Source organism: Nocardiopsis sp. CNS-639 (genome assembly GCF_000381685.1).
GTDB lineage: Bacteria > Actinomycetota > Actinomycetes > Streptosporangiales > Streptosporangiaceae > Nocardiopsis > Nocardiopsis dassonvillei.
Map to the genome: position 1 here is coordinate 28,183 of NZ_KB906869.1, position 115,343 is coordinate 143,525.

Annotated in this window: 99 protein-coding genes, 4 tRNA genes and 2 pseudogenes (1 of these 105 running past the window's edge); 54 read left to right on the forward strand and 51 right to left on the reverse strand. The window is 73.1% G+C overall.

What is annotated here, in order from left to right; all coding sequences use genetic code 11:
- From G011_RS30110 to G011_RS0121565, 5 genes and pseudogenes are all read left to right on the forward strand, one after another.
- Positions 1-953, forward strand: a pseudogene (locus G011_RS30110) (hypothetical protein); the annotation flags it as partial.
- The gene (locus tag G011_RS0121550; RefSeq protein ID WP_071621734.1) at positions 853-1,191 is read left to right on the forward strand and encodes a YbaB/EbfC family nucleoid-associated protein; all 339 of its coding nucleotides are present in this window, start codon (positions 853-855) and stop codon (positions 1,189-1,191) included. The pseudogene G011_RS30110 and the gene G011_RS0121550, both read left to right, overlap by 101 nt.
- Positions 1,192-1,238: 47 nt before the next feature.
- Positions 1,239-1,589: a hypothetical protein gene (locus G011_RS0121555; protein ID WP_019610290.1), complete on the forward strand. Its 351-nt coding sequence runs from the start codon at positions 1,239-1,241 to the stop codon at positions 1,587-1,589.
- A gap of 72 nt (positions 1,590-1,661) precedes the next feature.
- Positions 1,662-3,341, forward strand: coding sequence for a hypothetical protein (locus G011_RS0121560; RefSeq protein WP_026338519.1), 1,680 nt, complete (start codon positions 1,662-1,664; stop codon positions 3,339-3,341).
- A 67-nt stretch (positions 3,342-3,408) separates the two neighbouring features.
- Positions 3,409-6,717, forward strand: coding sequence for a right-handed parallel beta-helix repeat-containing protein (locus G011_RS0121565; RefSeq protein ID WP_019610291.1), 3,309 nt, complete (start codon positions 3,409-3,411; stop codon positions 6,715-6,717).
- 134 nt (positions 6,718-6,851) lie between these two features.
- Here G011_RS0121565 and G011_RS0121570 read toward each other — a convergent pair whose 3' ends face one another.
- Positions 6,852-7,700 (reverse strand): SigB/SigF/SigG family RNA polymerase sigma factor, encoded by an 849-nt coding sequence (locus G011_RS0121570; RefSeq protein ID WP_369757419.1) that lies wholly within the window; start codon positions 7,698-7,700, stop codon positions 6,852-6,854.
- 681 nt (positions 7,701-8,381) lie between these two features.
- Between G011_RS0121570 and G011_RS0121575 the strand changes: the two genes are divergently transcribed.
- From G011_RS0121575 to asnB, 14 genes are all read left to right on the forward strand, one after another.
- Positions 8,382-9,359, forward strand: a complete 978-nt coding sequence (locus G011_RS0121575) for a Gfo/Idh/MocA family protein (RefSeq protein ID WP_019610293.1) — start codon at positions 8,382-8,384, stop codon at positions 9,357-9,359.
- Between the two features lie 101 nt (positions 9,360-9,460).
- Entirely contained in the window at positions 9,461-9,748 is a 288-nt protein-coding gene (locus G011_RS0121580) for an antibiotic biosynthesis monooxygenase (RefSeq protein WP_019610294.1), read from the forward strand.
- A gap of 13 nt (positions 9,749-9,761) precedes the next feature.
- Positions 9,762-10,655, forward strand: coding sequence for an LLM class flavin-dependent oxidoreductase (locus G011_RS0121585; RefSeq protein ID WP_019610295.1), 894 nt, complete (start codon positions 9,762-9,764; stop codon positions 10,653-10,655).
- A gap of 381 nt (positions 10,656-11,036) precedes the next feature.
- On the forward strand, positions 11,037-12,095 hold the full coding sequence (locus tag G011_RS0121590; protein ID WP_026338522.1) for a glucose-1-phosphate thymidylyltransferase: 1,059 nt from the start codon (positions 11,037-11,039) through the stop codon (positions 12,093-12,095).
- Positions 12,092-13,042, forward strand: coding sequence for a dTDP-glucose 4,6-dehydratase (rfbB, locus tag G011_RS0121595; RefSeq protein WP_019610297.1), 951 nt, complete (start codon positions 12,092-12,094; stop codon positions 13,040-13,042). The genes G011_RS0121590 and rfbB overlap by 4 nt, the downstream gene beginning before the upstream one ends.
- Positions 13,043-13,064: 22 nt before the next feature.
- Positions 13,065-14,303: a 3-deoxy-7-phosphoheptulonate synthase gene (locus G011_RS0121600; protein ID WP_019610298.1), complete on the forward strand. Its 1,239-nt coding sequence runs from the start codon at positions 13,065-13,067 to the stop codon at positions 14,301-14,303.
- Positions 14,300-15,100 carry a 2,3-dihydro-2,3-dihydroxybenzoate dehydrogenase gene (locus G011_RS0121605; RefSeq protein ID WP_019610299.1) on the forward strand — a complete coding sequence of 267 codons (801 nt, stop codon included), beginning with the start codon at positions 14,300-14,302 and terminating at the stop codon, positions 15,098-15,100. Before G011_RS0121600 ends, G011_RS0121605 begins: the two co-directional genes overlap by 4 nt.
- A gap of 160 nt (positions 15,101-15,260) precedes the next feature.
- Positions 15,261-15,914, forward strand: a complete 654-nt coding sequence (locus G011_RS0121610; protein ID WP_019610300.1) for an isochorismatase family protein — start codon at positions 15,261-15,263, stop codon at positions 15,912-15,914.
- Positions 15,911-17,809, forward strand: coding sequence for a phenazine-specific anthranilate synthase component I (locus G011_RS0121615; protein ID WP_019610301.1), 1,899 nt, complete (start codon positions 15,911-15,913; stop codon positions 17,807-17,809). The genes G011_RS0121610 and G011_RS0121615 overlap by 4 nt, the downstream gene beginning before the upstream one ends.
- Before the next feature lie 8 nt (positions 17,810-17,817).
- Positions 17,818-19,020: an FAD-dependent monooxygenase gene (locus G011_RS0121620; protein WP_026338523.1), complete on the forward strand. Its 1,203-nt coding sequence runs from the start codon at positions 17,818-17,820 to the stop codon at positions 19,018-19,020.
- Positions 19,017-20,321, forward strand: coding sequence for an NDP-hexose 2,3-dehydratase family protein (locus G011_RS0121625; protein ID WP_019610303.1), 1,305 nt, complete (start codon positions 19,017-19,019; stop codon positions 20,319-20,321). The genes G011_RS0121620 and G011_RS0121625 overlap by 4 nt, the downstream gene beginning before the upstream one ends.
- Positions 20,318-21,763: an MFS transporter gene (locus tag G011_RS30115; protein ID WP_157756081.1), complete on the forward strand. Its 1,446-nt coding sequence runs from the start codon at positions 20,318-20,320 to the stop codon at positions 21,761-21,763. Before G011_RS0121625 ends, G011_RS30115 begins: the two co-directional genes overlap by 4 nt.
- Positions 21,764-21,797: 34 nt before the next feature.
- The gene (locus tag G011_RS0121635) at positions 21,798-22,934 is read left to right on the forward strand and encodes a nucleotide disphospho-sugar-binding domain-containing protein (RefSeq protein ID WP_036552906.1); all 1,137 of its coding nucleotides are present in this window, start codon (positions 21,798-21,800) and stop codon (positions 22,932-22,934) included.
- 62 nt (positions 22,935-22,996) lie between these two features.
- Positions 22,997-24,844, forward strand: a complete 1,848-nt coding sequence (gene asnB, locus G011_RS0121640; protein ID WP_019610306.1) for an asparagine synthase (glutamine-hydrolyzing) — start codon at positions 22,997-22,999, stop codon at positions 24,842-24,844.
- Between the two features lie 1,098 nt (positions 24,845-25,942).
- On the opposite strand, the gene G011_RS0121645 is transcribed toward asnB, so the two are convergent.
- Positions 25,943-26,716, reverse strand: coding sequence for an AfsR/SARP family transcriptional regulator (locus G011_RS0121645; protein ID WP_036552910.1), 774 nt, complete (start codon positions 26,714-26,716; stop codon positions 25,943-25,945).
- A 753-nt stretch (positions 26,717-27,469) separates the two neighbouring features.
- On the opposite strand from G011_RS0121645, the gene G011_RS30120 reads away from it, so the two are divergent.
- Positions 27,470-28,996, forward strand: coding sequence for an MFS transporter (locus G011_RS30120; protein WP_231391554.1), 1,527 nt, complete (start codon positions 27,470-27,472; stop codon positions 28,994-28,996).
- A 965-nt stretch (positions 28,997-29,961) separates the two neighbouring features.
- On the opposite strand, the gene G011_RS0121655 is transcribed toward G011_RS30120, so the two are convergent.
- Complete coding sequence (locus tag G011_RS0121655) at positions 29,962-30,528, reverse strand: type I-E CRISPR-associated protein Cas6/Cse3/CasE (RefSeq protein ID WP_026338527.1); 567 nt, start codon at positions 30,526-30,528, stop codon at positions 29,962-29,964.
- A gap of 170 nt (positions 30,529-30,698) precedes the next feature.
- Between G011_RS0121655 and G011_RS0121665 the strand changes: the two genes are divergently transcribed.
- Positions 30,699-31,466 (forward strand): hypothetical protein, encoded by a 768-nt coding sequence (locus G011_RS0121665; protein ID WP_231391555.1) that lies wholly within the window; start codon positions 30,699-30,701, stop codon positions 31,464-31,466.
- Between the two features lie 137 nt (positions 31,467-31,603).
- Here G011_RS0121665 and G011_RS0121670 read toward each other — a convergent pair whose 3' ends face one another.
- From G011_RS0121670 to G011_RS0121720, 11 genes are all read right to left on the reverse strand, one after another.
- Positions 31,604-32,623: a LysR substrate-binding domain-containing protein gene (locus G011_RS0121670; protein ID WP_019610312.1), complete on the reverse strand. Its 1,020-nt coding sequence runs from the start codon at positions 32,621-32,623 to the stop codon at positions 31,604-31,606.
- A gap of 16 nt (positions 32,624-32,639) precedes the next feature.
- Positions 32,640-33,509 carry a CoA ester lyase gene (locus G011_RS0121675; protein ID WP_019610313.1) on the reverse strand — a complete coding sequence of 290 codons (870 nt, stop codon included), beginning with the start codon at positions 33,507-33,509 and terminating at the stop codon, positions 32,640-32,642.
- A complete protein-coding gene (locus G011_RS0121680; RefSeq protein WP_026338528.1) occupies positions 33,509-34,684 on the reverse strand; it encodes a CaiB/BaiF CoA-transferase family protein in 1,176 nt (391 codons plus the stop codon). The genes G011_RS0121675 and G011_RS0121680 overlap by 1 nt, the downstream gene beginning before the upstream one ends.
- 134 nt (positions 34,685-34,818) lie before the next feature.
- On the reverse strand, positions 34,819-36,252 hold the full coding sequence (locus tag G011_RS0121685; protein WP_036552912.1) for a GntP family permease: 1,434 nt from the start codon (positions 36,250-36,252) through the stop codon (positions 34,819-34,821).
- A 576-nt stretch (positions 36,253-36,828) separates the two neighbouring features.
- A tRNA-Pro gene (locus tag G011_RS0121690) sits at positions 36,829-36,902 on the reverse strand.
- A gap of 232 nt (positions 36,903-37,134) precedes the next feature.
- Positions 37,135-38,433, reverse strand: a complete 1,299-nt coding sequence (locus G011_RS0121695; protein WP_019610316.1) for an erythromycin esterase family protein — start codon at positions 38,431-38,433, stop codon at positions 37,135-37,137.
- Entirely contained in the window at positions 38,430-39,089 is a 660-nt protein-coding gene (locus G011_RS0121700; protein WP_019610317.1) for a dienelactone hydrolase family protein, read from the reverse strand. Before G011_RS0121700 ends, G011_RS0121695 begins: the two co-directional genes overlap by 4 nt.
- An 84-nt stretch (positions 39,090-39,173) precedes the next feature.
- The gene (locus G011_RS0121705) at positions 39,174-39,878 is read right to left on the reverse strand and encodes a phosphoribosyltransferase (RefSeq protein ID WP_019610318.1); all 705 of its coding nucleotides are present in this window, start codon (positions 39,876-39,878) and stop codon (positions 39,174-39,176) included.
- A 139-nt stretch (positions 39,879-40,017) separates the two neighbouring features.
- Positions 40,018-40,383: a VOC family protein gene (locus tag G011_RS0121710; RefSeq protein ID WP_026338530.1), complete on the reverse strand. Its 366-nt coding sequence runs from the start codon at positions 40,381-40,383 to the stop codon at positions 40,018-40,020.
- A gap of 182 nt (positions 40,384-40,565) precedes the next feature.
- The gene (locus G011_RS31290; RefSeq protein ID WP_019610320.1) at positions 40,566-42,683 is read right to left on the reverse strand and encodes a DUF4041 domain-containing protein; all 2,118 of its coding nucleotides are present in this window, start codon (positions 42,681-42,683) and stop codon (positions 40,566-40,568) included.
- A 352-nt stretch (positions 42,684-43,035) separates the two neighbouring features.
- Positions 43,036-44,037 carry an aldo/keto reductase gene (locus G011_RS0121720; RefSeq protein WP_019610321.1) on the reverse strand — a complete coding sequence of 334 codons (1,002 nt, stop codon included), beginning with the start codon at positions 44,035-44,037 and terminating at the stop codon, positions 43,036-43,038.
- A 200-nt stretch (positions 44,038-44,237) separates the two neighbouring features.
- On the opposite strand from G011_RS0121720, the gene G011_RS0121725 reads away from it, so the two are divergent.
- The 3 genes from G011_RS0121725 (at position 44,238) to G011_RS32595 (ending at position 46,553) form a co-directional block, all read left to right on the forward strand.
- Positions 44,238-44,834, forward strand: a complete 597-nt coding sequence (locus G011_RS0121725) for a TetR/AcrR family transcriptional regulator (RefSeq protein ID WP_026338532.1) — start codon at positions 44,238-44,240, stop codon at positions 44,832-44,834.
- A 191-nt stretch (positions 44,835-45,025) separates the two neighbouring features.
- On the forward strand, positions 45,026-46,213 hold the full coding sequence (locus G011_RS0121730) for an MFS transporter (RefSeq protein ID WP_019610323.1): 1,188 nt from the start codon (positions 45,026-45,028) through the stop codon (positions 46,211-46,213).
- Positions 46,214-46,376: 163 nt separating this feature from the next.
- Positions 46,377-46,553: a hypothetical protein gene (locus G011_RS32595; RefSeq protein WP_019610324.1), complete on the forward strand. Its 177-nt coding sequence runs from the start codon at positions 46,377-46,379 to the stop codon at positions 46,551-46,553.
- A 128-nt stretch (positions 46,554-46,681) separates the two neighbouring features.
- Here the strand turns inward: G011_RS32595 and G011_RS0121740 are convergent, their stop codons facing one another.
- The gene (locus G011_RS0121740) at positions 46,682-47,506 is read right to left on the reverse strand and encodes a universal stress protein (RefSeq protein ID WP_019610325.1); all 825 of its coding nucleotides are present in this window, start codon (positions 47,504-47,506) and stop codon (positions 46,682-46,684) included.
- Positions 47,507-47,552: 46 nt separating this feature from the next.
- Here G011_RS0121740 and G011_RS0121745 point away from each other — a divergent pair, with 46 nt between their 5' ends.
- On the forward strand, positions 47,553-49,025 hold the full coding sequence (locus G011_RS0121745; protein ID WP_026338533.1) for a potassium/proton antiporter: 1,473 nt from the start codon (positions 47,553-47,555) through the stop codon (positions 49,023-49,025).
- Positions 49,026-49,366: 341 nt separating this feature from the next.
- On the opposite strand, the gene G011_RS32810 is transcribed toward G011_RS0121745, so the two are convergent.
- The 4 genes from G011_RS32810 to aztA form a co-directional block, all read right to left on the reverse strand.
- Positions 49,367-49,495, reverse strand: coding sequence for a hypothetical protein (locus G011_RS32810; RefSeq protein ID WP_019610327.1), 129 nt, complete (start codon positions 49,493-49,495; stop codon positions 49,367-49,369).
- Positions 49,496-49,580: 85 nt separating this feature from the next.
- Positions 49,581-50,948, reverse strand: coding sequence for an OFA family MFS transporter (locus tag G011_RS0121755; RefSeq protein WP_019610328.1), 1,368 nt, complete (start codon positions 50,946-50,948; stop codon positions 49,581-49,583).
- 230 nt (positions 50,949-51,178) lie between these two features.
- Positions 51,179-52,468 carry an MFS transporter gene (locus G011_RS0121760; RefSeq protein WP_026338535.1) on the reverse strand — a complete coding sequence of 430 codons (1,290 nt, stop codon included), beginning with the start codon at positions 52,466-52,468 and terminating at the stop codon, positions 51,179-51,181.
- Between the two features lie 216 nt (positions 52,469-52,684).
- Positions 52,685-53,374: a zinc ABC transporter ATP-binding protein AztA gene (gene aztA / locus G011_RS0121765; RefSeq protein WP_019610330.1), complete on the reverse strand. Its 690-nt coding sequence runs from the start codon at positions 53,372-53,374 to the stop codon at positions 52,685-52,687.
- Between the two features lie 63 nt (positions 53,375-53,437).
- Here aztA and aztB point away from each other — a divergent pair, with 63 nt between their 5' ends.
- The 4 genes from aztB to aztD all read left to right on the forward strand — a co-directional run bounded on the left by aztB (position 53,438) and on the right by aztD (position 57,764).
- Positions 53,438-54,334 carry a zinc ABC transporter permease AztB gene (aztB, locus tag G011_RS0121770; RefSeq protein ID WP_019610331.1) on the forward strand — a complete coding sequence of 299 codons (897 nt, stop codon included), beginning with the start codon at positions 53,438-53,440 and terminating at the stop codon, positions 54,332-54,334.
- Positions 54,324-55,523 carry a hypothetical protein gene (locus G011_RS0121775; protein WP_019610332.1) on the forward strand — a complete coding sequence of 400 codons (1,200 nt, stop codon included), beginning with the start codon at positions 54,324-54,326 and terminating at the stop codon, positions 55,521-55,523. Before aztB ends, G011_RS0121775 begins: the two co-directional genes overlap by 11 nt.
- A complete protein-coding gene (gene aztC, locus G011_RS0121780) occupies positions 55,517-56,482 on the forward strand; it encodes a zinc ABC transporter substrate-binding protein AztC (RefSeq protein ID WP_019610333.1) in 966 nt (321 codons plus the stop codon). The genes G011_RS0121775 and aztC overlap by 7 nt, the downstream gene beginning before the upstream one ends.
- 79 nt (positions 56,483-56,561) lie before the next feature.
- Complete coding sequence (gene aztD / locus G011_RS0121785; protein ID WP_019610334.1) at positions 56,562-57,764, forward strand: zinc metallochaperone AztD; 1,203 nt, start codon at positions 56,562-56,564, stop codon at positions 57,762-57,764.
- Positions 57,765-57,979: 215 nt separating this feature from the next.
- On the opposite strand, the gene manD is transcribed toward aztD, so the two are convergent.
- Entirely contained in the window at positions 57,980-59,194 is a 1,215-nt protein-coding gene (gene manD / locus G011_RS0121790; RefSeq protein WP_019610335.1) for a D-mannonate dehydratase ManD, read from the reverse strand.
- Between the two features lie 438 nt (positions 59,195-59,632).
- On the opposite strand from manD, the gene G011_RS0121795 reads away from it, so the two are divergent.
- The 3 genes from G011_RS0121795 (at position 59,633) to G011_RS0121805 (ending at position 63,795) form a co-directional block, all read left to right on the forward strand.
- Complete coding sequence (locus tag G011_RS0121795; protein ID WP_019610336.1) at positions 59,633-60,676, forward strand: LacI family DNA-binding transcriptional regulator; 1,044 nt, start codon at positions 59,633-59,635, stop codon at positions 60,674-60,676.
- Positions 60,677-60,811: 135 nt separating this feature from the next.
- Entirely contained in the window at positions 60,812-61,906 is a 1,095-nt protein-coding gene (locus tag G011_RS0121800; RefSeq protein ID WP_026338536.1) for a hypothetical protein, read from the forward strand.
- A 284-nt stretch (positions 61,907-62,190) separates the two neighbouring features.
- Positions 62,191-63,795, forward strand: a complete 1,605-nt coding sequence (locus G011_RS0121805; RefSeq protein ID WP_019610338.1) for a glycoside hydrolase family 10 protein — start codon at positions 62,191-62,193, stop codon at positions 63,793-63,795.
- 21 nt (positions 63,796-63,816) lie between these two features.
- On the opposite strand, the gene G011_RS0121810 is transcribed toward G011_RS0121805, so the two are convergent.
- A complete protein-coding gene (locus tag G011_RS0121810) occupies positions 63,817-64,389 on the reverse strand; it encodes a suppressor of fused domain protein (protein ID WP_019610339.1) in 573 nt (190 codons plus the stop codon).
- 353 nt (positions 64,390-64,742) lie between these two features.
- Here G011_RS0121810 and G011_RS0121815 point away from each other — a divergent pair, with 353 nt between their 5' ends.
- The 6 genes from G011_RS0121815 (at position 64,743) to G011_RS0121840 (ending at position 72,556) form a co-directional block, all read left to right on the forward strand.
- Entirely contained in the window at positions 64,743-64,964 is a 222-nt protein-coding gene (locus G011_RS0121815) for a DUF2945 domain-containing protein (protein ID WP_019610340.1), read from the forward strand.
- A 5-nt stretch (positions 64,965-64,969) separates the two neighbouring features.
- The gene (locus tag G011_RS0121820) at positions 64,970-65,539 is read left to right on the forward strand and encodes a DUF488 family protein (RefSeq protein WP_019610341.1); all 570 of its coding nucleotides are present in this window, start codon (positions 64,970-64,972) and stop codon (positions 65,537-65,539) included.
- 423 nt (positions 65,540-65,962) lie between these two features.
- Positions 65,963-69,343 (forward strand): pyruvate carboxylase, encoded by a 3,381-nt coding sequence (locus tag G011_RS0121825; protein ID WP_019610342.1) that lies wholly within the window; start codon positions 65,963-65,965, stop codon positions 69,341-69,343.
- A gap of 246 nt (positions 69,344-69,589) precedes the next feature.
- Complete coding sequence (locus tag G011_RS0121830) at positions 69,590-70,378, forward strand: hypothetical protein (RefSeq protein WP_019610343.1); 789 nt, start codon at positions 69,590-69,592, stop codon at positions 70,376-70,378.
- Positions 70,379-70,481: 103 nt separating this feature from the next.
- A complete protein-coding gene (locus G011_RS0121835; protein WP_026338537.1) occupies positions 70,482-71,339 on the forward strand; it encodes an NAD-dependent protein deacetylase in 858 nt (285 codons plus the stop codon).
- 197 nt (positions 71,340-71,536) lie between these two features.
- Complete coding sequence (locus tag G011_RS0121840; RefSeq protein WP_019610345.1) at positions 71,537-72,556, forward strand: methyltransferase; 1,020 nt, start codon at positions 71,537-71,539, stop codon at positions 72,554-72,556.
- Between the two features lie 85 nt (positions 72,557-72,641).
- On the opposite strand, the gene G011_RS0121845 is transcribed toward G011_RS0121840, so the two are convergent.
- The 3 genes from G011_RS0121845 to G011_RS0121855 are packed head-to-tail and all read right to left on the reverse strand — an operon-like array spanning position 72,642 to position 74,182.
- Entirely contained in the window at positions 72,642-73,376 is a 735-nt protein-coding gene (locus G011_RS0121845; protein ID WP_026338538.1) for a tRNA-dependent cyclodipeptide synthase, read from the reverse strand.
- Positions 73,360-73,677 (reverse strand): DUF6092 family protein, encoded by a 318-nt coding sequence (locus G011_RS0121850; RefSeq protein ID WP_019610347.1) that lies wholly within the window; start codon positions 73,675-73,677, stop codon positions 73,360-73,362. The genes G011_RS0121845 and G011_RS0121850 overlap by 17 nt, the downstream gene beginning before the upstream one ends.
- Entirely contained in the window at positions 73,658-74,182 is a 525-nt protein-coding gene (locus tag G011_RS0121855) for a nitroreductase family protein (RefSeq protein ID WP_081643016.1), read from the reverse strand. The genes G011_RS0121850 and G011_RS0121855 overlap by 20 nt, the downstream gene beginning before the upstream one ends.
- A gap of 195 nt (positions 74,183-74,377) precedes the next feature.
- Between G011_RS0121855 and G011_RS0121860 the strand changes: the two genes are divergently transcribed.
- Positions 74,378-75,394, forward strand: a complete 1,017-nt coding sequence (locus G011_RS0121860; RefSeq protein ID WP_019610349.1) for a methyltransferase — start codon at positions 74,378-74,380, stop codon at positions 75,392-75,394.
- Positions 75,395-75,455: 61 nt separating this feature from the next.
- Here G011_RS0121860 and G011_RS0121865 read toward each other — a convergent pair whose 3' ends face one another.
- Positions 75,456-76,427: an alpha/beta fold hydrolase gene (locus tag G011_RS0121865; RefSeq protein ID WP_019610350.1), complete on the reverse strand. Its 972-nt coding sequence runs from the start codon at positions 76,425-76,427 to the stop codon at positions 75,456-75,458.
- Positions 76,428-76,599: 172 nt separating this feature from the next.
- On the opposite strand from G011_RS0121865, the gene G011_RS0121870 reads away from it, so the two are divergent.
- A complete protein-coding gene (locus G011_RS0121870; RefSeq protein ID WP_019610351.1) occupies positions 76,600-77,556 on the forward strand; it encodes an SDR family NAD(P)-dependent oxidoreductase in 957 nt (318 codons plus the stop codon).
- Between the two features lie 198 nt (positions 77,557-77,754).
- Here the strand turns inward: G011_RS0121870 and G011_RS0121875 are convergent, their stop codons facing one another.
- The 8 genes from G011_RS0121875 to G011_RS0121910 all read right to left on the reverse strand — a co-directional run bounded on the left by G011_RS0121875 (position 77,755) and on the right by G011_RS0121910 (position 84,430).
- Positions 77,755-79,020 (reverse strand): cytochrome P450, encoded by a 1,266-nt coding sequence (locus tag G011_RS0121875; protein ID WP_019610352.1) that lies wholly within the window; start codon positions 79,018-79,020, stop codon positions 77,755-77,757.
- On the reverse strand, positions 79,017-79,727 hold the full coding sequence (locus G011_RS0121880; RefSeq protein WP_019610353.1) for an ATP/GTP-binding protein: 711 nt from the start codon (positions 79,725-79,727) through the stop codon (positions 79,017-79,019). Before G011_RS0121880 ends, G011_RS0121875 begins: the two co-directional genes overlap by 4 nt.
- Complete coding sequence (locus G011_RS0121885) at positions 79,708-80,070, reverse strand: DUF742 domain-containing protein (protein ID WP_019610354.1); 363 nt, start codon at positions 80,068-80,070, stop codon at positions 79,708-79,710. The genes G011_RS0121880 and G011_RS0121885 overlap by 20 nt, the downstream gene beginning before the upstream one ends.
- Entirely contained in the window at positions 80,067-80,492 is a 426-nt protein-coding gene (locus tag G011_RS0121890; RefSeq protein ID WP_019610355.1) for a roadblock/LC7 domain-containing protein, read from the reverse strand. Before G011_RS0121890 ends, G011_RS0121885 begins: the two co-directional genes overlap by 4 nt.
- Before the next feature lie 60 nt (positions 80,493-80,552).
- Positions 80,553-82,172, reverse strand: coding sequence for an ATP-binding protein (locus G011_RS32905; RefSeq protein ID WP_026338539.1), 1,620 nt, complete (start codon positions 82,170-82,172; stop codon positions 80,553-80,555).
- Positions 82,173-82,441: 269 nt separating this feature from the next.
- A complete protein-coding gene (locus G011_RS0121900) occupies positions 82,442-82,825 on the reverse strand; it encodes a hypothetical protein (protein ID WP_019610357.1) in 384 nt (127 codons plus the stop codon).
- Complete coding sequence (locus tag G011_RS0121905) at positions 82,822-83,895, reverse strand: serine hydrolase (protein ID WP_019610358.1); 1,074 nt, start codon at positions 83,893-83,895, stop codon at positions 82,822-82,824. Before G011_RS0121905 ends, G011_RS0121900 begins: the two co-directional genes overlap by 4 nt.
- 10 nt (positions 83,896-83,905) lie before the next feature.
- On the reverse strand, positions 83,906-84,430 hold the full coding sequence (locus G011_RS0121910; protein WP_019610359.1) for a helix-turn-helix transcriptional regulator: 525 nt from the start codon (positions 84,428-84,430) through the stop codon (positions 83,906-83,908).
- 227 nt (positions 84,431-84,657) lie between these two features.
- On the opposite strand from G011_RS0121910, the gene G011_RS0121915 reads away from it, so the two are divergent.
- A complete protein-coding gene (locus G011_RS0121915; RefSeq protein WP_019610360.1) occupies positions 84,658-85,191 on the forward strand; it encodes a hypothetical protein in 534 nt (177 codons plus the stop codon).
- A gap of 203 nt (positions 85,192-85,394) precedes the next feature.
- Here G011_RS0121915 and G011_RS0121920 read toward each other — a convergent pair whose 3' ends face one another.
- The 3 genes from G011_RS0121920 to G011_RS0121930 all read right to left on the reverse strand — a co-directional run bounded on the left by G011_RS0121920 (position 85,395) and on the right by G011_RS0121930 (position 88,454).
- Positions 85,395-85,646: a hypothetical protein gene (locus tag G011_RS0121920; protein ID WP_019610361.1), complete on the reverse strand. Its 252-nt coding sequence runs from the start codon at positions 85,644-85,646 to the stop codon at positions 85,395-85,397.
- A gap of 2 nt (positions 85,647-85,648) precedes the next feature.
- Positions 85,649-86,995, reverse strand: coding sequence for a TRAP transporter large permease subunit (locus G011_RS0121925; RefSeq protein ID WP_019610362.1), 1,347 nt, complete (start codon positions 86,993-86,995; stop codon positions 85,649-85,651).
- A gap of 88 nt (positions 86,996-87,083) precedes the next feature.
- Positions 87,084-88,454 (reverse strand): NAD(P)-binding domain-containing protein, encoded by a 1,371-nt coding sequence (locus G011_RS0121930; RefSeq protein WP_231391556.1) that lies wholly within the window; start codon positions 88,452-88,454, stop codon positions 87,084-87,086.
- Positions 88,455-88,641: 187 nt separating this feature from the next.
- Here G011_RS0121930 and G011_RS0121935 point away from each other — a divergent pair, with 187 nt between their 5' ends.
- Positions 88,642-89,400: an IclR family transcriptional regulator gene (locus G011_RS0121935; protein WP_019610364.1), complete on the forward strand. Its 759-nt coding sequence runs from the start codon at positions 88,642-88,644 to the stop codon at positions 89,398-89,400.
- Positions 89,401-89,459: 59 nt separating this feature from the next.
- Positions 89,460-89,939, forward strand: coding sequence for a diadenosine tetraphosphate hydrolase (locus G011_RS0121940; RefSeq protein WP_019610365.1), 480 nt, complete (start codon positions 89,460-89,462; stop codon positions 89,937-89,939).
- Between the two features lie 218 nt (positions 89,940-90,157).
- Here G011_RS0121940 and G011_RS0121945 read toward each other — a convergent pair whose 3' ends face one another.
- From G011_RS0121945 to G011_RS0121960, 4 genes are all read right to left on the reverse strand, one after another.
- On the reverse strand, positions 90,158-90,604 hold the full coding sequence (locus tag G011_RS0121945) for a carboxymuconolactone decarboxylase family protein (protein ID WP_019610366.1): 447 nt from the start codon (positions 90,602-90,604) through the stop codon (positions 90,158-90,160).
- Positions 90,605-91,043: 439 nt separating this feature from the next.
- Positions 91,044-91,487 (reverse strand): nitroreductase family deazaflavin-dependent oxidoreductase, encoded by a 444-nt coding sequence (locus G011_RS0121950; protein ID WP_019610367.1) that lies wholly within the window; start codon positions 91,485-91,487, stop codon positions 91,044-91,046.
- A 94-nt stretch (positions 91,488-91,581) separates the two neighbouring features.
- Positions 91,582-92,271, reverse strand: coding sequence for a response regulator transcription factor (locus tag G011_RS0121955; RefSeq protein WP_019610368.1), 690 nt, complete (start codon positions 92,269-92,271; stop codon positions 91,582-91,584).
- The gene (locus G011_RS0121960) at positions 92,271-93,539 is read right to left on the reverse strand and encodes a histidine kinase (RefSeq protein ID WP_019610369.1); all 1,269 of its coding nucleotides are present in this window, start codon (positions 93,537-93,539) and stop codon (positions 92,271-92,273) included. Before G011_RS0121960 ends, G011_RS0121955 begins: the two co-directional genes overlap by 1 nt.
- A 154-nt stretch (positions 93,540-93,693) precedes the next feature.
- Here G011_RS0121960 and G011_RS0121965 point away from each other — a divergent pair, with 154 nt between their 5' ends.
- The 4 genes from G011_RS0121965 to G011_RS0121980 all read left to right on the forward strand — a co-directional run bounded on the left by G011_RS0121965 (position 93,694) and on the right by G011_RS0121980 (position 99,710).
- Complete coding sequence (locus G011_RS0121965) at positions 93,694-94,467, forward strand: ABC transporter ATP-binding protein (protein ID WP_019610370.1); 774 nt, start codon at positions 93,694-93,696, stop codon at positions 94,465-94,467.
- The gene (locus G011_RS0121970; RefSeq protein WP_019610371.1) at positions 94,452-96,113 is read left to right on the forward strand and encodes a hypothetical protein; all 1,662 of its coding nucleotides are present in this window, start codon (positions 94,452-94,454) and stop codon (positions 96,111-96,113) included. Before G011_RS0121965 ends, G011_RS0121970 begins: the two co-directional genes overlap by 16 nt.
- Before the next feature lie 330 nt (positions 96,114-96,443).
- Positions 96,444-97,106: a TetR/AcrR family transcriptional regulator gene (locus tag G011_RS0121975; RefSeq protein WP_019610372.1), complete on the forward strand. Its 663-nt coding sequence runs from the start codon at positions 96,444-96,446 to the stop codon at positions 97,104-97,106.
- Positions 97,107-97,148: 42 nt separating this feature from the next.
- Positions 97,149-99,710: an MMPL family transporter gene (locus tag G011_RS0121980; RefSeq protein ID WP_026338540.1), complete on the forward strand. Its 2,562-nt coding sequence runs from the start codon at positions 97,149-97,151 to the stop codon at positions 99,708-99,710.
- Between the two features lie 57 nt (positions 99,711-99,767).
- Here G011_RS0121980 and G011_RS0121985 read toward each other — a convergent pair whose 3' ends face one another.
- On the reverse strand, positions 99,768-100,403 hold the full coding sequence (locus tag G011_RS0121985) for a TetR/AcrR family transcriptional regulator (protein ID WP_019610374.1): 636 nt from the start codon (positions 100,401-100,403) through the stop codon (positions 99,768-99,770).
- Positions 100,404-100,670: 267 nt separating this feature from the next.
- Between G011_RS0121985 and G011_RS0121990 the strand changes: the two genes are divergently transcribed.
- Entirely contained in the window at positions 100,671-101,846 is a 1,176-nt protein-coding gene (locus G011_RS0121990; protein ID WP_019610375.1) for an acyl-CoA dehydrogenase family protein, read from the forward strand.
- A gap of 463 nt (positions 101,847-102,309) precedes the next feature.
- Here the strand turns inward: G011_RS0121990 and G011_RS0121995 are convergent, their stop codons facing one another.
- On the reverse strand, positions 102,310-102,684 hold the full coding sequence (locus G011_RS0121995) for an FKBP-type peptidyl-prolyl cis-trans isomerase (RefSeq protein WP_013152165.1): 375 nt from the start codon (positions 102,682-102,684) through the stop codon (positions 102,310-102,312).
- A 555-nt stretch (positions 102,685-103,239) separates the two neighbouring features.
- On the reverse strand, positions 103,240-104,424 hold the full coding sequence (manA, locus tag G011_RS0122000; protein WP_019610376.1) for a mannose-6-phosphate isomerase, class I: 1,185 nt from the start codon (positions 104,422-104,424) through the stop codon (positions 103,240-103,242).
- Between the two features lie 544 nt (positions 104,425-104,968).
- On the opposite strand from manA, the gene G011_RS0122005 reads away from it, so the two are divergent.
- Complete coding sequence (locus G011_RS0122005; protein WP_019610377.1) at positions 104,969-105,466, forward strand: GNAT family N-acetyltransferase; 498 nt, start codon at positions 104,969-104,971, stop codon at positions 105,464-105,466.
- Positions 105,467-105,689: 223 nt separating this feature from the next.
- Here G011_RS0122005 and G011_RS0122010 read toward each other — a convergent pair whose 3' ends face one another.
- Positions 105,690-106,241, reverse strand: a complete 552-nt coding sequence (locus G011_RS0122010; protein ID WP_019610378.1) for a TetR/AcrR family transcriptional regulator — start codon at positions 106,239-106,241, stop codon at positions 105,690-105,692.
- A gap of 184 nt (positions 106,242-106,425) precedes the next feature.
- On the opposite strand from G011_RS0122010, the gene G011_RS0122015 reads away from it, so the two are divergent.
- On the forward strand, positions 106,426-108,210 hold the full coding sequence (locus tag G011_RS0122015) for an MFS transporter (protein WP_019610379.1): 1,785 nt from the start codon (positions 106,426-106,428) through the stop codon (positions 108,208-108,210).
- Between the two features lie 112 nt (positions 108,211-108,322).
- A complete protein-coding gene (locus G011_RS0122020) occupies positions 108,323-109,240 on the forward strand; it encodes an MBL fold metallo-hydrolase (RefSeq protein WP_019610380.1) in 918 nt (305 codons plus the stop codon).
- 104 nt (positions 109,241-109,344) lie between these two features.
- Here the strand turns inward: G011_RS0122020 and G011_RS0122025 are convergent, their stop codons facing one another.
- Positions 109,345-110,526, reverse strand: coding sequence for a molybdopterin molybdotransferase MoeA (locus G011_RS0122025; protein WP_019610381.1), 1,182 nt, complete (start codon positions 110,524-110,526; stop codon positions 109,345-109,347).
- Between the two features lie 230 nt (positions 110,527-110,756).
- Between G011_RS0122025 and G011_RS0122030 the strand changes: the two genes are divergently transcribed.
- The 3 genes from G011_RS0122030 to G011_RS0122040 all read left to right on the forward strand — a co-directional run bounded on the left by G011_RS0122030 (position 110,757) and on the right by G011_RS0122040 (position 111,034).
- Positions 110,757-110,829, forward strand: a tRNA-Gly gene (locus tag G011_RS0122030).
- 41 nt (positions 110,830-110,870) lie between these two features.
- Positions 110,871-110,941, forward strand: a tRNA-Cys gene (locus tag G011_RS0122035).
- Between the two features lie 16 nt (positions 110,942-110,957).
- A tRNA-Val gene (locus G011_RS0122040) sits at positions 110,958-111,034 on the forward strand.
- A gap of 48 nt (positions 111,035-111,082) precedes the next feature.
- On the opposite strand, the gene G011_RS32605 is transcribed toward G011_RS0122040, so the two are convergent.
- From G011_RS32605 to G011_RS0122065, 6 genes and pseudogenes are all read right to left on the reverse strand, one after another.
- A complete protein-coding gene (locus G011_RS32605; RefSeq protein ID WP_026338541.1) occupies positions 111,083-112,339 on the reverse strand; it encodes a hypothetical protein in 1,257 nt (418 codons plus the stop codon).
- 23 nt (positions 112,340-112,362) lie between these two features.
- Positions 112,363-112,713: a helix-turn-helix domain-containing protein gene (locus G011_RS31305; protein WP_019610383.1), complete on the reverse strand. Its 351-nt coding sequence runs from the start codon at positions 112,711-112,713 to the stop codon at positions 112,363-112,365.
- A complete protein-coding gene (locus G011_RS32610) occupies positions 112,710-113,024 on the reverse strand; it encodes a hypothetical protein (RefSeq protein WP_231391559.1) in 315 nt (104 codons plus the stop codon). Before G011_RS32610 ends, G011_RS31305 begins: the two co-directional genes overlap by 4 nt.
- Before the next feature lie 282 nt (positions 113,025-113,306).
- Positions 113,307-113,903 (reverse strand): annotated as a pseudogene (locus tag G011_RS32615) (DNA cytosine methyltransferase); the annotation flags it as partial.
- Positions 113,852-114,721, reverse strand: coding sequence for a hypothetical protein (locus tag G011_RS0122060; protein WP_064972199.1), 870 nt, complete (start codon positions 114,719-114,721; stop codon positions 113,852-113,854). The pseudogene G011_RS32615 and the gene G011_RS0122060, both read right to left, overlap by 52 nt.
- Positions 114,722-115,313: 592 nt before the next feature.
- On the reverse strand, positions 115,314-115,343 hold part of the coding region annotated (locus G011_RS0122065; protein WP_019610386.1) for a transposase (this coding region is incomplete at its 5' end). The annotated region continues 295 nt past the right edge of the window; 30 of 325 annotated nt are visible.

Below are 115,343 nucleotides of genomic sequence, written 5' to 3' on the forward strand. Positions count from 1 at the left end.
AGCCGGTCGGTATCGACCCGGTCACCGGGCTGCCCACCGACTACGACTACGGGATGCAGCCGCCCCTGCCGCCGCCCGACCTCGGCCTCAACGGCCCGGGCGGCTCCGACGACTACGACTACGGGCTGCGGCCGCCGCCGCTGCCGGAGGACCTGGGCCTCAACGGCCCGGGGACGGGCGACGACGTACCGATCAACCCGATCACCGGTGAGCCCTACGTCATCGACCCCATGACCGGTCGGCCCTACCCGATCAACCCCGAGACCGGGGAGCCGATCAGGAGCAACTACACGGGCTCGGGACAGGAGCCCCCGGACGTCCTGCCGCCGCCGCTGGCCCCCGACGACCGCGGCCTCAACTACGGCGGTCTCAGCCCGAGCCCCTACTCCAGCGACGGCCCCGGCGCTCCGGACAGCTCCGACCGCTCCTCGCTGTTCGCCAACCCCGACGGCACCCAGTACCCGGCGGGCGGCCCCCAGGGGGCCTCCGGCGGACCGGGCACTCCGGGCGGCGTCGGCGGACTCGGCGGCGTGGGAGGGCTGGGCGGCCAGCCCGGCGCGGGCACCGGCGGCGCGGGCACCGGAGCCGGCGGCATGGGAGGCATGGGCGGCATGCCGATGATGCCCCCCATGATGGGCGGCGGTATGGGCGGTGGCGGCGGCGACAACAACCGCGACCGCCAGCGCTCCACCTGGCTCTCCGAGGACGAGAAGGTCTGGGGAACCACGGCCGACGCGCAGAGATCCGCACTGGGACGTCCCGTACCCGGTCAGAGCAAGAAGGGAGCCACCCGGCATGAGTTCGCAGATGCAGCGCCAGATGGAAGAGGAACTGGCACAGCTTCACAAGACGATGGGCCTGCTGGCGGACGCAAGCGCAAACCTGGAGGCGGCAACCGAAGAGGTCGTGGCCAAGAACAGGCTCGTGGGCGCGAAGGTGAACGCGACGGGTGAGCTGGTCGAGCTGAAGTTCCACACCCAGGCCTACCGGGACATGGCCCCCACCGAGCTGGCCGCCGCCATCACCGAGGTGGTCAACAAGGCGCGGAGCCAGATGGCCGAGCGCGTCTCGAAGGCCTACAGCCCCTTCATGCCGGACGTGACGAGCGCGGAGGAGGTCATGAGCGGCGAGCTGGACCCGCTCAAGCTGCTCGACCGGCTGGGCATCCCGTCCGAGAACCCGCGGCACTAGGCGCCCCGCGCCGCACCCGCGGCTGAGGACCACGAGAGGAGACGGACATGACGACCGGCGGCGACTTCTTCGCCGACCTCGACGGCATGGACAGGAACAGCTGGAGCGTCAACGACGCGGCCGAGTACGCCCGTGAACTCCAGCAGTGGCTGAGCAGCGAACTGGACGCCCTGGGCCCCCTCTGGGGCGAGGGCGACAAGTTCGCCGAGGACATGGACAAGTCCCTGGGCGTGCTCAAGACCTCCATCGACGAGTACCTGGGGTTCCTGGTCATCGCGGCGAAGGACACCAGCGCCATCCTCGGCGGCACCACGGAGAAGTTCGGCCGCGCCGAGGAGGACAACATCAACACCGTCCCGGACATAGACGGCACGAACGGGACCGGGGGACGCCGGTGACCCCCGACCCCACCCCCACCTCCCCGTGCGGCCGCTCCCGCGGCCGCACGGGCCCCCCGAGAAGGAGTTCCGATGGCTGAGAGCGCGCAGGCTCGCGGCGAGGCCGAGGGCCGCCCCGCACCGGCGCCCGACTTCCGGTCCGCGCTCGGCGGAGGAGCCGACGGCACGGTCTCCGACGGTTCCGCGGGCTCCGCGGCGCGCGTCGCGCCCGCGCCCCCGTCCGGAGCGGTCGAGGGGGCGGGGGCGGCCGAGGCCGTGCCCGGCCCCCGGATCACCGGTGCCCTGCACGAGCCCGCCGCCCCCCAGGTGCCGGAGGTGGCCCTGGACCGTCCGGGCAAGCCCGTCCTGGCGGGCGCGGCCATCACGGGCCTGCTGCTGGTCGCCGCCCCCTTCGCCATGACGGCGGGGGTTCCCGGGGTCACCCTGGACACGACGCCGCTCGCCTCGGGCGCGGGCGGCGCGGACGGCACCGGCGGCCAGACCTCGGGCACCGCCGAGTCGGGCGCCTCGGCCGGCGGCGAGTCCGGGGCCGTCGCGGCTCCGGCCGACACGGGCGCCGCGCCCGCGGCCCAGCAGGGCGGCGCGCCCCAGGAGACCGGCTACGTCCCCGAGGTGGTCGGGGACGGGGCCTCGGCCCCGACGATGCCCGACCCGGGCAACGCCGCCGCGGGCGGGGGAAACCCCGTGCAGACCGCCCCCGCCGCGCAGGAGGTCCCGGACACGGCGGCCGCCGGCGCACCGGAGTCCGGGGGCGGTGCCGGCGAGGCGACCGCAGCCGGGGAGCCCGGTGCGGAGAGCACCGGGGAGCCGGACGCCGGGAACGCCGCCGGAGAGCCGGGGACCGAGGGCGCCGCGGCCGGGGACGGTGACACGGCCGCCGGTCCCTCCGCCGGTGAGGAAGGCGCGGACCAGACGGCCGGGGAGGACACGGCGGCCGCGGGAGAGGAGGGCGCCGGGACCTCCGGTGAGGGGGAGACCGAGGGAGCCGCGGCCGGGGAGAGTTCCGGGAACGGCGACACCGGCGCCGGCGACACCGGCACCGCCCCGGAGGAGATGAACGCCCCCCTCGCCGACACCACCGGCGCCGGGGACACCGCCCGTGAGGGCGGGGCCGCCGGGAACGGCGACACCGCGGGCGGCGGCTCGGCGCCCGCCGACGCTCCGGCCTCGGAGGGCGGGGGCTCGGTCCTGGCGGACTCGGGCGCGCTGACGGCGGCCTCGGATCCCGAACCCTTCCTCGCCGTCGCGGGGCCGGGCTGCCAGGCCTCCCCCGGCGCCTCCTACACCAACGAGGGGCGCTGGGACAGCGCGGAGGGCACCGCCAGTTGGGCCACACGGCCCGGCGGGTACGCTCAGGAGGGCTGTGACGGCGGCTACGAGGCCCTTCCCGTCTCTGGCGACCCGGAACAGGGCAACGGGCAGTACGCCACCTGGACCTTCACCCCCGGGGAGGCGGGGGTCGCGTGCGAGCTCTACGTCCACGTGCCCGACGACGAGAGCCCGCTGTGGATCTCCCCCGGGGAGGCGAAGTACCAGCTCTTCTCCGGTCCCGCGGCCGAGGGGTCGCCCGTGGCGGTCTTCGGGATCGACCAAGCGGGGATCCGGGGCGGCTGGGTCCAGGTGACCGGGTTCACCTCCCCCACGGAGGAGTTCACCGTCCAGCTCACCAACGCGGGGACCGACGCCCTCGCGGACCAGGAGCACGCCAGCTCGCACGTGGCCGCCTCGGCGGTGCGCGCGTCCTGCTCCTGACCCCACCCCCGGCGGGGCGGCTCCGGCCGCCCCGTCACCGCCCCTCCCCCGACTTAGGAAGACACCGATGACCAGGCAGCTCCTCACCGTCGACGCCGACGCTCAGGACGGGCACGCGACGATCACCGAGGCGGTCGAGGCCGCTGACAGCGGCGCCCTCATCACCATCGCCCCCGGTCGCTACGAGGAGAGCCTCGTCCTGCGCGACGTGGTCACCCTGATGGCCCGCGACGGCCTGGGCAGCGTGGAGATCACCACCGCCAGCGGCTGTGCCGTGGTCTCGGGCGCCGAGGCGGTCAAGCTGTCGGGTCTGGTCCTGCGCGGCCGCCACGCCGACTACCCCGCGGTGGACATCCCCCTCGGGCAGCTGGAGATGGCCGACTGCGAGGTGGAGGGCGCCTCGTGGACCGCGGTGTCGGTGCGCGGCGAGGGCGCGCTCGCCATGCGCGACAGCCGCGTCACCTGCTCGGCTGGGGCGGGCGTGGTGATCACCTCCTCGGGACCGAGCGTCATCGAGGACTGCGTGGTCGAGGAGGTCGACACCAGCGCCGTGGTCATCGGCGAGCAGGCCCGCCCCACCATCCGCTCCTGCGTGCTGCGCGACGCCGGGGGCAACGGGGTGTTCGCGAGCGGGCAGTCCGGGGGCACGATCCGCGACTGCGAGATCTCGGGTACCAAGAAGCCCGCGGTGGCACTGGAGGAGGGGTCGGCCACCTCGCTGCTGGGCGCGCGTGTGCACGACGTCGAGGGCGACGGGCTGGTGGTCTCCAGCAGGTCGCGCCCGCTGGTCGAGGACTGCGTGTTCGAGGACGTGGGCGGACGCGGCGTCGTCGTGCACAACGGGTCGGACCCGCAGGTGGCGCGGATGCGCGTGGCCCGTACCAAGGGCGTGGCCATCCACCTGTCCGGCCGGGCGCGCGGGACCTTCACCGAGTGCGAGGTGGAGGAGTCGGAGGGTAACGCCGTGCTCGCCGAGGAGCGCGCCTCCACCGCCTTCCTCGGCCTGGTCGTGCGCGGCGGACAGGGGCTGAGCCTGGGCGGCGACAGCGTCGTGGAGTTCGACCGCGGACTGGTCAGCGGGACCGCCGGTCCCGGCGTGGTCGTCGAGCAGTCCGCCCCGTTCCTGCGCGCGACCGCGATCACCGGGACCAGGAGCCAGGGCGTGGTGTTCGGCAGGGGCGGGCGCGGACGCCTGGAGGACGTGACGCTGGAGCGCACCGGCAAGAGCGCGGTGTCGGTGGAGGAGGGCGGCGCGCCCCTGCTGACCGGCGTGCAGGTCTCCGGGAGCCGCGACGCCGGGATCTCGGTGGGCTCGGGCGGATCCGCCGACGTGCGCGACTGCGACGTGTCCGAGTGCACGGGCGACGGCATCGCCGTGCGGGCCGGGGGCAAGGCGACGGTGCTGCGCACCCGGGTCTACAACGGCCGCCGCAACGGCGTGCTGGTGGCGGCCAAGGCGAGCGCCACGCTGCGCCGGTGCGAGGTGTTCGGCAACGGCGCCGACGGCATCCTCGTGCACTCCGCCGAGGACGTGGCGGTGGAGGACTGCTCGGTGCGCGACAACGGCCGCTCCGGACTGCGCCAGACCGTGGCCAGTCAGAGCATGCGCACGGAGGAGCTGCTCAGCCGCGGCAACGGGGCCCCGGACGCTTTCGGCGACCTGGCGGGGGCGCCCGTCCCCATGCCGGAGACCCCCCTCCCCGAGGAGGGGGACGAGGAGGCCGAGGATGTCGGCCCCATGAAGGAGCTGGACCGGCTGGTGGGCCTGTCCGGGGTCAAGCACGAGGTCAAGACGCTCGTCACCCGCAACCAGATGGCCCAGCGCCGGGCGGAGATGGGTCTGCCCACACCGCCCATGAGCCGCCACCTGGTCTTCGGCGGCGCGCCCGGTACGGGCAAGACCACCGTGGCGCGGCTGTACGGGCAGATCCTCGCCGAACTGGACGTGCTGCGCTACGGGCACGTGGTGGAGGTGGCCCGCGCCGACCTGGTCTCGCAGTACGTGGGCGGCACGGCGATCAAGACCACCGAGGTGTTCGAGCGGGCCAAGGGCGGCGTGCTGTTCGTCGACGAGGCCTACACGCTGGCCAACGGCAGCGAGGGCGGCGGCAGCGGCCCCGACTTCGGCCGGGAGGCCATCGACACCCTGGTCAAGCTCATGGAGGACCACCGCGACGAGGTCGTGGTGATCGTCGCGGGCTACACCGAGGAGATGCAGAGCTTCCTCGACACCAACCCCGGCCTGGCCTCCCGGTTCAGCCGGACCATCGAGTTCACCAACTACTCGCCGGAGGAGCTGACGCAGATCGTGCGCAACATGTGCGTCTCGCACAGCTACCGGATGGCCGAGGAGACCGAGGCGGCCCTGCTCGCCCACTTCGAGCGGGTGCCCAAGGGCCCGGCGTTCGGCAACGGCCGCGAGGCCCGCAAGCTGTTCGAGGAGATGATCGACCGCCAGGCGTTCCGGCTGGGCGGGAGCATCCCCGACAGCCCGGACTCGCTCACCCTCCTGCTGCCCGAGGACCTCGGGGAGGCCGCGGAGGAGGAGCAGATCGGCGGCACGGCGGACGCGATCGCGGCCCTGCGCGGGGAGCTCAACGCCATGGTGGGCCTGGCCAGCGTCAAGGAGACCGTCAACGACCTGGCCAACCTGCTGCTGATGTCGCAGCAGCGGCGCGCCATGGGGCTCCAGGTGGCGCCGATGAGCCACCACCTGGTGTTCGCCGGTCCCCCCGGTACCGGTAAGACGACCGTGGCCCGTCTGTACGGCAAGCTCCTGCACGCCCTGGGGGTGCTGCGCAGCGACCACGTGGTGGAGGCGGCCCGGTCGGACCTGGTCGGGCGCTACGTCGGGCACACCGCCCAACTGACCGCCGAGGTGTTCGAGCGGGCCAAGGGCGGCGTGCTGTTCGTGGACGAGGCCTACTCGCTGGCGCCGCGGGGAGCGGGCAACGACTTCGGCCAGGAGGCCATCGACACCCTGGTCAAGCTCATGGAGGACCACCGCGACGAGGCGGTGGTCATCGTCGCCGGGTACACCAACGAGATGCAGCGCTTCCTGGACTCCAACCCCGGTCTGGCCTCGCGGTTCAACCACCAGGTGGAGTTCCCCGACTACAGCGACGACGAGCTGGTCACCATCGTCGAGCGGATGGCGAAGGGGTCGGGCTACACCTGCGGCGAGCAGACGACGGCGGCCCTGCACGAGCACTTCTCGGGGGTGGTCCGCGACGTCAACTTCGGCAACGCCCGCTACGCGCGCCAGGTGCTGGAGCGGATGATCACCCGGCAGGCGGGCCGCCTGGTCAACGGCGTCCAGAACGCCACCCGGGAGGACTTCACCACCCTGCTGCCCGAGGACATCCCGGCCCGCTGACCCCGCGGCCCGGGCGGACGGCGGAACGCACGGCACACGGCGGGCGCCGTGCCGTGGGCGGGGCGGAAGGCCGGGGGCTCCCTCCCGGAGGACGCCATGGAGGCCGTCCTCCGGGAGGGAGCCCGGTCACGGACTCAGCCGTGGCCGGGCGCGTGCCCGCCGACCTCCTCGCGCAGCTGCTCCAGCACCCCCGACAGCAGCCGGGACACGTGCATCTGCGAGTACCCCAACCGGTCCGCGATCTCGGACTGGGTGTGGTCCCCGAAGAACCGCAGCCGCAGGATCTCCCGCTCCCGGGCGGGCAGGCGCGCCAGCGCGGGCTTGAGCGACTCGCGCTCCACCACCCGGTCCAGCGCCGCGTCCTCACAGCCCAGGTGGTCCTCCAGGCGCGTGCCCTCCTGCCCCTCGGAGTCGGAGGAGTCGGGCGCGTCCAGGGACAGCGACCGGTAGGACTCCGAGACCTGGATCAGCTCGCCGACCTCCGCCTCGGGCAGCCCCATCTCCTCGGCGAGTTCGTGGACCGTGGGCGTGCGCGCGTGGGCCTGCTGGAACTCCCCCGTCACCCGGCGCAGCTTCACCCGGTTCTCCTGGTGGCGGCGCGGCACCCGCACCGCCCAGGTGTGGTCGCGGAAGTGCCGCTTGATCTCCCCGGTCACCGTGGGCAGCAGGTAGGAGATGAAGGGCTTGCCGCGGGCCGGATCGTAGCCGCGCACGGCCTTGACCAGCCCCACCATCGCGGTCTGCTTCAGGTCCTCCAGCGGCTCGCCGCGCCCCCCGTAGCGGCGCGCGATCTTGTTGATCAACGGCTGGTAGAGCACGACCACCCGCTCGCGCAGCTCGTCGGCCCTGGGGTCGTCTTCGGCGAGGTCACGCAGCTGGGAGATCAGCTCCTCGGGGCGGACCTCCCCCGCCTCCCCGGTTTCCCGGACCTCTTCGGTCCCCGTGTCCTCGGGGACGGCGTCCTCGACCGGCCTGCGCGGCATGGGGATCACGGGCAGTCGGTCGGTGACGGTCGTTGACGTGTGTGTTTCGGTGAGAGACGTGGACAAGAGGAAACCCCCCGGTGCTCTGTCCTGTGTGCTCATGTACCTGCCTGGGCAGGACACCGGCGGCGCGATCCCGCGCGCGCGGCCCGCGGGGCCGGTGGCCCTGTGGCTGGCGGGACAGCCGCGATGCACAGACTAGGTTCCCTCAGGCACGGCTTCAAAAGCCGCGAATACAAATTTTTCTACAATAAGACAATTATCTTGCAAAAAGCGACAATTGCCTCAACTTCGTCGCGGGACACCTGTTCGTCCCGTGACCCCTCTCCCGGTGCTCCCGAGGCACCGCGACCCGCTCCCCCGCCGAGGGGACCCGCGTCGGTCGGATACACAGTCGCACGGTTCCGGGCTCCGGACGCGAACCGACACGTACGCGCCGATCGCGGAAGCGTCCGGCGGAGCGGGGGCCCGGGGGGATCGTGCACCGCCGAGGGTCGGGAAACCGCTCCGGGCGTCCGGACGCGGCCGGACCCCGGGAGCGAGGCCCGCCCCTCCCTCGTGCTGGCCGCTCCCGGGGGTTTATTCCGCCTCTAGGCCACGGCTACAGGATGGTCCCCGGGGTCGGCCGCCTCCGGCGACCGTCGTCGGCCCCTCGCGCCTGACGAGAACGGGAGAAGCGGGATGGGACGTGTACGGATCGGCGTCATGGGAACCGCGGACATCGCACGGCGAAGGATGCTTCCGGCCTTCGCCGACCACCCCGACACCGAGGTCACCGCCGTGGCGAGCAGGGATCCGGGCAGGGCCCGGCAGGTCGCGGAGCACTACGGATGCCGCGCGCTCGACACCTACGCGGAACTGCTGGAGGCACCGGACGTGGACGCGGTCTACGTGCCCCTGCCCAACACCCTGCACGCGGTGTGGACGGAGCGGGCCCTGCGCTCGGGGCGCCACGTCCTGGTCGAGAAGCCGATGGCCACCGACGCGCACGACACCGAGCGTCTGGTCGCGCTCGCCGAGCGGTCCGGGCTGGCACTCGTCGAGAACGTCATGTTCGTCCACCACGACGCCCACAGGCACGTGCTCCGCCTGGTCGAGGAGGGCGCCGTCGGCGCACTCCGGGGTATGCAGGCGGTGTTCGCCGTCCCCCGCCGCCCCGAGGACGACATCCGGCTCCGGGCCGACCTGGGCGGCGGGGCGCTGTGGGACACCGGTGTCTATCCCGTGCACGCCGCGCTGCACCTGCTCGGCGAGGACCTCGACGTCGTCGGCGCGACTCTGACCGGCGCCGGGGTGGACACCTCAGGTGCCGCCCTGTTGCGCGCCTCCGGCGGGGTCTGGGTCCACCTGGCCTTCGGGATCGACCACGCTTACCGCAACTTCTACGAACTGTGGGGCGACCGGGGCCGGCTGACCGTCGAACGGGCCTTCACTCCCCCGGCGGACGCGGCCCCCCAGGTACGCCTCGAAAGGGACGGAAAGACCTCGGTGGTCCCCATGGAGCCCCGGGACCAGGTGCGCGCGTCCGTAGCGGCCTTCGTCCGCGCCGTACGCGAGGGCCGGTCCGACCCCACCGCTCCGGTGCGCCAGGCCCTGCTGTTGCAGCGCATCCGCGCGGCCGCCGAGGCCAGCCCTATCGGCGCCTCAGCCAGCCTCTAGGACGACCGGACACCATTGCCCCGGACGGGTGTGACGTCGCGCGCCGCCGTGCCCGGGGCGCGCCGACGCACGAGCAGGACGGACGAGGAAGGCGAAGACGGGTGTTCATCTGCCTGAACAGGATCCGCGCCGGAGAGGCCGCGGAAGACTACGAGCGCGTCTACCGGGAGGGCAGCGATTTCATGGCCACGCTCCCGGGCCACGTACGGCACATGCTCGTGCGTTCGGATACCGAGCCCGGGGTCTACTTCAGCATCGCTGAGTGGCGCAGCGAGGAGGACTACCGCGCCATGTCCGCCACTCCGCGGGTCCGGGAGATCTTTGACCAACTGTCCGGACGCATCGAGGTGGAGAACCACGAGGGCGCCGTGGGGTACCGGGGCGAGTGAGGGAGAAACAGAAGTGAAGATCGGGATCGTACACACCACACTGGCCGACGCCGCGGGCCACATCGTCTCTCCGGGCGACGTGGCCCGGCGGGCCGAAGCGGTGGGCCTGGACTCCTTGTGGGCCAGCGACCACCTCGCGTGGGACACGCCCATCCTCGACAGCCTCACCGCGCTCGCCGCCGCGGCGGCCGTCACCACGCGGCTGGAGGTGGGCACCGGGGTCCTCCAGCTGGCCCTGCGCAACCCGGCCTGGGCGGCCAAGCAGATCGGAACGGTCCAGGCCATAGCCGGAGGCCGACTTCAGCTCGGGGTGGGGATCGGTGGGGCGCCCGTCGAGGAGTGGGCCGCCGCGGGCGTTCCGGTAACCGAGCGCGCGGCACGCACCGACCGGGTTCTGGAGGCCCTTCCCCGGCTGCTCGCGGGCGAGGAGACCGACGTGCCCGAGGCGGGCGGCGCACGGATACGGCTCCAACCGCCCGTCCCCATGCCCAGGGTGTGGATCGGCGGAGGATCCCGAGCCGCGCTGCGCAGGACCGCCCGGTACGGGGATGCCTGGCTGCCGGCCGGGGTCACCCCCGAACAGGTGCGTGACGGCAACAAGGAGTTGGCCGCCCTGGCCGCGGAGGAGGGCCGTGCGGTCCCCGGAGTGGGGGTCGGGGTCTTCGCGGCTCTGGGCGCCGAAAGCGGCGGAATGGACCGGAACGCCCTCGCGGGCATGCTGTCGTCGGCCTTCGGTATGACGCTTGAGCACGCCGGGCGGGTCGCGGTCGGCGGGGACCCCCGGGAGGTCGCCGACCGGCTGGCCGAGTACGCCGTACTGGGCGTGGAGCACGTGACGGTCACCTCCTTCGGCGGCTCGTGGGAGCGCCAGTGCGACCTGCTGGCCGAAGCCCGCCAGCTCCTGTGAGCCGCCGCGCCGCCCAGCGGTCCGGAACGCTCAAGGTGAGCGGTCCGGTCAGGCGTCCGGTGTAGGAGGCGTCCGGGCTGGACGACAGCCGCGTCCGAGCGTCCGCGCGAACGGCACGACGCCGTGAAAGCCCCCGGCGGCGCCGGGTCTCCAAGGAGGAGATCCGGCGCCGCCGGGGGCTTCAGTGCTGTCCGAGGGCCCTGCGGGTGGACCCGGGAAACGCCTGCCACGTCCTGCTTCCACTCCAGCATTAGCGCCGCCTTAGGAGGGCTGTGTGGGCGCTGCGGGAGAGCTAGTAGGCGGCGAGCCCGACACAAGAGCGGAGTGGCGCAGCATGGTTCCAGCCCACCCGTTTCACCCATTTTCGTATGGAAGGTCGTGATGAAAGCGCTCATCCTCGCCGGAGGCAAAGGGACGCGTTTGCGTCCGCTCACGTTCTCCATGGCAAAGCAACTCGCCCCGGTCGCCAACCGTCCCGTCCTCGCCCACTGCCTGGACACCGTCCGTGAGATCGGCGTGACCGAAGTCGGCCTCATCGTCGGCGACAGGTCCGCGGAGATCCAGGAAGCCGTCGGCGACGGCGCCGGGTTCGGCGTCTCCGTCACCTACATCCAGCAGGACCTCCCCCTCGGGCTCGCCCACACCGTGGCGATCGCCGCCGACTGGCTCGGGGACGACGACTTCGTCATGTACCTGGGCGACAACGTCTTCGCGGACGGCATCAAGGACGGCGCCGCGGCGTTCGAGGCCGACCGCCCCGACGCACAGGTGCTCGTGGCGGAGGTCGCGAACCCCGACCAGTTCGGCGTCGCCGAACTGGAGGCGGACGGCACCGTACGGGCTCTCGTGGAGAAGCCGCGCGTCCCACGCAGCAACCTGGCCGTCACCGGCGTCTACTTCTTCACCCCGGCCGTCCACGAGGCCGTGCGGTCGATCTCCCCCAGCGCCAGGGGGGAACTGGAGATCACCGACGCCCTTCAGTACATGGTCGAGAACGGTCGCACCGTCACCGCGACACGCTACAAGGGCTTCTGGAAGGACACCGGAAGCGTCCAGGACCTGCTGGAGTGCAACCGCGCGTTACTCGACCGGTCCGTGCGCGACGTCCGCGGCTCCGTGGACGAGCACAGCGAGGTTTCCGGCTCCGTCGTCCTCAGCCCGGACGCCGTGGTACGGCGGTCCCGCCTGACGGGGCCGCTCGTGATCGGCGCGGGGACGGTGGTCTCCGACAGCTTCATCGGGCCGGGAACCTCCATCGGCGACGGCTGCCAGATCCTCGGCTCCCGCATCGAGTCGTCGATCGTGTTGGAGGGGTCACGCCTGCACGGAGTGTCCGACCTGCGCGACTCCCTCATCGGCCGCGGTGTCGAGGTTGACGGCCGCGCGAAAGCGAGCCGCCTGGTGCTGGGGGATCACGCCTACGCGGGGGTGGCGCTATGAGGTTCCTGGTCACGGGAGCCGCCGGGTTCATCGGCTCCTGCTACGTGCGGACCCTGCTGGCCGGGGGCTACGGTCCGGAGGACGCCCGCGTCACGGTCGTGGACCGGCTCACCTACGCCGGCTCTACCGAGAACCTGCCCCTCGGCCACCCCCGCCTCGACTTCGTCAAGGGCGACATCTGCGACAGGGAGCTCCTGAACCGCGTGGTGCCCGGTCACGACGCGGTGGTGCACTTCGCCGCCGAGTCCCATGTGGACCGTTCCCTCAACGGTCCGGAGGAGTTCGTCCGCAGCAACGTCGGCGGAACGCAGTCGCTCCTGGACGCCTGCCTTCACGCGGGCGTCGGCACGATCGTGCACGTATCGACCGACGAGGTCTACGGATCGATCGAGGAGGGCTCCTGGACGGAGGAGGAGCCCCTGCTCCCGAACTCCCCCTACGCGGCTTCCAAGGCCGGAGCGGAGATGATCGCGCGCGCCTACCGACGCACCTTCGGCCTGGACGTACGGATCACACGGTGCTCCAACAACTACGGTCCGCACCAGCACGTGGAGAAGCTCATTCCGCGCTTCGTCACCAACCTGCTGCGGGGCGAACCGGTCCCTCTCTACGGCAACGGCAGCAACGTCCGTGAGTGGATACACGTGGAGGACCACTGCCGCGCGATCCACATGGTCCTGGAGCGCGGACGCCCCGGCGAGGCCTACAACGTCGGCGGCGGGACCGCGCTGACCAACCGGGAGATCACCGACCACCTCGTACGGCTGTGCGGGGCCGACCAGGGCCTGATCCGGTTCGTGGAGGACCGGAAGGGTCACGACCAGCGCTACGCCATCGACGACTCCAAGATCCGGAGCGAACTGGGCTACGAACCCCTCTGGACGCTCGACCGCGGTCTGGAGCAAACCGTCGCTTGGTACCGGGCCCGTCTGGGCTCCCAGCTCTAGCCACCGACAGCGAGGTGTACTCATGCTGAGAACCGAGGACATCGGGGAACCGCTGAGAAGCGGTTCCCCGGAGGGAGTGGCGCGCCCCGCGGCGCCCGCGATGCAGCAACCGAGCTGGGAGGATCCCGGCCTGGTCGCGCAGGTGCGCGACCAACTGGCGGACATGCCCGGCCTGGTCGACGCCGAGGAGGTCCGGACGCTGCGCGGGCTGCTCGCCGACGCCGCCGAGGGCCGCCGCTACGTGCTCCAGGCGGGCGACTGCGCCGAGGACCCCGCCGAGTGCACATCCGGCAGGATCGAACGCAAGGCCGACCTCATCGACAGCCTGGCCGCCGTCATGCGGGCACGCACCGGGGTGCCGGTCGTAGGCGTCGGCCGGATCGCCGGACAGTTCGCCAAGCCCCGCTCGCGCCCCACGGAGATGATGGGCACGGAGATCCCCGTCTACCGGGGCCACATGGTCAACAGTCCCGAACCGAACGCGGAGGCACGCCGCCCCGACCCCAAGCGCCTGGTAGCCGGCTACTGGGCCGCCAGTACCGCGGTGGAGGCGCTGCGCGCCCGCCACGAGCGCTCCGGCCGGCCCGCCGGGGAACGGCTGTGGATCAGCCATGAGGCGCTCCTGCTCGACTACGAGGTGCCCATGGTGCGCGGCGCCGGGGCGGACACCGTACTGGCCTCCACCCACTGGCCGTGGATAGGTGACCGCACCCGCCAGGTGGACGGCGCGCACGTGGCCCTCCTGTCGACGGTCACCAACCCGGTCGCCTGCAAGGTCGGTCCCTCCGCCGATCCGGCGGAGGTCGTCGCGCTCTGCGCCCGCCTGGATCCCGAACGGGTACCGGGACGACTCGCCCTCATCGTCCGGCTGGGCGCTGGAGCCGACCCCGAACTGCTGCCCGCCGTAGTCCGAGCGGTACGCGGAGCCGGCCACCCCGTCCTGTGGATGTGCGACCCCATGCACGGCAACACGGTGCCCGGGCCCGACAACGCCAAGACCCGTTACCTGGACGCGATCTTCCGCGACCTCGACGCCTTCCACGAGGCGGTGGAGCGGGGAGGCGCGATCCCCGGGGGGCTGCACCTGGAGGCGACGCCCGACCTGGTGGGCGAGTGCCGGATCTCACCGGACGCGCCCGACTCCGACGCGCCCTACACCTCGCTGTGCGACCCACGTCTGAATCCCGAGCAGGCCATGGCCGTCATCGCTGCCTGGCCGCGTCCTCGGCGCGGGGCGACGAGGGGCGGTGAGCGGCGATGAGGGAGACCGGGACGGGCGGTTTCGGCGGGCGAACGGCGCTGGTGACCGGAGCCGCCGGCGGAATAGGCGCCGAGGTCGCACGGGAGCTGGCGGCCCGGGGAGCCCGCGTGGCGGCGGTCGACCGCGACACCGAGCGTCTGCAAGACCTGGTGGACAAGCTGCGCGGCGAAGGGCTGGAGTCCTTCGCCGTTCCGGCCGACGTGACCTCCGCGGACGCGGTCGAGGAGGCGGTCCAGCGGGTGGAGCAGCAGATCGGAGCGCTGGAATACCTGGTCAACGCCGCGGGGGTGCTGTACACCGGCCGTGCCACGGAACTGACGGAAAGCGCCTGGCAGCGGTCCCTGGCGGTCAACGCCACCGGCGCCTTCCACGTCTCCCGTGCCGCGGCCTCCCGGATGGCGCCGCGCGGTTCGGGAGCGATCGTCACGGTGACCTCCAACGCCGCGGGGACAGCCCGGGTGGGCATGGCCGCGTACGCGGCCTCCAAGGCCGCCGCGGAGGCCTTCTCCCGCTGCCTGGGGCTGGAGCTCGCCGGGTCAGGGGTCCGATGCAACACGGTGGCCCCTGGCTCGACGGACACCCCCATGCTCACGGCCCTGTGGGAGGGCGACGCCAAGGACGCCCACCGAGCCTCGATCGAGGGGAGTCCGGAGCACTACCGCGTCGGCATCCCCCTGGGGCGTTTGGCCGAGCCGCGACACGTCACCGGCGCGGTGCTCTTCCTGCTCTCCGACGACGCCTCGCACATCACCATGCACAACCTGACCGTCGACGGCGGAGCAACCCTCGGGGCCTAGGCGGTGTTCCCCCGCCCTCGGCTTCGCCCCGACCCCTGTCCGTGCGCTCGAACCGACCCCCCACAGGCCGAGGTCGTTGCGAAAGACAGACCCCGGCCCCCTCCCCCTCCCTCCCACCCTCCCCGAAAGCAAGGCCTGACCAGACCCGCGAAGGGACGACATGCCGATTCCCGAGATCACCCCCTATCCGATGCCCGCGCCGGACGAACTGCCGAAGAGCAGCGTCCACTGGACGGTGGACCCCCGGCGCGCGGTCCTGCTCGTACACGACATGCAGCGGTACTTCCTGCGCGCCTTCCCGTCCGGCACGGAGCCGCTCTCATCGCTGCTGGCCAACGCCGCCGCGCTGCGTTCCGCCTTCGTCCGGGCCGGGGCCCCCGTCGCCTACACCGCCCAGCCCGGAAGCATGACGCCGCACCAGCGCGGTCTGCTGCGCGACTTCTGGGGCCCCGGCATGACGGCGGGCCCGGAGGACCGCGAGGTGGTCGACGAGGTCACGGCCGGACCGGAGGACTGGATGCTGACCAAGTGGCGCTACAGCGCTTTCCACCGAACCGACCTTCTGGAACGCATGCGACGCTCGGGCCGCGACCAGTTGGTGTGCGTCGGGGTCTACGCACACGTGGGGCTGCTGGCGACCACCGTGGACGCCATGTCGCACGACATCCAGGCGTTCCTGGTGGCCGACGCGGTGGCCGACTTCTCCGCCGAGGACCACCGCATGGCGCTGGCCTACGCGGCCGCCCGCACCGCCTCGGTCGCCGCCACCACGTGGGTCCTGGAGGGCCTGGAGGCGAAGGGAGCCGCGGCGTGAGCGGGCTGGACGACGCCCGCGCCCTGCTGAAGGAGATCAGCTCGTCCTCTCCTCCCCCGTTCGCCCTCATCTGCCGGGGCTCCGACGTCGAGGTCATGGTGGGAGAGGTGGAGGAGGTCGGGAGCATCGCCGACATCCCTCTGCCCCCGCCCGGAGAGGGGACCGGTGGAGAACGCGGCGACGTCCTCGCGTTCGTGCCCTACCGGCAGCTCTCCGAGAAGGGCTACGACTGCATCGACGACGGCACCCCGCTGACCGTACTGCGGATCCGCGCCCAGGGCCGCCTGTCCGTGGCCGAGGTCGTCGGGGCCGTCCCCGACACCGACTTCTCGACCGAGCATGTGGGGTTCGAGACCGACGACGAGAACTACGTCCGCACGGTCCGCAAGGTGCTCGCCGAGGAGATCGGCAACGGCAGCGGCGCGAACTTCGTGATCAGGCGCGACTATACGGCCCGGATCCTCGGGTACACGCCCGCGGCGGGCCTGGCGCTCTTCCGCAGGCTCCTGATCAACGAGTCGGGAACCCACTGGACGTTCATCGCCCACCTGGGGGAGCGGACCCTCGTGGGGGCCACTCCTGAACGCCACGTCGTACTGCGCGACGGCCACGCGGTGATGAACCCCATCAGCGGCACCTACCGCTACCCGTCCACCGGTCCCCGACTGGAGGGGGTCCTCGGCTTCCTCCAGGACGAGAAGGAGACCGAGGAGCTGTACATGGTCCTCGACGAGGAACTCAAGATGATGTCCCGGGTGTGCGACACCGCCCCGCGCGTCACCGGCCCCCGACTCCGGGAGATGGCCAAGCTCGCCCACACCGAGTACTTCATCGAGGGCCCGACCTCCGCGGACCCGCGCGAGGTGCTGTTGTCCACGGTGTTCGCCCCCACCGTCACCGGGAGCCCCCTGGAGAACGCCTGCCGCGTCATCGCCCGCTACGAGAGGCGCGGGCGCGGCTACTACAGCGGTATCGCCGCGCTCTTCGGACGGGACGCCGGAGGGAAGCCGACCCTGGACTCCTCGATCCTCATCCGCACCGCTGACATCGACGCCGGCGGTGAACTGCGCCTGGGCGTAGGAGCGACGCTCGTCCGCCACTCCGACCCCGACCTGGAGGCGGCCGAGACCGCCGCCAAAGCGGCGGGGATCCTGTCGGCGCTGACGAGGCCGTCCGAGAGCCGCCTGGGCCTCCACCCCCGCGTGGAACGGGCCCTCTCGCTCCGCAACGAGCGCGTGGCCCGGTTCTGGCGCGCGGGCGGCGGCGCCGCCCCCGCTGACGGGCCCCGTGTCCTCGTCGTCGATGCCGAGGACGAGTTCACCTGGATGATGGAACACATGCTCGGCGCCTCCGGAGCATCGGTGGACGTGCGCCCCTACGACGCCGTCCCCGACACGTCCGCGTACTCGCTGGTGGTCATGGGTCCGGGCCCCGGAGACCCCAGGCTCTGCGAGGACCCCAAGAACGCCCGGCTGGAGGCTCTTCTGCGGGGCCTCCTCCGGGACGGGCCCCCCTTCATCGCGGTCTGCCTGAGCCACCAGGTCCTCTCCCGGGTACTCGGGCTCCCCCTGGAGCGCAAAGAGGTCCCCCACCAGGGGACCCAGCGCACGATCGACTACTTCGGCGAGCAGGTCCGCGTGGGCTTCTACAACAGCTTCACCGCCCTCTGCGACCAGGATCTGCTGGCGACACCGTGGGGCGGGGTGCGGGTCTGCCGGGACCCCGGCACCGCGGAGGTGTACGCCCTGAGCGGGCCGCGTTTCCGGTCGGCCCAGTTCCACGCCGAATCCGTACTGAGCACAGACGGCGAGAGCGTCCTCCGGCGCATGCTCACCGACCTGCTGCCGGTGGCGGCCACCCGCACGCAACAGCCCGAACCCGCAAAGAGACGATAGGAGGAACGATGCCGAGAGTGGTCATCGCCGGGGGCGGAATCGGAGGGCTCGCGCTGGCCCTGCGCGTGGCGCAGCGGGGCGGTACAGCCGTGGTCCTCGAACGCGATCCGCAGTTCACCGAACTCGGGGCGGGCATCCAGCTCGCGCCCAACGCTTTCCGCGCCCTGGAGGAGATGGGCGTCGCCGGTCCTGTGCGCGAACGCGCCGTGCACATCGACGAACTGTGCTTCATGGACGCCGTGGGCGGCGCGCGCGTCGCCGCGCTACCTCTCAAAGGGGCCTACCGGGAGCGCTTCGGACAGCCCTACGCCGTGGTGCACCGAACCGACCTGTACCAGCCGCTGCTGGACGCCTGCCGCGCCGCAGCGGGCGTGCGGCTCGTGCCCGGCAGACGGGTCATCGACTACGACCAGGACGCCGCCGGAGTCAGCGTCCGGCTGGCGACGGGCACGAGCGTCCGCGGCGACGTCCTCGTGGGCGCCGACGGTATCCGCTCGATGGTGCGGCGCCGCCTCGTCGGGGACGGCCCGCCCAAGGTCTCCGGGCACAGCATCTACCGCACGCTCATCCCCATGGAGCGCGTTCCCGGACACCTGCGCTGGACCTCGGTGAAGCTGTGGGCGGGACCGCGTCTGCACGTCGTCCACTACCCCGTGGCCGGGGGGGAGTTCCTCAACCTGGCGGTGACCCGGGACGACGGCGCGCGCCACGAGGTCGTGGGTGAGAGGGTCGACGCCGGACTGGTCCGCTCGGTGGTGGAGGACATGTGCCCCACTGTGCGCAGCCTGGTCGACCTCGGCACGGACTGGAGGACCTGGGTGCTGTGCGATCGGGACCCGGTCAGCGACTGGACCGACGGGCGTGTGGCACTGCTCGGGGACGCGGCCCACCCGATGCTCCAGTACGCGGCGCAGGGTGCCGCCATGGCCCTGGAGGACGCGGTCGTCCTGGGCGACCTGATCAAGGGGGACCCCGCGGACTGCGCCCAGCGCCTCCAGAAGTACAACGCGCTCCGCAGGGAGCGCGCGGCCGACGCCCAGTGGGTGTCGCGGGAGATGGGGCGGCGCCTCTACCACCCGCGGGGCGAAGAAGCGCGCGAGCGCGACCGGATGCTGAGCGGTCTCTCCGTGGACGACCTGTTCGACAAGGTCGCCTGGCTGCACGGAAGCACGGACTTCGTCGAAGCCCTTCCCCACGGGAGGACGCGGTGATCATCGCTGACAGGGACCTGTTCCACGAGTGGCTGGCCAAACAACGCGACCGCGGGGGGTACTCCGTCGACGTGGTTCCGCTGTCGGACCTGGACGGTTGGACGGCCGACCCGGTGACGGGCAACCTGCGGCACCGCACCGGCCGGTTCTTCACGGTCGAGGGCGTACGTGTGGAGACCGACCACGCCGCACCCGGCACGTGGACGCAGCCCATCATCGACCAACCCGAGTCCGGCCTGCTCGGGGTACTCGCCATGCTGCACGGCGGAAAGGCCCACTTCCTGCTCCAGGCCAAGATGGAGCCGGGCAACTTCGGCACGGTGCAGGTGTCCCCGACGGTCCAGGCCACGCGGAGCAACTACAGCCGGGTCCACCAGGGCAGGGCGGTGCCCTACCTCGAGTGGTTCTTCCCGCCGCGCGGGCGCGTGCTGACCGACGCCCTCCAGACCGAACAGGGCACCTGGGTACTACGCAAGCGCAACCGCAACATGATCGTCTGGGTGGACTCCGCCGTCCCCGTCGAGGAGGGGTTCTGCTGGGTCCCGGAGGACCTGGTGGCCGAGCTCCTGCGTGAGAACGACGTCATCAACATGGACGCCCGCAGTGTGCTGGCGGGGTGGCCGGAACCCGGTGGGGCCCCGGCCGAACCGGGTGGGCCCGGAGCGGTCGACCTCCTGAGCTGGCTCACCGACCGCAGAACACACCACCGTCTGGACGTGACCAGGATTCCGCTCGCCGCGGTCGAGGACTGGACGACCGACGGCGACTCCATCCGCCCGGTGTCGGGGAACCGCTTCAGCGTCGTCGGCGTGGATGTGCGCGCGGGGACGCGCGAGGTGGCGAGGTGGTCGCAGCCCCTGCTCGCCCCCTCGGGGCAGGGCATCGCCGCGTTCTTGGTCAGGCGCACGGCTTCGGGCACGCGGGTGCTGGTCAGGGCGCACACCGAGGCGGGGACACGGGACGTGGTGGAGCTCGGTCCGACCGTGCAGTACACGCCGTCCGCGCACCGGGACGCCCCCGACCCCGCGGAGGAGGCACTGATCCAGCGGGTGCTGTCCGCTACCGCCGACCGGGTCCTGTACGACGTGGTCCACTCCGAGGAGGGCGGCCGCTTCCATCACGCGCGCAACCGCTACCTGCTGGTCGAGGAGGACGAGGATCGGCCTGCGGGCACGGGCGTCGACCACCGGTGGGTGGACGCCGGGCTCCTCGCCCGCATGGTCCCCCTCGGCGGACAGGTCAACGTGGAGGCGCGGACGCTGCTGGCCGCCCTGCGCTTCGGCCCGGGATTGGGCCTGTGACAGGCGCGCGGGAGCGGGTGGCCGCCCTCGTCTCAGCGGTGGGCGGCGTGCTGTGCGTGTCCACGGTGATCGCGGGGGTCGGTGTGGCCCTTCCCGACATCGGGCGCGACCTGGGTGGGTCCGGACCGGCACTGCAGTGGGTCGTCACCTCCTACAACCTGGTGTTGGCCGCCCTCACCCTGGTCTACGGATCGCTCGCCGACCGCCTGGGGCGCAGAAAGGTGTTCATCGCGGCGGTCTCCCTCTTCGCCGCGGGGTCGCTGGCCTCCGCGGCGGCGGGCGGGATCGGCGCGCTCATCGCCGCCCGGACCCTGGCCGGGATCGGCGCCGCGGGGGTGATGTCGTGCGGCGGGGCGCTGCTGGCGTCCGCGTTCACCGGCCCCGCCCGGATCCGGGCCTTCGCCGTTACCGGCACCGCCGCGGGGGCTGGTGTCGCCTTCGGTCCGTTCCTGAGCGGAGCCCTCGTCTCGGCGCTGGGGTGGCGGGCCGCCTTCACCGCGTTCGCTCTGGCGGGCGCCGTCCTGGTCGCCACCGCGCTGTTCGCCGGGGAGTCGCGCGCCTCCTCGGCCGGGCGGCCGGATGTCGCCGGGATGGTGCTGTTCGCGTCCGGGCTCGTTCTGCTGGTGTTCGGCCTGACGGAGCTCCCCCGGGGCTGGCCCGCCGTGGTGGCGCTCGTCTGCGGACCCCTCTTGCTGACGGCGGCCTTCGGCGCCTCCTCGCGGGCCCGCTCCCCCGTCCTGGACCTGAGGCTGCTGCGCGACCCCGGCTTCATGGGCTGGACCATGGGAACCCTGTTCATCGCCATCGGCTTCATCGGCGTCCTGGTGCACCTGCCGGTACACCTCCAGGGGGCGGCGGGCATGGACCCCCGGGACGTCGGCGCCCTCATGCTGCTGCTCACCGTGCCGGTCCTGGTCCTTCCCATGGTGGGGGCGGCCCTGGTCGGCCGGGGCGTCCCGGCGCGCGGCCTGATGGTCTGCTGTCTGGTCCTCGTGGCCGCCGGAAACGGGTTCCTCGCGCTGCTCGATCCCACGGCCCCTGCGGCCGGTTCCGTGGCCGCGCTGCTGACCACGGGGCTGGGCACCGGTCTGGCCTTCGGGATCACCGACTCCCAGGCGATGAACCGCGTCGCGCCGGAGAAGGTGGGCATGGCCTCCGGCATCCTCAACACCCTGCGCAACACCGCTGACGCGCTGGTCATCGCGATCGTGGGCGCGGCCCTGTCCGCGTTGGTCCGGTCCCGGGCACAGGACCCGGGTACGGCGGACCTGGTCACGGCGGGCGCCCCCGCCAACCCTGTCCAGGCCGGGTGGCTGACCGAGGCCTGGCACGTCGTGGGCCTCGCCAACGCCGCCCTGCTGCTGGGGGCCGCTCTGCTGGTGCACCTGCTGCTGGCACGGTCGGCACGCAGCGCCTCTCCCCGCCTACTGTTCCGGCTTTAAAGAGCCACAAGGAGACATCACTAACGTGCGGAACATGAGAATTCTTTGTGTCGCCGGAGCCAGTCCCGCGACGATCTTCGGTCTCGTCCCCCTGGCCACGGCCGCCCGTAACCGCGGGCACGAGGTCGTCATGGCGTCCAGCGAGGGGATGATGCCCCTCATCACCGGTGCGGGTCTGGCCGGTGTCCCCTGCACGGACAAGACGATGCTCGACTTCTTCGAGAACGGACGCGGGGGTGAGCAGCTGCGGTGGCCGACCGAGCCGGTCGAGCACATGGTGTTCATCGGGGCGGGTTTCGGCAGGCTCGCCGCCGAGTCGGCACGGAGTCTGGAGGAGTTCGCGCGCGACTGGAAGGCCGACGCGGTCGTGGGCGGGTGGCTGAGCTTCTCGGCCGCCCTCGTGGCCCGGCGGCTCGGCCTGCCCTGGATCCGGCACGCTTGGGACCTGGGCGAGCCGCCGGAGGCCGATGCCGGAGCCGAGCGCGAGCTGCTCCCCGAGCTCAAGGAGCTGGGACTCGACTCCCTGCCCACCCCCGAGATGACGATCGAGGTCTGCCCGCCCAGCCTGCGCCGTCCGGACGCGCCGCCGTCCCAGGGCATGCGGTGGCTGCCGTGTGGGCCCCAGCGCCGGATGGAGCGGTGGATGTACACCCGAGGCGATCGCCGCCGGGTGTGCGTGACCGCTGGCAGCCGGGTCGGCCGCCACCAGTACCTCGGTTTCCTGAAGGAGCTGGTGGACAAGGTGGACGCGCTGGGGGACGTGGAGATCGTCGTGCCCGTCTCCGACGAGGTGGCTCCGGACGTGTCCGCCGGGCGCGATCACGTCCTCGCGGGCTGGATGCCGCTGGAGATCGTGGCCCCCACCTGCGACCTGTTCGTGCACCACGCCGGGGGCAGCACCTCACTGACCGCGGTGGCCGCGGGCGCTCCGCAGCTGCTCCTGCCCAACATGCCCAAGTCCGTGCCGCCCTCCAGGCGGCTGGTCGAGCGGGGGGCCGCCCTGATCCTGGACCCCGGCACCGAGGACAGCGCGGACGCGATCGCCGCCAGCGCGAGGGAACTGCTGGAAGACCCCTCCTACGCCCGCAGAACGCGTGATCTGGGTGAGGAGATCAGGGCCCAGGCCTCGCCCTCGGAGGTCGTCGCCGAGATCGAACGGCTCAGGGCCTAGCGGGCGAACGGCTGCGGCCTCAGAGAACACGTCGCTAAGGAGAGCGGGTTCATATGTGCGGAATGGCCGGATGGGTGAGCTACCGAGGCGGTCTGGAGGACCGCCGTGGCATCGGAGGGGCGATGGCCGAGACCATGGCCTGCCGGGGACCCGACGCCTCCGGTGTGTGGAGCGCGGATCGGGTGGTCCTGGGCCACCAGCGCCTGTCCATCATCGACTTGGAGAACGGGACCCAGCCGATGGCCGCCGAGGCGGCCGGAGGCGGCGAGGCCGTCATCACCTACACCGGTGAGGTGTACAACTACCGGGAGCTGCGCGACGAACTGCGCCGGCTCGGGCACCGGTTCTCGACCGACAGCGACACCGAGGTCGTGCTCCACGCCTACCTGGAGTGGGGCACGGGCTTCGTCGACCGGCTCAACGGCATGTACGCCTTCGCGATCTGGGACACCAGGACGGAAGAGCTGCTGCTCGTCCGCGACCGGGTCGGCGTCAAGCCGCTCTACTACTACCCGACCGCCGACGGCGTGCTGTTCGGTTCCGAGCCCAAGGCCATCCTGTGCCACCCCGACGTGCGTGCGGTGGTCGACGGCGAGGGGCTCGCCGAACTCTTCGGCATCGTCAAGACACCGGAGCACGCGGTGTTCAAGGGCATGTACGAGGTCCGCCCGGGCTGGCTGGTGCGCGTGTCACGCGGCGGTCTGTCCAAGCACCGCTACTGGAGGCTGGAGGCCCGTGAGCACACCGACGACCTGGAGACGACCGTCGACACGGTGCGCGAACTGCTGAAGGACATCGTGGAGCGGCAGCTGGTCGCGGACGTCCCCGTCGGCACCCTGCTCTCGGGCGGGCTGGACTCCAGCGCGGTCACCGCCCTCGCGGCGAACGTCCTGCGCGCCCAGGGAGTGCTCGAACCCTTCCCCGCGTTCTCCATCGACTTCGTGGGGCACGAGCAGAGGTTCGAGTCCAACGTGCAGTGGGAGGATCCCGACACCCCCTTCGCCATGGAGGTCGCCGCCAAGGTGGGAGCCGAGCACATCACCGTGATGCTCGACAGCCAGGGCGTGCTCGACCAGGAGGTACGCGACGCGGTCCTGCGCGCCCAGGACCTGCCCGTCTCGACCGGCGACATGGAGTACTCGCTCCTACAGCTGTCCCGGGCGGTGCGCCGGCGCGTGACGGTCGCGCTGTCGGGTGAGGCCGCGGACGAGCTGTTCGGAGGCTACACCTGGTTCCACGACCGTGAGGCCGTGGAGGCGCCGACCTTCCCCTGGCACCACCCCTTCCAGAAGGCGGGTGGTATCGGCGCCCTGAAGGACGTCGGGCTCTGGGACCGGCTCGGGATGGGGGAGTACATCGACCGGCGGTACCGCGAGGCCCTGGCGGACTGCCCGCGGCTGCCCGGGGAGACGGGTGAGGAGGCCCGCATGCGGGAGGTGGGCTACATGAACCTCACGCGCTGGGAGAATTTCCTCCTGGACCGCAAGGACCGCATCAGCATGGCGGCGGGCCTGGAGGTCCGGGTCCCCTTCTGCGACCACCGCCTGGTGGAGTACGTCTTCAACACCCCCTGGCGGATGAAGACGTTCGACGGCAGGGAGAAGAGCCTCCTCCGGGCGGCCATGCGTGGGGTGCTGCCCGACTCGGTCCTGGACCGCAAGAAGAACCCCTACCCCTCAACCCAGGACCGGGAGTACGAACTCGCCCTGCGCGAGCGCGTGGAGAAGGTGTGCGTCCCCGGCGCCCCCGTCCTGGACCTGGTCGGAGAGGCGGGTGTGCGGCGCCTCCTGGACCGGCCCGTGGGGGCCTACGTGATGGGGGGTCCGTGGAGCGCCAGAGCGGTGCTGGAGCGCCTCGTGGAGTTCGACGCCTGGGTGCGCGCCTACGACGTCGAGGTACGGCTTCCCTAGCAGCGTTTTCTGGCCCTCCGCTCCGGTCCGTGTCCGGGCGCCCGGAGAGCAGGAATCGGGTTGAAGCAGGCACAGCGGCGCCCACGGCGAGTTCGCTCATGCCCACCCGTCGCCGACCGCCGCCGCCCTCGAACGACGCCTACGGCGCGGTCCTCCCACGAGGACCCGCCTCCGGCGCCTCCAGAACCCCGTGGGGACCCGACCCCCCACAAGCTGGGGCCGGTTCGAGGAAACAGACCCTGGCGGTACACCTCCGCAGGACCGTGCCGGGCGGGCACCGCTGTACCGGGTCGGCGGGTGCAACACCCGCCGACCCGGTACAGCGGTGCCCGCTGGCGCGTTTCCGGCGCCCGGCGGACGCGTCGCCCCCGCCGGACGCGCCCTCGTCGTGGTCCGGCCCCGCACCGCGTTCGGACCCCGGCCGCCGTGCCGGAGCCGCCACCGGTCCCGGGCCGTCCGCGCCAGGCACCGCGGCCCTTCCCGTGAGCTGTCGGGCAGCCGACCGGGCAACACGCCCCGGTGGATGGCTAGGTCTCTGTGGTGGGCCCCGCGCCCCACCAACCGGACGGTCGTCACACGGGTCGCCGCGACCTCGTCCGCGCTCTCAGGACCACCGGTGGACCGCTCGCGGTCCCAGTCCGGATGGCGGTCGGCCACCAGGCGTTCGAGTGTCAGCTCCGCCGCCCGTCGGCACGGCCCCGCCCGAACCGCCCCGGGCTCCGCCACCGCGTACGACGGCCCGCACCTCGGACCCGGACTCCTCGTGATCCCCGCTCAGCGGGCTCGTGCCGACCGTGTCGGCCCGCCCGGCCCCGGGCGGGCGCCCGGTCGCACGCGCGGCGCGGCTCCGGCGGGGAGCCCTCTCGCCGTGGGAGCCGTGCCGGTCCTCAGCGGCACGGGACACGGCCGGAAACGCTCCGCCACCGGTCAACCGCCCGGTAGTTCCCCCGGATCCGCCCCGGGGCCGCCGGAGCCGTCACGGGTACGCCCCGTCCCTCCGCCCTCGGAGCGCACTGCGGCTCCTTGGACGGGCGGGGGCGCGTAATCGTGCGTACGATCGTGCGGATGCACGTCTGTTCCGTGTTCGCGCGCGGGGTTCTACAGCACCGCGTCGTAGGCCTCCCGGTTCGGGTCGAGCTCGGGGTCGGAGGCCAGGATGCGCTCGTGCAGGTGGCACAGCGGCGGGGAGGGCATCAGCCCGAGTTGGTCAGCCAGGGTCGTGCGCAGGTGGCGGAAGACCTCCAGCGCCTCGGCCTGCCGCCCGGCCCGGTAGAGGGCCAGCATGTACTGCCGCTGGAGCCCCTCGTTGAGCGGGTGGAGGAGCGACATCGCGCGCAGGTCGCTCAGGACGTGCCAGTGGAAGCCCAGGGCCAGCTCGGCCTCGAAGTACTGCTCCTGGGCGACGATGAAGGCCTCGTCATGCGCGTCGATGAGGGCGTCCAGGACGGGGCCCAGGCGGAGGCCGTTGAGCATGGGGCCGCGGCGCATGGCCAGGGCCGTGCGTAAGGCCGAGGCGGCGTCGGCGTGCCGTCCCTGTCGGGCCGCGAAGCGCCCCTCCGCGAGCAGCCGGTTGCACACGGACAGGTCCAGCGTGTCCTCGGGCAGGACCATGCGGTACCCGCCCCGACCGGTGGAGAGGAGTTCATGCGCCTTCTTCATCGTGGCCACCGAGGGGAGGGAGGCCAGGGCCTTGCGTATCTGCAGGATGTAGGTCTGGATCGTGGGGACGGAGGTCTTGGGCCGGTGCGGCCCCCACAGCTCCTCTGCGCAGGTGTCTATCGAGACGTACCGGTCCACGTTGAGCAGTAGCAGGGCGAGGATCTGGCGTTGTTTCGGAGCCGCGGGAAGATAATCTCTTCCCTCAAACTCCATCCCCAAAGGACCAAGTACCTTAAGCTCCATTTAAATACACTCCCAGGAATAATCCACAGAACACGAAAAAGGAACAGCAGGAAGATATTTTAACTCGATGCCATTCACGTCGAAGCCGGAGAAAAGCCGAAAAAAGGAGACGGAACAAAGGAGCCGTTCCAAACACGCGGGACAGGGAGTGCAAACCGACTCCATAAAATTCCGCACCCAAGACCTCACTCCACCTTCACATGAAGCTAGTTATCAGCCATCTGAACCATTGGCCAGCATTCACCGAACCGACTCATACCATCAAACCGTGCTCCAGCCTCCACTCGCATCCGGAAAAATTAAACCAAGCCGGTTCAACCGACCCCCCACGGAGCCGCCGCAAAGTCTAATGCCAAAAAGCCCGGGTTCCCAGTAGCTTTTCTCGGACAACAGCCGGTGCCGAGCGGAGAGAGACGCGGGGCACGCGCCGGGAAACGAGACGACACCGGACCCGCAAGAAAGAATCGAGGCTGGTTGGCGTTGGGTTCACACGGTGAGCGGGAGGACACAGGACGACACCGGCCCGCAGCGGCCGTGGCCGCATCCGGACAATCCGTGCCGCCAGGTTTAAACACGGAGCCCGCCAGAACACCCAGGTGGGAACACGAAGCGCGCCTGCGGCGACGACACCCGGGTGCCGTGATGTGGAGCACACCACTTGACCTCAACAGAACTTGAGGTTCAAGGATGTCTGTGACGGCTTCCAACACAAAGGAGATACACGTGAATACGACGCGTAGCCGACCTGCGCGCAAGTCACGTCCAGGAGTACTGCTCGCCAGCGTCATGCTGGGTGTTCTGGTCGTGGCCATGTCGATCTCCGGGACAGCGGTGGCCGTCCCAGGCATCGGTGTGGAGCTGGAGGCGTCGGGCGCGCCCCTGCACTGGGTGGTGGCCGGTTACAACCTCACCTTCGCCGCGTTCACCCTGGTCTGCGGATCCCTGTCCGACCTGTTCGGGCGGCGGCTGCTGTTCGTGATCGGCGCCCTCGTCTTCGCCGGCGGCAACGTGGCCAGCGGCCTGGTCGGGGACATCCTGCTCCTGGACGCGGCCCGCCTGCTCACCGGAGTCGGCGGCGCCGCGATCATGGCCAGCGGCGGGGCCCTGCTGGCCACCACCTTCGACGGTGCCGCGCGCACCCGGGCCTTCGCCGCCATGGGCACCATGGCCGGGGTGGGCATCGCCGTAGGACCCACGCTGTCGGGCCTGCTGGTGGGCGCGGTGGGCTGGCGGGCGGCGTTCCTGGCCTACGCCGTGGTCGGTGTACTCGTTCTGGCCGGGTCCGCCTTCATGGCCGAGTCGCGCGCCTCTGAGCGTCCCCGCGTGGACTGGGGCGGCGCGGTGACCTTCGTGCTCAGCCTCACCCTGGTGATGTACGCGGTCATCGAGGCGCCCGAAACGGGCTGGGGCAGCCTGACGGTTATCGGCACGCTGGTGGTCGGCGCCCTGCTGATGGTGCTCTTCTTCGCCATCGAGGTGCGGGCGGTCCAGCCGGTTCTGGACCTGGGCCTGGTCCGGGACGGCCGTTTCATGGCCTGGTGCCTGGCCACTCTGACCACCTCGGTCGGCTTCCTCGGGGTACTGGTCTTCCTGCCCACCTACCTGCAGGGAGTCCAGGGCGTGTCCGCGCAGACCGCCGGTCTGATGATGCTGATGCTCACCGCGCCGGTGTTGGTGTCGCCCTCCCTGGGTGGATGGCTGGTGACCAAGGGCGTGTCGGCCCAGGGGCTGATCGTGTTGGCGCTGCTGTTCGTGGCCGGGGGCAACGCGCTGCTGACCGTGCTCCACCCGGACATCAGCGCATGGGGGCTGGCCGCACCGCTGGTGCTGATCGGGGTCGGGATGGGCCTGTCGTTCGGCATCACCGACGGCCAGGCCATGAGCGTCGTCCAACCCGAGAAGGCGGGCATGGCGGCGGGCTTCCTCAACACGCTGCGCGGCGGCGCCGAGGCCCTGGTCATCGCGGTCTTCGGAGCGGCACTGGGCAGTATCGTCGCCGCCCGCACCGGCTCGTCGGAAATCGCCGCCCAGGTGACCGCGGGTGACCTCGGCGACTCCGAGCCACAGGTCCTGGCCGACCACCTCACGGTGGCCTGGGACCTGACCTCCTGGGGCGTGGCGGCGCTGTCCCTGGCCGCCACCGTCGGCGTGTTCGTCCTCCTGAAGCGGCGCGGCACCGAGCCGGAAGGGCCGAAGGACGAGCACCAGGACGGTTCGGTACCCACGCGCCAGGAGTCCGCCGGGCTCTGACGTCCACGCCTGTCGGATCCCGCCGTGCCCCCGCGGGATCCTCAGCGGGGACGCGCTCCGATGAGGGGCGCCCGCCCGGGGCGGTCAAGCGCACCGCCCCGGGCCGCGCCGCGGCCGTGGGCACTGTCCGCCAGTCGCACCACGGTCGGCGCCCCCGGGCCCTCTCTCCGCAGGAGCACCGGTGGGCGCGTCCGCGGCGCGCCGCCGCCGGGGACGCGCACCTCCTCGCTCCCGGATACGCCTCTCCTCGTCCCGGCACACGACCCGCCCCGCCGATTCCCCGCTCCGGGAGACCGGAAGCCCTCCCGGCACCGTGGTAACGGTGGGCACGCCTCGGGGCCGCCGCTCCGGACGCCGCCGGTGAGTTTCTCCAGTTGGAAAACTTTCCCTCCTACCAAGGCTTATCCGCGGCCCGGCAGGAATTTCTCCGGTCACCTGCGAACCCCGAACCCCGAACCGCCCACTGAACAGGCTTCGGGGACGAACCCCCGCCAGGGGCTTCCCGCAGGCGCATGCGTCCCGCGCACTCGGAAACCGGAAACCGCTCGTTCCCGGCGACCGAACGGGCCTTTCGCCTCAGCTCCGCATGGCAGCCCGTCAACGGAACTCCCACAACCGCCCTCCGCAAAACCCGTGGAACAATCCCTTTCCCCATTGACGGCGTCACCTCCCGTGCGGCGCTCCTCACCCCCCTCCGGAGCCGTGCGGACGGCGCGGAGCCATTTTCCTTCAGCGTCGGTTGCACGGCGTCCGCCACGATAAAACGGCAATTCAACGGCAGCCGGAAAACTCTTTCTCAGCGCACGGGGGACGATCGCGCCGGACCGCCCGCGGAACGCCCGCGGAACGCAGTCCCACTCGGCGGGCGATTCCGTGACCAGCTTATCGCCGCGGGGTTTCCGCGCATTCACTCCGTCGTGGATCGGCAGAGGGCGCCCCGCGACGCCGGGCCGCGCGGACGGGGTCTACCTCGGGGCGAGCGGGCTGGCGAGGAGCAGCCCGGCCCCCGTGGCCGTGCCCGCGCCGACACCGCCCAGGCACAGTTCCTGGAGCGCCTCGCTGTCGCGCACCACGGCCTCGCCGGTGAAGTGGTACCGCGCGGGCCTGCCGCCCAGGTGCTTCCACCGCACCGAGGTGACGTCCAGCGCGCCCGCGAACTTGCCGTCCAGCCAGCCCTCGAACTCCTCCTCCGGAAGGGGGGCCCGCTTGCCGCGCGGGCGCGCCCCCTCACCGGCGGCCCCGGCTCCGCGCGGCGCGGTGGGCGCCGTGATGAGCTCCCAGCGGACGGTCTCGCCCTCGGAGTAGCGCGGCATCGGGTGGATCGCGGCGGAGGTCGCGCCGGGGACCTTACCCCAGGCGGGGGCGGTGTCGGAGCTGACCACCAGCGTGCTCGGCGAGGTGCGCGCCCACAACACGCGGGCGTCGGACTCGGGGTCGGGGTCGACCGCTCTGCGCACGGCCTGCCCCATGACCGCCCACTGGTCCATCCGGGCGCTGCGCTTGGGGTCGAGGTTGATGCGGGACAGGTACAAGGAGTTCCCCTCCGGGGCGTCCCCGCCGGGGCGGGGGTCGGTGTTCGTGTTCGGTCGCGGGCCGTCGAGGATCGCCTCCGCCCGGAACGGAGTTCCCACTGTACGAGGCGCCGGACCCCGGGTCGGACCGTCCCACGGCGCCGTCGTCGGGCATGGCTAGAGTACGCACCGTGCACGAACACGGCGCCTTACCTCCCCAGGGCCCCCGCCCTCCCCGGCAGCCCCGTCACCAGGCGCCTCCCCCCGGCCACCAGCCTCCCCCCGGGCAGCGGCAGGACCACCCCCTCCCCGGCCAGGCGCCCGTTCAGCGGCCTCCGGCCGAAAAGGGCTCCGTCGGCCGGACCCTCGCCTGGATCGGCTGCGGCTGCGGCACGCTCCTCCTCCTGGCCGTGGCGGGCGCCGGGTTCGGCGGAGCGTACTACCTCGGCTGGTTCGGCCCGGAGGACGTCCACTCCGCTCCGCAGAGCCCGTGCGACGTCCTGGACACCGAAGCCGCGAGCGGGATCGCCGGGAACGGCGAGGACCTGGAGGTCTACGAGGCGGACCACTCCTACGCCTACGGCGCCGAGGGCCTGGAGTGCGTCGTCTCCCCCGGGTACGGGGCGGCGTCCGGGCACGAGGTGGACCTGCGCACCATCGTCTTCACCAGTCGGGTGGACGGGATCCGCAAGGAGAACGGTGAAGAGGCCGCCAGGACCTACTTCTACTCCAACCGTCCGGAGTCCGACGGCTCCGAGTCCGCGACCTGCCCGGACGGCAGGGCCCCGCTCAGCGGGACCCGGAACGGCTCCGGGCACGCCCTGTACCGCCTGGACAACCTCGTCGTGGAGGTCGAGGTGCTGCCCGCGGGCTCCGGGGCCGAGGAGTCCCTCGACGAGACGGACCGCACCCAGACGGCCGTGGACCTGCTCTGCGACGCCCTCTCCCGCGTGGAGTGACGCCCCTCCGGGACCGCTGCCCGCGGTCCCGGAGACGGGCGGACGCCGGGAGAGCACCGGCACGGACCGCCGAACACGGCGATGACGCCCGTGGACGGCGTCCTGACCGAGGCGGGCCGACGACCCGCACGCCCCGGTCAGGGCCGGCCGGCGCGCGGTTCGGTCCGGGCCGCCAGGCGGATCCCCGGCCAGGCACCCTGCTCGGCGAGCCGGGTCGTCACCTGCACGATGCCGTGCCGGACGACGGACACGGCGTCCCGCGGCTCGTAGTAGTCCGAACCGGCGCACACCGCGATGTGGCGTTCGATCACGGGGTCCACGACCCGCCGCACCATGAGGTCGGGGGTGCTGCGCAGCGCCTCGACGCTGGACAGCGGGAGCAGGGCGCAGGCCTCGCCGCTCTCGGCGATGCGCACCATCGTGCCCAGGGACTCCACGTCGGCGGCGATCGTGGGCACCGCGCCGTGTTCGGTGAAGACGCGGTCGATGAGCACGCGCAGGTTGCTGCGCGCTCCGGGGGCGACCAGCGGCACCCGGAGCATGTCGGCCAGGCTGATGTCCCCGTACGCGGCGGTGCCGGCGGCGGCCGCGCCCGTCCCGGCAGACCCGGCGGACCGGTCGTCCCGGGGCCGTTCCTCGGCGTCCGAGCGCCCGACCAGGTACAGCTCCTCGGAGTACAGCGGAGTCTCGGCAGGTCGGGGCGCCGCGTCGTCGCGGTAGAGGACGGCCAGGTCCATCCGCCCGACCGTGAGCAGCTCCTGGATGTATCCGCTCACCGACTCGAACAGCCGCAGGCGGACGCCCGGGTAGTGCCTTTTCGTCCAGGAGAACAGCGCCGGGGCGAGGTGGACGGCGGCCGCGGTGGGCAGTCCGACGGCCACCGGTCCGCGGATGGCCCGGGGTTCCTTGGCCACGTCCTCGGCGATCTGGTCGAACCGGCGGATGAGCTGCTGGGCGTCCCGGTACAGGGTCCGCCCCGCCGGTGTGGGCACCACCCCGCGGGGGCCGCGCTGCACGAGCCGCACGCCCAGTTCGCTCTCCAGCTGCTTCATCCGCTGGCTGACCGCCGGCTGCGAGACGAACAGCACCGAGGCGGCGCGGGTGAAGCTCCCGCTGTCGATGACCGCGATGAAGTCCCGCAACTGGGCGATGTCCACTGGCTGTCCCCTCGGCCTACACTGTCCGGTCCCTCCCCTCGGCGCGCCGCAGCAGTCGGCGGGCGCGTTCCACGACCGGTCGGTCGATCATCTCACCACCGCGCTGAACAGCGCCCCCGTCTCCCGCGGCGAGTACCCCGCGCGCCCATTCCAGCTCGGCGGCGTCGGGGGCGAAGGCGGTGTCCACGGGCGCGACCTGGGCGGGGTGCACGCACAGCTTGCCGCCGAACCCCCAGCGGCGGGCGCGGGCGGCGTCGCGTGCCGCGGCCGTGCCGTCGCGCACGTCCGTGGTGACGCCCTCGACCGGCGGCGGCAGCGAGCACGCCGCCGACCAGCGCACCAGGTCGCTCCGCGACGGGTCGAGCGCGGCGTCGTCGGCGGTGCCCAGGTCCAGGGCCAGGTCGATCCCGCCGAACAGCAGCCGGACCGTCTCGGGGCGGCTCGCGATCCGGGAGAGCCCCACCAGACCGCGGGCGGACTCGATCAGCGGCAGTACCGGCGCCCCGCTCGCCTCGGCCGCGGCCCGCACGTCGTCGCCGGACTCGGCCTTGGGCAGGACGACGGCGTCCGGCCCCAGCTCGCGGCACAGCCGCGCGTCGGCGGCGAACTCCGCGGTGGTGCGCGCGTTGACGCGCACGGCCACGGCGGGCGCGCCGCCGGAGGGGGGACGGGAATCGACGACGCTCGGCCACCCGGCCCGCAGCGCTTCGCGCGCGGCGTCCTTGCCGTCGGCCGGGACGGCGTCCTCCAGGTCGATGATGACGGCGTCGGCTCCGCTGCGCACCGCCTTGGCGAACCGGTCGGGACGGGACGCGGGCACGAACAGCCAGGTGACGGCCGACGTGAGCGCGTCCGCGTGCGCGGCGGCGTCCGTCTGCGGCGCCATCAGACCACCCCGCCCGACCGCAGCTCGCCGGTCTCCTCGGCCGTCATCCCCAGTTCGCCGAGGATGGCGTCGGTGTGCTCGCCGAGGTCGGGGACCGGGTCCATGCGGGGGGCCGGGTCGCGCGGGCCGGGCGGCGCGAGCGCCGGGACCCGCCCCGTCGGCGTGTCCACCTCGTGCCAGCGCCCGCGCGCGGCGAGCTGCGGGTGGTTCCACACGTCGGCGAGGCTGTTCACCCGGGCGTAGGCGACCGGGACGTCGGCGAGCAGGGAGGTGGCCTCGTCGCCGTCCAGCTCGGCGAAGCGCCGGTCGATGACGGCCTTGAGCGTGTCGCGGTTGGCGCTGCGGGCGGCGTTGGTGGCGTAGGCGGGGTCCTCGGCGAACGCGGGGCGCTCCAGGAAGCGCTCGCAGAACCCGCGCCATTCGCGCTCGTTCTGGATCGCCATCAGGACCACCTGCTCATCACGCGCGACGAAGGGGCCGTAGGGGTAGATCGTGGCGTGCGCCGCGCCGGCGCGCGCCGGCGGCTCCTGGCCGCCGTAGGTGTAGTAGAGCGGGAAGCCCATCCACTCGGCGGTGGCCTCCAGCATCGACACGTCCAGGTGGGCGCCCTTCCCGGTGCGCGCGCGTTCGAGCAGCGCGCCCAGGATCGAACTGTAGGCGTACATGCCCGCGGCGATGTCGGAGACCGAGATGCCGACCTTGGCCATCTCCTCGCCGCTGCCCGTCACCGACAGCAGCCCCGACTCGCTCTGCACCAGCAGGTCGTAGGCCTTCATCGTCTCGTAGGGGCCGGGGGAACCGTAGCCGGAGATGTCGCAGACGATGAGCCCGGGGTGCCGTGCGTGCAGCTCGGCGGCGCCCAGCCCGGCGCGGGCCGCGGCCCCCGGCGCCAGGTTCTGGATGAAGACGTCGGCGCGGGCCAGCAGCCGGCGCAGCACCTCGTTGCCGCGCGGGTCCTTGATGTCCAGCGTCAGGGACTCCTTGTTGCGGTTGACCCACACGAAGTGCGAGCTCATGCCGTTGACGCGGGAGTCGTAGCCGCGGGCGAAGTCGCCCGTGCCGGGGCGCTCGACCTTGATGACGCGGGCGCCCATGTCGGCCAGGTGGCGGCTGGCGTAGGGAGCGGCGATGGCCTGCTCCAGGGACACGACGGTTACACCGCGAAGCGGCTGCATGGTTTCTCTCCTGCGTGTGTGGGAAGGTCGGGTGCGCCACGGGTGCGGGGGGTGCCGGGGAGCCGCGTCCCCCCGGCCGCCGCGTGCGCGACGGCCCGGGGGGACGGTGGCCGCGGCTCGCGGCGGCGTCCCTGCTAGACGACGAGGCTGATGCCCACGACGATGACCAGCGAGACCACCGAGGCCAGCGAGGTCACGAAGGTCAGCGCCTTGAGCGTGCCCCGGGTGGTCACACCGAGCAGCGACTGGAACATCCAGAAGAAGTTGCTGTTCACGTGGAGCGCGAACAGGGCGCCCGCGCCGATGGACAGCCCCAGGACCGCGGGCGGCAGGTCCAGGCTGCCCATGATCGGGGCGAGGATGCCCGCGGCCGCGATGGCGGCGACGGAGATCGAGCCGATGGCCACGTGCAGCACGGCCGCCACCAGCCAGGCCAGCAGCACCGCCACGAGCGCCGGTGTGCCCGCGTCGGCCGAGAACAGGCCGCCCAGGACCCCTTCGAGCGCCGTCTCGCCGATCACCGCGCCCAGCGAACCGCCCACACCGGTGACCAGCAGGATCTGCCCGGTGGTGTTGAGTCCCTCGCCCAGCGCGTCGTTGGTGCGCTCGTTGCCCAGCACGCCCCGCGACAGCAGGTAGGCGCCGACCAGGCCGACGAAGAGCGCCAGCACCGGGTCGCCGAAGAAGGCGATCACGGGAGACGCCACGCCCGCGGCCTCGGCGATCGCCCCGGCGGCGATCATGACCAGCGGGATGAGGATGGGCAGCAGGGAGACGTAGAGCGGCGGGGTCCGCGGCGCCGTCTCGGCGGCCTTCGCCGTGCCGTCGTCGCCGCCGTCACTGACGCCGCCGCTGCCGCCGCTGGGCGCGGCGCCCACGGGCTGCGCGGCGCCGGCGGACTCGTGGGCGCCGACCGCCACCGGGGCGACCTCGTCCTTGTCCGGGTTCCAGAACCCGACCTTCAGCAGGAGGCCGTAGAGGAACACGGTGAGCACCGCCGTGGCCAGTCCGACACCGAAGCCGTAGAGCAGCATCGTGCCGAGCGGGACGCCCAGCAGACCGGCGATCGACACGGTTCCCAGACCGGGGATCACGAACACGTAGCCGACGAGGATGCCGGTGCTGAGCGCGCCGCCCATCATGCCGACGCCGTTGCGGCCCAGGCCGGGCGCGGCGGAGCGGGCCAGCGGGGCGGCGAGCACGAGCTGCACGTCCACGTAGATGGACGGGAAGATCGTGCTCAGCACGGAGGCGAGCGCGTAGGGGAGCCGTCTGGGACCGAGCAGTCTCAGCAGCAGCTCCACCAGTTTCTGCAGGGCGCCCATGCGGAACAGCAGCGACCCCAACAGGACGCCGAACCCGATGAGCAGCCCGACTTCGGTCATGATGTCGCCGAAGCCCTGGGCGATGGTCGAGATGGTCTTCTCGAACCCCAGTCCGGCCGCGAGTCCCAGGTAGATCGACCCGATCACGAGTGCGATCACCGGCTCGACGCGGGCGGCCAGGATCAGCAGCACCACGCCGATAATCGCTATCGCCGTGTGCGCCACGACCAAGGTGTCAGTCATCTGGCTCTTTTCCGTTCAGACCTGATGGGGGGCGGTGTCAGGCTTTGTGTCACTGAGGCGGACCGCGACCGGTCCGGTCTCTCCGCCGCCTGAAGCCGCGCGGAAGCGCGGCCGCCTTGGCGGAAACGCTCGCACATCCGCGGTGGAGCGGCGTGAGCGGGTCCGCCCCGGCGTGCTCCAGGGCCGTATCGCGGGCGCGTCCTCCCGTGGAGCGCCGAAAACGGCGCCGCGCGGCAGCGGATGGACGCGTCGCCCTGTGGTCCGCGCCACAGACCTGACCATGCAACACGAAGTCGGTACCGTCGGGTAGGGGCCCGTCTCCATGGGGCTCATAAGCAGCGCTTATACCGGGGCGACCGCCCCGGATGCCGGGCCGTGCCGATGACTCCGGAACGGGCCGCGGCGGTGCTCCGCGCGGCCGGTGGCGACCGGTGGCGGTCCGGTCAACGGCACGGACCGCGGACGAGAACCCGCACGGCGCGGACTGACGGCCCGCTCGCCCCGCTTCCACCACACCGGGAACGCGGAAAGGGGCCCACCTTCCGGTGGACCCCTCACTGACCTGCTATTCCTCTGTCGGGACGGCGGGATTTGAACCCACGACCCCTTGACCCCCAGTCAAGTGCGCTGCCAAACTGCGCTACGTCCCGTCCGCTGCGCGAACGCCGTTCCCGGCGCCGCCAACAGGTGAAACTGTATCGCATCCGGCAGGGCTCTCGAACCGGATACCGGGCCGCGGGCGCCGAACGCGAAGGGCCCGCCCAGGGCACCAGCCCCCCGACGGGGGTCTCCTCGTCCTCACCCGTGTGCACGACCGCCGCCCCTGCCCTGTCCGCTGCTCCCCCGGCTCCGGGGCCGCGAGTCGGGGACGGCCCGGCCGGGTCACTGGCCGCTGGGCCAGGTCCCCTCCTCGCCCGAGTCCTCCTCGACCTCGTGCAGGGGCGTGAGCGCGCGGGTGCGGTCGACGAACACGAAGGCGTCGTAGCGCTCCCCCAGCACGGTCGGTACGTAGTTGCGCAGCCCGTCGCGTCCGGGGTGGTAGATGACGCCGACGGCGCGGTGCGGCAGGACCTCGCCCGCGAACGGATCGACCGCCCCCTCGCCGGTCAGGAGCAGCAGGCCCGTCTCCCCCTCGAACGACTGGTGCAGCAGCGCCTCCACGCTCCCGTGGCGCGCCGCGGGCACCGGCATCGGTTCGGGGGTCTCCCCCCAGGCCCGGGCGGCCATGACCCGGCCCTCGTAGGTGCCGAAGCCGACGAGGACCACGCCCTCGTCGCCGTGGCGCTCGCGCACCAACTGCCCCACGTTGACCATGCCCGAGGCGGCCATGTCGGTGGCGCGCGCGTCGCCGACATGGGTGTTGTGCTCCCACACCACGGCCTTGGCTCCGGGCCCGTGGTAATCCATGAGCCGGTCGAGCGTGTCGGCCATGTGGTGGTCGCGGACGTTCCACGACTCGGGGCCGCCGCGCACCAGCGCCCGGTAGTACTGCTCGGCGTCCGCGAGCACCTCGGCGTTCTGGCGCGCGGCGAACTCGGCCAGGTCCTCGGCGAAGGAGGCCTCCCCCGCCCGCTCGCGCAGCCCGGCCAGCAGGCGCACGACCTCCGCCTCGCAGCTCTCGGGCACCAGCCGCGTCGCGCGGGCGTAGGCCTGGGGATCCTCTCCGTAGGGCTGGAAGCAGCGGTAGGCGTTCAGAGCCGGTTCCACCTGCTCGGGCATGTTCTCGCGCAGCCACCCCAGCACCGCGTACAACGACTCCCACAGGCTGTAGACGTCGAGGCCGAAGAACCCGGCGCGCCGCTCCGGCGCGAGCCCCAGGTTGTGTTCGCGCAGCCACCGGGCGAACTCCAGCACCTCGGTGTTGGCCCACATCCACTGCGGCCACCTGCGGAAGCCCTCCAGGATCCGCCTGGGATCCTCGGGCGCCCCCGGCGCGCCCACGACGCCGCAGTGCAGCTGCTGGAAGTCGGGCCAGTCGCCCTCCACCGCGACGAAGGAGAAGCCCGCCTCCTCGATCAGCCGCCGGGTCAGTTCCGCCCGCCAGCGGTAGAACTCGGCGGTGCCGTGCGAGGCCTCGCCCAGCAGCACGTAGCGCGCGTCGCCGATCCGATCCAGGAGCGGGTCCAGCGACCTCGGGCCGGACAGCCGCAGGAGGGCGTCCGAGCCGGTCCCGGGGCTCATCGCTCCGCCTCGCCCAGGATGCCCGCGAACCAGCCGGAGGCGGCGTCGGCCACCTCCTCCAGCGCCCCCGGTTCCTCGAACAGGTGGGTGGCGCGGGGGACGACGTGGATCCGGTGCGGGGCGCTGAGCCGGTCGGCCGCCTCCTCGTTGAGCCGCAGGACCTCGGTGTCCGCGCCGCCGACGATGAGCAGCGTGGGAGCGCGCACGACCTGGAGCGCCTCGGTGCCCGCCAGGTCGGGGCGGCCGCCGCGCGAGACCACCGCGGCGACCAGGTCGGGGCGCTCGGCCGCGGTCCTCAGCGCGGCGGCGGCGCCGGTGCTGGCGCCGAACAGGCCGATGGGCGTCCCCGCGGTGTCCTCGTGTCCGGCCAGCCAGTCCACGGTGCCGGTGAGCCGCCGGGTGAGCAGGTCGATGTCGAAGCGCTGCCGCCCGGTCGCGCTGTCGGCGCGCTCCTCCTCCGGGGTGAGCAGGTCCAGCAGGAGCGTGGCGACCCCGACCCGGTTGAGCTCCTCGGCGACGGCCCGGTTGCGCGGGCTGTGGCGTGAGCTTCCGCTGCCGTGCGCGAAGGCCACGACCGCGGTCGCCCCGGGGAACACGGCCAGCCGCCCGTCGAGTCGCGCGTCCGGCGTGCGTACCGTCACGTCGACGGCGGTCATGGTCCTCTCCCTTCGTGGGGGCCGACCTCCCGTGCGGTGCGCCGACCCGGTGTCGTCCGCCGCGTGCGCGGCGGCCGGTGACGGTCAGGGGCGGCCGGGAGGGCCGTCTCCGGGACCGCCGGAGCCGTGGGAACCCGGGCCGCCGGATTCTCCGGGACCTCGGGGAAGCCTCACCAGCAGGCCGCGCACCTCGTCATCGGTGACCTGGGGAAACCTCGCGTACCAGAGGCTGACCGCGCCGAAGTCCGGCGGTGTCTCCAGGCAGACGACCCGGTCGCAGACGTCGGAGAGCGCGCGGACGGCTTCGGGCGCGCCCACGGGGACGGCCAGCGTCAGGGACGCGGGGCGCCGGGTGAGCACCGAGGTCAGCGCCGCCCTGGCGCTCATCCCGGTGGCCAGGCCGTCGTCGACCACCACGACGTCGTATCCGGTGACCTCGGGCTCGGGGTCCTCCCCGCGGTAGGCCAGCAGCCTGCGCCGCGCCTCCGCCCGCTGGGTCCCGACCATCTCGGCCAGGCGTCCCTCGGGGATGCCCAGCAGGTCCAGCGCCCTCTGGTCGAACAGCGCGGGGCCCTCGGCCGTGGTCGCCCCGATCGCCGTCTCCGGGCTGCCGGGGGCGGGGATCTTGCGCGCGACCACGATGTCCAGCGGCACGCCGAGGGCGTCGGCGACGGGCCTGGCCACGGGGACACCGCCCCGGGGCAGGGCCAGCACGCGCGGGCGCGGTCCCGCCCGCTCCGCCACCGCGCGGGCGAGCCGCTCGCCCGCCTCTCGCCGGTCCCGAAACACGTGTGCCACCTCACCCGGTCGCGTCGTCTGGATCCCGTGGCGCGACGGCCCGCGTCCGCGCGGTTCGGCGGCGCGCGGGCCGTGTGGTGAGCGCTACCCCGGCGCCTTCGGCGCACACATGGCGCGGACCGGGCGCGCGCTACCCGCCCAGGGTGCCGTCGAGGCGCTCGACCACGCAGAACTCGTTGCCCTCGGGGTCGGCCAGGACCGCCAGCAGGTGGCCGTCCTCCTCGTAGGCCGGGCGCAGCACCTCCGCGCCCAGCGCGCGCACCCGCTCGACCTCCGCGTCCAGGTCGTGGACGACCAGGTCCAGGTGCATCCGGTTCTTGCCGGAGCGGGGTTCGGGCACCTTCTGGAGGACCAGGTCGGGCCAGCGCCCGCCCGGGTCCTTCAGCGCGAGGTAGACCGGGTGCTGGCCCTCCTCGCGCTCGAAGCCCAGCGCGGCGCACCAGAAGTCGGCGGCGGCATGGAGGTCGTTGGTGTCGAGTACGCAGACCAGGCGCACGTGGCGCTCCCCTCGGTTCGCCGTGCGGTCCGCGGCCGCGGACCGCACGGCCACCCTACGACGCGGGCCCGCGACTCCGGGAGACCCCGCAGCGCCGGTGCGGGCGGAGGAGCGGTCCTCGCGTCCGGTGCTCGCGGAGGCGAGGACCGCTCCTCCTCACGGAACGCAGGGGAGACCGAAGGCTAGGACGCCACCGCGGACTGTGCTTTCTGGTCTCCCTCACCGGACGCGCTCTGCCGGAACTCCGCCGCCTCGGGCACCTCCTCGTACCGCAGCAGGTCTCCCGCGACCCCGGCCAGCAGGTCCCGGACCTCCGCGGGGGTGGCGTGGAAGAACTCGCGTCGGTGGTTCACCCGGTTCACGCGCCTGTCCGCGAGCCTGCGGTGCATCTCGGCCTCCACCCCGACCGCGTCCTCGGAGAAGTGCAGGGCGTGGACGTCGAAGTTGAACGGCACCGACGCGTCGCTGAGCTCGCGCACCCGGTCCATGGGGTCCAGGCGCCGCGTCATACCGACCTTGACCACCCGGTCGCCGAACGAGCCGAGGTTGGAGATCACGTACACGTAACCCGCGCGCACGTTGGCCGCGCGCTGCTCGACGTCCTCCATCGCCGAGGCGACCCCGTCGATCTGCTCCTGGAGCCGCCGCACCGCGTCCTCGTCACCCTTGGCCCGCATCGCGGCCAGGGCGTTCTCGTAGTGGCTGCGCTCCTTGTCCAGGCGCGCCCTCTCCCGGTCCAGCTCCGCCTGGGCCTGGCGCTCCTCGCGCATGCGCGCCTTCTCCTCGCGTTCGCGCTCCTTCTCCTCGGCCACCTTGTTGATGTGGTCAGCGGTCAGTTCGAGCTCGCGCAGACGCAGCCGGTGGTAGGCGTGGGAGATGCGGATGTCCATCGAGCGCCCCAGCTTCTCCACCGTCGCCCGTGTCTTGTCCAGCCGGTCACGGGAAGTGGCGAGCTTGTAGGGCTTCATCCCGCGCACGAGGTTGTCGGCCTCGTTGTTGTAGGCGCGCAGGAGCAGCTTGGAGAACTCGCCGACCATCTTGCGGCCCTCGGACAGCGATCCGTTCATGGTGAAGGCCGTGGTGGCCTGGACAGCGCCCCCGTCCTTGCGGTTCATCGCCTTGGTGCGGTCCTTGAGGTCGGCCAGGGCGGACTTGTAGGCCACCGAGTCGTCCAGCGGGTGGGAGTAGGAGTAGACCCCGGCCTCCTGGAGGGCGAGGAGGTCCTCGGTGACGACGACGTCGGAGCGCAGCCCGGCCAGGCGCGTCTCCAGGGCCGCGGTCTCCGCCCGCAGCCGGTTGGCGTCCGCCTCCAGCGCGGCCCGCTCCCGCGCGGCGGTCTCGCGCAGGTCCGTAGTCAGGCGGTCCCGCTGCCGCGCGTGGTCGGCCTGGAGGGCGGCGACCTCGTCCCTCAAAGACCGCACCCGTTCCTCCAGGTCGGCGGCCTCCAGCGCACCGAGGCGTTGCAGGTGCTCCCTGAGCTGGGCGTTCTCATCGGCCAGACCGTTGACCCGCACGGCCAGGTCCTTGGCCTTGGCACGCGCGCCGAACACGCCGATGTCGGTGTCGACGTGGCCGGACACCGCGGCGGTCCGGTTCTGCGGCGCTGCCGGGGGAACCGGTCCGGGGACGGGCTCACGCACCGGCCCTGGGACGGGCTCGGGCGGCCGGTGGTCAGCGGCGGCGGGAGCGGGGTGCGGGGGCTGGCCGAAAGCGGCCGGCGGCCCCTCGGGCACCCAGAAGGGCCATCCCGCCGGAGCCGGGCCCCACGCCGGGTCGGGGTGCCAGCCCGTGGGGGGAAACCAGCCCGGAGGCGTGGGCGGCCAGTTCGGCGGCGGGTTGAAGCGGTACCCGGGCCCGCCCTGGGGCCGCCCCGGATCGGAGACGGCATACGGCACATGGGCCCCCTGCGCACCGACGGCAGGCGCCGGATCGCGGATGTCGGCGACATCGACCAGACAGCCCGGCGCACCGTGCGGACGCTGGGCGTCGACCGCCGCTGCCAGCGCGGTGACGAAGGCGGCGACCTCCTTCGCGTAGGCGGAGCGCACGGGGATGAAGTGCAGGAGGTAGGGGTCCTCGGACGGCTTGGTCCGTGCCGTCCCGTGTCCCCTCACCACGACGCGCAGGCGGCGCTCCTGGGACCCGGAGAGCTGTTGTTCGAGGCGTTCGACGTCGGTGAGGTGGATGACCAGCGGAGACACGCTCTTCTTGGCGAGCGAGGCCGTCCACGCCGTGTGGTCGAGGGTCAGGGAGAACGCCGACAGGACCGCTTCGCCGTCCTGGTGCTTGATCGTGGTCATGGGGCTCCCGGGGGAAGGGCCGGCCCGAGCGGGGGGGCGCTGCTGTCGTGGTGGAGGGCGGTCCGACACAGACCGGCCCCCACCACGCTACTGCGCGGCGGACCCTGCGGGGACCTGTTCACAAGACCGGATCTGCGCCTGGCGACGGCCCCGGCACGGGACGGAGTCCCGAACGCACGGAAGTCGGCGCGCAACAGCTTGGGAAGGAACGGGACAGCGCGGAACGGAAGCGGAACACCGGTGCGGGCGGGCGCCACGGCGCCGGGGCCGTCAGTCGCCGCGACGACGCGAAGCCCGTCCGCGCGGAAGGTGGTCTCGCGTCCGTCCGCGTGGCGGGCCAGGGCCGCGGGGGTCAGGGCGCGGTTCCGGGGACGAGCAGGCCCTCGGCCTCCAGGTCCGCCCACAGGCCCTCGGGGACCGGGGCGGCCAGGAGGCGGGCGTCGTGCGTGATCTCCCCGGCCGAGCGGGCCCCCACCAGGACCCCGGCCACCGCCGGGTGGCGCGCGCAGAAGGCCATCGCCGCCTGGGGCAGGCCGACCCCGTGGCGGCGGGCCACCGCGGCGATCCGCAGCGCCCGGTCGCGCAGCGGCCCGGGGGCGGCCGTGTAGTCGTAGGTGGCGTCGGCGGAGGGCTCGTCCACGGCCAGGATCCCGCTGTTGAAAACTCCGGCCGCGATCACCGACACCCCCGCGCGCAGGCAGGCCGGGAGCATCGTGGCCGCCGCCCCCTGGTCCAGCAGCGTGTACCTGCCCGCGAGCAGCACGGCGTCCACGTCGGTCTCCACTGCGAAGCGCTCCAGCATGCGCGCCTGGTTCATGCCCGCGCCGATCGCGCCGACCACGCCCTGGTCGCGCAGCTCGTGCAGGGCCGGGTAGGCCTCACCGACCGCCTGCTCCCAGTGGTGGTCGGGATCGTGCAGGAGCACCACGTCCACCCGGTCCAGGCCCAGCCGCTCCAGGCTCTGTTCCAGGGAGCGGCGCACCCCGTCGGCGCTGAAGTCCCACCGCCGCCCGTACGCGGCGGGAACGGCGAAGCCCTGGTCGTCCCACCGCCCGGCGCGGTGCGGGGTGGGCTCCAGCAGGCGGCCGACCTTGGTCGAGACCGCGTACCGCTCGCGGGGCAGACCGGCCAGGGCGCGGCCCAGGCGGCGCTCGGCCAGGCCCAGACCGTAGTGGGGAGCGGTGTCGAAGTAGCGCACACCCGCCTCCCACGCCGCCAGGACCGTCGCGGCCGCGGCCTCCTCGTCCACCTCCCGGTAGCCGCCGTTGCCGAGTGGGGCGGTGCCCAGCCCGAGGGGGCTGATCGCCACCGAGGACCCGCCCAGCCGGACCCGTGTACCGGGACTGCGTTCCATCGCCTGTCTCTCCCTCTGCGCTGGTGGACGGCGCCGGTCGGACTCCCGGCCCCGCGAAGGGGCCGCTCCGGACCGCGCCCGGCGGGCGCGGTCCCAGCGCCCGCGCCCCTGGACTACCACTTCCACGGCCCCGATCGGCACCCCGGTTCCGTTCTCGATTTTTTGTGTCGATCAGTCCATAAAGTGGTACCGTCTGGAACATGGGAAGACCACGCCAGTTCGACGAGGAGCACGTGATCCGGGCCGCCTACGAGGAGTTCCGGGCCAAGGGCTTCGACGGGACCTCCACGGCCGACCTGTGCCAGGCGACCGGACTGACCCGCAGCAGCCTCTACAACACCTTCCACTCCAAGGAGCACCTGTTCCGCCGGGCGCTCTCCCACTACGTCACCACCATGACCGCGCGCCAGGGGACCGTGCTGGACTCCGCCGGGGGCAGCGGGCTGGACCGGATCGGGGCGCTGCTCGCCGTGATCGTGGCCGACGAGGCGGCCAACAGGGAGAGCGGTCGCGGAGCAGGCTGCTTCACTGTCAACACCATCACCACGATCGCCTCGCGCAACCCGGAAGTCGCCCAAGTGGTGGAGGCCGACCTGCACAAACGCCTGTCCTCACTGCGCCTGACAGTCATGGACGGCCAGCTCGACGGCTCGGTCGCCGCCGACCGCGACCCCGGCGACCTGGCCTGGTACGTGGTCTCGCTCATCTCCGGGATGAGGGTCGCGGCCCAGTCGGGCGCCGGGCGCACGGTGCTGGAGGGCATCGCCTCCACCGGAATCGAGGCGCTCCGCCCCTGACCCGCGCCCCCTCCCTCCCCCTCCACCCCGGGCCCGGTCCCCCCGATCCGCCCCGACCGCTCCCGACCCCGTGCGCCCGCGCGACCCCTCCGCGCCGGTACTGCCGCGCGTCCGCCGTACATCTCCTCCCCAGCCTCTCCCTGCGCCCTTTTTTTGGCCTGAACGATACAAAACTTGGAAGGAACCCCCCCATGCCCAAGTCCGTCTACCTCATGGCGCTCGGCATCTTCGCCATGGTCACCAGCGAGCTGCTCGTCGGCGGTCTCATGCCGCAGATGTCCGAGGACCTGGGGGCCACCATCCCGCAGATCGGCTACCTCATCACCGCGTTCGCACTGGCGATGGCGCTCGGCGGTCCGCTGGCGACCCTGTCGGTGCTCCGGCTGCGCACGGACCACGCCCTGATGGTGCTCTTCGCCGTCTTCTTCGTCGGCAACGCGCTGGCCGCCCTCTCCACCTCCTACTGGCCCATGCTCGTGGCCCGCGTGATCACCGGAGCGGCAGCCGGAGCCTTCTTCGGCGTCGCCCTGTCGGCGGTCGCACAGGTCACCGCGCCGCACCTGCGCGGGCGCGCCACCGGCGTGGCCCTCCAGGGCCTCATGGTGGGCACCCTGCTCGGCCTGCCGCTGTCCACGCTCATCGGCGGCCAGTTCGGCTGGCGCGCCGCCTTCGCCGCCGTCGGCGTGCTGACCGTGGTCGTGGCCGCGGCCACCATGCTCGCGCTGCCGCGCCTGGAGAAGGCCGAGGAGGCCGGGGCCATGCGCTCCGAACTGGAGGTGTTCCGCCGCCCGCGCCTGTGGACGGTCATGGCCACCTCCACGCTCATCATCGGCGCCACCTTCGCGGCGTTCTCCTACTTCACGCCGATCCTCACCGAGGTCACCGGGTTCTCCCGCGACATCGTGCCGCTGCTGCTCCTGGGCTACGGCGGGGCGACGGTCATCGGCAACATCGTGGTCGGCCGCCTGGCCATGTCCCACACCGTGACCGTCATCGTGGCCGGTCTGGCGCTCAACACGGTCTTCCTGGGCGTCTTCGCCCTCTTCGCGGACCTGCCGGTCCCCGCCCTGCTGGCGATGGCGGGCATCGGCCTGGTGGGCATCACGCTAAACCCCGCGATGATCACCCGCGTCCAGCGCGCCGGGAACCCGCGCGCCCTGGTCAACACCGTGCACTCCTCGTTCATCACCATGGGCGTGGTCGTCGGCTCCTGGACCGGCGGCATGGGCATCGACGCCTTCGGCCTGCGCGCCCCGCTGTGGGTCGGCGTCGGCCTGGCCCTGCTCGCACTGCTGGCCATGGTGCCCGCGGCCCTGACCGCGCGCAGGGTGGGACACGAGGCCACCGACCTGTACGTACCGCCGCGCCGGGCCCGGTGAGGGGAGGCCGGGCCGCGCACCCCACGGACGCCTGAACCCGACCGGGCGCCCCGACCCGGCGCGGACCGCGCCGATCACCGAGTTCGCGCCGCCGCACGTCCTGGCCTTCCACTGGGACGGCGAGGACCTGCGCTGGACCCTGGAGGAGGACGGCGACGGGTGCGTGCTGCGCCTGTCCAACACCGTCGCCGACCCGGCCTGGACGGCCGACACCGCGGCCGGGCGGGACGTGTGCCTGCGCACGCTCGCCGCCGTGCTGGACGGACGCGCGGAGCGGACGCAGGCCGGTCCCGACGAGGCGCTCATCGCGCACTACCGCCAGACTCTGGCCGCCGGCTGACACACCGTGACCTCGCACCTCGCGGCGAGGTCGGACGGCCGGGACCAGCCACGGGTACGAGACCACCGAGGCCAGGCCCCCTCGGGGAACACCGGTAACGCTTCCGGCCAGCCCGCCGGGTGCCCGTCTCAGGAGGAGCGCGTGAGGAGGACGGGGCGGGGACTGGCCGCGAGGATCCGCGAGCTGACGCTGCCCAGGACGAGTTTGGGAATCCCCACCCGGGCGCGGCTGGCGAGCACCGCCAGGGCGCCGGGTCGGCGGTGGAGCAGCCCGGTGATGTCGCCCGCCGGGTCGGCGCCGGTCAGCACGGTCGTCCGCACCACCAGGCCGTCCGCCTCCAGCCTCCGCGCGGCCTCCGACAGCCGCTCCTCTGCCACGGCGGCCCCGCCGGGCGAGGCCACGTGCACCAGTTCCACCTCCAGCCCGAGCTGGCGGGCCCACCCCTGTCCCAGGGCGAGGGTGTCGGCGTCGCGGGAACCGCCGTCCAGGCACACGAGGGCGCGGCCACCGGCCCCGCCTCCCTCGTCACACAGGTATCCGGGACCTATCATGAGCACCGGGGCGGCGGCCTGGCGCAGCACGTGTCCGGTGATGCTGCCCGCCACCAGGCGTGAGAACCGGTCCCGGTCGTGGGTGGCCATGCACACGACCGTTCCGGGCTGCTCGGCGACCGCGTCGACGATCACGTCCCCCGGCCAGCCGGAGCCGACCATGGACACCTCGACGCGCTCGTAGTCCAGGCCCGCGGCGACCGCGTCGACGTCCTCGGCCCACGCGCGGTTCACGCGGTCGCGCACGGTCAGCAGTTCCAGGGGGACCCGCAGGACGCGGGCGGCGCGCAGCGCGGGGCCCAGGGCGGCCGCCGCACCGGCGGTGCCGTCCAGGGGCACCAGGAACCGGGTGATGGCGCGGGCGGGGGCCCGTGCGGTGCCGTCCTCACCACCGGCGGCCATCGGCACTCCCCCTCCACCGCGTCCCAGAGCCGACGACGGGGGGACCATGACAGTGCACCTGCCCGCCGACGGGTGGATCCTGGCGGCCGGACTCCTGTTGGTGGCGGCGATCCTGGCCTCGGGCTTCGCCAACCGCATCCGGCTGCCCGGCCTGCTGCTGTTCCTGGCGCTGGGCATGCTCATCGCCGACGACGGGCTCGGACTGATCCGCCTGGACAACCCCGAGATCGCCCAGATCGGCGGGACCGTCGGACTGATCCTCATCCTCTTCGAGGGCGGTCTGACGACCAAGCCCGGGGACCTGCGGCGCGCCGCCGCGCCCGGGTTCGTGCTGGCCACGGTGGCGGTGGCGGGCACGGCGCTGATCCTGGCGGCGGGCACGTACCTGCTGCTGGACGTGCGCCCCCTGACCGCCCTGCTCATCGGCGCGGTCGTGGCCTCCACCGACGCCGCGGCGGTGTTCGCCATGCTACGGAGGGCCCCGCTGCCCCGCAAGGTCGCCTCCCTGCTGGAGGTGGAGTCCGGCGCCAACGACCCGATCGCCATCCTGCTCACCATCGGACTCATCGCCACCTGGCGGGACACGCCGTCACCGGCCGAGTGGGCGCTGTTCGCCCTCATGCAGCTGGTCGGGGGCCTGGTCGTGGGCGCCGTGGCGGGGCTGGCCGGAAGCTGGCTGCTGACCCGGATCAACCTGGGACCGGCGGGGGTCTACCCGGTGCTGGCGCTGGGCGTGGCCGGGGTCTCCTACGGCGCCGCGGCGCTGGCGGGCGCCTCGGGCTTCCTGGCGGTCTACGTCACCGGGCTGGTCGTGGGCGCCCGCGCTCCCCTGCACCGGCGGGGCATCCGGACCTTCCACGAGGGGCTGTCCAACACCGCCGAGGTGGGGCTGTTCCTGCTGCTGGGGATGCTGGTCTTCCCCTCCGACCTGCCGGGGGTGGCGCTCTCGGGGCTGGCCGTCAGCGCCGTCCTTGTGCTGGTGGCCCGGCCGGTGACGGTGGCTCTGTGCCTGGTGTGGTTCGACTACACGTGGCGGGAGATCGCCTTCGTCAGCTGGGTGGGGCTGCGCGGGGCCGTGCCGATCGTGCTGGCCACGTTCCCCTTCGTGGCCGGGTACCCCGACGGCGCCCTGATCTTCGACATCGTCTTCTTCGTCGTGCTGGTCTCCGCGGCGGTGCAGGGCACCAGCATCCGCACCGCCGCGGGCCTGCTGGGGCTGACCCGGGGCGGGCACTCGCTCGAACCCGTGGTGGCGGACGTGCCCATCAGCGACCTGGGCACCGAGCTGATCGAGGTGCGCGCGGCGCCGGGGCTCCACATCGTGGGCAGGCGGCTCGGGGAGCTGGAACCGCCGCACGGCCTGGTCACCACGATCCTGCGGGGCAAGCGGGTGCTGGTGCCCTCGGCGCACACCCGGATCCACGAGAACGACCTGCTCATCGTGGCCATGCCGCGCCGCCCCGACGCCCAGAGGCTGGTCACCGCCTGGGCCAAGGGCGAGAGCGCGGGCGGGGCCTGAGGCGGGCCGCCCGTTCGGGGCCGCCCCGCACCGTCCACGGACGCTCCCCGGGTCGGGACGGGCCGCCCCGGGAGGCCCTCCCGGGGCCGTCGAGGTAGCGGCGCAGACCTGCGGGGACCGGCGGATCCCCCGAGCCCCGGCGGCGGTCGGGACGCCGGGGTTCCCGGAGGGGAGCGTGCGCAACGCCCACCGCCCACCGCTCCCCGCGGGGGGCGGGGCGGTGGCCCGTAGTCGAGCGGGTTGTCCTCGGCGCGCCCAGCGCTTCCCCCCGGGGGCGGGGCGGTGGGCGCGCCGATGCGGCGGTGTACCGCCTGGTGGGAACGGGCGGGCGGCGTCGGCCCTCAGGAGGCGAAGAGCGCCGCGGCGTCCACCGCGGTCTGCGCCACCCCGTAGGCCAGGGCGGCGAGCACGATCACCCACAGCAGGATCGCGGTGACGGTGGAGGCGTTGGTGGTCCGGTTGCCTGACATGTGTGGCCCTTCATCGGTGACCGGTGAGGCGTGTGTGGGGTTCCGGGGGGCGGGACCCGTCGCGGTCCCGCCCCCGGGTTCGGGCTCAGCTCCGCCCGGCGACGCGTTCGCGGTCGCGCTGGTGGACCCGCTCGGGCAGGGGCCGGACCAGCATGTTCGCGAGGAAGCCCACGGCCATGACGCCGACCATGACGTAGAGGGAGAGCCCGTAGAGCTCGGCCCCGTCGCGTCCGGCGGCCAGCTGGGCGTCGGCGATGACGTTGACGATCATCGGCCCGGCGACCCCGGCCAGCGACCAGGCGGTGAGGAGCCTGCCGTGGACGGCGCCCACGTTGAAGGTGCCGAACAGGTCCTTCAGGTAGGCGGGCACCGTGGAGAAGCCGCCGCCGTAGAAGGACAGGATGATGCCGGTCAGCGCCACGAACAGCACGATCGAACTGGTTCCGGCGACGGCGATCAGCAGGTAGAGGAGCCCGCCCAGGCCGAGGTAGCCGATGTAGACGCGCTTGCGGCCGATCACGTCGGAGGCCGAGGACCACACGAGCCGCCCGAGCATGTTGCACAGGGAGAGGAAGCCGACGTAACCCGCCGCCTCGGCCGGGCCGACCCCGGTGAAGAACTCCTGCACCATGGGCGAGGCCTGCTCCAGGATCCCGATCCCCGCCGTGACGTTGCAGAAGAGCACGGTCCACAGGAGCCAGAACTGCGGGGTGCGCACGGCGGTCTCCACCGACACCCCCTCCAGCGCCGGGGACACTCCGGCGGAGGCGCCCTTCGGCTCCTCGGCGGCGGCCCCAGGGGGCCGCCAGCCGGCCGGGGGGACGCGCACGGTGAAGGCGCCCAGCATCATGACCACGAAGTAGACCGCGCCCAGGGTGAGGAACGCGGGCGCGATGGCGTCCGCGGGGGTGTCGGCGTAGCGGTTGAGGAGTTCGGAGGACAGCGGCGAGGCGATGAGCGCGCCGCCGCCGAAGCCCATGATCGCGATGCCCGTGGCCAGGCCGGGCCGGTCGGGGAACCACTTGATGAGGGTGGAGACCGGCGAGATGTAGCCGATGCCCAGACCGAGCCCGCCGAGGAAGCCGTAGCCGAGGTAGACCAGCCAGAGCTGGCCGGTCGCCACGCCGAGCGCGGCGACCGCGAATCCGCCGGACCAGAACAGGCCGGAGACGAACATCGCCTTGCGCGGGCCGTTGCGCTCCACCCACTTGCCGCCGAACGCGGCCGACAGGCCGAGCATGACGATGGCGATGCTGAAGATGACACCGATCGCGGTCAGCGAGGTGTCGAACCGCTCGACCAGCGGGTTGCGGAAGACGCTGAACGCGTACACCTGGCCGATGGACAGGTGTACCGCCAGGGCCGCGGGCGGGATGAGCCACCGGCTGTGGCCGGGTGGCGCGATGCTCCTCTCGTAGTCGAGGAACGAGGTCAGGGGACTGGTGCGCGTCATGGATCCCGCTTCGTGTTCTGCTTGTCGCGGTGGGGGCGCGGACGCCGGGGCCGCTCCTGCCGGTCCGGGATCCTCCCGGGGTTGCCGGGAACCGGGCTGGGCGGGGTGTTCCACCCTGTCGAGAGCAGCCCCCTCACGGAGAGTGACCGTGCGAATGTCGAACGTCTGTGCCGGAAGCGAACTTATGTGATGAACGCGTCATGATCAAGCCCTCAGTGGCCACAAACCGGTCAAACACCCCATTTCCCTCGACGCCCCCGCGCCACCGGGACCACGGCGACGGCCGCGGCGGAGAAGAGCGCGCTCACCGCGAAGACGAAGGGCAGGCCCGCGAGGGTGATCACCGCCGCCATGAGCACCGGCGTCAGGGTCGTGCTGACCGCCTGGAGCCAGTTCTGCGCGGCCAGGGCCCGCCCCGCCCAGGAGGTTCCCGCCGTCTCGGCGACGGCGGTGAAGGTCAGGCCGTTGTGCCACATCGTCAGGACCAGGCAGGCCAGGAGCAGCGGTACGGCCGTCCACGCCCAGGCTCCCGGCAGCGCCGCGAGCAGCACCAGGCAGACCCCCGAGACCACCGCCAGCCACCGCACCGGGCGCATCCGGTCCCCGGTCCGGTCGGACCAGACTCCCAGCAGCAGCCGCCCGGCCGCCCCGGGCACCTGCGCCACCGCGACGACCGCGCCCGCGGCGGGCGGGCTCCACCCCTGTTCCTGCACCAGGTAGATGACGGCGTAGGTCATCAGCGCGATCTGCGGGACGCCGAGCAGCATGCTCACCCCGTGCACCCGCCAGATGTGCCCGTGCCGGTAGGGCGACCCGGCCACGGGGCGCGCGGCGGCCTCGCTGGCCCCTCCGGCCTCGGTGCGCGCCGCGCCGTCGGCGGTGTCCGCGCCCGCGGAGGCGTCGGCATGCGCGGCGTCGTCAGCGGTGTCCCCGGCCGCTTCCTGTGCCGGGGGCCGCCCGGGGGCGGAGGCGGGCATCGCCAGCACGAACGGGACCGCCAGGAGCGCGAGCACGGCCGGGAGGGTCATCGCGCCGACGAACCCCCAGGCACCCGCTGCCCAGGGCAGCGCCAGGGCGGAGAGGCCCACGCCCAGCGGCAGCGCCGACTGGCGGACGCCCATGGCCAGGCCGCGTTCGCGCTCGGAGAACCAGGACAGCACCAGCCGTCCGCTCGCCGCGTTGACCGGGCCGCCGACCGCGCCCACCAGCAGCAGGACCGCGACGGCCCCCCACAGGCCCGAGACCGTCCAGAGCAGGCCGAGCGCGCACGCCGTGAGCACCAGGCTCAGCGCCATCGTCGGCCGCTCCCCGAACCGGTCGATCACCAGGCCCCACACCAGGAGCGTGAGGAGCAGGCCGAGCGAGGGCAGGCCGGCCAGCATCCCGGCCTGCGCGGTGGTGACGCCGAAGGCCTCCCTCAGCTGCGGCAGCACGACGGGCACGCCGAACATCGCCGACACACTGGCCACCTGCGCCACCATGCTGACCGAGAGGACGGCCCAACGGTTCCGTACGAGCATCCGGCCAGCCTAGGGAGGGCACCGCCTGCGCGATCCACCGCCCCGGACCGCGACCGCTCGGTCCCGGGCGACGTCCTCCCCCGCACCCGGCCGCGTCCCGGGGCTCCGCGCCGTGCGCTCCCCGGACACGGCCGCGTTCCCGCGCCCCGGAGCCCATGCCCCCATGGCCCGGGGTGACGCCTTCCCGCTGCCACCCGGCCGCGTCCGCCCGGTCCCCTAACGGAACCCGGCTCCCCGCGCGCCCTCCCAGGCCCGAGCGGCCTCCTCCGGCGGTCCCGAGGCCGCGATCCGCCCGCCCGCGAGCACCAGGCAGTGGTCGGCGTCGAAGGCCTCGTCGGGGGCGTGGGTGGCGTGCACGACGGTGACCCCGTCGGCGCGGGCCCGCTCCAGGACGCGGCGCACGTACTCGCGCGCACGGTGGTCCAGCCCGGCCGAGGGCTCGTCCAGCAGGAGCAGGTCCGCCTCCTGTGCCAGGCCCTGGGCGATGAGCACCCGCTGGCGCTGGCCGCCCGACAGCTCCCCCAGACGGCGTTCGGCCAGGTCGGCGACGTCCAGGCGGTCCAGGCACTCCGCGACCACGGCGCGGTCGCGCCGGGTCAGCGGCCGCCAGAACCCCCGGTGGGCCCACCTCCCCATCGCGACGGCCTCGCGCACGGTGACCGGCAGGGCGTCGGGGACCGCGCTGCGCTGGACCACGAAGGCGGGACGGGTCGGACGCGAGGCCCGGACCCCGCCCCTGCGGACCCCGACCGTGCCCGCCATGAGGCCGAGCAGCGTGGACTTGCCCGACCCGTTGGGCCCCACGAGCGCCGTGACCGCGCCCTCCGGGACCGCCGCGTCGATGCCCCGCAGGACGTCCTCGCGCCCGTATCCGGCGTACACGCCGTCCAGTTCCAGACGGTTCATCCCGTTCCTCACGCTCACCCCGATGTGCAAATGACAATGGTTATCATTATACAGTGTCCCACTATGGAAGCTCTGTTCGACCCGTTCGGGGTCGTGTTCGTGCAGCGTGCGCTGTGGGGAGGCATTCTGGTCTCCCTCATCTGCGCCGTCGCCGGGACCTGGGTGGTGCTGCGCGGCATGGCCTTCCTCGGCGACGCGATGTCGCACGGGATGCTGCCCGGGGTGGCCCTGGCGTCCCTGCTGGGCCAGAACCTCATGCTGGGCGCGGCCCTGGCCGCGGGGGCGATGGCCGCGGGCGTCACCGCGCTGGGCCGCTCGTCCCGGCTGTCCCAGGACACGAGCATCGGACTGCTCTTCGTCGGGATGCTCTCACTCGGCGTGATCCTGGTCTCGCACTCGTCCTCCTTCGCGGTCGACCTCACGGGCTTCCTGTTCGGGGACGTCCTGGCGGTGCGCGAACAGGACCTGGTCCACCTGGGCCTGGCACTGGCCGCGGCCCTGGTCGTCGCCGCCGCGGGGCACCGGGCGTTCCTCGCCCTGGCCTTCGACCCGCGCAAGGCCGCCACCCTGGGGCTGGCGCCCCGGGCCGCCCACGGCGTCCTGCTCGGCCTGGTCACCCTGGCCGTGGTCGCCTCGTTCCACGTGGTGGGCACGCTGTTGGTGTTCGGGCTGCTCATCGCGCCCCCGGCGGCCGCGGCCCTGTGGGCGCGCAGCGTGCCCGCGATCATGCTCGGCGCGGCCGTGCTGGGCAGCGCCGCGACCTTCCTCGGCCTGCTCGCCTCCTGGCACTGGGAGACGGCGGCCGGGGCCACGATCGCCGCCACGGCCACCGCGTTCTTCTTCGCCTCCGCGCTCGCGGCGGCCGTGCGCTCCCGCGGGCGCGGCTCCCCCGGCCCGACCCCCGACACCACCCCCGACCACCCCGTACAGATGGAGAGGCCGATGACACATGAGGCGTGAACACCGCACCGGCGCGCTGGGCGCGGCCGGACTGTCCGCCCTCGTCCTGCTGACCGGCTGCGGCGCCGCGCAGGACGGCACGGAGCAGCAACCGGAGGAGGAGGTCCCGCACGGCTACGTCGAGGGCGCCGAGGAGACCGCCGAGCCCCAGTCCCGCCTCGTGGTCGCCGACCCCGTCAGCGGAGACGTCCGGGTGCTCGACCTGATCACCGAGGAGACGACGGAACTCGACCCCGTGGAGGGCCTCGACGGCATCGCCGGGGACGGCCGCTTCGCGTACCTGTACTCATCCGACCACCGGATGACCACCGTGGTGGACAGCGGGGCGTGGACCGTCGACCACGGGGACCACAAGCACTACTACCGGACCGGTGTCGGACTCGCGGGCACGGTGGAGGGCCTGGCCGCGGGCCGGGTCGCCTCCGACACCGCCCTGACCGCGCTGTCCGCGCCGGACGGCACCGCCGTGCTCGACCGGGCCGCGCTGGAGGAGGGGGCGGTCGAGGAGGCCGCGGCCCTCCCCGACGGCGCCGCGGTGGTCCTGCCCTTCGCCGAACACCTCCTGGTGGCCGGGGGCGGTTCCGGGGGCGGGGTCGAGGTGCTCGACCGGGACGGCTCCCCCGTCGCCACGCTCGACGCCGCCTGCACCGACCCCCTCGGCCAGGCCGTCACCCGGCGCGGAGCCGTCATCGGCTGCGCCGAGGGCGCCCTGCACGTCACCGAGGAGGACGGGGAACTCTCCGGCGACTTGGTGGACTACCCCGAGGGCTCCGATGAGCGGGTCGAGGAGTTCGGGCACCGTCCCGGTTCGGCGGCCCTGGCCTCGGTCTCGACCGGCGGCGACCTGTGGGTCCTGGACCTGGCCGAACCCGGGTGGACCGCGCTGGAACTGGAGGGCGCCGTGACCGCGACGGCCGTCGGCGAGGGCGCCCCCGTCCTGGCCCTGACCGGCGACGGGGCCCTGCACTCCCTGGACCCGGCCTCGGGCGAGGAACTGGCCTCCGCCGACCTGCTCGACGGCACCGACACCGCGCACGCCCCCGTCATCCGCGCGGACACCAGCCGCGCCTACGTCAACGACACCGGGCGCGGTGTGGTGCACGAGATCGACTACAACGACGACCTGCGCGTGGCGCGCACCCTCGACCCGGGCATCGCGCCGCACCTCATGGTCGAGACGGGATGGTGACCGCCGTGACGGCTCCGAAGGCGCTCCTGCGCGCCGCGACCGCGTCCGCCCTGGCCGGGGCGGTCCTGCTCGGCACGGCCTCCTGCTCCTCGCGGGAGGACGGGGGCGAGGGGATCGTGGTGACCACCAACATCCTGGGCGACCTCACGCGGGAGGTCGTGGGCGAGGAGGCCGGGGTCACCGTCCTGATGAAGCCCAACGCGGACCCGCACTCCTTCGGCATCTCCGCGCGGGAGGCCGCGCTCGTGGAGAACGCGGCGCTCGTGGTCTACAACGGGCTCGGCCTGGAGGAGGGCGTGCTGCGCAACGTCGCCGCCGCCGAGGAGGCCGGGATGCCCGCCCTGGAGGTCGGCGCCCAGGTGGACCCCCTGGCCTTCTCCCCCGGCGGGGACACCGCGGACAACGAGGACGAGGGCGAGCCCGACCCGCACTTCTGGACCGACCCCCGGCGGGTCGTCCGGGCCGTGGAGCTGATCGCCGAACACGTGGTCGCCGAGGTGGACGGCGTGGACGCCGAGGCCGTGCGCGCCAACGCCGAGGCCTACACCGCACAGCTGGAGGAGCTGGACGCGTGGATGGCCGAGGAGTTCGCCGCGATCCCGGAGGAGGACCGCAACCTGGTGACCAACCACCACGTCTTCGGCTACCTCGCCGAACGCTACGGGTTCGAGGTCGTGGGCGCCGTGATCCCCAGCGGCACCACCCTGGCCTCGCCCAGCAGCTCCGACCTCAAGTCCCTGGCCGACGCCGTGAACGCGGCGGGCGTCGAGGCCGTCTTCGCCGACTCCTCCCAGCCCGACCGCCTGGCCACGGCCATGGCGGAGGAGGCGGGCGTGCACATCGAGGTCGTCCCCCTGTTCTCCGAGTCGCTCAGCGAGGAGGGCGGGGGCGCGGCCACCTACCTGGAGATGATGCGCTCCAACACCGAGGCCATCGCCACCGGACTGCGTGGCGAGTGACCGGGCCGCAGTCCCGGCACGACCGCGGCGGCACCTCCCCCCGCCCGCAGCGGACCCTTCCACCCCGAAAGAGAGAAACGTGAACACCCCGACGAACAACGCGACGACGCGGTTCCCGGCGCGGGCGGCGCTGCCCGTGCTGCTGTCCGCAGGGCTGCTGCTGACCGCCTGCGGCACCGGAGAGGAGGCCCCGCAGGAGCAGGGCGGCGAGGAGCAGGCCGCCGCGCAGGCCGTGGTGGACAACCCGGTCGTCACCACCTACGACGGCGGCCTGTACGTCCTGGACGGCCAGACCCTGGAGGTCGTCCAGGACATCGCCCTGGAGGGGTTCAACCGGATCAACCCGGCGGGCGACGACCGGCACGTGCTGGTCTCCACCTCGGAGGGCTTCCAGGTCCTGGACGCGGCCGGCGCGGAGCTGACCGACACCCTCTTCCCCGCCGACACCCCCGGGCACGTCGTCCGGCACGCGGGCCGGACCGTGCTGTTCGCCGACGGCAGCGGCGAGATCACCGCCTTCGACACCGACTCCCTCGGCGACGGCCTGCCCGAGACCGACGTGACCAACGCGGAGGAGGCCCACCACGGCGTGGCCGTGGAGCTGGCCGACGGCGGGATGCTGCTGACCCTGGGCGACGAGGAGGAGCGCGTCGGCGCCGTCGTCCTGGACGCCTCCGGCGAGGAGGTCGCCCGCAGCGAGGAGTGCCCGGGCGTGCACGGCGAGACCACGGCCGAGGGCGAGGCGGTCGTCATCGGCTGCGAGGACGGCGTCCTGGTCTACCAGGACGGCGGGTTCACCAAGGTGGACAGCCCCGACGAGTACGGGCGCATCGGCAACCAGGCCGGGAGCGAGGAGTCGCCGATCGTGCTGGGCGACTACAAGACCGACCCCGACGCCGAGCTGGAGCGTCCCGAGCGGGTCGCGCTCGTGGACACCGCCGCGGGCGACCTGACCCTGGTGGACCTGCCCGCCAGCTACACCTTCCGCTCCCTGGGCCGCGGCCCCGAGGGGGAGGCCCTGGTCCTGGGCACCGACGGCAGCCTGCACGTGATCGACCCCGAGGCGGGCGAGGTCGTGGACAGCATCGAGGTCATGGACGAGTGGCAGGAGCCGCTGGAGTGGCAGCAGCCCCGCCCGGCGCTGTTCGTGCGCGGCGCGACCGCCTACGTGAGCGACCCCGCCACGAAGCAGGTCCACGCCCTGGACCTGGAGTCCGGTGAGGTCACGGCCTCGGTGACCCTGGACGCCGAGCCCAACGAGCTCAGCGGCGTCGCGTCCTAGACGTCCCTTCCCCGCCGGGGCGGGCGCGCGTTCCCCGCGCGCCCGCCCCGGCGTGCGTCACGGTGCCGGAACACGCCGGCCAGGCGCAGCACGGCTGCCGGACGGTGAGCGCCGGGCGCACGCGGGGAGGGCCCGTGCGCGCCCGAACCGGACCCCCGCGAGCCGAGGCCGGTCCGAAGAACGGGACCGGGTCCCGCCTGACCGGGGCGGACGCCTCACCAGTCGTGCATCGAGCCGTCGAGCCTGCGGTTGACCGGCAGGTACCGGGCCTCGTAGGGGTAGCGGGCCGCGGCCTCCTCGTCGATCTCCACCCCCAGACCCGGCGCGTCGCCCGGGTGCATGTAGCCGTCCGCGAAGGTGTAGGAGGTCCGGAACACCTCGCTGGCGGGCTCCAGGTGCCCCATGTACTCCTGGATGCCGAAGTTGGGCACGGTCAGGTCCAGGTGCAGGGCCGCGGCGAACGACACCGGCGACAGGTCGCCCGCGCCGTGCGAGCCGGTGCGCACCCCGTACAGGTCGGCCAGGTCGAAGATCCGGCGCAGGTGCGTGATGCCCCCGCTGTGCGAGACCGACATGCGGATGTAGTCGATGAGCCGCTCGGTGATCAGGTGCTGGCAGTCCCAGATCGTGTTGAAGACCTCCCCCACCGCCAGCGGGGTGGTGGTGTGCTGGCGGATCGTGCGGAACGCCTCCTGGTCCTCGGCCGGGGTGGGGTCCTCGATCCAGAACATGCGGTAGGGCTCCAGCGACCTGCCCAGCTGGGCGGCCTCCAGCGGGGAGAGCCGGTGGTGCACGTCGTGCAGCAGGTGGAAGCCGTAGCCGAACCTCTCCCGGACCGCCTTCATCATCTCGGGCGCGAAGTCCAGGTAGGCGGGGGTGTGCCAGACGTTGTCGGTGGGCACCGCCGCGTCGGCGGGCTCGTAGGTGTGGCCGGTGCCGGGGTGGTGCAGCCCGTAGGTGCTCTCCAGGCCCGGGACGGCGGCCTGCACGCGCACCGCCCGGTACCCCTGGTCCAGGAAGCCGCCGACCGAGTCCAGGAGGTCGTCCACGGACTGGCCGCTGGCGTGGCCGTAGACCATGACGCCGTCGCGCGCGGCGCCGCCGAGCAGCTGGTGGACGGGCTTGCCGACCCGCTTGCCGAGGATGTCCCACAGGGCGCAGTCCACGGCGGCGATCGCGGTCATGGTGACGGGTCCGCGCCGCCAGTAGGCGCCGCGGTACAGGTACTGCCAGATGTCGTTGATGCGGCCGGAGTCGCGGCCCACGAGCAGCGGGCAGACGTGGTCGCGCAGGTAGGAGGCGACGGAGAGTTCGCGGCCGTTCAGGGTGGCGTCGCCGAGGCCGGTGGTCCCGTCCTCGGTGGTGATCTTGAGGGTGACGTAGTTGCGTCCCGGGCACGTCACGATGACGTCGGCGGAGGTGATCCTCATGGGTGCTTCCTCGTGGGTGGGGGTGTACCGCGACACCCGGCGTAACCGGTCCGCGGGGGCGGCCGGACGGTGGCGCGCCCCCGCGGGCCGGGGCCCTGGTGAGCCCGGCGGAGTCGCGCCGCGCTGTGCCGCCAACTCCCCGCGCTGTGCCTGACGTCGTAGATATATCGTTTTCCCACTGGGGTGTCGAGACCTGGAAAAACCTCCCTCACTACGGTAGGGTCCGCCGAAACGTTCGGGTTCATCGTTTTCCCAAGGCTCTCCGGCACGCGCCGGGAAGCCCTCCACACACCCACGGGCAACCTGTCCGCGTCCCGATCCCGCCATGCCCGCGACACCCGGGAACGGCGGCGCGAGCGCGGGGAGGCCCGCCACAGCGAAGGGAGCGGCACTGGTGCGCGAGCAAGCCCCCGGCGCCCCGTCCGGTCGGAAGGCGCCATGACGGCCGTCCGCGGATCCACCGGCCGCCCCACGATCTCCGACGTCGCCGCGCTGGCGGGGGTGTCGGTCTCGGCCGTGTCGAAGGTGGTCAACAACAAGGGCCGCATCGCCGAGCCCACCCGTCGGCGGGTCCTCGACGCCGTGGAGAAGCTCCAGTGGTCGCCCTCGGCCGCGGCCGTGGCCCTGCGCGGGGCCCGCACCCGGGCCATCGGCATGGTCTCGCGCCGCTCCCCCGACCTGCTGTCCTACGACCCGCACTTCGGCGTGCTGATCTCGGGCATCGAGCGCGAACTCGCCCCCCTGGACTACGGTCTGCTGCTGCACATCGTGGGCGAGGAGGAGGACGCCGAACGGCGCGCCTACCGGCGTCTGGCCGAGGAGCGCCGGGTGGACGGCGTCATCCTCACCGAGAGCCTGGTCCGCGATCCCCGGTTCGACCTGCTGCGGAGGCTCGGGCTCCCCTCGGTGCTGATCGGCATGCCCTGGCGCGACGACCCGGTCGCCTCGGTGCTCGCCCCCGACCAGGAGCGGGGGCTGGTCGAGGCGGTCCGCCACCTGACCTCGCTGGGGCACCGGCGGGTGGCCTACGTGTGCGGCCCCGAGGACCGCGTGCACACCGGGTTCCGCCGCCGGATCGTGGAGGAGCAGGTGCGGCGGCACGGGCTGTCCGCCGTCGTGCTGACGGTCCCCGACTTCACCACCGAGGGGGCGGCCGCGGCCACCGACGAGGCGCTGTCGGCGGCCGAGCGGCCCACCGCGATCCTGTTCGCCAACGACATGATGGCGATCGCCGGGATCAGCGCCGCGCGCAGGCGGGGGCTGGAGGTGCCCCGGGACCTGTCCGTCGTCGGCCACGACGGCCTGCCCCTGGGCGCACTCGTGCAGCCTCGACTGACCACGGTCGGCCACGACCTGGTGGGGCTCGGGCGGGCCGCCGCGCTGACGCTCGTGGCCGCGCTGGACGGGGCGCCGGCCGACGTGCCCGCGATCGCCCCTCCCGGGCTCGTGGTGCGCGAGTCCACGGCGCCGCCCGGAGCCTGAGCGCGGGCGGCGCGGGCACCGACCCGCGCCGGGATGGACGTTCCCGGACGGGGCGGGGAGGTTCCCCGACGGGCCCGGATGTTCCTCCAGGGCCGGGGGAAACGCCGACAGGCCGGGTCACTAGTGTCTCCTGCCATGGAATCCAGGCATGGTCGGCAGAGGGTGCTCGCGGGCGAACCCCGCCGGGAGGGACACGGGATCGAGGCGCGGATCCTGCACGCGCGGGCCGGGTCCGCCGGGGACTCCCCCGAGTCGGACGGTTCCTCCCCGGGTTCCGGGACGTCCCTGACCGCCCCGCTGCTGCGGGTGGTCGGCCCCCTCGGTCGGCGACGGGTCGTCGTCGGCCGGATCCGGGTCCGCACCGGGCAGGACGAGGTGCCCGTGGTCACCCTGGCCGTGCGGGCGGTGTGGTCGGAGGAGGGCGGCTGGCGCCAGGAGCGGTCCGCCGCCGGGAGCCCCGACGACGCGCTCGCCGCCTCTCTGGCCGAACCCGCCCACGGGATCGCGGGGGACGCCCGCTCGCGGGCGGTGACCATGGCCAAGGCGTTCGCCGAGTCCTCACGCAACGAGGTGCTGCGGCTGCGGGAGCTGCGCTACGAGCTGGAGCAGCGCATGGCCGACCACCTCGCGGGGCGGGCGGACGGGCAGCTGCGGCCCCTGCTCGCGGCGGCGGTGGAGCTCTCGACCGCCGTCGGCCGGGCACGCGACCAGGCGCTGGAGGCGGTCCGCGCGGGGCTGGGGGTCTGGACGTGGGACAGGGCTGCCTACCTGCGCCTGCGGGAGGAGGCGGCCCCCGAGCCGGGCGAGGGGTCCGCGTGGATGCCGAGGCTGCGCGCGGGCGTACGGCACTGCGAGGCGATGGAGCGCGAGCTGGCCGAGGAGGCGGACCGGCTCCAGGCACTGCTGGGCGGCATGTCGAGCTTCGCGGTGGCGCAGGGGGCCGAGGCACAGGAGCGGTTCACCCTGGCCGTCGGGGCCGGAGCCGCGGTGATCGGCCTTCCGGCCCTGGTGCTGGCGCTGTACGGCGCCAACCCCTACCTGCCGCTGGACTCCCTCGACCGCGCCTGGCGGCTGCTGCTGCCGATCGGGGCCACGGCCCTGGTCGCCGTGCTCGCGGTCCTGGCGTGGATGCCCGGCACCACCCGGCCCCGCCACTACCTGGTGGCGGTCGGGGCCGTGGTCGCCCTCGTGTCCGTGCTCCTGTTGGCGGGCGCGCTCGTCCCCGTCTGAGGCGTGCCCGGGGACGGGTGGTTCCGGCCCACGGCGGGAGGGCCTTCCCCGCGGGCGCTCCCGGCGGACGGACCGGTCCGAGACGCCGCCTCCGATGGGGGTGGTTGCTTTTCCCCGGCAGATGAGATTCAAACCACCAAAACCACCCATGTTGTCCAAAACGTTACTTCTTCGCCTACTCTGATGCCCGACGTGACGTCAAACGGATGTCAACGCAGCTCAGAGGAGTTTCCTTGACCCCTGAACGACGAGCCGGCCTCTCACCGCGCTGGCGCTCCCGGTGGGTGGCCGCGGCCGCCGCGTCGGGGCTCATGATCTCCGGATACGCCCTCGTCGGCGCCGCCCACTCCCCCACCGGGTCCTTTCCCGGCCCCGGCGCGGCCGGTTGCGAGGCCGCCCAGGACAAGCGGCAGATGCGCGGGGCGTGGCTGACCACGGTCGGCAACATCGACTGGCCCTCCGAGCCGGGCCTGTCCGCCGAGGACCAGAAGGCGGAGATGAACCAGCGCCTGGACGAGGCGGTGGACCTCGGCCTGAACACCGTGTTCCTGCACGTGCGGCCCACCGCCGACGCCGTCTACGAGTCGGACCTGGAGCCGTGGTCGAAGTACCTCACCGGCGAACAGGGCGGCGACCCCGGCTACGACCCGCTGGAGTACGCGGTGGCCGGGGCGCACGAGCGCGGCCTGGAGCTGCACGCCTGGTTCAACCCCTACCGGGTCGGCATGGACTCCGACATCGAGGAGCTGGCCGAGGACCACCCGGTCAGGGAGCACCCCGACTGGCTGGTGCGCTACGGCGGCGAGGGCTTCCTGGACCCGGGCAGGCCCGAGGTCCAGGAGTGGGTGACCCGCGTGATCATGGACGTGGTGGAGCGCTACGACATCGACGGCGTGCACTTCGACGACTTCTTCTACCCCTACCCCAAGGACGGCGAGGAGTTCGACGACGACCGGACGTGGGAGGAGTACGGCGACGGCTTCGAGGACCGCGAGGACTGGCGGCGCGACAACGTCAACGACTTCGTCAGCGGTGTGCACGAGCGCATCGAGGAGGCCAAGCCCTGGGTGCGCTTCGGGATCTCCCCGTTCGGCATCTGGCGCAACGCCGAGAACGACCCCGCCGGGTCCGACACCTCGGGCCTGGAGTCCTACGAGGCCCAGCACGCCGACACCCGCGCCTGGATCAGGGAGGGGATGGTCGACTACGTCGTCCCGCAGCTGTACTGGGAGCGGGGCTTCGACGCCGCCGACTACGAGGAGCTGCTGCCGTGGTGGGCCGAGCAGGTCGAGGACACGGACGTGGACCTGTACGTCGGCCAGGGCGCGTACCGGGTCGGTGACCGCAACTGGACCGACGAGGACGCGCTGAGCACCCAGCTGGACTACTCCTCCGACCACCCCGAGGTCGACGGCGACGTCTACTTCTCCTTCAAGTCCCTGACAGGCGTGGCCGAGGAGGCCTACGCCCACCTGGCCGACGAGCACTACGGCGACCCCGCCCTGCCGCCCCTGGCGGGAGGGGACCGCGGAGGCCGGTCCCTGGCGGGTCCGGTGGACGACGTGACCGCCGAGGTCGCGGACGAGCACACCTCGGTGGAGTGGGAGCGGGTGGAGGACGCGCGCTTCTACGCCGTCTACCGCCTGGACGCGCAGGAGGCGGCGCGGGCGGACTCGGGCGATCCGGAGGAGTACTGCGACGCGCTCTCCTCCGACAACCTCGTGGGCGTGACCGGCGGGACCTCGCTGGAGGACTCCGGCCACACCGCCGAGGACGCCGCGAAGGCCGAGGAGAACGGCGAGGAGTCCGGTTCCGCGTACGTGGTCACCGCGCTGGACGACTACCGCGTGGAGGGCCCGGTCGGCGGGATCGCCGACCCCCGCGGCTGACCCCGGCGGGCGGAGGGCGGCTCACACCAGCGGGGCCCGGTCGGCGTCCAGCACGTTGACGCCCTCCGCCTCCAGGACCTCCTCGAAGGCGTCGAGCGACTCGGCCGCGACGAAGGCGGCCTCGCTCCGGTGGACGGGGAGCAGCCACAGGAACCTCGCTCCCCCGGCCTCGGCGGGCGCCCACTCCAGCGCGGGCCCGTGGGGGTAGGGCAGGCTCACCAGGAGGTGGTCCATGCGCGAGCCCTCCGTCCACGGGCGGCCCACGTCGATCACCGAGCCGACGCCGAGCCGGTACTCCTCGAAGGAGTGCAGGTGGCTGACCATGGCCAGGGTCTCGGCGTGCTCCTGCTCCGCGGTCGGCGACATGAGGAAGAACTCGGTGCCGCCCTCCGCCTCGTGGACGGACGAGCCGACCGTCACGTAGGTCCAGCCCTCACCGGCGTTCCGGGGCGCCACCCGGTAGGTGGCGAAGTCCGGGACCCGGTCGAGGATGGGCCCCTCCTCCCAGGTGGCGGGCTCCACGGCGTGCCCCTGCCAGAACTCCCGGACATGGCGTTCGAGCGCGCGGATCCGCGCGTCCTCCCCGGTCGTCAACGAACCCGACCCCCCGCTGTGCCTTCGGCCGCCGGGGGGCGTCGCCCTCACGAAGCGGCCGATGTACGGACATCTGGAACGGCCAGACTACGGCGTCCCGGCCGTGCCCGGTCCCGGGGCCGCCCCCGCGCCCCCGGGACCGGGGAACCGGTCCGGGATCGGGCGGGGCCCGGACGAGGTCCGCACCGCGGGCGCGTGCGAGGGCCCCGGAGGGCAGACCCGTCAACCGACGCGCGGGCGGCACGGGTCGGCGCCCGTCGGCACGGGCCGCCGGGAGCCCCACCCGCATACCCCGGGGCCATCCCGGGTAGGCGAGGGTCCGTCCCACCAAGGCCGGAGGAAGGGTGCTGGCGATGACACGCCGTTTCGACGTCGGTGACCATGTGAGCTGGAACTCCGAGGCCGGACGGGTGTCCGGCACGATCACGAGGGTCCACACCAGCGACTTCGAGTTCAGGGGCCGTACGCGCCGCGCCTCCGAGGACGAGCCGCAGTACGAGATCAGGAGCGACAAGACCGACCACGTCGCCGCGCACAAGGACGGGGCCCTGACCCGGATCTCCGGCGACGGCTGACCGCGATGGCGCCGCCGTTCCTCACCATCGGCCACTCCGACCGCACGTTCGGGGAGTTCGCCGCATTGCTGCACGAGAACGGCGTGCACGTGGTGGTCGACGTGCGCAGACTCCCGGGTTCGCGCCGCAACCCGCAGTTCGACGAGGACGTGCTCGCCGAGTCCCTTCGCGGTGTCGGCGTACGTTACTCGCGCGTGGCGGAACTCGGCGGTCGGCGCCCGGTCGCCGGGGACGTGGCCCCCGAGGTCAACGGGTTCTGGCGCAACCGCAGTTTCCACAACTACGCCGACCACGGACTCTCCGCCGAGTTCGGCTCGGGGCTCGCCCGGCTGCGCGAGGCGGGCGAGGACCACCGGGCCGCCGTGATGTGCTCGGAGGCGGTGTGGTGGCGCTGCCACCGGCGCATCATCGCCGACCACCTGCTCGCCCGCGGCCACGAGGTCCTCCACGTCATGGCCGCTCACCGCGTGGACGCCGCCCGGCTCACTCCGGGGGCCGTCGTGCACGCCGACCGCACCGTCACCTACCCGGCGCGGCCCTCGGACGCCCGGACGGACGGGGCGTCCGCGGGGTGACGGGAGCCCGGCCCGGTCGGGGTGCACCGCGCCGAGGGCCACCGGCACACGCGCACGCGGACCGATCCGGGCGGGCACGGGCGCACTCGGACCGACCGCACCGGCGGGCGGTCGGGAGCGGACGCGCGAGGGCCGCGCCCACTCATCCGGGCGGGCACCGGAGGTCGTCTTCCCCCGTTCACGCGCGACACGCGAACAGCTCGAAGCACCCGCCGGGGTCCGCCGTGCCCCGTCCCGCGCGACACGCCGACGCCCCCGAACGCCCGCCGGAAGCGGTACTCGGCGCGAAGGGCGGCCCCGGTGGGGTTCGCCGAACCCTCTTCTGGTTAACGTACGGGTGTTCCACCCGGCCGCGGGCCCCCGGCGACGGTGCCGGTTCTTGCGCCCCCGGCACCACGCCTGACCGACCAGGAGGAGTGCGCCATGTTCCGCAAAGTGCTCGTGGCCAACCGGGGCGAGATCGCCATCCGCGCGCTGCGCGCCGGTTACGAGTTGGGCGCCCGCACCGTCGCCGTCTTCCCCCACGAGGACCGCGGCTCCCTGCACCGGCTCAAGGCCGACGAGGCCTACCAGATCGGCGAGCCCGGCCACCCGGTGCGCGCCTACCTGTCCGTGGACGAGATCGTGGGCGCCGCCCGCCGGGCCGGGGCCGACGCCGTCTACCCCGGCTACGGCTTCCTGTCGGAGAACCCCGAGCTGGCCCGCGCGTGCGAGCGCGCCGGGATCACCTTCGTGGGCCCGCCCGCCGACGTGCTGGAACTGACCGGCAACAAGGCCAGCGCCGTGGCCGCCGCCCGGGAGGCGGGCGTGCCCGTCCTGGAGTCCAGCGAGCCCTCCGACGACGTGGAGGCCCTGGTGGCCGCCGCGGAGCGGATCGGCTTCCCGCTCTTCGTCAAGGCCGTGGCCGGAGGGGGCGGGCGGGGCATGCGCCGCGTCCAGGAGCCCGAGCGGCTGCGCGAGGCGGTGGAGGCGGCCATGCGCGAGGCCTCCGCCGCGTTCGGCGACGCCACCGTGTTCCTGGAGCGCGCCGTGGTCGACCCCCGCCACATCGAGGTGCAGATCCTCGCCGACGGCGAGGGCGGCGTCGTGCACCTCTACGAGCGCGACTGCTCCCTCCAGCGGCGCCACCAGAAGGTCATCGAACTGGCCCCCGCGCCCAACCTCGACCCGGACCTGCGCGACCGCATCTGCGCGGACGCGGTGCGCTTCGCCCGCCGGATCGGCTACCGCAACGCGGGCACGGTCGAGTTCCTGGTCGGCGCGGACGGCAGCCACGTCTTCATCGAGATGAACCCGCGCATCCAGGTCGAGCACACGGTGACCGAGGAGATCACCGACGTGGACCTGGTGCAGTCCCAGCTGCGGATCGCCTCCGGCGAGACCCTGTCCGACCTGGGCATCTCCCAGGAGGGCGTCTACGTGCGCGGCGCGGCGCTCCAGTGCCGCATCACCACCGAGGACCCCGCCAACGGCTTCCGCCCCGACACCGGGACCATCAGCGCCTACCGCTCCCCCGGCGGCTCGGGCATCCGCCTGGACGGCGGCACCTCCGCGGCGGGCACCGAGATCAGCCCGCACTTCGACTCGCTGCTGGTCAAGCTCACCTGCCGGGGCCGCGACCTGGCCACCGCGGTCAGCCGGGCGCGCCGGGCCGTGGCCGAGTTCCGCATCCGCAGCATCGCCACCAACATCCCCTTCCTCCAGGCGGTGCTGGACGACCCCGACTTCCAGGCGGGGCGGATCACCACCTCCTTCATCGAGGAGCGCCCGCACCTGCTGACCGCGCGGCCCTCCGCCGACCGCGGCACGCGCCTGCTCACCTACCTGGCCGACGTCACGGTGAACAAGCCGCACGGGGAGCGCCCCCAGCTGGTGGATCCCGCCACCAAGCTGCCGCCGCTGCCCGAGCCCGCCGGACCGCCGCCCCCGGGTTCGCGCCAGCGCCTGGCCGAGCTGGGCCCGGAGGGGTTCGCGCGGTGGCTGCGCGAGTCGCCGAACCTGGGCGTCACCGACACCACCTTCCGCGACGCCCACCAGTCGCTACTGGCCACCCGGGTGCGCACCCGCGACCTGCTGGCCGCGGCGCCCGCGGTCGCGCACACGCTGCCCGAACTGCTGTCCCTGGAGTGCTGGGGCGGCGCCACCTACGACGTGGCGCTGCGCTTCCTGGCCGAGGACCCCTGGGAGCGGCTGGCGGCGCTGCGCGAGGCGGTGCCCAACATCTGCCTCCAGATGCTGCTGCGCGGGCGCAACACTGTGGGGTACACCCCCTACCCGACCGAGGTGACCGACGCGTTCGTGCGCGAGGCCGCCGAGACGGGCGTGGACGTCTTCCGGATCTTCGACGCGCTCAACGACGTCGAGCAGATGCGCCCGGCCATCGAGGCCGTGCGCGCGACCGGGACCTCGGTGGCCGAGGTGGCACTGTGCTACACCTCGGACCTGTCCGACCCCGGCGAGAAGCTCTACACGCTGGACTACTACCTCAAGCTGGCCGAGCGGATCGTGGACGCGGGCGCGCACGTGCTCGCGATCAAGGACATGGCCGGTCTGCTGCGCGCTCCGGCCGCGGCGAAGCTGGTCACGGCGCTGCGCAGCGAGTTCGACCTGCCGGTGCACGTGCACACCCACGACACCCCGGGCGGGCAGCTGGCCACCTACCTGGCGGCGGTCAACGCCGGGGCGGACGCCGTGGACGGCGCGGTGGCGTCGATGGCGGGCACCACCTCGCAGCCGTCGCTGTCGGCGATCGTGGCCGCCTTCGACCACTCCGAGCACTCCACGGGCCTGAGCCTGGACGCGGTCAACGAACTGGAGCCGTACTGGGAGGCGGTGCGCCGGGTCTACGCGCCCTTCGAGGCCGGGCTGTCCTCGCCCACGGGCCGGGTGTACCACCACGAGATCCCGGGCGGGCAGCTGTCCAACCTGCGCACGCAGGCGGTCGCGCTGGGGCTGGGCGAGCACTTCGAGGAGATCGAGGCGATGTACGGCGCCGCCGACCGGATGCTCGGGCACCTGGTGAAGGTCACCCCCTCCTCCAAGGTCGTGGGCGACCTGGCGCTGCACCTGGTCGGCGCGGGGGTCTCCCCGGCCGACTTCGAGGCCGACCCCGGGCGCTTCGACGTCCCGGACTCGGTGGTGGGGTTCCTGCGCGGTGAGCTGGGCGTCCCGCCCGGCGGGTGGCCCGAGCCCCTCCGCACGCGGGCGCTCCAGGGGCGCTCCGAGGCGCGGCCCGCCCAGGAGCTGAGCGAGCAGGACCGCGCGGGACTGGCCGAGGACCGGCGGGCCACGCTCAACCGGCTGCTCTTCCCCGGTCCGACGCGGGAGTTCGAGGAGCACCGGGCGGCCTACGGCGACACCAGCGTGCTCTCCAGCGCGGACTTCTTCTACGGCCTGCGCGCGGGCGAGGAGTACGCGGTGGACCTGTCACCGGGCGTGCGGCTGCTCATCCAGCTGGAAGCGGTGGGCGAGGCCGACGAGCGCGGCATGCGCACGGTGATGGCCACGCTCAACGACCAGCTGCGCCCGCTCCAGATCCGCGACCGGGCCCTGGCCTCGCAGGTGCGGTCCGCCGAGAAGGCGGACCGCAGCGACCCCGGCCAGGTCGCGGCGCCCTTCGCGGGCGCGGTGACCCTGACGGTCGCCGAGGGCGAGTCGGTGGAGGCCGGTGCGACGGTGGCCACCATCGAGGCGATGAAGATGGAGGCCGCGATCACCGCGCCCGTGTCGGGGACGGTCACGCGGGTGGCGGTCGACCGGGTGCAGAAGGTGGAGGGCGGCGACCTGCTGGTCTGCCTCGGCTGAGCCGGACGTCCGGTCCGTTCGGGCCCGGCGGGCGCCTGCGGGTGCCCGCCGGGCCCTTTTCCCGGCCGGGGTCCCGGCCGGGAGAGGACGGATGCGGCGGAGTTCGTCCGGGGGCTTGGGCGAGGGTTCCTCCGGACCGGGTGAGGACCTGGCCGGATCCGGCCGCGGGAGGGCGGAACCGCGCGTGGCCCGGCGGCGTCGGAACGTGTCGGTAAACCGCCGACACGAAAAACGAAGGCTCCCCCTTTGGCTCCCCTGTACCGCCACGGCGCCCTGCCCCTCCTCGCCGCCCTGGTTCTGACCACCGGCTGCGGCCCCCAGCTCGACCTCCGGGACAGCCCGCGCCTGGAGGCCCTGCTGCCCTCCCCGAACGCCTACCCCGACGGGTTCGACGTGGACGATCTGGACGTCGACGAGATCCAGGGGGTGGATTTCAGCGGCGAGGCGGGCGCCGACGACTTCGGCGACGTGGAACCGGCCGAGTGCGGCGCCGTCCTCAACGGGGGCACCGGGCGGCTGCCCGCGGGGGCCGTCGAGGGGGCGGCGCAGATCGCGACCCCGTCCGGCTCCGCAGGGGGCTCAGCCGTCTACGGCTACGTCCTGGTCTCGGGGGACTTCGGCGACGCCCCGGTCGAGGGCACCGGGTTCGGGCACCTGTTGGACACCTGCTCCAGGATGAGCGTGTCCGCGAACGGCGGAGTCGAGGGCGCGCTCGTCTCCAGGGACTCACCCGCCCTTCCCGAGGACGGGGGCATGTTCTCCGTGACCCTGTACGGCGAGCGCTCGCACATGGCGGCGAGGACTGCGTGGGGCCAGGTCGGAGAGGTGTACTTCGTCCTCGTGGGGATGCGCACGAGCGGCTACTCGGACGTGTCGTCCACGGAACTCATGGAGGCGTGCCGGGAAGAAGACTTCAGCGAGGAGTGCCGGGACGCCCACCGGGCTCAGGTGGACAGGGAGAGGGACGCCCTGATGGAGGAGGAGTTCGAGGAGATCCTGTCCCGCGCCGTGGAGAAGCTGGAGCGCGCCGCCTGACCCGGCGGGGCCGGAGCCGCGCCGGGGGGTGACCGGCGGGACGGCGACCGGGCCCGGCGAGAGTGACGGCGCCCACACCGGGGCGCCGCGTACCCTCGAAGGCGTGAGGAACACGCTCGACGACCCGGCCCTCCTGGCGGCCCGGATGCGCGAGGTCCTCGGCTCGGGCCCGGTGGTCGCGCTGACCGGCGCGGGCCTGTCCACGGACTCGGGCATCCCCGACTACCGCGGCCCGGACTCACCTCCGCGCAAGCCCATGACCTACCAGCAGTTCGTCGGTGACGCCGCCTTCCGACGCCACTACTGGGCCCGCAACCACGTGGGCTGGCGCCACGTGCACCGGACCCGCCCCAACGACGGCCACCGCGCGCTGGCCGCGCTGGAGGCGGGCGGCGCCCTGGCGGGCGTCATCACCCAGAACGTGGACACCCTGCACGGGGCGGCGGGCAGCAGGCGGGTGATCGACCTGCACGGCCGCTACGACCGCGTCATCTGCCTGGCCTGCTCGGCCGTGACCTCCCGCGAGAGCCTGGCCGCGCGCCTGAGCGCGCTCAACCCCGACTTCGCCGACGGGGTCCCCGACGTGGAGATCGCCCCCGACGCCGACGCGGTTCTGGCCTCCACCGAGGGGTTCCGCGTGGCCGACTGCGAGGGCTGCGGCGGCGTGCTCAAGCCCGACATCGTCTACTTCGGCGAGAACGTGCCCAAGGCGCGCGTGCTGGAGGGTTACGCGATGGTGGACGGCGCGCGGGCGCTGCTGGTGGCGGGGTCGTCCCTGACCGTCTTCTCGGGGCGGCGCTACGTCAAGCGCGCCGTCGAGCAGGGCAAGCCGGTGGTGATCCTCAACCGGGGCGCCACCCGCGCCGACGACGTCGCCGCGCTCACCGTCGACGCGGGCTGCTCCGAGGTGCTCACCGCCCTGGTACGCGCCTACGAGGCCGAGGGCGCCGCCTCCGTCTGATCGGGCCGCCGGCCCCCGGCCCTCGCCGCCGCGCCCCGGCCCCGGCGGGGCCGTTCCCGTTCCGGCCCGTTTTCCACAACCCGGAGAACAGACCCGCGTACTCCCCGTAGTCTTGGGAGGTCGGCGCCGTGCCCCGGAAGGGACGCCGCGTCGGCCCCGATGACGACGTCCCCCGGGGAGGACCGACTGTGGGTGTGATGGACGAGACCGCTGTACGCGCGGTGCGCACAGACCTGCCGCTGAACCGACTGGTGTCGTCGGCGATGCTCATGCACGCCGTCGTCGCGATGGTCGAACTGGACGTGGTGGAGGATCTGGCGGAGGGGCCGCGTCCGGTGGCGGACCTGGCCCGCACCGCCGGGGTCCCCGAACGGTCCCTGGCGGCGGTGCTGCGGGCCGGGACGGTGAGCGGGCTGCTCTCGGAACCGGTGCCCGGATCGTTCGCCCTGACCGCGGCGGGCCAGCATCTGCGCGCCGGGGACCCCAGCGGCCTGTACGGCCTCTTCCGCATGTGCACGCACGGCGCCTTCCTCCAGGCATGGACCTGCCTGCCGCAGGCGCTGCGTTCCGGCCGTACCGCCTTCGAGGCGCACACCGGCCACCCGCTGTTCGCCTACCTGGAGGAGCAGGAGGAGGCCGCGGCCCTGTTCCACAGGGCGATGGACACGTCCGTGGCCGCCGATACCCTGCTGGAGAACGCGGACCTGTCCGGGACCGAACGCGTGGCGGACCTCGGCGGCGGCCAGGGCTCGCTGCTGGCCGCCCTCCTGCGGCACCACCCGCGCATGGAGGGGGTGCTGTTCGACCTTCCGCACGTGGTGTCCGAGGCCGGGCCGCTGCTGCGGGAGCGGGGCGTGGCGGACCGGTGCGCCGTGGTGGGGGGCAGCTTCTTCGACGGGGTGCCGCCGGGTGCGGACGTCTACCTGATGGCGCGGGTGATGCAGAACTGGCCCCGGCCGGAGGCGGTACGGATCCTGCGCAACGTCCGCGCGGCGATGGGCGAGCGGTCCCGGCTGCTGATCGTCGGGCACCTTCCGCAGCGGGAGGGCGCCACCCCCTTCCTCCAGGCGATGAGTGTGTACATGCTCGTGCTCTACGGCGCCCCGCTGCGCACGGCGGAGGAGTACCGGGAACTGTTCGCCGAGGCCGGCCTCGCGCTGCACGCCGTGCACCGGGTCGAGGACGGGGAGTCGGTCATGGACGTCCGCCGCGCGTAGCGGGCCCCGTCCCGCCCGGGACCACGCCCCGCCCGGAACCGCTCCGCGCGGTGGCGCCCCCGTTCGGGGCGCCACCGCGCGGCTGTCACGGGGATCCCACCGTCTCCGGGGAGGCCAGATGTCGACCGACCGGGCGGAGGATGACGTGGCCCTGCCCCGGGTGGAAGCAGGAGGTGGCGCCGCGCAACCTGGACAGGATCGGCATCAGGGCGTGGTAGCAGCACACCGAGGAGGGCAACCCGAACACCCTCGGGGTACTGAGCAGAAGGGGCAGTTCGGCGCGCAGGTAGGCCAGTCCGGCGCGCAGCCTGGCCCCGTCCGGGTCCGGCTGGGCTCCGATGACGTGCCGTACGTGCTCCTCGCACGCGCGGCGGACTCTGGGGTCGGTGGCGTGCTCCCGGTCGAGGCGGTACGCGACGTCGCGGTAGCCGGGCAGGCCCGTGCACTGGGACAGGGCGCGCACGCGCACGTTCCCCGCGTCTGGGGCGGCCGACTCCACGGCGCGCCGGATGCGTCGCCGCACGTCCTTGAGCGCCCTGTTCGCCCGCGACGACGCGTGCTCCCTGCTGCCGCCTGACGCCATGTACATGGTGTCCAGGTGCAGGTCGGCGTAGAGCACGTCGACCTCGGCGAAGTGCCGCTGCGCCCACCGCAGGAGCTGCGCGATCCGCTCCTGGCTGAAGTAGCTGTTCCCGGCGCTGATCCCGATGAGCGCGTGCTCCCCGCGCTCGAACACGCGGCGGCAGGAACCGGTGAAGGGCAGGACATCGAAGTCGTCCGTGGGCTCTGGGGGCGGCTCCAACTCAGTCGGAGATGACATCGGGGTCCTCCAGGACGGTTGCCAGCCGCTCGCACAGCTGGTCGAGCAGGGTGTCCAGTTCGTGGTCGCCCATCGGCCCGCACATGACGTCGTCCATCCGACCGCGCAGGGCTTCGAGTTCCGGGTGGTGCGGGCCGGTTCCGGCCGCGAGGGCGAGGACGCGCCGGGCGGCGTCCAGGCAGCGGAACGTGCCGTACTGCCGTGGCTCGTCCAGCAGGCCGCGGCCGCTGCTGAGCAGGTAGGCGGCGAGCAGGAGGAGTTCCTCGCCGACCTGTCGGACGTCAGGTTCCCCAGCGCTCATGGCTGACCACCTCGTTCCGGTCTCGTCGGGGTGCGGGTGCGAGTGGCCGGGCGGGGTGCCCGATCGGAACCAGGAGCAGGGGTTCCAGGTGGTCGGGCAGGCCCAGGAGCCTGCGGACGGGGCCCCTCCGAAAACTCCCGGACGGGCATCCGCCCAGCCCCAGGCAGTGGGCCGCCAGGAGGAGGTTCTCCACCGCCATCGCGACGCAGAGCATGCCCTCGTCCCAGGAGTCCCTGGAACCTCTGGAATCCGTGGAGTTGCCTGAGCCCCCCACGGCACGGGAGCGGTCGAAGCAGGCCGCCACGATCAGGGGCGGGAGTTCGATGATTCCGGGGGAGAAGGCGCGCAGCAGCCTCAGCGCCCGCCGCTCGCGGACGGCGACGAAGGCCCACGCCTGCTTGTTGGACGCCGAGGGGGCGGCGAGCATGGCGTCCAGCATGGGGTCGAGGAGGGAGTCGTCCACCGGCCGGTCGGCGAAGGCGCGTACGGCACGGCGGGTGGTCAGGGTCTGTAGGGCGTGTGATGACCGCTGAGAGGGGCACCGGTTCGCATCCGGCTCACTCGAACCTGTGTCCACAGTATGCGATTTTCTAGGCACGCTCCGTAGTTTACCCTGTTATACGGCTCCATCGATGCCGCACAGGCGCATCTGGCCGCCCCTCTCCGCACCCCCGGAGGGGCACCACCTGAAAGGACCGCGATGTCCGCATCCGCACCCCCGAGTCCTTCGGCCACGAAACTGTTCGAGCTCATCACCGCCAGCTGGGTGTCGGCCGCCGTGAGCGCGGCGGCCGAACTCGGCGTCGCCGACGCCATGACCTTCAAGCCCCTGCCCGTCGACGAGATCGCCGAGAGGATCGGCGCCGACGCCGACGCCCTCCACCGCCTCCTGCGCGCCTGCGCCGACCTCGACCTGGTCGAGGAGGGGCCGCGGCGGCACTTCGCCCTGACCGGGCTCGGCCGCGCCCTGCGCGGGGACGCGGCCGACTCCATGCGCGGCTACGCCCGGTGGGTCGGCAGCCAGGCCGAGCGGTCCACCATGGCCCACCTGGCCCAAGCCGTGCGGACCGGGCGCTCGGTGTTCGAGCAGGTGCACGGCCGGACGGCCTGGGCCTACCTGGACGAGCACCCCGAGACCGCGGCGGTCTTCGACGAGGGCATGACCGACATCTCCGCCCAGCTCACCCGGGGCGTGGCGGGCAGCTACGACTTCGGCGCGCACCACACCCTCGTGGACGTCGGCGGGGGCCGGGGCAGGCTGCTGGCCATCGTGCTGTCGGCCCATCCCGGTCTGCGCGGCGTGCTCTTCGACCGGTCCGAGGTGGTCGCCCACGCCGGACCGGTGCTGGAGGGCGTCAGTGAGCGGTGCCGCGTCGTCAGCGGGGACTTCCTCTCCTCCGTCCCCGAGGGGGGCGACGCCTACCTGCTGTCGAACGTCATCCACAACTGGGGCGACCAGGACGCCGCGCGGATCCTCTCCCACTGCCGAGAGGCGATGACCCGCGACGGGCGCGTCCTGCTCGCGGAGGTGGTGGTGCCCGACTCCCCGGGTCCCGCCCGGACCGCCAAGTTCATGGATCTGAGCATGCTCGCCCACTGCGACGGCAAGCAGCGCACCAGGTCCCAGTTCGCCGACCTCTTCGAGCAGGCCGGACTGAAGTTGACCCGTGTCCTGCCCAGCTTCGGGACCAGCATCGTCGAGGGGGTGCGCGCCTGAGCGGCGCGCCGGTGCCGCCACCGTGCCCGTGCGAGTCGGAGTCGGCGCGCACGGGCACGGCTCAGCCCCCGTGGACGGCGGCGAGGAAGTCCAGCAGGGCCGCGTTGACCTCCTCGGGTCGCTCCTGCTGGGTCCAGTGGCCGCAGCCGGGCAGGGTGACGCCGGCGTGCAGCCGCGGTGCGACCAGCGACAGGTTCTCCAGGAGTTCGGGAACGCCGCGCATGGCCCTGACCAGGTCCTTGTCCCCGCCCACGTACAGCGCGGGCACGTCGATGACGCGCCCCTGGAAGGGCGACATGAGCCCCTGGTTGCGGTCGATGTTGCGGTACCAGTTGAGCGGACCGGTGAAGGCGCCGGGGTCGGAGTAGTCGGCCGTGAAAGCGGCCAGGTCCTCCTCGGTGAGCCAGGAGGGCAGCTCCTCCAGTTCGGGCAGGGAGCCCAGCGCGCTCTCGCCCTCGGGCACGATCCACAGCCGGGGCTGGTCGAAGGGGGCGTCGCCGGAGGCCCCGACCAGGAGGCGGCGCAGGGTCGAGGCGGGGTCGGCGGCCAGCTCGGCGTCGGCGACGCCCGGCTCCTGGAAGTAGGCCTGGTAGTAGCCGTCGCCGTAGACGGCGCGGGAGGACGAGACCGACGGCATCATGGCGGGCGGAACGGGCGGAACGCTCAGGCCCGCCACGCCGCGGACCAGGTCGGGGCGCATCATGGCGGTGGCCCAGGCCACCGGCGCCCCCCAGTCGTGGCCCACCACGACCGCGCTCTCCTCCCCCAGCGCGGAGACGAGGGCGACGACGTCGCCGACCAGGTGGGGCAGGGTGTAGGCGTCCACCGCCTCGGGCCGGTCGCTGCGGGCGTAACCGCGCTGGTCGGGGGCGACCACGCGGTATCCGGCCCCGGCCAGCGGGGCGAACTGGTGGCGCCAGGAGTACCAGCTCTCGGGGAAGCCGTGCAGGAGCAGGACGAGCGGTCCGCTGCCCTGCTCGGCGACGTGCAGACGGATTCCGTTGACCTCGACGTCCCTGTGTTCCACGTTCATGGCGTACGCGCTCCTCGTCGCTGAGGGGTGGGGGCACAGTCACGCTATACCGGCGGGTCCGGCTCCTCCAGGCTCCCTCGGGGGCGGGAGCCGGACGTGTCCCCGGGCGGGAACACCCTTCCCACCTGCGTCGCTTGAAGTGGAGCGCGCTCCAGTACCTAGGCTCCGGTCCATGACCACACCACAGCGAAGGATCGGCTCGGGCTTCGGCGGGCGCAGCACCGCGCGCGAGGTCCTGGACGGAATCGACCTGACCGGACGGCTGGCCGTCGTCACCGGCGGGTACTCGGGCATCGGGCTGGAGACCACCCGGGCCCTGGCGGAGGCGGGCGCCCGCGTCGTCGTGCCCGCGCGGCGGCCCGAGGCTGCGGCCGAGGCCCTGGCCGGGGTCGAGGGCGTGGAGGTCGACGGCCTGGAGCTGTCCGACCAGGACGACGTGCGCGCCTTCGCCGAACGCTTCCTCGGGACGGGGCGCGCGATCGACGTCCTCGTCAACAACGCCGGGGTGATGGCCTGCCCCCAGGCCGCCGCCGGACCCGGCTGGGAGTACCAGTTCGCCACCAACCACCTGGGTCACTTCACCCTGGTCAACCGGCTCTGGCCGGCCCTGGCCGAGGGCGGGGCGCGGGTGGTCTCGGTGTCCTCCGGCGCGCACCAGGCCTCGCCGATCCGCTGGGAGGACCCGTGGTTCGCCCGGGGATACGACCGGTGGCTGGCCTACGGGCAGTCCAAGACCGCCAACGCCCTGTTCGCCCTCCACCTGGACCGGCTGGGAGAACCCCTCGGGGTGCGGGCCTTCTCCCTGCACCCGGGCTCGATCCTCACCCCCTTGCAGCGGCACATGACGCGGCGGGAGATGGTCGACGCGGGGTGGGTCGACGGGAACGGTGAGCTGATCGACCCCCGGTTCAAGACGCCGGAGCAGGGCGCGGCCACCCAGGTGTGGGCGGCCACCTCGCCGCGACTGGCCGGGATGGGCGGGGTGTACTGCGAGGACTGCGACGTGGCCGTGCCCGCCGGAACCGAGCCCGGCGTGGAGGGCGTGCGCGACCACGCGGCCGATCCCGCGCAGGCCGAACGCCTGTGGGCGTTCTCCGCCGAGCTGACCGGGGAGAACGCCCTCGCCTGAGCGGCGGCCGGTCGCGGCCCGTGCCGCCGTCCGCGGGGACCGCGCCCCGTGGACGGCGGCACGGAACGATCACCGAAGTCCCACAATCGACATATCTCCCATAACAAGGAATTCCACCCAGAAACCTCGTGATATTCCATCCAGCGGCTCCCACGGTCAGACCCCTCGTGTCACACCGGCAACACTTCCGGCCGCCCTCTACCGTTGCGGCGTGAAGCGCGCCGGGAGCTCGAACAGTCCGCGCATCCACAGCGACGGCCGCCACTCCAGGCGGTCCGGGGGCACCGCCAGCCGCACGTCCGGCAGCCGGTCCAGCAGGCTCTCCACCGCCGTGCGGGCGATCGTCTCCGCGATCTCCGGTGCCGGGAAGGGGCACCCGTGCTCGCCGTGACCGAAGGACATCTGCGCGCGGTTGCCTCCGTGGACGTCGGAGAGCCCCGCGTGCAGGCGGGGGTCGGCGTTGGCCGCCGACAGTCCCAGCACCAGCATGTCGCCGCGTCGGATGCCGCGCCCGCCCAGCTCACAGGCCTGCACGGCCCACCGGCCGATGAAGTTCTGCGTGGGGGTGTCCTTCCACAGCACCTCGTTGAGGGCCTCGCCCGCGCTGCCGCGTCCGCCCTGGAGGGTGAGCGAGAACTGGTCGTCGGTGAGCATCAGGAGCAGGGTGTTGCCGATCCAGTTGCCGGTGGGCGCCTGGGCCGCGGCGAGGACCACCAGCAGGTCGATGACCGCCTCGGCGTCGCTCAGACCCGCCGGGTGCAGCAGCAGCCGCGAGGGCACGTCGTCGCGCGGCGCGGCGCGGCGGTCGGCGACCAGGGCGTCCAGGCGGGCGTGCAGGCGCCGGTGGGCGCCGCCCGCGTCGGCGGTGACGTCGAGCGAGAGCACGGCGTCGCGCACCAGCGCCGGGACCTCCGCCTCCGGCAGGCCGTAGAGCCGGGCGACCACCATCGCGGGGATGCGGTGCGCGTACTGGGAGACCAGGTCGGCCTCGCCCTCCGCGCGGAAGGCGTCTACGAGGGTGTCGGCGGCCCGCTGGCACAGGGTCCCGAGGTCGGCGCGGTCCACGGCGTCCAGGGCGTCGCCGATCGCGCCCGCGCGCCGCTGGTGCTCGGCCCCCTCGGCGAACATGACCGAGGGCGTCCACATCACGTAGGGCATGAGCGGCCAGTCCCGGCCGACGCGGTCCCACTGGTTCCAGCGGCGGCAGTCGCGGGCGAACCACTCGGGCCTGCTGGTGACGTGGTGCAGCTCCCGGTAGCCCATGACGAACCACGCCGGAACGTCGCCGTCGAGCAGCACGGGCGCGACCGGACCGTAGCGTCCGCGCAGCTCCTCGTAGAGCCCGGCCGGGTCGCGGGCGACGTGGGGTCCGTACAGGCGGGCGGCGCCCGCGTGGTCGGGGGAGGGGGGCGGCGGGCCGCTGCTGGCCGGTGCCGCGGCCTCCGGACCCGGGCTGTGGTTCACGTCGTCTCCTCCTGGGGCGGCGCGGGTGCGGACGCGGAGCCGGACATCGGCGCCGGCGCGGACTCCTGCCCTGACCCGGGTGCGAACGCCGTCGTCGGCGCGGACGGGTACCCGGCGACGGGTCCGGACACGTGCTGGACGAGGGTGATCAGGACGTCGCGGCTGGACTCGCGGCTGCGGGCGTCGCAGTCCACCACGGGGACCCGCTCGGACAGGTCCAGGGCGCGCCGCACCTCGGGCAGGGCGGGTCCGGGGCCGAAGCGGTTCACCGCGACCACGAAGGGCGTGCGGTGGTGTTCGAGCCGGTCCACGGCGTACCAGGAGTCCTGGATGCGGTCGGTGTCCACGAGGACGACCGCGCCCAGGCTGCCCTCGAACAGCTGGTTCCACAGGAACCAGAACCGCTTCTGGCCGGGGGCTCCGAAGAGGTAGAGCACGCGCCGCTCGTCCACGGTGATGCGCCCGAAGTCGAAGGCCACGGTGGTGGTGCGCTTGTCGCGGACGGCGCTGAGGTCGTCGATCCCGACACCGGCCTGGGTCATGACCTCCTCGGTGCTCACCGGGCGCATCTCGCTGACGGAGTCGACCAGGGTGGTCTTGCCGACACCGAACCCGCCGACGACGACGATCTTGAGCGCGTTGTCGGCCGTCGCGGCGAGCGGGGCCCGGCGCGGTCCGGCCGGCCGTTCAGAGGCGTTGGAGGGCAAGGAGCACCTGCTTCAGGGTCTCGGGGTCGTGCCCGGCCTCCTGCCGGGTGAGGGCCGCCGGGTGGCGGGCGGTCACCCGCCCCGTGTCCAGCAGGTCCATCAGGAGGACCCGCACGACGCTGACGGGGAGCCGCAGCTCCGCGGACAGCTCCACCACGGCGGTCGGATAGGCGCACAGGCGCAGGATCGCGGCGTGCTCGGACTGCATGCCGGGCACGGGGTCGCACTCGGCGACGACGAGGGTGACCGAGTCCAACACGCGGGTGTCCGCGTCGGAGCGCCCGCCGGTCACGGTGTACAGGCGGTCGGGGGCCTCTCCCCGGAGGAAGTCGTGGTGGGTCACCGCTGCTCGGTGCCCACTCGGATCCGCTCGCTCCGGCGCGGGGCGGCCGTCAGGAAGCCGCCGATCCGTTCGACGAGCGCGTTCATGCTGTGGCCGATCACGCCGACGTCGGCTTCCCCGGCGGCGATCACCGCCAGGTGGGCGCCCTCCCCGGCGCGGATGATGAGCAGGACGCCTCCGCTGAACTCGACCATGGCCTGGCCCGCGCCGCCGCGGTCGCCGAACTCGGCGGAGGCGCTGAGGGACAGGCTCTGGATGCCCGCGGCGATGGCGGCGAGCTGGTCGGCGCGGTCGGTGTGCAGTTCGCGGGTGTGGCACATCCTGAGTCCGTCCCTGGACAGCACGAGCACGTGGCGGATGCCCGGTGTCCCGTGGCGCAGGTTCTCCAGAAGCCAGTCGAGGCTGGTGTCCATGGTGTTCATCGGGGTCGCGGGGCAGCCGCGCGCGGGCCCGGTCCGTGCCCCTCCCTCCGTTTCTCTTCTCTACTCTTCGGCTCGTTGTGGCTGGCGGGCGTTGCGGAAGGACGCGAACCTGGTGCCGGGGTCGCCACCGGGTCCGGGCGTGACCGGACCGGCGGAGAGCTGGTCGGGCTCCTCCCGCAGCGCCGCGGCAAGGGTCTGGCCACGTCGCCGCCGGGGCAGCCCGGAGGCGGCGCGGGCGGGCGCGGCGGCATTGTCGGGCTCCGGGGCCGCCGTACCGGCGCCGGGGCCCGGTCCCGCGGCGGGCACGGGCCCCGCGGAGCGCCGGGGGCGGTGCCTGGCGCGCGGGCCGCCGGGGGCGGGCTGGGACTCGGTGACCAGGTGCGGCGGGACGAGGACGACGACGCCGACGCCGCCGCGGGCCGAGGGGCGGAAGCTGACGCCGAGCGCGTGCTTGTGGGCGAGGCGGCCCACGACCGCCAGGCCCGTGCGGGTGCCGCGCAGCGTGGACAGGTCGCGGGGCTCGGTGACCAGGCTCTCGGCGAGCCTGCGCTCGCGCACGCGCATGCCCAGTCCGCTGTCCTCGACGGTGACGGACAGGCCGGTGTCCTCCTCCTGGACGTAGACGTGCACCTCGGTGCCGTGGGCGGAGAAGTTGGCGGCGTTGTCCATGAGTTCGGCCAGGGCCTGCATGACGCCCTCGGCGGCGTGCCCGGCGATGGAGGCGGTGCTGGTGTTGTGCAGGCGCACGCGGCGGTAGGCGTTGATGCGGCCCATGGCGCCGCGCAGGATGCTCTCCATGACGATGGGCCGGGTCCAGCGGCGGCCCGAGCGGCCCCCGGCCAGGACGACGAGGCCGTCGGCGAGGCGGCCCGTGCGGGAGACCCCGTGGTCGATGTCCAGGAGGTCGCCGAAGACACCGGGGTTGTCGCCGTAGCGGTCCTGGAGTTCGCGGAGCCTGGCCAGCAGGGAGGTCAGGTGGGCCTGGATGCGGGCGCCGGAGGCGGCGGCGGTCTCCATGGCCGAGGCGGAACGGCGGGCGGCGGCCAGCAGCTCCTCCAGCGTGTGCGCGCGCAGGCGGGCGAGGGCGCCGTGGACGGGGGGCAGTTCCTCCCGCAGGGTCTCGGCGGCGCCGACGCGGTCCTCGCGCACGCGGGCGACCATGAGCGGCAGGCCGACGCGGTCGAGGTCGGCGATCTGCTCCTCCAGCGCGGTGCACCGGGCGAGGGCGTCGGCGGCGCGCACGCGCGCGGTGTCGAGTTCGGCGGTGACGGCGTGGGTGAGCCGGTGCAGCGCGACGTGGCGGGGCTGGGGGTGCTCGGCGAGGACCTCGCGCGCGGTGCGACCCGCGCGCAGGCCTTCGGTGAGGGCGGGCAGGAGCTGGTCCACCAGGTGCTCGGCCTCGCGTTCGAGGGCCTGGGCGGTGGCGTCGACCCGGGTGCCGTGCTCGCGCGCGGCGCGGGCCGCGGCGGCCTGGTGCGCCGCCGCGGTGACGGCGGCGCACAGGGCGGCTCCGGCCGCGCCGACGGCCAGGGCCACGCTCTGGCGGGCGTCGGGGTGGGCCGTGACGACCGCCCAGGACCAGGCTGGGACCGCCAGCGCGGTCACGGCGAACAGGGTGAACAGGGCCTGTCGTCCGGGGCGCGGTGGCCGCCGTTGTCGGTCGGACGGGTGAACTGGCATGGGCGGGTTCCTCGCGGGGCAAACGGGCGAAGGGAGCGGGGCCGTGCCCGGTCCCGTCGCCCGGTCTCCGGGCAGGGGAGGTCCACCCGGTTTTCCCCCGGGGAATTCGAGGGCGGACGGAAATCACCGTAGACCACGGGCGAAAGGCACGTGGGCTTTCTCGCGAGGAACCCCGGTCAGACGGCGGAGAAGTGCGGCATCCCGCTTTTTCCGCTCTTCTTAATTCTGACATACCCCTGCATTACGCGCTTTTCGCACGGATGCTCGGTTCAGGAGAAAAGGAGGAAGACCGCGAGGACCACCGCCAGGAAGACCAGCGCGCCGATCGCGGAGTGGCGCCGGGAGGCGGCGCCCGCGTCGGCGGCGCGCGCGGGCAGGCCGGGCCAGCACAGCACCGCGGCCGCGGCGGCCCCCGCGCTCAGGGCCACGTCCAGGTACCAGACCACCGCGGGGAAGGACGCCCACGTGGTCAGCAGCAGCGAGAGCACCAGGAAGAAGAGCGTGTGGGCCGTCCGGTTCAGCACGTCCCAGCGGTCCGCGAAGCGGAACCCGCCCCGGTCGCGGCCCCGCAGGAGGACGTCCACCGCGCTCACGACGCACATGCCGTTGAGGAACGCGGCCCCGGCGTAGGTCAGCACGTCCGTCACGCTCATCGGGCGTCCTCCGTCAGCAGTTCCAGGACGGCGTCTTCCAGTCCGGTGGTCGTGTTGCCGAAGGCCAGCACCGCGCGCCCGCCCTCCCGGTCCAGTGCGACCATGGAGGCGAAACCCCCGGTACCGCCGTTGTGCCAGGTGACCTCGGTACCGCCGTGCTCCTGCGTGATCCAGGCGAACCCGATCCGGTGGTCCGGCCCGCCGTCCCAGCGCGGCTCCAGGGCCGCCGTGCCCGGCGCGGTGCCCTCCAGCAGCGCCCCGGCGAAGCGCGCCATGTCGGCGGGGGTGGAGCGCACGCCCCCGGTGGGAGCGTAGGCGTGGGCCAGCCAGGGGTCGGCCCGGCGCCCCCTGTCGGTGTAACCCTGGGCCGCGTCCTCGGGCAGGTCCTCCCCGGATTCGGGCAGGGACGTGTCGTCCATGCCCAGGGGGTCGAGCAGCCGCTCGCGCAGGAGGGTGGCGTAGTCGGTCCCGGCGGCGTTGGCCAGGGCGTGGCCCAGGATCGCGGTGCCCATGTTGGAGTAGCGGGACTCGCCGCGGTCGGACAGCTCCGCCGCGGCCACCTGCGCGACCAGGTCGTCGTAGTCGTAGGGGTAGGGGTCGTTGCCCAGGTAGGAGGCCGCCATCGAGAGCACCATGTCGGGCACGCGGGTGGAGAGCCGGGGCAGCCCGGAGCGGTGGCTGGTCAGCTCGGCCAGGGTGACGTCGGCGGCGGGGGCGCCGTCCAGCTCGACCAGCTCCCCGAGCCGGGTGTCCGCGGTGACCTCGCCGCGTTCGACGGCGACGGCGAGCAGCATCCCGGTCATGGTCTTGGAGACCGAGCCGATCTCGTAGTCGGTGCCGTCGTCGGCGCCGAAGTGGGCGAAGCTCACCCGTCCGCCGTCGACCTCGACGACACTGACGCGGTCGCGCACGCCCTCGGACAGCAGCGGGCGCGCCCGGTCGAGCAGTCCGGGGTCCCCGGACTCCTCGGCGGACAGGGCGGGTGTGTGCGGCCGTGCGGCGACCCCGAGCACCACGACCAGGACGGCCGCCGCACAGGCGACCGCGACAGTTCTTCCTCTGGCTCTCACGGAACCCTCCTTACTGGGGCGCTCCCCCGGCCGCCGTGAGGATGGCGAGCAGGGGGACGACGCGTTCCGGTGGAATGGCGTAGTGGCCGCGCCGGACGGTGGTGAGCCATCCGGCGGCGGCGAGCAGGTTGACGTGGTGGTAGATCTGGCCGGTCGTGCCGAAGTCGGAACGCTCGGCCAGGGCGGCGACGGTCCCGGTTCCCCTCCAGACCGCCTGTAGCAACTGGAGCCGGACGGGGTTGCCCAGGGCGTCGAGGCTGGCGGCGTGGCGGGCCCAGTCGGACTCCTCCAGGCGCTCGACCGGCAGCCCCTGCTGCCACTCCAGCGTCTCCTCCTCCCCCTCCCCGCCGCGGACGATCCCCGCGAAGACCACGCCGCCGTGTCCGGTGACGCGTTCCCGCAGGGCGTTGAGCGCGAAGAACACGTCTCCGAGCGCCTGCGCCCGGGGTGTCTCGGTCGCGCGTTCGCCGGTCGCCTCCAAGGCGCTGACCCGCGCCTCCAGCTCGGCCAGGCGCTCCTCCGTCGTCCTGTCCACCGCACCTCCACCTTACATGCTTTTCCGTAATTACGTAGTTTTAGAGTAGCAGGCCCGGGAGCTTTGCCCGATCCGTAGGAACGGGTGGGGTGTCGCTGACCCGAGGAGTCGGATGATGAAGACAAGGCGCGCGGATCGCGCATCCGCAAGAGGGACACCCGAGCGGCCGTTCCCACGTCCCGGACCGCGCAGAGGCCAGCGGGGACGGCCGGGAAGGATCCGTGAACATGCGAACGCAGGCAGCCAACGGCTGGCAGTTCTTCGTCGCGACACTGCTGATCGTCATCGGGGCGGTCAACGTCATCCAGGGGCTGGTGGCGCTCCTGACCCCCGAGTTCTACGCCGTGGAGAGCACGGACGTGCTCCTGGTGGGCTACACCTCCTGGGGCGTGCTGCTGGGCCTGTGGGGGGCGGTGCTGATCGTCGCCGGCCTGGCCGTGCTGTCCCGCAGCACGTGGGCCCGGGGCTTCGCCCTGATCCTCGCCTCGGTGAACGCCATCGCCCAGCTGGGCTTCGTCATGGCGATGCCGCTGTGGTCGATGGTGGCCATCGCCGTGGACCTGCTGGTGATCTACGGCCTGACTGCCGGCTGGCCCGACCGCGAGCGTGAGTCCGGGCGCACCGAACACCACGAGGGCGCCTACCAGAGCGGGTACAACGCCGCCCACGCGGCGCCCAGGCCCGCGCAGTCGCCGGAGGGGAGCACCGGCTCGCCGCAGCAGACGGCCGGGCCGCAGCAGACCACCGGGCAGAACTACTGAGAGCCCCTCCCGGGCCGCCCCCGTTCCCCAGGACGGGGGCGGTTTCGCGTGCCCGCGCCCGTGCGCGGCCGGCGGTGGGACCGTGGTCGGACCGGGGGGAGGTCCCCTTCACGCGCCCGGGGGGGAGGCCGCCGCGGACACGGCTGGGGGCGGTGGCCTCGGCCACCGCCCCCAGCGGGTCGGTCACTCCCCCGCGGAACGCCTCAGTCCTCGCCCCCGCCCTCGTCCTCGGTGAGGTAGTTGGCCAGGAACCCGAGGACCCCGAAGGCCGCCGCGGCCGCGACCGCGGGGACGAACAACAGGTCCGAGGTGGTCGTGATCCAGTCCGGCCGCTGCGCGATGACCCCGGCCAGCTGACCGGCGACGAGCAGGACGCCGAGGAGGAAGCAGACGACGAGGCCCAGCTTGAACAGGGTGCGCACCACGAGGAGGGCGCGGGATCTGATGGTGGTCATGTTCAGCCTCCGAAGACCGGTAGGACGCCCCAACCGATGAGGCAGCCGATCAGGAAGATCGGGATCATGTAGTAGACGATCAGCGGCAGGAAGGTGCTCTCGGGCCGGGCGCCCGTCAGTCCGGCCGCCACGAAGATCGACCCGGACGCGGGCGGCGAGGCCCCCTCGGTGGAGGCGAACACCAGGATGGCGATCACCGCCAGGAGCGGGTCGATCCCCACGCCCACCAGCGCCAGGAAGGAGATCTGTCCGACCGCGGTGAGGGTGGCCGTGGAGGAGAGCGGCCCGGCGACCAGGGCGATCACCAGTCCGACGGCCACCACCAGCAGGAAGCGGTTGACCGGCAGGTTCTCCAGCAGGGTGTTGACGTCCTCCGCGAGCCCGAGGCGGGCCAGGATCTCGCTGGCCGCGATGGCGAAGAACAGCAGGGCCCCGATGGTGGCGAACTTGGGCAGGGCGCCGTCGAGCAGGGCCGACCAGTCCCGCGGGGTCCGGGGCAGGCGGTCGCGCCCGGCGACGAGGGAGAACACGATGATCAGGATCGGGATCCAGATCAGCAGAGAGATCTCCCCCATGGCCCCGCCGAGCGGGGTGGAGTTCTCCAGGTAGTCGGCCAGGGGCCCCGCCGTGACCACGATCGGGATGAGCGCGCCCAGGAAGATGGTCAGGGCTCCCGCGCCCTGCCGCAGGGACTCGCGCAGGGGCATCAGGTCGGTCGCGTCGGCCTGGGGGATGCCGTCCCTGCGCACGAAGTACGCGATCAGGGCGAACCTGAGCAGGAGCTGGTAGGCCCCGGCCGCGAGCAGGCCCGTGTAGACCTGGCCGGTGCTGACCATGCCCCCGGCGAAGCCGATCATGATGACCATGGAGGCGCTGGGGGGCAGGGCCGCGCCCATCCCCCCGTTGCCGGCCATCACCGTGGCGGCGCGGGTGGGGGACCACCCCGTGCGCACCATCCAGGGGCCGGTGAAGGAGCCGCTGGAGGCGGTGTTGGCGGAGTTGGACCCGGACAGGGCGCCGAAGACCGCGGAACCGGCCGTGTCGATGAAGGCGGGGCCGCCGCGGACGCGCCCGAAGAGGGAGTTCAGGATGGCCAGGATCCGCTGGATCAGGCCCGTGACGTCGATCAGGTAGGCCATGAACACGAAGGCCAGGGCCGCGTAGAGCACCTCGTGGGTGAGGGCGTCGACCAGCCCCCGCAGCAGGTACGCGGGCGCCTGCGCCCCGGCGAACAGCGCGGTGACGATCAGTCCGAGCAGCATCGCCTCGCCCATGTTCCGTTTGAACACGACGTTCCAGACGATGATCACGGCGATGAAGGCCGCCAGGGCTAGGAGTGCGATGGGCATGGGTGGACCTTCGGGAGGGGAGTCGGGGAGTGGTGGCGGCCGGGTGCGTCGGGGGACCGATACGGCCGGGGGTCGGTGGGGCGGGCGCTCACCGGCGTTCCGCCCGGATGGTGGCGCGGCGGCGCTCCTCCTCCGCGACGACCTCACGGGCCGCGCTCAGGGTCTGCTCCGCCTCCAGGCGGGGGACGAAGAACACCCCGTCGCCGTCGGCGACCACGATGTCCCCGGTGGAGCAGACCGCGCCGCCCACCGAGACCGTCCGGCCCACGTGCCCGGGGCCGTCCTTGTAGGGTCCGGCGGGCGAGATCCCGGCCGCCCAGACGGGGAAGCCCAGGTCGCGGAGTTCGTCGGCGTCCCGGACCGCGCCGTCGACCACCATGCCGCGCACGCCCCGGTTGAGGGCGCGTTCGGCGATGAGCTCGCCCAGCAGGGCGCGTGAGGTGTCGCCCCCGCCGTCCACGACCAGGACGTCCCCCGGCCGCGCGAGGGCCAGAGCCCGGTGCAGGGCGCGGTTGTCGCCGGGGCGGGTCAGGACGGTGAGCGCCCGTCCGGTGACGCTCGCCCCGGGCCAGACCGGGCGGACGCGCGAGGAGACGAAGCCCAGCCGGTCGCGGCCGTCGCCGATGGCTGCGGTGGGGACGCCGGCGTAGGCGTCGGCCAGCTCGCGCGCGTCCTCCCCGCCCGAGCGCGCCAGGAACAGGTGGCGGTCGGCGGCCCCGGTGCTCACCGGCGCCTCGACGCCCAGTTCACCGAGGAGTTCGACGCTGGAGCGGAGTTCGTGCGCCCTGCGCAGGGCGTGCAGGCGCGTGCCCTTGTCCAGGCGCTCCAGCGCTGAGGTGCCGTCGGCGAGCGCGTCGGCGACCTGTGTGCGCATCCACGCCTCCTCCCCCGCGGCCCTCCCGGCGTCCACGGCCTCGGTGATCAGGGCTCCCAGGCCCTTCATGAAGACGCTGCGCAGCAGCTTGCGCCGTGACGCGGCCCCGACCTCGCCGCCGACGGGCTCGGCGTCGGAGCCCACCGCCCGGAGCAGCCGGGCGGCGGCCTCGGAGGCGGGGCCGGAGAGCAGGACGTTGACCTCGGCACCGTACCTGAGCACCGAACCGATGATCGCACCGTCCACGACCTGGGCGGATTCCCCCAGGGCCGCCTCCACCTCGGTCTTGGTCGCCGGGGCGGCGGCGTTGAGGTCCACGTACACCGCGTCCCGGCGCAGCACCGGCCGTGCGTCCTCGGCCGCGGTCACCGCGTACGCGGCCGTGGTGAGGCTGAGGACCAGGTCGGCGTCGGCGACCGCCTCGCCGGTCGAGGCGGCCCGCGCCACCCCCTCGGGCGTCCGCGCCTCCGGCGAGGGGTCGTAGCCGACGGTCTGCCAACCGGCGGCCGCGAACGCGCCGGCGTAGATGGCACCGGCTTCTCCGAGCCCGAGCACCGCGACCTTCATGATCCCACCCTCTATCATTGAGTGATAGTTCCTGTTGCCTGTTGATAGTGAGTGTGACCTGCGACGCTTCGCGGTGTCAACCTGCCGGAAACCCGTCCGCTACGTTGAGGGGAGGGCGGCGCTGCGCGCATCGCCTTGGGGACGGGCACATCGGCCCTCTCCCGGGACAGGGCGAACGACGACGGAAGGGCGGGCGAGGGCACGGATGGGAGCGACGGCTGGGGGTGGCAACCAGGGACGCACCCTGGACCGGGCTCTGGACGTGCTGGAGTGCCTGGAGCGGGCGCGCGGCCCCCTGCGGCTCAGCGACATCGCGCGGGAGAGCGGGCTCCACCTCGCCACGACGCAGCGCACCGTCAACCAGCTCGTACGGCGCGGATACGTCCAACAGGAGCGCCTGGGCTACTCGCTCGGGCCGGTGGTGCTGTCCCTGGCGCACTCCTTCGTCGTCAACGACCGCCTCTGCAGCGTCGCGACGCCGATCCTCACCGAACTGTCGGCCACGACCGGTCTGACCTCGTCGGTCTACGTGCGCTCGGGACAGGAGCGCATCCTCATCGCGCGCGTGGACGGAGCCGACCCGCTGCGCTACCAGTTCCCCATCGGGCGCCGGGTACCCCTCTACATCGGCGGCGGCAAGGTGCTGCTCAGCGACTGGGACGACCGGGAGCTCGACGCCTACCTCGCCGACCACGCCGAGGTGCGCCTGGCCTCGGGCAGGACCCAGGACGCCGCCGACCTCCGGGCGCAGATCGAGCGGATCCGGGAGGTCGGCTACCACCTCGCCGAGTCCGAGCGGGAGCCCGGCGCCCTCAGCCTGACCCGGCTGCTGTACGACTCCGAGGGCGAGACCCTGGGCGCCGTCAACCTGGTGACCACCAGCGACAGGACCAGCCCCGAGGAGCTGCTGTCCCAGCTTCCGGAGCTGTCACGGGGCGCCAACGCCATCGGGGTGCGCGCCTGAGGCGTCGCCCGCCGGGGCCCGGCGTCCGCGCTCGGGTCCCGGCCGGACAGGTTCCGGGCATGGACGACGGCTGGCGGGCGGACCGGATCGGGAGCGCGCTGCGGGGCGCCGACCCCACCGTGCTGCGGCGCCTGGACGCGGGCTTCGCGGCGATCGGGGACGTCCAGTTCCTGCCGGGGTACTCGGTGCTGCTCACGGACCGCCCGGAGGCGGGGAGGCTGACGGACCTGCCCCGACCCGAACGGCTGGCGTTCCTGTCCGGCATGGAACGGCTCGGTGAGGCGGTCGAGCTGGTCTGCCGACGCCGCGACCCGGCGTTCCGGCGGGTCAACCTGGAGATCCTGGGCAACACCGACGCGTTCCTGCACGCGCACGTGTGGCCGCGGTTCGACTGGGAGCCGCCCGACCCGGTGGGCAGACCGGTGTGGCTCCACCCGCGGGACAGGTGGACCGACCCGCGGCACGCGCTCGGCCCGCGGCACGACGTGCTGCGCGAGGCGATCGGCGCCGAACTGGACCGCCTGCGGGAGGCCGACTGACCGGACCCGGAGTCAGTCGCGGTACAGCTCCGCCGGGACGTCGGCGTGGCGCTCCCGGACGATCCGGCGCCGGAGTTCGTCCGGTGGAGGGCATGGGCGCTCCTGGGTCCGGGGTCTCCGTGCACGGCCGACGGGGGGTCGGGTGCACTCGTCCCCACCCAGGGAACGGGTGCCCGCTCCGGGCGCCGAGGGGTCGGCGGCCCGGAGCGGGGGCGGGCTCAGCGCTTGCGCGGGTGCAGGTGGCTGGTGACGGCCAGCCGGTTGTAGAGGTTCATCATGGCGATGCCGGCGATGAGCGCGGCCAACTCCTGGTCCTCGAAGTGCTCGGCGGCGCCCTCGTAGGCCTCGTCGGACACCCCGTGCTCGCCCAGGCGGGTGATCTCGTCGGTGAGCGCCAGAGCGGCCCGCTCGGCGTCGGTGAAGATCTCACCGGCCTCGTACCAGGCGGACACCAGGAAGAGCCGCTGCTGGGACTCCCCCGCCTCCAGGGCGCGCTGGGTGTGCAGGTCGATGCAGAAGGAGCACCCGTTGAGCACCGAGGCGCGCAGCTTGACCAGTTCCAGCAGGGCGCCGTCCAGGTGCCCGGAGATGACCTTGTCGATCTCGTCCAGCTTGCTGTAGACCTCGGGAAGCTTCTTCGCCCAGATCACGCGTTCTTTCGCCATGGGGGCCGCCCTCCTCGTCGAACACTTCCACCGTCCCGGCCGGGACCCGGACCACAACGCTACCAACGGGGTCCGGGCGCCGCGGGGTCAAGGTCGAAACCGGAGACGGAAGGCCAGGTTAAGGAAGTTTCGTGCGGTTTCCGGCTTTCCGTAATCCAATCCGAGACACCAGGGCACAGAATTCCCCTTGTTCCTGCTTCACCGTTTTCCCAGCGGGCACAGAGCGCGGACTGACGACCGAATCGAGGGGCTTGGGACCAACCTTCGAGCGGTGGCGCTCGCGTCAGCTTTCACAAGGTCCTGGTTTTCATGCTTTCGAGGGTTGGGGACGTGTGGTCGCGCCCTCCCCGACCCCCACGGGCTGGCGTGAGCGCGAACGCCCCCACCACGAACGGACCGGCCGGGGCGCCTTCCCCGACCGGTCCGCCCTCACGACGCGTCACTTCTCGGCGACGGGCTCCAGTACGAAGACCGGGATCTCGCGATCGGTCTTCTCCTGGTAGTCGGCGTAGTCCGGGAACGCCGCCACCGCGCGCTCCCACCAGACCGCCTTCTCCTCGCCCGTGACCTCGCGGGCCACCATGTCCTGGTTCACGGTCCCGTCCCGCAGCTCCACGTGGGGCTCGGCGAGGACGTTGAAGTACCAGACGGGGTGCTTGGGCGCACCGCCGAGCGAGGCGACGACGGCGTAGCGCCCCTCGTGCTCCACCCGCATCAGCGGCGTCTTGCGCAGCTTCCCGCTCTTGGCCCCGCGCGTGGTGAGCAGGATGACCCGCATCCCGCGCAGGGTCATCCCCTCCCTCCCGCCGGACCGCTCGATCTGCTCGACCTGGTTGCGCACCCACTCCGTCGGACTCGGCTCGTACTCGCCTTCGAGCGGCATGGAATCGTCTCCCTCGTCGTTGCTCGTCCTGACTGGCCGAACTGGCCGACAGCACTGCCAACATCACTTCCCCACGGGGCTCATCCGTACCACGTCAGTCGGGAGTGCGGGCGTCGTGGGTGAGCAGCGCCAGCTGCACCCGCCCGGACAGGTCCAGCTTGGTCAGCGCGCTGGACACGTGCGCCTTCACGGTGCCCATCGACATGTACAGCCGCTCGGCGATCTCGGCGTTGGACAGCCCCGCGGTCACCGCCTCGGCCACCTCGCGCTCGCGTTCGGTGAGCAGCGCGAGCCGCTCCCGGGCGCGCTCGCGGCGCGAGGGCGCCTCGGTGCGCTCCACCGGATCGGTTCCGGCCACCCGGTCCATGAGCGCGCGGGCCACGCTGGGCGAGAGCACCGGCTCGCCCGCCGCAGCACGGCGCACCGCCTCCACGATTCTCTCCGGCGCGGTGTGTTTGAGCAGGTACCCGGCGGCACCGGCCCGCAGCGCCCGCACCACGGTGGCGTCGGCGTCGAAGGTGGTGAGCACCAGGACCTGGGGCCCGCTCCCGTCGCCGCGCAGCGCCTCGGTCGCCGCGATCCCGTCCGTGCCGGGCATGCGCACGTCCATCAGCACCACGTCGGGTCGGTGCTCGGCCACCGCCACGGGCACCTCGGCGCCGTCCCCGGCCTCGCCCACGACCTCGATGTCCCCGTCGCCGCTGAGCATGATCCGCAGACCGGAGCGGACGAGGGGGTCGTCGTCCACGAGCAGGACGCGCACGGGAGTGTTCACGGGCACCACTATGGCACCTCCGTCGTCTCGGGCCAGGGCAGCGCGGCCAGCAGGCGGAACTCCCCGCCCTCGGGCCCGTGGCGCAGGGTTCCGCCGTCCAGGGCGACCCGCTCGGACAGGCCGGTCAGGCCCGCCCCGGCCCCGGGGATCTCGGCGGGCGCCACCCCCACCGGCAGCGGGTTGACCACCGACACCTCCAGGCCGCGACCGGGGGCACCGCTGATCCGCACGTCCACCCGGGCCCCGGGCGCGTGCTTGCGGGTGTTGGTCAGCCCCTCCTGGACCAGCCGGTAGGCGGTGCGGCGCACCTGGCCGGGCGGTTCGGCTCCTTCGGGAACGTCGTGGACGGACCGCACGCGCTGCCCCGCCCGGACCGCCTCCTCCACCAGACGGGTCACCTCGGCCAGGGCGGGCGGCTGGGGCGCGGCGGTGCCCGCGTGGTCGCCCTCCTCCCCCGGGGCGGTGTCGGCCGCGCGCAACACCGACAGGACGCCGCCCAGTTCCTCCAGCGCCTGGTGGGCGTTGTCGCGGATGACGCGCACGGCCGCGCCGAGTTCGGCGTTCTCCAGCGGCGGCGCCTCGCCCCGCTCCGCGCGCTCGGTCCGGTAGGCGAGCGCACCGGCGTGCACCGACAGCAGCGACATGCGGTGGGCGACCACGTCGTGCATCTCGCGGGCGATGCGCTGGCGCTCCTCGGTCCGGGCCGCGGCCAGGCGCCGCCCCCGGTCCTCGCGTTCGCGCCGCACGTCCTCGCGCAGCCGCTCGATGAGCTGGCTCCGGGTCCGGATGGCCACACCCCAGCCGATACTGCCCGTGAAGAGCAGTGTGGCGATGATCAGGACGACGACGCTGTCGCCGCGGGTGGGCGGGACCATGACGATCCAGGGCAGGCCCAGGATGAGGCTCGCCATCGCCGTCACCACGGCCTGCCGCCAGGGTCGGCGGACGGCGAGGTTGAACAGGGCGACGACCAGGGCTGCGGTCACCGAACTGGACACGCTCTGGACCAGGCACAGCAGGACGGCCACGCCCAGGGGGTGGCCGCGGCGCCACCACAGCGCGAGGCAGCCGACCGCGCCCAGGGCGAGGTCCGGGAGGACGAGCCAGGAGGGCACGTACGGGTGCAGGCCCACGCTGTAGGCCAGGACGTAGTAGGCCCACACCAGCCCGGCGACGAGGAAGAGCAGGGCGTCCGCCGCCCACCCCCGCGGGCCCCGGCGCTCCCCGGTCGCACTGCCGGACGCGGTGCCGCCGTCCGCGGCCGGTGTCGTGTCCACGTGGCTCCCCTCCCTCACGCCAAGGGTAGGGCGGCCGCACCCGCGCCGCCTCGGCCGACGGGCCGCCGCACCGGCGCGGACCTGGCCGACCGGACAGGCGGCCGTGACCGTTCGGCGGATGCGCCCGGAACGGGAACGCGGGGAGGGTGGCGGTATGAGCGAGAACGCGCCCGCCCTGGAGATGGACGGGCTGACCAAGGTCTTCAACGGCACGACGGCGGCGGACGGGGTGAGCCTGTCCGTGCCGCGGGGAGCCATGCTCGGGCTGGTCGGCCCCAACGGGGCGGGCAAGACCACCTCGCTGTCCATGGCGGTGGGGCTGCTGCGCCCCGACGCCGGGACGGCCCGGGTGCTGGGCGTGGACGTGTGGGCGGACCCGGTCGGGGCCAAGCGCCTGCTCGGCGTGCTGCCCGACGGACTGGCCCTGCCCGAGCGGCTGACCGGCGGGGAACTGCTGAACTACTGGGGGCAGCTGCGCGGACTGGGCCGGGAGGTGACGCGGGCGCGCGCCGAGGAGCTGCTGCGGGTGCTGGAGCTGGACCGGGCCGAGGGGGACGGGGTGCTGGTGGCGGAGTACTCCACCGGCATGCGCAAGAAGATCGGGCTGGCCACGGCGCTGCTGCACGCGCCCAAGGTCCTGGTCCTGGACGAGCCCTACGAGGCCGTGGATCCGGTCTCGGCGCGGGTGCTGACCGCGATCCTGCGCAGGTTCACCGACGGCGGCGGCACGGTGGTGATCTCCAGCCACGTGATGGCGCTGGTGGAGCAGCTCACCGACCGGGTGGCCATCATCGCCCGCGGCCGGGTACTGGCCGACGGGGCGCTGGAGGAGGTGCGCGGCGTGGACACCACCCTGGAGGACACCTTCGTGCGGCTGGTGGGCGCACGCGAGATGGAGGAGGGTGAGCTGGCGTGGCTGGCCTCCTGATCCGGTTGAAGTTCACCCTGCTGCGGCACTCGGTGACGGGGATGCGGCTGTTCGGGATCGTCCTGGTCGTCGGCGGGACCGCGCTGACCTGGTACCTGGCGGTGGCGGCGGCCTCGGACGGAGTGCGCGCGGACCTGCTCTGCCTGGCGTTCGCGGTGTGGGCGGTGGGCTGGATGCTCGGCCCCACCGTCGCCAACGGCACGGGTGTGCTGCGCTCGCAGTACTTCGCGCTGCTGCCCCTGGACCGGCACCGGGTGGGCGCCCTGCTGCTGGTGACGATGTTCGTGGACGTCGGTCCCGCCGTCACTCTGCTGGCGCTGGGCGCGCTCGTGTGGCACGCGCTGGCGCTGGACCCGTCCGCGCTGGTGGTGGCGGTGCCGGGGGTCCTGGTGCTGTGGGTGTTCGTGGTGACGCTGTCCCGGCTGGTGTTCCGGGCGCTGGGCGCGGCCATGCACTCGCGGCTGGGCATGGAGATCGCGTCGGTGCAGTGGGGGCTGATCCTGGCCGGGCTCTTCTTCGGGTGGATCGCGGTGCAGCCCGCGTTCCAGGCGACGCTGAGCCTGCGCGAGAACGGTCTGGGCGAGGGCGTGGTGGGCACCGTGCTGGCGGCGCTGCCGACCTCGTGGCCGGTGCTGGCCGTGCAGGCCGCCGCGGCCGGTTCCTGGCTTGCGGCCGCGGCCTGGCTGGGCGGGTTCGCCCTGCTCACGGCGGCGATGGTGACGGTGACCTGTGTGCTGCTGGCGCCCCGGGTCGCGGCGCGCGGGGTTCGGCGGCGCCGCGGCCCCGGGGGCGGTGCGCTCACGCGCCGGGCGTTCGCGCTGCTGCCGGACTCCCCGCTGGGCGCGGTGGTCGCCAGGGAGCTGCGCCAGTGGTGGCGCGACCCGTGGCGGGGCCTGGAGCTGCGGGCGTCGCTGTGGGCGGCGCTGTTCATGGGCCTGCTGGCCTGGCCCACCGACCTGTACGCGTTCTTCTCCCCGTTCGCGGGGGTGATCGCGGCCTTCGTCATGGCGCTGTCCACCTCGAACATGTACGGGCACGACGGCACGGCGCTGTGGTTGTCGGTGGTCGGCCAGGACCGGGACACGCTGCGTGCGGACGTGCGCGGCCGCCAGATCGCGATCCTGCTGCTGATCGCCCCGGCCGCGACCGTGCTGAGCGCGGCGTTCATCGCGGCCACCGGAGCCCACTGGGCGTGGCCGCTGGTGCTCACGGGGCTGGCGGCGTTCTTCGGGGTGGGCAGCGGGCTGGCGCTGCTGCTGTCGGTGGTGGCGCTCTCCCCCGGTGTGGACCCGCAGCTGCGGGTGGACGCCAACGACTCCGGCGACAACACGGTGCAGGTGTGGATCGCGCTCGCGGCGCTGCCGGTGCTGTGCACGCCCTCGGTGCTGGCCGCCGTGTTCCTGTCGCTGTGGGGGCTGCCGTGGCTGGCGGTGCCGGTGGGTGTGCTCAACGGGGGGTTCGTGGCCTGGCTGCTGGGCCGCGTCGCCTACCGGAGGCTGGAGGCGCGGCTCCCGGAGACCTTCACCCGGATCCGGTACGGCCGGGAGGTCGCGCTCCAGACCGTGCCGGAGCGCGGCGGCTGGTTGGACCGCCTGGAGCGCTCGGCGATCGAGGGCAACGCCGAGACCAAGCCCACGGGCTCCTGAGGGACCGGCGGACGTGCGGCCCGGGACGGGGGCCGCACGGCCGCCCTCTCGCGTGCGGGCCGCTCCTGTCGGGACCGTCCTCCCACCGGCGGGACGGACCTCCTGCCTCGTGGCGCGGTCCTCCCGCCACGGGGGCCGCCCCTCCCGGTGGGAACGGCCGTCCACCCCACCGGTCCGGCCCCTCCTCCGGCGGCACCGGCGGCCCCACCGGCACCACGGGACACCGCCCCCGCCGACCCCCACGGCCGGCGCGAGCCCGCACCCCGAGTGTGACTGGGTGCACTCAGTGCTTCGTTGCACTTGGTGCAACCACCTCCGTACCGTGGAGACGTGGACAATCAGCACGAACCGCCCGCACGCGACCGGCGTGAGGCACTGAAGTCGCGCCACCGCCGCGCCATCGTGGACGCGGCCACCGCGCTGATGACCGAACGCGGGGACACCGGCTTCACCGTCGACCAGCTCTCCGAACGGGCCGACGTCTCCCGAAGAACCGTGTTCAACCACTTCAGGTCCCTGGACGACATCGTCCTGGAGGTGTTCGGCGAGATGCTGGAGGCGATCGTCGACAGCATCGAGGCCAACCTCCCCGCCGTCACCGGCGGCCGGGCGGGCAACATGTTCGACGAGTTCGCGGCGGCGATCCGCCGGACCGACCTGGTCACCCCGGTCACCCGGCTCAAGCGCCTTCTCCGGCAGCAGGGGAACGAACCCGCCCCGAGCCAGGCCGCGCTGTTCGAGCGGGCCATCAACGACGTGAGCGTCCGCCTGGCGGCCATCATGACGCGCCGCCACCCGCACGCCGACCCGCTCGTGGTCGACCTCATGTGCGGCGCGGTCATCAGCGGCGGCACGATCACGGTCCAGCGCTGGGAACAGACCACCGGAGGGGTCGACAACGACGACTCCCGCCGGGTCTGGGCCGATCTGCTGGACCGCATGCTCGCCGTGACCCGTGACGGCTACGGGAACGCCGGATCACCCACCTCCTGAGCGCACACGCGCTCCCTCCCACCCACTCCGTTTGCAGGAACCATGGCTGAATTTCTCTACAGACTCGGGCGTGCGTGCGCACGTCGCGCCCGAACCGTCATCGCGGTCTGGCTGGCCCTCCTGGTGGCCTCCGGCACCGCCTTCTTCCTCTTCTCGGGCGAGCTGGAGGACAGCTTCTCCATCCCCGGGACGCCCACCGACGAGGTGGAACAGCTCCTGTCGCAGGAGTTCTCCGGGATGGGCGGCGGCGCGGGCACCGTCGTCTACCAGACCGAGGACGGCTCGGACTTCACCCGGGAGCAGCAGGAGGCGATAGCCGACCGGGCCGAGCAGGCCGCCGGTCTCTCCGGCGTGGAGGACGTGATCGACCCGTTCGCCACCGAGGAGCAGCGCGCCGACCAGCAGCAGGAGCTGGAGGAGGGCCGCGACGAGCTGGAGAGCGGCCTGGAGGAGCTCGAAGCCGGTCAGGCCGAGCTCGACGCGGGCCGCGAGCAGGCCGAGGCCGCCGGGATGATCGACCAGGTCGGCCCCGGGCTCGACGCCGAACAGGTCGTGATCGACCAGAACCGCGAGGAGCTGGAGGCGGGCCTGGAGGAGCTGGAACGGGGCGAGGCCACGCTGGAGATGGCCTCCGAGATCCGCTCGGTCTCCGAGGACGGCGACACCGCCCTGGTCCGCGTCGCCTTCACCGACAGCCAGACGGAGATCACCCCGGAGACCCGCGACGCCGTCATGGAGGTCTTCGAGAGCGACCCCGTGCCCGGCACCACGGTCGACTTCGGCAACGACATGGCCATGACCATGCCCTCCCTGGTCAGCACCGCCGAGGTGATCGGCGTGATCGTGGCCGGTGTGGTCCTGGTGGTCATGCTGGGCACCCTGGTGGGCGCGGGCCTGCCGATCCTGACCGCGCTCGTCGGCGTCGGTGTGGCCACCCTGATCGCGATGTCGCTGTCCGGGGTGCTGGAGATGGCCTCGGTGACACCGATCCTGGGTCTGATGCTGGGCCTGGCCGTCGGTATCGACTACGCGCTGTTCATCATCAACCGGCACCGCCGCCAGCTCAAGCAGGGCGTCGACGTCGGTGCGTCCATCGGTCTGGCCAACGGGACCGCGGGCAACGCCGTGGTCTTCGCGGGCACGACCGTGCTCATCGCGCTGCTGGGCCTGAACCTGACCGGGATCGGGTTCCTGGGCCTGATGGGCAGCGTGGCCGCCGTCTCCATCGCCATCGCCGTGTTCATCGCGATCACGCTCGTTCCGGCGCTGCTGTCGCTGGTGGGCGCGCGCATCCTGTCGCGCCGCGAGCGCGCCCGCCTCGCCGAGAGCGCCTCCGCCACCGGCCGGGGCGCGCACGAGGCGGAGCAGGTCAAGCCGATGTCGACCGGCCGCGCGCTGGCCCAGGCCGCGGTGGCCGTGATCGCCCTGGGCGTGGTCGCCCTGCCCGCGCTGGACCTGCGCCTGGGCATGCCCGACGGCTCCTCCGAGCCCACCGACTCCACCCAGTACCAGGCCTTCACCGCCGTGGAGGAGAACTTCGGCGCGGGGCAGAACGGCACACTCCTGGTCGTGGCTGAGCTGACCGGCGGACCCGACGAGGAGTCCGCGGAGCGCAACGCCGAGGAGGAGCAGGCGCTGGTCGCCGAGGAGATCTACTCCCACGACGACGTGGCGGCGGTGGCGCCCGTCGGCGTCTCCGAGGACCACACCCTGGCGATCTTCCAGGTCGTGCCCGTCGAGGGCCCGGCCAGCGCCTCCACCGAGCAGCTCGTGCACACCCTGCGCGCGATGGAGCCGGTCGAGGGCACCGGTCCGCTGGGCGTCGCGGGCATGGCCAGCGGCAACATCGACATCTCCGAGACGCTGAGCGACGCGCTGCCGACCTACCTCGCGGTGGTCGTGGGCCTGTCCCTGGTGATCCTGCTGCTGGTGTTCCGGTCGATCTTCGTGCCGGTCGTGGCCACGCTCGGGTTCATCCTGTCCTTCTTCGCGGCGCTGGGCGGCGTGGTCGCCGTCTACCAGTGGGGCTGGCTGGGCGGCCTCTTCGGGCTGGAGAACACCGGACCGGTGCTGAACTTCCTGCCCACGCTGCTGGTCGGGATCCTGTTCGGCCTGGCCATGGACTACATGCTCTTCATCGGCACGGGCATGCGCGAGGCCTACGTGCACGGTTCGCCCTCGCGGCTGGCCGTGGTGCAGGGCTTCCGGGCCGGACGCTCGGTGGTCACCGCCGCCGCGATCATCATGATCTCGGTGTTCGGCGGGTTCGTCTTCTCGCACAGCGTCATGATCAGCTCGATCGGCTTCGCGCTCGCCTTCGGCGTGCTCATCGACGCCTTCGTCGTGCGCATGGCGCTGATCCCCGCGCTGATGCACCTGGCGGGCAACGCCGCGTGGTGGCTGCCCGGGTGGCTCGACCGGATCCTGCCCGACATCGACGTGGAGGGCGCCTCCCTGGAGCGCCGCCACCCGCGTGAGGGGGCTGCCGGGACCGGCGGGGACACCGACGGCGACGGAACGACCGGCGGCGCGTCGGCCGCCGGGGACACGGGGTCGCCCTCCCAGGAGGACGACACGGACCGGGTGCCCTCCGAGCGGCGCTGAGGCGCACGCGTTCCAGGGGCCCGGGGGCGGTGGTAACCGCCCCCGGGCCCCTCGCGCTCAGTCCCGGTTCCCGACCTTGTCGAAGACGCCGGTCAGCCCGTCCAGGAAGGCCGAGAGCGCGAGTTCGAAGCTCGCGTCGTCGATCTCGGCGGCGTGCTCGGGCAGCCGGTGGGCCTGGGACAGGTTCGGGTAGCGGTCCCGGTAGACGCGCACGTCGTCGTCGAACCCGCGCGCGAAGGAGTTGGTGGCGGCCCCCACGACCAGGTACTTGGTGGAGGCGCCGATCATCGTGGCGTAGCGGGGCGGCCATCCGGCGCCCACCAGGCCGCCGTGCACCGCGTCGGCGCGGCGCAGCGCCTCCTCGCGGCGCCCGGGCCCGGAGGAGACCACCGGCAGCAGGTGGGGGTGCTCGGCGAGGGCGTCGCGGTAGGAGCGCGCCCAGACGGTGAGGCCCCGGCGCCAGTCCCCGCCCTCGAACCCCGAGACGTCGATGCGCGAGGTGACCTCGTCCGCGACCTCGGTGAGCAGCTCCTCCTTGGTGCGGTAGTGGCTGTAGAGGGAGGCCGCCTGCACGTCGAGCTCCTGGGCGAGCTTGCGCATGGACAGGCCGTCCAGCCCGTCGCGGTCGATGAGCGCGAGAGCCGCGCGGCGGATGCCCGGACGGCTCAGGATAGGCGTCTTGGGTCGGGCCACGGAGGGGTCCCCTTCTCCACTGCGGCGGACGGACCGGACCCTCCGGCGTCCGGCCCGATCATCGCACGTCGGCTCACCGTGTGCGGCCCCTCGGCGGTGTCCGCGCACCCGGGAGCCCGGTCTCCGGCCCCGCGCGACCCGGTGCGGGCGTCCGCCGGAACCGGGCCCCGCACCCGTCTCCTCCCGTTCGGCCGCACCTCTTGCACACACCCCGGGCAAGACCGTACCCTCAAACCGAACGCCGTTAGGTTACTGGGGAGACAGGCCGTGATCGATTTCTCACTGAGCGATGAGCAGCGCGCCGTCCGCGACTGGGTGCGGACCTTCGTCGAGCGGGAGCTGATGCCGCTGGAGAACGACGTGCTGCGCCGCGAGCGCGAGGGGCAGCCGCCCGGCCTCAACGCCGAGGAGCGCACCCGGCTGCGCGAGCTGGCCCGCAAGTCCGACTTCTGGGGCGTGGAGACCCCGGTGGAGTACGGCGGCATGGGCCTGGACCCGGTCACCGCCGCGATCATCGAGATCGAACTGGGCAGGACCTTCCTGACCTTCAAGTTCGGCGGCGAGGCCGACAACATCCTCTACCACGCCAACGAGGAGCAGAAGGAGCGCTACCTGCTGCCCACCATCGCCGGTGAGCGCCGCTCCTGCTTCGCCATCACCGAGCCCGGCGCGGGCTCCGACGCCAAGGCCATCCGCACGCGCGCGGTCCGCGACGGCGACACGTGGGTGGTCAACGGAGAGAAGACCTTCATCACCGGCGGCAACGAGGCCGACTTCGCCATGGTCTTCGCGGTCACCGACCCGGACAGGGGCGCCGACGGGGGCGTGACCTGCTTCCTGGTCGACCGCGAGGCGGGCTGGACCTCCGAGCCCATCGACACCATGGGCGAGCGCCGCCCGGCCTCCCTGGTCTTCCAGGACGTGCGCGTGCCGCACGAGAACATCCTGGGCGAGGAGGGCCGCGGCTTCGAGCTGGCCATGAAGTGGATCGGCAAGGGCCGCTACCTGCTGCCCGCCCGCGCACTCGGCGGCTGCGAGCGCCTGCTGGACATGGCGATCGAGTACTCGCGCACCCGCGAGACCTTCGGGGCGCCCATCGCCGACCGGCAGGCCATCCAGTGGATGATCGCCGACTCCCAGACCGAGATCGAGGCGCTGCGCCTGCTGGTGCTGCACGCCGCGTGGCAGGTGTCGGTGGGCCGGGACTCGCGGCACGCCCAGTCCATCGCCAAGCTCTTCGGCGGTGTGAAGGCCAACGAGATCGTCGACCGCGTGATGCAGATCCACGGCGGCATGGGCTACACCCGTGAGCTGCCCATCGAGCGCTTCTACCGCGACGTGCGGCTGCTGCGCATCTTCGAGGGCACGGACGAGATCCAGCGCCGCACGATCGCCCGCGACCTGCTCAAGGGCCACGTCAAGGTGGGCGCAACCCTGGGCTAGCGGCGGGACGAGGGGCTCGTGCCGCACGTGGGAGCGCGGCACGGGCCCCTTCCGCACGCGTGTGCCCGGACCGGGCGCCTCCGCCCCGGTCGGGCCGGGTACGTACCCCCGGCCGGAGCGGATACGTGCCCCGACCCGTCGCCGTGGGGGGCGTCCGGTGCGGTTTCCGTACGCGTGTGCCCGGACCGGACACGTCTGCCCGACCGGAGCGGGTATGCGCCCCTGACCGGCGCGGGCACGTGTCCCGACCGGTCGCCGCGGGGGCGTCCGGTGCGGCGCACGGGGCTCCGGCCCGCCGTGACCTTGCTCCTGGCACCGCCGTCAGCGCCGAGGGCGGCGCTGGGAGCAGGATCATCCCCGGCTGGAGCAGGAAACCCCGGCGGGTACTGAGAGCCCCGGCAGACGCAGGGAGTCCCGGCGGGCCCGGGCGTCACAGCAGGCACGGACGCCAGGCGCGACGGCCCTAGCTGACGCCGACCAGGTCGCAGACGAAGATCAGGGTCTCGTTCGGCGCGATGGCGCCGGGGGCGCCGCGCTCGCCGTAGGCCAGGTGCGGCGGGATGACCAGCTTGCGGCGGCCGCCCACGCGCATGCCCAGGACGCCCTGGTCCCAGCCCGCGATGACCTGGCGCGCGCCGAGGCGGAAGCTCAGCGGGGTGCCGCGGTTCCAGCTCGCGTCGAACTCCTCGCCGCTGGAGAAGGCCACACCCACGTAGTGGACCTGGACGGTGCTGCCGTGGCCCGCCTGGGCGCCTTCACCGACCTGGATGTCGGTGACCTCCAGCTCGGCGGGCGGCGGGCCCTCGATGAAGTCGATCTCGGGACGCTCAAGCGCCATGGTGGTACCCCTCGTGTGGTCACAGTGAACAGAGGGGCCCAGGCTATCGGTGCGCGGGAACCTCCTGGAGCAAAACGGACGTCCCGCCCGGGTGCTCTGTGACGCGCTCGCGTTGCCCTGACGCGGCCCCGGGCCTGAGTTCCGGAGTCCGGGCCCTGGAATGTGAGATCTGGAGGCTGGGGCCTGGAGCCTGGGATCTGGAGTCTGAGGTCTGGAGACCGGGGGTTGGGCTCTGGAACCCGGGGTCCGGATTCTGGGGCCCGGGAAACCGGGCCTCGGTTCTCAGGCCCGGAGCCTCGGGTCTCGGAACCCAGGTGTGGGAAGCCGGGTCTGGGGTCTCGGGTCGAGAAACTCGGGCTGCGGGTCTCAGGTCCGGGGAGTCGGGTCCCGGGCCTCGGATCCCGGGCCTCGGGCGTGGAACCTCGGATTCCGGATCTCTGGTGTGGAGTCTGGGGTGTGAGGTCTCGGGTCTTGGATCTCTGGTGTGGGGTCTCGAACGCCCGGTCTCGGCTGTGGGATCTCGGGTGTACGGTCTCGGGTCCGCAGGCCCAGGTCTCAGATATCGCCGACGGTGGCGGCGATGACGTGGCCGTGGCCCTCGACCTTGATCGGTCCGCTGTCGGCCTGCACGAACACCGACTCCCCGCGCTGGAGGGTCATCCCCTGACCGACCTCGGCGACCAACTCCACCTGCCCGTGCAGGGCGAGCAGCACGGTCGGCCCCTCCCCCGGCAGGTGGGCGGTGATGCGGCCGGGGCCGATCTCGTGCAGCGCGAACTCAGGAGCGGCCGTGCGGAACTCCCGGCGCCCCTCGCAGACCCCGGGCCTGGCGTAGGGGATGGGCAGCACCGAGAAGTCCACCACGTCCAGCAGTTCGGGCGCGTCCACGTGCTTGCCGGTCAGCCCGGCGCGCAGCACGTTGTCGGAGCTGGCCATCACCTCGACCGCGGTGCCCTGGAGGTAGGCGTGCATGTTCCCCGCGGGCAGGAACAGGGCCTGGCCCGGCCAGAGCGTGACCCGGTTGAGCAGCAGGGCGGCCACCGCGCCGGGGTCGCCCGGGTAGCGCTCGGCCAGGTCGGCGACGATGGCGCCGTGGGATCCGCGCGGGCCGGAGTCCGACCACTCGCGCACGAAGTCGTCCAGCAGCCGGGCGCGCTCGTCCTCGGAGAGGGTGAGCAGGCGGGTGAGGGCGCCGCGCAGCGCGGTTCCGGCGTCGGTCAGGGCGAGGTCGCCGCGCAGCGCCACGGCCAGTTCGCAGGTGAGTCCGTGCAGGTCGGCGTGGGCGGCGGCGGGTTCACGGAAGCCGCACAGCGCCTCGAAGGGCTCCAGGGCCAGGAGGAGTTCGGGCTTGTGGTGGGGGTCGCGGTAGTTGCGGTGCGGGGCGTCCAGGGGGATGCCCGCGCGTTCCTCGGCCTCGAACCCGGCGCGGGCGCGGACGGCGTCGGGGTGGACCTGGAGGGACAGGGGCGCCTCGGCGGCCAGGACCTTGAGGAGGAAGGGCAGCCGCCCGCCGAAGCGCTCGGCGGTGCGCCGCCCCAGGACGCGGTCGGGGTTGTCGGCGATGAGGCCGGGCAGGGGGCGCGGGCCGTCCTCGCAGTGCGCCGTGCTGGGCGCGCCGTGGTGGGCCCCCAGCCACAGTTCGGCCTGGGGCGTGCCGTCGGGTTCGGCGCCCAGCAGCCGCGGGATGGCCGTGCGCGCTCCCCAGGCGTAAGGCCTTACCTGGTTGGTGAGCCTGTGCATGCGCCCCCCGCTTTCCCGTCTGCGTGTTCTCACCCCGTGGACACCCCGGCGAGGCTGCAACAGTCTCGTGGAGGGCGCTGTCCCGGTCGACACGGCGCGCCCCACACCTTGAGGTAGTGCACACTTCACCTCGCGGGGTGGGCGGGCACCCCACGAACACGGGTACCGGCTGCGGCAACGAAGTTACTGGGAAGTAAACCATGATCGGAAGCACGTGAACAGCGCCACATCCTGACCTCCTCCTCTTCCGCCCGGCGAGGGGCCGGGCGTCCCGCGACGCGGCGGGAACCCCGTGCCGGCCGCCCGTGGAGGCGACCGGCCGCCACCGGGCGGACGTGCGGCTCACGGGCCCCGCGCTCCCCCGGCGGGGTTCCGCCATTGTCCCGCAGCGGCGCCCGGGGTGCCACGGCCCCGTCTGTGGAACCGCCTACCCGCCGCGCCGCCGAACCCTCTTTCTCCCTTCGGGGAACCGGGGTGCCCGGCGGACGGGCGACCGGTTAACGTGCACTGGTCGTGTTTGTTCCCCGACGTGTGAGGCGGACACTTGAGGCTGCGCCAGGGCGGACCAGCGGACCTGTCAGCGGTACTGGAGACCTTCGACACCACCGTGGCGTGGCTGGTCGAGCACGGGCGCTCCGCGCAGTGGGGCGACCGCCCCTGGTCACAGGATCCCCGACGGGTCGAGCGCGTGAGGGAGCTGGTCGCCGAGGGCCTGTGGGTGGCCGAGGTCGGAGACGGCACGGCCGGGTTCCTCACCGTCACCGAACGGGCTCCCGGCTACGCGCCTCGGGTGCGCGAACGCGAGCTCTACGTCCACCTGCTGCTGGTCTCGCGCGCCTACTCCGGGCGCGACGTGGGCGGCAAGCTGCTCTCCTTCGCCCGCAGGCGGGCGCGCGAGCGCGGAGTCGGGCTGGTGCGGGTGGACTGCTGGGCGGGCGGGGACGGGGCCCTGGTGCGCTACTACGAGGGGCAGGGGTTCACCCCGGTCGAACGGGTGCCGGTGGGCGGCACCGAGGTCCAGATGTTCGAGTACCGGGTCTGAACCGGGCCGGTCCCTCCCGGGAGCGGCGGTCCCGCGCCCGACCGGGGGACACGCATGTCCGAAGGGACACGCGCCGGGACGCGCCCGCCGGGAGCGGGGCCGGACCCCCGGAGCCGCGAACACCCGGTTCGCGCCGCACGCGCCCGCCCGGCCGGAACGCGGCGACGCGGACCGGTTCGGCGGCGGGATGCGGAGGCGGGCGACCGGCCCGGACCGCGGACGCTCAGCGCTCGCGGCGCACCTTGTCGGAGGCCTCCACCAGGCGGTCGATCATCCGCTGCGTCAGCGCCGGGTCGGGCTGGGGCAGCCCGGCGATCGCCGCCATGTACAGTCCGTCGCCCGCGCGCAGGATGATCTCGGCCAGGACCGGGTCGGTGAGCTCCTCGTGCAGCAGGTCGCCCCAGCGGCTGAAGAGGCCCTGGACCGTGCGGACGGCCTCCTCGGGCATGTCCTCCTGGCCGCGCAGGGCCGCGATGACCGCCCAGTACAGCTCCCGTTCCTCGGGGCTGCGCGGCAGCGAGGTGCGCAGGAAGACGCGGACCACGCCCTCCTCCCCCTCCAGGGCCTCCCGGAACTCCTCCTCCGCCAGCACGCGCAGGCGCTCGATGAGCCCGGTGAGCATGGCGGCCTTGGACGGGAAGTGGTACAGCAGCCCTCCCTTGGACACCCCGGCGTCACGGGCCACGGCCTCCAGGGTCACCGCGGAATAACCCTCACCGACGAGGATGTCCTGTAGGGAGTCGAGGATGCGGTCGCGGGTGTTCGAAGCGTTCACGATTGACACTGTACCGGCTGGACGGTACTGTACCGTCTGGACGGTTGAAGAGTCCCGGGAGTACGCCCCCGGTCGACCAGACTTCCCGTCCTTCCGCCCGGCCGTTCGCCCTCCGCATCCCGCCGGTCCGAACGCGCCCTCACAGCCGTGCGGCGCGCACACAAGCGACACGTAACGAGGAAAGATGAGTTCCGCCCAGACCGGAAACGGCACCGTCGGCGCGCGCGGCCGCGACGGCGCGGCGCCCGCCCTCGCGGGCCCGCGCGAATGGACCGCGCTCGCCGTCCTGGTCCTCCCGGTGATCCTGATCTCGGTCGACTCCACCGTGCTCGGGTTCGCCGTCCCCGCGCTCAGCGAGCAGCTGCGGCCCGACGCGGGCCAGCTGCTGTGGATCGTCGACGTCTACGGCTTCGTCCTGGCCGGACTCCTGATCACCATGGGCTCGCTCGGCGACCGCATCGGCCGGCGGCGCCTGCTCATGATCGGTTCGGCCGCCTTCGGCGCGGCCTCACTGCTCGCCGCGTTCTCACCCACCGCCGAGGTGCTCATCGCGGCCCGCGCCCTGCTCGGCCTGGCGGGCGCCTCACTGATGCCCTCGACCCTGTCGCTGCTGCGCAACATCTTCCTGGACCCGCGCCAGCGCCTGCTGGCCATCGCCCTGTGGGCGTCGGGGTTCTCCGGCGGCGCGGCGCTCGGCCCGATCCTGGGCGGCTGGCTCCTGGAGCACTTCTTCTGGGGCTCGGTGTTCCTGATCAACCTGCCGGTGATGGCGCTGATCCTGGTGCTGGTCCCGCTGCTGGTGCGCGAATCGCGCAACCCCGACTCGGGCCGCCTGGACCCGCTGAGCGTGGTCCTGTCCATGGCCGCGATCCTGCCCGTCGTGTACGGCGTCAAGAACCTGGCCACCGAGGGCCTGGCGGTCGTCCCGGTCGTGTCCCTGGCGGTCGGCCTCGGCCTGGGCTACCTGTTCGTCCGACGCCAGAAGGCCCTGGACGACCCGCTGATCGACGTGGGGCTGTTCCGGTACCGCGTGTTCAGCGTGGCGGTGGCCACCAACCTGATGATCGTGTTCTCGCTGGTGTCGTCGCTGTTCTTCCTGACGCAGTACCTCCAGCTGGTGCTGGGCATCTCGCCGATGCGGGCCGGTTTCGTACTGGTGCCGGGCCTGGTGCTGTCGGTGCTGGCCGGACTGGTGGCGGTGCGGCTGTCGCGCCACCTGAGCCTGGCCACGGTGATCGGCGGTTCCCTGCTGGTGACCGCGACCGGGTTCGCGGTCCTGGTCTTCGCACCGCAGGGCAACGTGGTGACCGGCGTGGCGCTCGTGACGGCGGGCTTCGCGCTGATCGCCACCGGCTCCGGGTTCGCCGAGACCCTGACCAACGGCGCGATCATGGCGGCGGCACCTCCCCAGCGCGCGGGCGCGGCCTCGGCGATCTCCGAGACCGCCTACGAGCTGGGCGCGGCGCTGGGCGTCGCGCTGCTGGGCAGTGTGCTGACCGCGTCCTACCGGGCGAACCTGACCGCCGTGGAGGGCGTGCCCTCGGGGGCCGTGGACGCCGCCCGGGAGACCCTGGGCGGGGCCGCGAACGCCGCCGCCGAGGTGGGCGGCACCGCGGGCGACGCGCTGATGCTCGCCGCGCGGACGGCGTTCACCGACGGCATGCACCTGACCAGCGTCATCGCCGTGGTGATCGTCCTGTCGGCCGCCGCGCAGGCGTGGGTGCTGCTGCGCGGTCGGGGCAACCCCGCGGTGGAGCCGGTGGAGGGGCCCGCCGAGGGAGCCGTGGAGGAGGCGGTCGAGGCCGTGGGCACCGCCGGGACCGCGGGGGCCACGGTGGCCGCCGAGCCCGCGGGCGCCGAGGAGGCCGGAGGGACCACGGGTGCCGGGCAGGAGCCCGCTCCGGTGGCAGCCGACCCCGCGGCCGGTGACACCCAGGCCGCGCCGGAGCGGAACCGCTCCGACGGTTAGCACGCGAGGGTCCGGGCCCCGGAAGGCGACGCCTTCCGGGGCCCGGCGCGTGTCCGCCCCTTCCGGGGTCACACCCCTGGAGCCGAGACGCGGAGTTCTGTAGGGTCCCCGCATGAGAACGCGGTTCGGCCGCCCCGACGTCTCCCGTTACGCGGACCGGTTCGACCTGCCCGAAGCGGGCCGGGGACCGTCCGTCACCTTCCTGGGCGTGACCACCCTCCTCCTGAGGGACGGGACCTCGGCCGTCATGACCGACGGGTTCTTCTCCCGGCCCCCACTGGCTGCGGTGGGCATGCGGCGCATCGCCCCGGACCCCGCACGCGTGGACGCCGCCCTGGCCCGCGCGGGGGTGGACTCGCTCGACGCGATCATCCCCGTGCACACCCACTTCGACCACGCCATGGACACGGCGCTGGTCGCCGCCCGCACCGGCGCACGCCTGGTGGGCGGCGCGTCCGCGGCCCGCATCGGACTCGGCGGCGGCCTGCCCGAAGCGCGGATCACGCGGGCCGCATCCGGCGACCGGATCGCGTGCGGCGCCTTCACCCTGACCCCGGTCGGATCCCGTCACTGCCCGCCCGACCGCTACCCGGGAGAGATCACCGAACCCGTCGTGCCGCCGGTGCGGGCCTCGGCCTACCGCTGCGGCGAGGCCTGGTCCCTGCTGGTGGAGCACACCGGAGGCCGCACCGCCCTGGTCCAGGGCAGCGCAGGTTTCGTCCCGGGAGCCCTGGACGGCTACGCGGCCGAGGTGGTCTACCTCGGCGTCGGCCAGCTGGGCCTGCGCGGGGAGGACTACATCCGGGCCTACTGGAGACAGACGGTCGAGGCGGTGGGCGCGCGCCGGGTCGTCCTCGTCCACTGGGACGACTTCTTCCGGCCGCTCGACAAACCCCTGCGCGCGCTGCCCTACCTCGGCGACGACCTCGACGCCACCATGGGCGTCCTCGACCGGCTCGCCGCCGAACGGGGCGTTCCGGTGCACTTCCCCTCCCTGTGGAGGCGCGAGGACCCCTGGTCAGGTCTCTGAACGGGGGCGGGGCGGTCTCGGACGCGGGAGCGGTCTCCAGGCGGCACCGGGAGTGGTCTCCGAGCCGAAGCCGGACCGGTCTCCGAGCGGACGCGGGGACGGTCTCAGGGCACGCGGAGCAGTTCGACCTCGCCGCCGTCCCAGTCCGGCGGCACCACCGCGTAGGCGTCGGCCAGCGCGGCGCCGCGCAGACTGCCCGGACGGTCGTGGCCCACCGGCCGCGCCCGGCCGCCGTCCAGGCGCACCGCGACCAGCCGGGTGTCCCGGGGGTGGGCGGTGACGGCGCCCTCCAGGACGGCTCGGGCCAGACCCGTTCCGGGGTCCGTGCGTCCGGTCATGGCGGCCAGCAGGGGGACCAGCAGGGTGGCCGCGGCGACCAGGGCCGCCCCGGGGTTGCCGGGAAGGCCCACGAACACGGTCCGGTCGGTGTGCGCGAGCAGCTGCGGGTGGCCCGGGCGGCAGGCGACCCCGTCCACCGCGACCTCGGCGCCCAGCTCCTCCAGGACCGAACGCAGGTGGTCGGCCGGTCCCCGGGACGAGGAACCGCACACCGCGACCACGTCGCCGTCCGCGCCCTCCAGCGCGTCGAGCAGCGGACGCCGCTCGTCGCCCAGGTGGCGCAGGGACGCGATCCGGCCGCCCGCGCGCTCGACGACCCCGGGCAGCGCCGGACCGATGGCGTCGCGCACGCTGCCGTCGCCGGGCAGCCCCGATGTGGTGATCTCCTCACCGGTGACCAGGACCGAGACCCGGGGGCGCAGCACCGGCAGGGTGTCGTGGCCCAGGCTGGCGGCCAGACCCAGCGAGGCGGGGCCGAGCACCGCTCCCCGTTCGAGCACGGTCTCGCCGGGGGCGGTCTCCTCCCCCGCCCAGCGCACGTGGCGGCCCGCCTGCGCGGGTCCGTCCACCGTCCCGTCCCGGACGGCGGCCAGCTCGTAGGGCACGACGCACTCCGTGTCCTTGGGCACACGGGCGCCGGTGGCGATCTCGACGGCCTCGCCCGGGCGCAGGCCCACGGGCGCCTCCGCCGCTCCGGCCAGCTGCCTGCCGACCAGCCGCCAGGGCCCCGGGCCCGACACCGCGAAGCCGTCCATGGCCGAGGCGTCGAAGGCGGGCAGGCCCGTCAACGCGTGCACGTCCGCGGCGAGGACGGCGCCCAGGGCGTCCTCCAGGGGGAGCTCTCGCGGAGCCGGGGGCCTGACGCCGCCCAGGAGCCGGGCGGCCTCCCGCGCCCGCGGCCACGACCGGTGCCCGCCGTGTCCCCCGGTGCCGCCGCCCGCGCCCATATCCGTCTCCCCTCGTCACGCCGGTGTCCTCCATTGTCCACCCGGGCGCATGACGCGGACGTTAACGTCCGCTCCGACGGCCCCGGCGCGTCCTCCGACCGCACGGCCGCCTACCCGCGCCGAGAGCGCCGAACCGGCCCCTCCCAGCGCCGATTTGCCGTCTGCCGACTTTCCGCTAGAGTTCTTACCAGCAGCACGGCGGGGCCCACGGGCCGGACGCCAGGCAGCAAGCGGACGTGGCTCAGCTGGTAGAGCATCACCTTGCCAAGGTGAGGGTCGCGGGTTCGAATCCCGTCGTCCGCTCGGAGGAGACGCGAGGTGCCCCGGCGCCTTACGTGCAACTCGGTGGAGTGGCCGAGAGGCGAGGCAGCGGCCTGCAAAGCCGTCTACACGGGTTCGAATCCCGTCTCCACCTCCCCATCGCTACACGCGGGCGGTTAGCTCAGTTGGTTAGAGCGCTACCTTGACACGGTAGAGGTCACAGGTTCGAATCCTGTATCGCCCACCAGCATCACCGCAGGTCAGAGGGTTTATCTGACATGTGAGTGAAGACCGGTCAGCCCAGACTGGGAGATATCTGGGAGATCGTCTTCGAAGCGGGTTCCTCTCGGAGCCCGCTTTCGCTGTTTCCACGGTAGTGCTCTTCGAGCGTCGGCGCCACGGTGAAGAGCCACTCGCGTTCCCGGGCCGTGAGAGCCGTCACGCTCCCCCGCCACCGGTTCTCCAGCACGCTGAGTACACGCCGCCTCATCTGCGGGGTCACGTGCTCGTAGACCCGGGCCATCCCCGGCACCCTGTGCCCCAACCTGGCCGCGCGGGCCACCTCCGGGATCTCGTCCTCGGCCAGCCACGTGCGGTGGGTGTGACGGCCCTCGTTGAACGTGAACCCCGGCAGCAGCGGGCGCCGCCACCGGGCCTCGCCGCTGCGGGGGTCGCCGTCCCAGGCCGGACGCCAGAACCGGGCCCGGAAGTTGCCCCGCCGCAGCAGACCGCCCCGGGGCCCGCTGAAGAGGTGATCCTCGACGCAGTCCTCGATCAGCTCCGTGTAGAGGGCGTCCAGGAACGGCGGGAGCTGGATCCACCGCTTACCCGCCGGGGTCTTGGGGCTTGGGGCCCTCTCCAGCCTCCCGCCGACCTCGCGCAGCGGTGTGCGCACCGGGACGGCGTGGTTGATCTCGTCGTAGTCGTGCGGCCTCAGAGCGACCAGTTCCGACCAGCGGGCGCCGGTGTAGCCGTTCATCAGCGCCAGCACGAACCCCGCCCGGCAGAAGGTCTCGTGCAGCCGCAGGGCCGCGCGCAGGAACTGGGCCGGGGTGGCCACCTGGCGTTCGGCCTCGTACTCGCCGCTGGTCACCCGGACGCCGCGGGCGGGGTTGGCGGGGATCCTGCGGGCCTTGACCGCGACTTCCAGCAGCCGGGAGAAGTAGGCGAAGATCGAGGCCACCGAGGGCTCGGCCAGTTCCTCGTGCAGGTCCCTCACCCAGCGTTCGATCTCCAGGTAGTCGTTGAAGACCGCGCCCAGGGGCCAGTCCTCCCACTGGGGCAGGATGTGGCGGTCCAGGTAGGAGCGGTACTTGGCCCGGGTGTTGCCCGCCAGCCGGGCGGCGTCGAAGACCTCCTCGGCGAAGGCGCCGAAGCGGACCTCGGCTTGGGCGGGGTCGATCCAGGTGTGGCGGCGGATGTCGGTCTCCTGGTCGCGGCCCCAGGCCAGGGCCGCTTCCTTGGTCGCGAACCCTGACTCCGAGGTCCAGGCGCCGTTGGGTTTCTTGTACTTCACGCGCCAGGTCCTGCCCCGGCGTTCTGCGTACGCCATGCGTACTCCCCTTCTCGGGTGTTTCAGATGGTGCGACGAGAGCGTGAGGGGCCGGTGACGGGGTCGCGGTGGCCGTCGCGGATGATCTGTTCCAGGTCGCTGGAGCTGAAGCGCAGGTGCTTGCCGATGAAGGTGCAGGGCACCTGGCGCGCGGAGGCGCGCTTGCGCAGCCAGGACTCGGGGACCTTGAGCAGCGCGGCGGCCTCCGCAGGAGTGAAGACCTCCAGCCCCGGTCGGCCGCGCTCGTCGCAACCCGCACGGTAGTGGCGTTTCCCCTGGCGGGAAACGCTTTCGCGGTAGCGCTCTACGTCTTGCCGTTCGGTGTCACTGCCCTGGCGCGGCATGCCGCCTGGTGTGGAGGCGTCCCGGTTCACCGGCGACCCTCCCCGCCCGACTCCGTGCCGGTGAGAGGGGCTTCAGCGAGCAGGTGCCGCACGGCAGCGCACGCCTGCTGCGGCACCACCCCGTTGCCGAGCGCCTGAAGCTGGGCTGCGCGCGGCAGGGCGAGGGCGGGATCGGTGGCCCATCCTTCGGGCAGGCCCATCATCCACTCGACCAGTGCGGCGCTCAGCCGGGGCTGTCCCCGGGTGCCGAGTTCGGTGGGCGGGGGTGCCGCTCTGCCGAGCACCTTCTCCCACCGTTGGATGGCGGGTTCGTATTCACCCCATGCGTACGCGAACGGCACCGCCTCGGTTTCGGGATGGGGACGCTGGTGTGGGTAGCGATGGCCGCGGAGGGCAGTGTGCGGTGCCCACGTGAATCCCTCTGCCGAGGGCTTCCTTTGGTGCCATCGGTAGCCAGGGGTGTGGGCAGCAGACGCTCGGGGGTGCGGCTCGTGGTGTGCGCAGTGCGGGTGCGTGCGTGCGCGGGGGTGTGAGGCGGGTGGCACAGCACATCGCCGACCCGCACCTGCCGCTTCTGTCGGGTGCGCTGATGGGGATCGGAGGAGCCTCGGTGGCCGTCGCTGGCGCACGGAGTGGGCAACAACGAAAACGCGTTCGCGGCGGTGGCACGCGCCGATGTCGCAGGCGCGTACGCAACACCAGCTCGCGTCATACCCCGCGCGGGCCAGGTCCGCGAGTACGCGGTCGAGTCCTCGGCCTTTCCAGCGCAGGACGGCCACGTTTTCCAGTACGAGCAGGCGGGGTCGTAGGTGGCGAACGGCGTCCATGACGTGGTGCCAGACACCAGAGCGTGTTCCTTTCTCGATTCCGGCGCCGCGGCCGGCTGCGCTGACGTCCTGGCAGGGGAACCCTGCGGTGAGCACCTGGGGAGTCTCCAACGACGCCCAATGCACCGTTGCCAAGTTTCCGAGGTTGGGGGCGTCGGGGAGCCGGTGCGTGAGCAACCGGGTGATGTGGGGGTCGTTGTCGGCTGTCCAGAGCAGCCGGGCGTTACCGTTCAGCGCCGCGGCCACGCCCATGTCGAGCCCGGCGTAGCCGGTGCACAGGGAACCGATCGTCACCGTGGTGGGGTCAGGGGCGGCGAGCTGGTTCGGCGGCAGGGTCGCGATCATCGGATGCCGCCTCCATCCGCTGCGCCGCCGGTGGCAGGGCCGTGGCATGCCCACGGCACGCACCCGTCCGGTGCGGCATCGGTATCGGCGCTCAGGTCGACCTGGTCCAGGGGTATCCGGGAGGGGTGCAGGAAGAAGGTGGTGCCGGGCGGCATGCCGTGCGTTGCCGCCTGGGGGCGGCCGTGCCGGACCAGGGTGTCCACCGCGACCGCGTCAGCGAACACGCCCGGCTCCGTTCGCCTCAAACGTGCCCAAGACCGGTTGGAGCGGTGGGGGCATGCCGCACAGGACAAGTCCGGGTTCGGGTCCAGACCGTGGTGGAACAGCAGTGCGCGGCAGTCCTGCGCACTCCAGCCGAGGTCGGCCAAGGGCCGGTACAAGCGCACGAACGAGGGACCGGCGACAGGCCCGGGACGAGCGTGGTCAGCGCCCGTTCCTGTCGCGCACTGGGCCACGATGCCGTCGGGGATCGGGGTGGGGCGGGGGTAGCCGAGCAGGCGGCGGATGCGCTGGGTCAGGGCCATCGCGGTGCTGCGTGCGCATCCTTCGGGAAGCCGCCCCGGGGTCCCGTCGGGGTGGAGGGTGAACAGGGGGAGCAGCGGCACGGAGCCGCGGGGGTTGAGGGTGTGGTGGGTGATCGGCGCGGTCTTGACCGGTTCCCAGCCCATGGCGGCTTCGGAGGCGATACCGCGCAGGCGGTTCAGAGCGCGGTATCCGGCGGCCGGGTACCACCCGGTGTCGGGGACGAGCACCGCGTCGAAGGAAGGCAGCGCCCGGTGGGCGGCCAGGAGGAGCAGGGCGGCGGCTCCGGGGCTGCCGTCCAGCAGCAACAGCCGCAATCGCGGTCGTGGGGTGGGTGTTCTCATCGCGTGGTCGGCCCGTATCGAACGCCTCTACCCGTCAAGAGGACCGAGGGACCTGATTTCGCTCACGTGGCGGCAGACGATGCGTACGCAAAGCACTCGCGGTTTCGACACTGTCCTTGTGTCGCGGGTAGCGACGTGGGCGAAGTAGATACGGACGTGCCTTATCAGCCTCCGAAGAGCTCACCCGACGCAGGAGCACAGACTTCCGCACCCCTTGTGCCAGAGCCCATCTTCGTGTCCGTCAACACCCTTGTTGGGTGCGGCGGAGATGTCAGTGCCGCCAATCCGTTTTTGATACAAAGGGTGGCCGATTCCGCCAAGTATCCACACCTCGCCTTTGACTGGCTACGGTCACACCATGACCGCCCACCCCTCACTCCCTCAACCGCCTTGGCGCAAACGCCTCAAAGAACGACTCGCCCGGCACCGCCATGGACTGTCCTGGACCGCGGTCACCGTCGGCGGGCTCGGAACAGCCATGGCGTTGTGGCCCCTGGCCACAACGCTCTGGGACCTGCTCGGCCTCACGACGGACCAGAGCTGGCGCGCGACCACACTGGGGCTATGCGCTCTGCTACTACTGAGTTTTTCGTTAGTTGTGTGGGGTTGGAGGGTGGATCTC

Bases quoted from the DNA above. Each gene is read 5' to 3' on its own strand.
- G011_RS0121890 (WP_019610355.1), bottom strand. From the start codon at position 80,492: ATGAACACCATGGACACCAGCCTCGACTGGCTTCTGGAGAACCTGCGC.
- asnB (WP_019610306.1), top strand. From the start codon at position 22,997: ATGGCCGGATGGGTGAGCTACCGAGGCGGTCTGGAGGACCGCCGTGGC.
- G011_RS0121680 (WP_026338528.1), bottom strand. From the start codon at position 34,684: ATGCAGCCGCTTCGCGGTGTAACCGTCGTGTCCCTGGAGCAGGCCATC.
- G011_RS0121675 (WP_019610313.1), bottom strand. From the start codon at position 33,509: ATGGCGCCGCAGACGGACGCCGCCGCGCACGCGGACGCGCTCACGTCG.
- G011_RS0121775 (WP_019610332.1), top strand. From the start codon at position 54,324: ATGAGGCGTGAACACCGCACCGGCGCGCTGGGCGCGGCCGGACTGTCC.
- G011_RS0121940 (WP_019610365.1), top strand. From the start codon at position 89,460: ATGGACGACGGCTGGCGGGCGGACCGGATCGGGAGCGCGCTGCGGGGC.
- G011_RS0121570 (WP_369757419.1), bottom strand. From the start codon at position 7,700: ATGCCGCGCAGGCCGGTCGAGGACGCCGTCCCCGAGGACACGGGGACC.
- G011_RS0121610 (WP_019610300.1), top strand. From the start codon at position 15,261: ATGCCGATTCCCGAGATCACCCCCTATCCGATGCCCGCGCCGGACGAA.
- G011_RS0121965 (WP_019610370.1), top strand. From the start codon at position 93,694: ATGAGCGAGAACGCGCCCGCCCTGGAGATGGACGGGCTGACCAAGGTC.
- manA (WP_019610376.1), bottom strand. From the start codon at position 104,424: ATGCACAGGCTCACCAACCAGGTAAGGCCTTACGCCTGGGGAGCGCGC.
- G011_RS31290 (WP_019610320.1), bottom strand. From the start codon at position 42,683: ATGACCACGATCAAGCACCAGGACGGCGAAGCGGTCCTGTCGGCGTTC.
- G011_RS0121995 (WP_013152165.1), bottom strand. From the start codon at position 102,684: ATGGCGCTTGAGCGTCCCGAGATCGACTTCATCGAGGGCCCGCCGCCC.
- G011_RS0121725 (WP_026338532.1), top strand. From the start codon at position 44,238: ATGGGAAGACCACGCCAGTTCGACGAGGAGCACGTGATCCGGGCCGCC.
- G011_RS0121820 (WP_019610341.1), top strand. From the start codon at position 64,970: ATGGCGCCGCCGTTCCTCACCATCGGCCACTCCGACCGCACGTTCGGG.
- G011_RS0121635 (WP_036552906.1), top strand. From the start codon at position 21,798: ATGAGAATTCTTTGTGTCGCCGGAGCCAGTCCCGCGACGATCTTCGGT.
- G011_RS0122025 (WP_019610381.1), bottom strand. From the start codon at position 110,526: ATGGGCGCGGGCGGCGGCACCGGGGGACACGGCGGGCACCGGTCGTGG.
- G011_RS0121720 (WP_019610321.1), bottom strand. From the start codon at position 44,037: ATGGAACGCAGTCCCGGTACACGGGTCCGGCTGGGCGGGTCCTCGGTG.
- G011_RS0121605 (WP_019610299.1), top strand. From the start codon at position 14,300: ATGAGGGAGACCGGGACGGGCGGTTTCGGCGGGCGAACGGCGCTGGTG.
- G011_RS0121930 (WP_231391556.1), bottom strand. From the start codon at position 88,454: ATGATAGAGGGTGGGATCATGAAGGTCGCGGTGCTCGGGCTCGGAGAA.
- G011_RS0121550 (WP_071621734.1), top strand. From the start codon at position 853: ATGGGCCTGCTGGCGGACGCAAGCGCAAACCTGGAGGCGGCAACCGAA.
- G011_RS32810 (WP_019610327.1), bottom strand. From the start codon at position 49,495: ATGTCAGGCAACCGGACCACCAACGCCTCCACCGTCACCGCGATCCTG.
- G011_RS0121695 (WP_019610316.1), bottom strand. From the start codon at position 38,433: ATGAGCCCCGGGACCGGCTCGGACGCCCTCCTGCGGCTGTCCGGCCCG.
- G011_RS0121685 (WP_036552912.1), bottom strand. From the start codon at position 36,252: ATGACTGACACCTTGGTCGTGGCGCACACGGCGATAGCGATTATCGGC.
- G011_RS0121840 (WP_019610345.1), top strand. From the start codon at position 71,537: ATGGACGAGACCGCTGTACGCGCGGTGCGCACAGACCTGCCGCTGAAC.
- G011_RS0121870 (WP_019610351.1), top strand. From the start codon at position 76,600: ATGACCACACCACAGCGAAGGATCGGCTCGGGCTTCGGCGGGCGCAGC.
- G011_RS0121980 (WP_026338540.1), top strand. From the start codon at position 97,149: ATGGCTGAATTTCTCTACAGACTCGGGCGTGCGTGCGCACGTCGCGCC.
- G011_RS0121755 (WP_019610328.1), bottom strand. From the start codon at position 50,948: ATGACGCGCACCAGTCCCCTGACCTCGTTCCTCGACTACGAGAGGAGC.
- G011_RS0121915 (WP_019610360.1), top strand. From the start codon at position 84,658: ATGCGAACGCAGGCAGCCAACGGCTGGCAGTTCTTCGTCGCGACACTG.
- G011_RS0121800 (WP_026338536.1), top strand. From the start codon at position 60,812: ATGGAATCCAGGCATGGTCGGCAGAGGGTGCTCGCGGGCGAACCCCGC.
- G011_RS0121600 (WP_019610298.1), top strand. From the start codon at position 13,065: ATGCTGAGAACCGAGGACATCGGGGAACCGCTGAGAAGCGGTTCCCCG.
- G011_RS32605 (WP_026338541.1), bottom strand. From the start codon at position 112,339: ATGGCGTACGCAGAACGCCGGGGCAGGACCTGGCGCGTGAAGTACAAG.
- G011_RS0121760 (WP_026338535.1), bottom strand. From the start codon at position 52,468: ATGCTCGTACGGAACCGTTGGGCCGTCCTCTCGGTCAGCATGGTGGCG.
- G011_RS0121900 (WP_019610357.1), bottom strand. From the start codon at position 82,825: ATGAGCGTGACGGACGTGCTGACCTACGCCGGGGCCGCGTTCCTCAAC.
- G011_RS0121865 (WP_019610350.1), bottom strand. From the start codon at position 76,427: ATGAACGTGGAACACAGGGACGTCGAGGTCAACGGAATCCGTCTGCAC.
- G011_RS0121565 (WP_019610291.1), top strand. From the start codon at position 3,409: ATGACCAGGCAGCTCCTCACCGTCGACGCCGACGCTCAGGACGGGCAC.
- G011_RS0121795 (WP_019610336.1), top strand. From the start codon at position 59,633: ATGACGGCCGTCCGCGGATCCACCGGCCGCCCCACGATCTCCGACGTC.
- G011_RS0121575 (WP_019610293.1), top strand. From the start codon at position 8,382: ATGGGACGTGTACGGATCGGCGTCATGGGAACCGCGGACATCGCACGG.
- G011_RS0121845 (WP_026338538.1), bottom strand. From the start codon at position 73,376: ATGTCATCTCCGACTGAGTTGGAGCCGCCCCCAGAGCCCACGGACGAC.
- G011_RS0121920 (WP_019610361.1), bottom strand. From the start codon at position 85,646: ATGACCACCATCAGATCCCGCGCCCTCCTCGTGGTGCGCACCCTGTTC.
- G011_RS0121815 (WP_019610340.1), top strand. From the start codon at position 64,743: ATGACACGCCGTTTCGACGTCGGTGACCATGTGAGCTGGAACTCCGAG.
- G011_RS0121700 (WP_019610317.1), bottom strand. From the start codon at position 39,089: ATGACCGCCGTCGACGTGACGGTACGCACGCCGGACGCGCGACTCGAC.
- G011_RS0121560 (WP_026338519.1), top strand. From the start codon at position 1,662: ATGGCTGAGAGCGCGCAGGCTCGCGGCGAGGCCGAGGGCCGCCCCGCA.
- G011_RS0121645 (WP_036552910.1), bottom strand. From the start codon at position 26,716: ATGGAGTTTGAGGGAAGAGATTATCTTCCCGCGGCTCCGAAACAACGC.
- G011_RS0121945 (WP_019610366.1), bottom strand. From the start codon at position 90,604: ATGGCGAAAGAACGCGTGATCTGGGCGAAGAAGCTTCCCGAGGTCTAC.
- G011_RS0121825 (WP_019610342.1), top strand. From the start codon at position 65,963: ATGTTCCGCAAAGTGCTCGTGGCCAACCGGGGCGAGATCGCCATCCGC.
- G011_RS0121590 (WP_026338522.1), top strand. From the start codon at position 11,037: ATGAAAGCGCTCATCCTCGCCGGAGGCAAAGGGACGCGTTTGCGTCCG.
- G011_RS0122060 (WP_064972199.1), bottom strand. From the start codon at position 114,721: ATGAGAACACCCACCCCACGACCGCGATTGCGGCTGTTGCTGCTGGAC.
- manD (WP_019610335.1), bottom strand. From the start codon at position 59,194: ATGAGGATCACCTCCGCCGACGTCATCGTGACGTGCCCGGGACGCAAC.
- G011_RS0121730 (WP_019610323.1), top strand. From the start codon at position 45,026: ATGCCCAAGTCCGTCTACCTCATGGCGCTCGGCATCTTCGCCATGGTC.
- G011_RS0121925 (WP_019610362.1), bottom strand. From the start codon at position 86,995: ATGCCCATCGCACTCCTAGCCCTGGCGGCCTTCATCGCCGTGATCATC.
- G011_RS0121745 (WP_026338533.1), top strand. From the start codon at position 47,553: ATGACAGTGCACCTGCCCGCCGACGGGTGGATCCTGGCGGCCGGACTC.
- G011_RS0121950 (WP_019610367.1), bottom strand. From the start codon at position 91,487: ATGCCGCTCGAAGGCGAGTACGAGCCGAGTCCGACGGAGTGGGTGCGC.
- G011_RS0121850 (WP_019610347.1), bottom strand. From the start codon at position 73,677: ATGAGCGCTGGGGAACCTGACGTCCGACAGGTCGGCGAGGAACTCCTC.
- G011_RS0122020 (WP_019610380.1), top strand. From the start codon at position 108,323: ATGAGAACGCGGTTCGGCCGCCCCGACGTCTCCCGTTACGCGGACCGG.
- G011_RS0122015 (WP_019610379.1), top strand. From the start codon at position 106,426: ATGAGTTCCGCCCAGACCGGAAACGGCACCGTCGGCGCGCGCGGCCGC.
- G011_RS32905 (WP_026338539.1), bottom strand. From the start codon at position 82,172: ATGCCAGTTCACCCGTCCGACCGACAACGGCGGCCACCGCGCCCCGGA.
- aztA (WP_019610330.1), bottom strand. From the start codon at position 53,374: ATGAACCGTCTGGAACTGGACGGCGTGTACGCCGGATACGGGCGCGAG.
- G011_RS0121935 (WP_019610364.1), top strand. From the start codon at position 88,642: ATGGGAGCGACGGCTGGGGGTGGCAACCAGGGACGCACCCTGGACCGG.
- G011_RS0121740 (WP_019610325.1), bottom strand. From the start codon at position 47,506: ATGGCCGCCGGTGGTGAGGACGGCACCGCACGGGCCCCCGCCCGCGCC.
- aztB (WP_019610331.1), top strand. From the start codon at position 53,438: ATGGAAGCTCTGTTCGACCCGTTCGGGGTCGTGTTCGTGCAGCGTGCG.
- G011_RS0121620 (WP_026338523.1), top strand. From the start codon at position 17,818: ATGCCGAGAGTGGTCATCGCCGGGGGCGGAATCGGAGGGCTCGCGCTG.
- aztC (WP_019610333.1), top strand. From the start codon at position 55,517: ATGGTGACCGCCGTGACGGCTCCGAAGGCGCTCCTGCGCGCCGCGACC.
- G011_RS0121860 (WP_019610349.1), top strand. From the start codon at position 74,378: ATGTCCGCATCCGCACCCCCGAGTCCTTCGGCCACGAAACTGTTCGAG.
- G011_RS0121555 (WP_019610290.1), top strand. From the start codon at position 1,239: ATGACGACCGGCGGCGACTTCTTCGCCGACCTCGACGGCATGGACAGG.
- rfbB (WP_019610297.1), top strand. From the start codon at position 12,092: ATGAGGTTCCTGGTCACGGGAGCCGCCGGGTTCATCGGCTCCTGCTAC.